General features: G+C 37.2%; 98 protein-coding genes, 3 tRNA genes, 1 pseudogene, 2 riboswitches and 1 other annotated feature (1 of these 105 cut by a window edge). Of the genes and pseudogenes, 43 read left to right on the plus strand and 59 right to left on the minus strand.

Annotated elements, in window-relative coordinates:
- The 5 genes in view from H3T47_RS00800 to H3T47_RS00820 are tightly spaced (at most 40 nt apart) and all read right to left on the minus strand, a layout consistent with a single transcriptional unit that may run on beyond the window.
- Positions 1–92, minus strand: the 5' end (the start) of a protein-coding gene (locus H3T47_RS00800; protein WP_199282222.1) for a galactitol-1-phosphate 5-dehydrogenase. 943 nt of this gene lie to the left of the window's left edge; the window shows 92 of its 1,035 coding nt (coding positions 1–92); the start codon lies at positions 90–92; its stop codon lies beyond the left edge, outside the window.
- Positions 92–1,045: a 1-phosphofructokinase family hexose kinase gene (locus H3T47_RS00805; protein WP_199282223.1), complete on the minus strand. Its 954-nt coding sequence runs from the start codon at positions 1,043–1,045 to the stop codon at positions 92–94. Before H3T47_RS00805 ends, H3T47_RS00800 begins: the two co-directional genes overlap by 1 nt.
- A gap of 18 nt (positions 1,046–1,063) precedes the next feature.
- Positions 1,064–2,335, minus strand: coding sequence for a PTS galactitol transporter subunit IIC (locus tag H3T47_RS00810; protein WP_046326625.1), 1,272 nt, complete (start codon positions 2,333–2,335; stop codon positions 1,064–1,066).
- A gap of 17 nt (positions 2,336–2,352) precedes the next feature.
- Complete coding sequence (locus H3T47_RS00815; RefSeq protein ID WP_046326624.1) at positions 2,353–2,646, minus strand: PTS galactitol transporter subunit IIB; 294 nt, start codon at positions 2,644–2,646, stop codon at positions 2,353–2,355.
- Between the two features lie 40 nt (positions 2,647–2,686).
- Complete coding sequence (locus H3T47_RS00820) at positions 2,687–3,085, minus strand: hypothetical protein (protein WP_038520900.1); 399 nt, start codon at positions 3,083–3,085, stop codon at positions 2,687–2,689.
- A 194-nt stretch (positions 3,086–3,279) separates the two neighbouring features.
- On the opposite strand from H3T47_RS00820, the gene H3T47_RS00825 reads away from it, so the two are divergent.
- The gene (locus H3T47_RS00825) at positions 3,280–4,035 is read left to right on the plus strand and encodes a DeoR/GlpR family DNA-binding transcription regulator (RefSeq protein ID WP_046326622.1); all 756 of its coding nucleotides are present in this window, start codon (positions 3,280–3,282) and stop codon (positions 4,033–4,035) included.
- 64 nt (positions 4,036–4,099) lie between these two features.
- On the opposite strand, the gene H3T47_RS00830 is transcribed toward H3T47_RS00825, so the two are convergent.
- The 8 genes from H3T47_RS00830 to H3T47_RS00865 form a co-directional block, all read right to left on the minus strand.
- Complete coding sequence (locus H3T47_RS00830; protein ID WP_038520894.1) at positions 4,100–4,630, minus strand: hypothetical protein; 531 nt, start codon at positions 4,628–4,630, stop codon at positions 4,100–4,102.
- A gap of 182 nt (positions 4,631–4,812) precedes the next feature.
- Positions 4,813–5,061 (minus strand): hypothetical protein, encoded by a 249-nt coding sequence (locus H3T47_RS00835; protein ID WP_052727752.1) that lies wholly within the window; start codon positions 5,059–5,061, stop codon positions 4,813–4,815.
- A 192-nt stretch (positions 5,062–5,253) separates the two neighbouring features.
- Positions 5,254–6,072 (minus strand): alpha/beta hydrolase, encoded by an 819-nt coding sequence (locus H3T47_RS00840; RefSeq protein WP_199282224.1) that lies wholly within the window; start codon positions 6,070–6,072, stop codon positions 5,254–5,256.
- Complete coding sequence (locus tag H3T47_RS00845; RefSeq protein ID WP_199282225.1) at positions 6,059–6,829, minus strand: YibE/F family protein; 771 nt, start codon at positions 6,827–6,829, stop codon at positions 6,059–6,061. Before H3T47_RS00845 ends, H3T47_RS00840 begins: the two co-directional genes overlap by 14 nt.
- Positions 6,826–7,941, minus strand: a complete 1,116-nt coding sequence (locus tag H3T47_RS00850) for a YibE/F family protein (RefSeq protein ID WP_199282226.1) — start codon at positions 7,939–7,941, stop codon at positions 6,826–6,828. Before H3T47_RS00850 ends, H3T47_RS00845 begins: the two co-directional genes overlap by 4 nt.
- 134 nt (positions 7,942–8,075) lie before the next feature.
- Complete coding sequence (locus H3T47_RS00855; RefSeq protein ID WP_199282227.1) at positions 8,076–8,849, minus strand: transcriptional regulator; 774 nt, start codon at positions 8,847–8,849, stop codon at positions 8,076–8,078.
- A 26-nt stretch (positions 8,850–8,875) separates the two neighbouring features.
- Positions 8,876–9,961: a D-alanine--D-alanine ligase family protein gene (locus H3T47_RS00860; RefSeq protein ID WP_109917929.1), complete on the minus strand. Its 1,086-nt coding sequence runs from the start codon at positions 9,959–9,961 to the stop codon at positions 8,876–8,878.
- Between the two features lie 152 nt (positions 9,962–10,113).
- A complete protein-coding gene (locus H3T47_RS00865) occupies positions 10,114–11,151 on the minus strand; it encodes a helveticin J family class III bacteriocin (protein ID WP_233335798.1) in 1,038 nt (345 codons plus the stop codon).
- A 132-nt stretch (positions 11,152–11,283) separates the two neighbouring features.
- On the opposite strand from H3T47_RS00865, the gene H3T47_RS00870 reads away from it, so the two are divergent.
- Positions 11,284–12,288: a CAP domain-containing protein gene (locus H3T47_RS00870; RefSeq protein WP_199282228.1), complete on the plus strand. Its 1,005-nt coding sequence runs from the start codon at positions 11,284–11,286 to the stop codon at positions 12,286–12,288.
- 65 nt (positions 12,289–12,353) lie between these two features.
- Here H3T47_RS00870 and H3T47_RS00875 read toward each other — a convergent pair whose 3' ends face one another.
- The 8 genes from H3T47_RS00875 to H3T47_RS00910 form a co-directional block, all read right to left on the minus strand.
- Positions 12,354–13,271, minus strand: a complete 918-nt coding sequence (locus tag H3T47_RS00875) for a nucleotidyl transferase AbiEii/AbiGii toxin family protein (protein ID WP_199282229.1) — start codon at positions 13,269–13,271, stop codon at positions 12,354–12,356.
- A 2-nt stretch (positions 13,272–13,273) separates the two neighbouring features.
- Positions 13,274–13,864: a hypothetical protein gene (locus H3T47_RS00880; RefSeq protein WP_233335799.1), complete on the minus strand. Its 591-nt coding sequence runs from the start codon at positions 13,862–13,864 to the stop codon at positions 13,274–13,276.
- A gap of 194 nt (positions 13,865–14,058) precedes the next feature.
- Positions 14,059–14,532: a nucleoside 2-deoxyribosyltransferase gene (locus tag H3T47_RS00885; RefSeq protein ID WP_109917926.1), complete on the minus strand. Its 474-nt coding sequence runs from the start codon at positions 14,530–14,532 to the stop codon at positions 14,059–14,061.
- A gap of 53 nt (positions 14,533–14,585) precedes the next feature.
- Positions 14,586–15,416, minus strand: coding sequence for a hypothetical protein (locus H3T47_RS00890; protein ID WP_187159316.1), 831 nt, complete (start codon positions 15,414–15,416; stop codon positions 14,586–14,588).
- Positions 15,417–15,427: 11 nt separating this feature from the next.
- Entirely contained in the window at positions 15,428–16,111 is a 684-nt protein-coding gene (locus tag H3T47_RS00895; protein ID WP_046326612.1) for a TetR/AcrR family transcriptional regulator, read from the minus strand.
- A 141-nt stretch (positions 16,112–16,252) separates the two neighbouring features.
- Positions 16,253–17,233 carry a ribose-phosphate pyrophosphokinase gene (locus tag H3T47_RS00900; protein WP_046326611.1) on the minus strand — a complete coding sequence of 327 codons (981 nt, stop codon included), beginning with the start codon at positions 17,231–17,233 and terminating at the stop codon, positions 16,253–16,255.
- A gap of 146 nt (positions 17,234–17,379) precedes the next feature.
- Positions 17,380–18,036: an alpha/beta fold hydrolase gene (locus H3T47_RS00905; protein WP_038520869.1), complete on the minus strand. Its 657-nt coding sequence runs from the start codon at positions 18,034–18,036 to the stop codon at positions 17,380–17,382.
- The gene (locus tag H3T47_RS00910) at positions 18,033–18,878 is read right to left on the minus strand and encodes a glycosyltransferase family A protein (RefSeq protein WP_046326610.1); all 846 of its coding nucleotides are present in this window, start codon (positions 18,876–18,878) and stop codon (positions 18,033–18,035) included. Before H3T47_RS00910 ends, H3T47_RS00905 begins: the two co-directional genes overlap by 4 nt.
- A gap of 139 nt (positions 18,879–19,017) precedes the next feature.
- On the opposite strand from H3T47_RS00910, the gene H3T47_RS00915 reads away from it, so the two are divergent.
- Complete coding sequence (locus H3T47_RS00915) at positions 19,018–19,983, plus strand: DUF1002 domain-containing protein (protein WP_199282230.1); 966 nt, start codon at positions 19,018–19,020, stop codon at positions 19,981–19,983.
- A 4-nt stretch (positions 19,984–19,987) separates the two neighbouring features.
- Here H3T47_RS00915 and H3T47_RS00920 read toward each other — a convergent pair whose 3' ends face one another.
- Positions 19,988–20,785: a ribonuclease H family protein gene (locus H3T47_RS00920; protein ID WP_199282231.1), complete on the minus strand. Its 798-nt coding sequence runs from the start codon at positions 20,783–20,785 to the stop codon at positions 19,988–19,990.
- Between the two features lie 69 nt (positions 20,786–20,854).
- On the opposite strand from H3T47_RS00920, the gene H3T47_RS00925 reads away from it, so the two are divergent.
- The 3 genes from H3T47_RS00925 to H3T47_RS00935 all read left to right on the plus strand — a co-directional run bounded on the left by H3T47_RS00925 (position 20,855) and on the right by H3T47_RS00935 (position 23,714).
- Complete coding sequence (locus H3T47_RS00925) at positions 20,855–21,787, plus strand: alpha/beta hydrolase (RefSeq protein WP_199282232.1); 933 nt, start codon at positions 20,855–20,857, stop codon at positions 21,785–21,787.
- A 17-nt stretch (positions 21,788–21,804) separates the two neighbouring features.
- A complete protein-coding gene (gene cls / locus H3T47_RS00930) occupies positions 21,805–23,268 on the plus strand; it encodes a cardiolipin synthase (protein ID WP_370567553.1) in 1,464 nt (487 codons plus the stop codon).
- A gap of 146 nt (positions 23,269–23,414) precedes the next feature.
- A complete protein-coding gene (locus tag H3T47_RS00935; protein ID WP_038520849.1) occupies positions 23,415–23,714 on the plus strand; it encodes a nucleoside triphosphate pyrophosphohydrolase in 300 nt (99 codons plus the stop codon).
- A 36-nt stretch (positions 23,715–23,750) separates the two neighbouring features.
- Here the strand turns inward: H3T47_RS00935 and H3T47_RS00940 are convergent, their stop codons facing one another.
- Together H3T47_RS00940 and H3T47_RS00945 are read right to left on the minus strand one after the other, a co-directional pair.
- Positions 23,751–24,227 carry a hypothetical protein gene (locus H3T47_RS00940; RefSeq protein WP_038520846.1) on the minus strand — a complete coding sequence of 159 codons (477 nt, stop codon included), beginning with the start codon at positions 24,225–24,227 and terminating at the stop codon, positions 23,751–23,753.
- 195 nt (positions 24,228–24,422) lie between these two features.
- The gene (locus H3T47_RS00945; RefSeq protein ID WP_199282234.1) at positions 24,423–25,184 is read right to left on the minus strand and encodes a DeoR/GlpR family DNA-binding transcription regulator; all 762 of its coding nucleotides are present in this window, start codon (positions 25,182–25,184) and stop codon (positions 24,423–24,425) included.
- Between the two features lie 248 nt (positions 25,185–25,432).
- On the opposite strand from H3T47_RS00945, the gene H3T47_RS00950 reads away from it, so the two are divergent.
- The 6 genes from H3T47_RS00950 to H3T47_RS00975 all read left to right on the plus strand — a co-directional run bounded on the left by H3T47_RS00950 (position 25,433) and on the right by H3T47_RS00975 (position 32,195).
- Entirely contained in the window at positions 25,433–26,236 is an 804-nt protein-coding gene (locus H3T47_RS00950) for a sorbitol-6-phosphate dehydrogenase subunit (protein ID WP_199282235.1), read from the plus strand.
- Positions 26,237–26,248: 12 nt separating this feature from the next.
- Complete coding sequence (locus H3T47_RS00955) at positions 26,249–28,138, plus strand: PTS mannitol transporter subunit IICBA (protein ID WP_199282236.1); 1,890 nt, start codon at positions 26,249–26,251, stop codon at positions 28,136–28,138.
- 28 nt (positions 28,139–28,166) lie between these two features.
- A complete protein-coding gene (locus H3T47_RS00960; protein ID WP_199282237.1) occupies positions 28,167–29,315 on the plus strand; it encodes a mannitol dehydrogenase in 1,149 nt (382 codons plus the stop codon).
- A gap of 6 nt (positions 29,316–29,321) precedes the next feature.
- Positions 29,322–29,969, plus strand: a complete 648-nt coding sequence (locus H3T47_RS00965) for an HAD family phosphatase (RefSeq protein ID WP_199282238.1) — start codon at positions 29,322–29,324, stop codon at positions 29,967–29,969.
- Between the two features lie 87 nt (positions 29,970–30,056).
- Positions 30,057–30,298: a binding site (T-box leader), on the plus strand.
- Between the two features lie 58 nt (positions 30,299–30,356).
- Positions 30,357–31,370: an aspartate--ammonia ligase gene (gene asnA, locus H3T47_RS00970; RefSeq protein ID WP_038520831.1), complete on the plus strand. Its 1,014-nt coding sequence runs from the start codon at positions 30,357–30,359 to the stop codon at positions 31,368–31,370.
- A gap of 120 nt (positions 31,371–31,490) precedes the next feature.
- Positions 31,491–32,195 carry an NAD-dependent protein deacylase gene (locus H3T47_RS00975; RefSeq protein WP_187159307.1) on the plus strand — a complete coding sequence of 235 codons (705 nt, stop codon included), beginning with the start codon at positions 31,491–31,493 and terminating at the stop codon, positions 32,193–32,195.
- A gap of 106 nt (positions 32,196–32,301) precedes the next feature.
- Here H3T47_RS00975 and H3T47_RS00980 read toward each other — a convergent pair whose 3' ends face one another.
- On the minus strand, positions 32,302–32,661 hold the full coding sequence (locus tag H3T47_RS00980; protein ID WP_199282239.1) for a DUF488 domain-containing protein: 360 nt from the start codon (positions 32,659–32,661) through the stop codon (positions 32,302–32,304).
- Between the two features lie 43 nt (positions 32,662–32,704).
- On the opposite strand from H3T47_RS00980, the gene H3T47_RS00985 reads away from it, so the two are divergent.
- From H3T47_RS00985 to H3T47_RS00995, 3 genes are all read left to right on the plus strand, one after another.
- On the plus strand, positions 32,705–33,337 hold the full coding sequence (locus tag H3T47_RS00985) for a DNA-3-methyladenine glycosylase (protein ID WP_199282240.1): 633 nt from the start codon (positions 32,705–32,707) through the stop codon (positions 33,335–33,337).
- 128 nt (positions 33,338–33,465) lie between these two features.
- A riboswitch (Lysine riboswitch) is annotated at positions 33,466–33,642 on the plus strand.
- 108 nt (positions 33,643–33,750) lie between these two features.
- Entirely contained in the window at positions 33,751–35,376 is a 1,626-nt protein-coding gene (locus tag H3T47_RS00990) for an ABC transporter substrate-binding protein/permease (protein WP_199282241.1), read from the plus strand.
- The gene (locus tag H3T47_RS00995) at positions 35,376–36,125 is read left to right on the plus strand and encodes an amino acid ABC transporter ATP-binding protein (RefSeq protein WP_038520816.1); all 750 of its coding nucleotides are present in this window, start codon (positions 35,376–35,378) and stop codon (positions 36,123–36,125) included. Before H3T47_RS00990 ends, H3T47_RS00995 begins: the two co-directional genes overlap by 1 nt.
- 54 nt (positions 36,126–36,179) lie before the next feature.
- Here the strand turns inward: H3T47_RS00995 and H3T47_RS01000 are convergent, their stop codons facing one another.
- Complete coding sequence (locus H3T47_RS01000; protein WP_199282242.1) at positions 36,180–37,097, minus strand: alpha/beta fold hydrolase; 918 nt, start codon at positions 37,095–37,097, stop codon at positions 36,180–36,182.
- A gap of 201 nt (positions 37,098–37,298) precedes the next feature.
- Positions 37,299–37,670, minus strand: a complete 372-nt coding sequence (locus tag H3T47_RS01005) for a hypothetical protein (RefSeq protein WP_199282243.1) — start codon at positions 37,668–37,670, stop codon at positions 37,299–37,301.
- A gap of 344 nt (positions 37,671–38,014) precedes the next feature.
- Between H3T47_RS01005 and H3T47_RS01010 the strand changes: the two genes are divergently transcribed.
- The gene (locus tag H3T47_RS01010; protein WP_199282244.1) at positions 38,015–38,326 is read left to right on the plus strand and encodes a hypothetical protein; all 312 of its coding nucleotides are present in this window, start codon (positions 38,015–38,017) and stop codon (positions 38,324–38,326) included.
- A gap of 148 nt (positions 38,327–38,474) precedes the next feature.
- Here H3T47_RS01010 and H3T47_RS01015 read toward each other — a convergent pair whose 3' ends face one another.
- The gene (locus H3T47_RS01015; RefSeq protein ID WP_199282286.1) at positions 38,475–39,797 is read right to left on the minus strand and encodes a replication-associated recombination protein A; all 1,323 of its coding nucleotides are present in this window, start codon (positions 39,795–39,797) and stop codon (positions 38,475–38,477) included.
- A 160-nt stretch (positions 39,798–39,957) separates the two neighbouring features.
- Between H3T47_RS01015 and H3T47_RS01020 the strand changes: the two genes are divergently transcribed.
- Both H3T47_RS01020 and H3T47_RS01025 read left to right on the plus strand, forming a co-directional pair.
- Positions 39,958–41,481: an SLAP domain-containing protein gene (locus tag H3T47_RS01020; protein WP_199282245.1), complete on the plus strand. Its 1,524-nt coding sequence runs from the start codon at positions 39,958–39,960 to the stop codon at positions 41,479–41,481.
- A 209-nt stretch (positions 41,482–41,690) separates the two neighbouring features.
- A complete protein-coding gene (locus H3T47_RS01025; RefSeq protein WP_199282246.1) occupies positions 41,691–42,461 on the plus strand; it encodes a hypothetical protein in 771 nt (256 codons plus the stop codon).
- Positions 42,462–42,528: 67 nt separating this feature from the next.
- Here H3T47_RS01025 and H3T47_RS01030 read toward each other — a convergent pair whose 3' ends face one another.
- Positions 42,529–44,460, minus strand: coding sequence for a BspA family leucine-rich repeat surface protein (locus tag H3T47_RS01030; protein ID WP_199282247.1), 1,932 nt, complete (start codon positions 44,458–44,460; stop codon positions 42,529–42,531).
- Between the two features lie 199 nt (positions 44,461–44,659).
- Between H3T47_RS01030 and H3T47_RS01035 the strand changes: the two genes are divergently transcribed.
- Complete coding sequence (locus tag H3T47_RS01035; protein ID WP_122051798.1) at positions 44,660–46,180, plus strand: SLAP domain-containing protein; 1,521 nt, start codon at positions 44,660–44,662, stop codon at positions 46,178–46,180.
- 64 nt (positions 46,181–46,244) lie between these two features.
- On the opposite strand, the gene H3T47_RS01040 is transcribed toward H3T47_RS01035, so the two are convergent.
- A complete protein-coding gene (locus H3T47_RS01040) occupies positions 46,245–48,086 on the minus strand; it encodes a BspA family leucine-rich repeat surface protein (RefSeq protein WP_199282248.1) in 1,842 nt (613 codons plus the stop codon).
- Positions 48,087–48,264: 178 nt separating this feature from the next.
- On the opposite strand from H3T47_RS01040, the gene H3T47_RS01045 reads away from it, so the two are divergent.
- The gene (locus tag H3T47_RS01045; RefSeq protein ID WP_199282249.1) at positions 48,265–49,788 is read left to right on the plus strand and encodes an SLAP domain-containing protein; all 1,524 of its coding nucleotides are present in this window, start codon (positions 48,265–48,267) and stop codon (positions 49,786–49,788) included.
- A 69-nt stretch (positions 49,789–49,857) separates the two neighbouring features.
- Here H3T47_RS01045 and H3T47_RS01050 read toward each other — a convergent pair whose 3' ends face one another.
- The 4 genes from H3T47_RS01050 to H3T47_RS01065 form a co-directional block, all read right to left on the minus strand.
- Entirely contained in the window at positions 49,858–51,798 is a 1,941-nt protein-coding gene (locus H3T47_RS01050) for a BspA family leucine-rich repeat surface protein (protein WP_199282250.1), read from the minus strand.
- 47 nt (positions 51,799–51,845) lie between these two features.
- The gene (locus H3T47_RS01055) at positions 51,846–52,763 is read right to left on the minus strand and encodes an HNH endonuclease (protein WP_199282251.1); all 918 of its coding nucleotides are present in this window, start codon (positions 52,761–52,763) and stop codon (positions 51,846–51,848) included.
- A 119-nt stretch (positions 52,764–52,882) separates the two neighbouring features.
- Positions 52,883–53,023 carry a hypothetical protein gene (locus tag H3T47_RS01060; RefSeq protein ID WP_109917899.1) on the minus strand — a complete coding sequence of 47 codons (141 nt, stop codon included), beginning with the start codon at positions 53,021–53,023 and terminating at the stop codon, positions 52,883–52,885.
- Positions 53,024–53,197: 174 nt separating this feature from the next.
- Positions 53,198–53,557: an iron-sulfur cluster biosynthesis family protein gene (locus H3T47_RS01065; RefSeq protein WP_046326584.1), complete on the minus strand. Its 360-nt coding sequence runs from the start codon at positions 53,555–53,557 to the stop codon at positions 53,198–53,200.
- Between the two features lie 189 nt (positions 53,558–53,746).
- On the opposite strand from H3T47_RS01065, the gene H3T47_RS01070 reads away from it, so the two are divergent.
- From H3T47_RS01070 to htpX, 3 genes are all read left to right on the plus strand, one after another.
- Positions 53,747–54,847 carry an SLC13 family permease gene (locus H3T47_RS01070; RefSeq protein WP_038520791.1) on the plus strand — a complete coding sequence of 367 codons (1,101 nt, stop codon included), beginning with the start codon at positions 53,747–53,749 and terminating at the stop codon, positions 54,845–54,847.
- Positions 54,848–54,961: 114 nt separating this feature from the next.
- Positions 54,962–55,522, plus strand: coding sequence for a LemA family protein (locus tag H3T47_RS01075; protein WP_038520788.1), 561 nt, complete (start codon positions 54,962–54,964; stop codon positions 55,520–55,522).
- Positions 55,523–55,538: 16 nt separating this feature from the next.
- On the plus strand, positions 55,539–56,435 hold the full coding sequence (gene htpX / locus H3T47_RS01080) for a zinc metalloprotease HtpX (protein WP_199282252.1): 897 nt from the start codon (positions 55,539–55,541) through the stop codon (positions 56,433–56,435).
- Between the two features lie 33 nt (positions 56,436–56,468).
- On the opposite strand, the gene H3T47_RS01085 is transcribed toward htpX, so the two are convergent.
- Positions 56,469–57,413: an AraC family transcriptional regulator gene (locus tag H3T47_RS01085; RefSeq protein ID WP_199282253.1), complete on the minus strand. Its 945-nt coding sequence runs from the start codon at positions 57,411–57,413 to the stop codon at positions 56,469–56,471.
- A gap of 154 nt (positions 57,414–57,567) precedes the next feature.
- Positions 57,568–57,658, plus strand: a riboswitch (TPP riboswitch).
- Here H3T47_RS01085 and H3T47_RS01090 point away from each other — a divergent pair.
- The gene (locus H3T47_RS01090; protein ID WP_199282254.1) at positions 57,620–59,056 is read left to right on the plus strand and encodes an ATP-binding cassette domain-containing protein; all 1,437 of its coding nucleotides are present in this window, start codon (positions 57,620–57,622) and stop codon (positions 59,054–59,056) included. It overlaps the preceding riboswitch by 39 nt.
- 11 nt (positions 59,057–59,067) lie before the next feature.
- Entirely contained in the window at positions 59,068–59,721 is a 654-nt protein-coding gene (locus H3T47_RS01095) for an energy-coupling factor transporter transmembrane protein EcfT (RefSeq protein ID WP_199282255.1), read from the plus strand.
- 143 nt (positions 59,722–59,864) lie between these two features.
- Here H3T47_RS01095 and rlmH read toward each other — a convergent pair whose 3' ends face one another.
- From rlmH to yycF, 7 genes are all read right to left on the minus strand, one after another.
- Positions 59,865–60,344: a 23S rRNA (pseudouridine(1915)-N(3))-methyltransferase RlmH gene (gene rlmH / locus H3T47_RS01100; protein WP_046326576.1), complete on the minus strand. Its 480-nt coding sequence runs from the start codon at positions 60,342–60,344 to the stop codon at positions 59,865–59,867.
- A 492-nt stretch (positions 60,345–60,836) separates the two neighbouring features.
- Positions 60,837–62,045 (minus strand): S1C family serine protease, encoded by a 1,209-nt coding sequence (locus H3T47_RS01105; RefSeq protein ID WP_109917892.1) that lies wholly within the window; start codon positions 62,043–62,045, stop codon positions 60,837–60,839.
- Between the two features lie 65 nt (positions 62,046–62,110).
- Positions 62,111–62,908 (minus strand): MBL fold metallo-hydrolase, encoded by a 798-nt coding sequence (locus H3T47_RS01110; RefSeq protein WP_199282256.1) that lies wholly within the window; start codon positions 62,906–62,908, stop codon positions 62,111–62,113.
- A 14-nt stretch (positions 62,909–62,922) separates the two neighbouring features.
- The gene (locus H3T47_RS01115) at positions 62,923–63,750 is read right to left on the minus strand and encodes a two-component system regulatory protein YycI (protein WP_199282257.1); all 828 of its coding nucleotides are present in this window, start codon (positions 63,748–63,750) and stop codon (positions 62,923–62,925) included.
- Between the two features lies 1 nt (position 63,751).
- A complete protein-coding gene (locus H3T47_RS01120) occupies positions 63,752–65,095 on the minus strand; it encodes a hypothetical protein (protein WP_199282287.1) in 1,344 nt (447 codons plus the stop codon).
- Positions 65,076–66,929, minus strand: coding sequence for a cell wall metabolism sensor histidine kinase WalK (gene walK, locus H3T47_RS01125; protein WP_038520763.1), 1,854 nt, complete (start codon positions 66,927–66,929; stop codon positions 65,076–65,078). Before walK ends, H3T47_RS01120 begins: the two co-directional genes overlap by 20 nt.
- Positions 66,930–66,990: 61 nt before the next feature.
- Positions 66,991–67,707: a response regulator YycF gene (gene yycF, locus H3T47_RS01130; RefSeq protein ID WP_038520760.1), complete on the minus strand. Its 717-nt coding sequence runs from the start codon at positions 67,705–67,707 to the stop codon at positions 66,991–66,993.
- Positions 67,708–67,847: 140 nt separating this feature from the next.
- Between yycF and H3T47_RS01135 the strand changes: the two genes are divergently transcribed.
- Positions 67,848–67,920, plus strand: a tRNA-Lys gene (locus H3T47_RS01135).
- Positions 67,921–68,188: 268 nt separating this feature from the next.
- Positions 68,189–68,264 (plus strand) — tRNA-Lys (locus tag H3T47_RS01140).
- Between the two features lie 73 nt (positions 68,265–68,337).
- On the opposite strand, the gene H3T47_RS01145 is transcribed toward H3T47_RS01140, so the two are convergent.
- Positions 68,338–68,847 carry a zeta toxin family protein gene (locus H3T47_RS01145; protein ID WP_187159280.1) on the minus strand — a complete coding sequence of 170 codons (510 nt, stop codon included), beginning with the start codon at positions 68,845–68,847 and terminating at the stop codon, positions 68,338–68,340.
- A gap of 203 nt (positions 68,848–69,050) precedes the next feature.
- Between H3T47_RS01145 and H3T47_RS01150 the strand changes: the two genes are divergently transcribed.
- The 7 genes from H3T47_RS01150 (at position 69,051) to H3T47_RS01180 (ending at position 74,936) form a co-directional block, all read left to right on the plus strand.
- On the plus strand, positions 69,051–69,926 hold the full coding sequence (locus H3T47_RS01150; RefSeq protein WP_199282258.1) for an alpha/beta hydrolase: 876 nt from the start codon (positions 69,051–69,053) through the stop codon (positions 69,924–69,926).
- A gap of 95 nt (positions 69,927–70,021) precedes the next feature.
- Entirely contained in the window at positions 70,022–71,107 is a 1,086-nt protein-coding gene (locus H3T47_RS01155; protein ID WP_199282259.1) for a DUF4097 family beta strand repeat-containing protein, read from the plus strand.
- Between the two features lie 156 nt (positions 71,108–71,263).
- Complete coding sequence (locus H3T47_RS01160) at positions 71,264–71,587, plus strand: PadR family transcriptional regulator (protein WP_038520749.1); 324 nt, start codon at positions 71,264–71,266, stop codon at positions 71,585–71,587.
- Positions 71,571–72,215, plus strand: coding sequence for a DUF1700 domain-containing protein (locus H3T47_RS01165; RefSeq protein ID WP_199282260.1), 645 nt, complete (start codon positions 71,571–71,573; stop codon positions 72,213–72,215). Before H3T47_RS01160 ends, H3T47_RS01165 begins: the two co-directional genes overlap by 17 nt.
- A gap of 2 nt (positions 72,216–72,217) precedes the next feature.
- Positions 72,218–73,027, plus strand: a complete 810-nt coding sequence (locus H3T47_RS01170) for a DUF4097 family beta strand repeat-containing protein (RefSeq protein WP_199282261.1) — start codon at positions 72,218–72,220, stop codon at positions 73,025–73,027.
- An 80-nt stretch (positions 73,028–73,107) separates the two neighbouring features.
- Complete coding sequence (locus tag H3T47_RS01175; RefSeq protein WP_199282262.1) at positions 73,108–73,998, plus strand: DUF4097 family beta strand repeat-containing protein; 891 nt, start codon at positions 73,108–73,110, stop codon at positions 73,996–73,998.
- A gap of 203 nt (positions 73,999–74,201) precedes the next feature.
- On the plus strand, positions 74,202–74,936 hold the full coding sequence (locus tag H3T47_RS01180; RefSeq protein WP_199282263.1) for a DUF4097 family beta strand repeat-containing protein: 735 nt from the start codon (positions 74,202–74,204) through the stop codon (positions 74,934–74,936).
- Between the two features lie 55 nt (positions 74,937–74,991).
- Here the strand turns inward: H3T47_RS01180 and H3T47_RS01185 are convergent, their stop codons facing one another.
- Together H3T47_RS01185 and deoC are read right to left on the minus strand one after the other, a co-directional pair.
- Positions 74,992–75,711 (minus strand): GntR family transcriptional regulator, encoded by a 720-nt coding sequence (locus H3T47_RS01185; RefSeq protein ID WP_038520738.1) that lies wholly within the window; start codon positions 75,709–75,711, stop codon positions 74,992–74,994.
- A gap of 116 nt (positions 75,712–75,827) precedes the next feature.
- A complete protein-coding gene (deoC, locus tag H3T47_RS01190) occupies positions 75,828–76,535 on the minus strand; it encodes a deoxyribose-phosphate aldolase (protein WP_199282264.1) in 708 nt (235 codons plus the stop codon).
- Between the two features lie 403 nt (positions 76,536–76,938).
- Between deoC and H3T47_RS01195 the strand changes: the two genes are divergently transcribed.
- From H3T47_RS01195 to H3T47_RS01220, 6 genes are all read left to right on the plus strand, one after another.
- Positions 76,939–77,703, plus strand: a complete 765-nt coding sequence (locus tag H3T47_RS01195) for a 1-acyl-sn-glycerol-3-phosphate acyltransferase (RefSeq protein WP_199282265.1) — start codon at positions 76,939–76,941, stop codon at positions 77,701–77,703.
- 10 nt (positions 77,704–77,713) lie between these two features.
- Positions 77,714–78,544, plus strand: coding sequence for a glycosyltransferase (locus H3T47_RS01200; RefSeq protein ID WP_199282266.1), 831 nt, complete (start codon positions 77,714–77,716; stop codon positions 78,542–78,544).
- Positions 78,545–78,570: 26 nt separating this feature from the next.
- On the plus strand, positions 78,571–79,518 hold the full coding sequence (locus tag H3T47_RS01205; protein ID WP_038520727.1) for a glycosyltransferase family 8 protein: 948 nt from the start codon (positions 78,571–78,573) through the stop codon (positions 79,516–79,518).
- The gene (locus tag H3T47_RS01210; RefSeq protein ID WP_199282267.1) at positions 79,515–80,402 is read left to right on the plus strand and encodes a lysophospholipid acyltransferase family protein; all 888 of its coding nucleotides are present in this window, start codon (positions 79,515–79,517) and stop codon (positions 80,400–80,402) included. Before H3T47_RS01205 ends, H3T47_RS01210 begins: the two co-directional genes overlap by 4 nt.
- Positions 80,403–80,472: 70 nt before the next feature.
- On the plus strand, positions 80,473–80,703 hold the full coding sequence (locus tag H3T47_RS01215; protein WP_034981697.1) for a cytochrome b5 domain-containing protein: 231 nt from the start codon (positions 80,473–80,475) through the stop codon (positions 80,701–80,703).
- A 336-nt stretch (positions 80,704–81,039) separates the two neighbouring features.
- The gene (locus H3T47_RS01220) at positions 81,040–81,273 is read left to right on the plus strand and encodes a type II toxin-antitoxin system prevent-host-death family antitoxin (protein ID WP_109917877.1); all 234 of its coding nucleotides are present in this window, start codon (positions 81,040–81,042) and stop codon (positions 81,271–81,273) included.
- A 60-nt stretch (positions 81,274–81,333) separates the two neighbouring features.
- Here the strand turns inward: H3T47_RS01220 and H3T47_RS01225 are convergent.
- From H3T47_RS01225 to H3T47_RS01245, 5 genes and pseudogenes are all read right to left on the minus strand, one after another.
- A pseudogene (locus tag H3T47_RS01225) lies at positions 81,334–81,513 on the minus strand (alpha-L-fucosidase); the annotation flags it as partial.
- A 211-nt stretch (positions 81,514–81,724) separates the two neighbouring features.
- Positions 81,725–82,483, minus strand: coding sequence for a type I 3-dehydroquinate dehydratase (aroD, locus tag H3T47_RS01230; protein WP_199282269.1), 759 nt, complete (start codon positions 82,481–82,483; stop codon positions 81,725–81,727).
- A gap of 15 nt (positions 82,484–82,498) precedes the next feature.
- A complete protein-coding gene (locus tag H3T47_RS01235; RefSeq protein WP_046326556.1) occupies positions 82,499–83,413 on the minus strand; it encodes a shikimate dehydrogenase in 915 nt (304 codons plus the stop codon).
- 41 nt (positions 83,414–83,454) lie between these two features.
- Positions 83,455–85,224: an FAD-dependent oxidoreductase gene (locus tag H3T47_RS01240; protein WP_199282270.1), complete on the minus strand. Its 1,770-nt coding sequence runs from the start codon at positions 85,222–85,224 to the stop codon at positions 83,455–83,457.
- Between the two features lie 21 nt (positions 85,225–85,245).
- The gene (locus H3T47_RS01245; protein ID WP_199282271.1) at positions 85,246–86,445 is read right to left on the minus strand and encodes an MFS transporter; all 1,200 of its coding nucleotides are present in this window, start codon (positions 86,443–86,445) and stop codon (positions 85,246–85,248) included.
- Between the two features lie 415 nt (positions 86,446–86,860).
- Between H3T47_RS01245 and H3T47_RS01250 the strand changes: the two genes are divergently transcribed.
- A complete protein-coding gene (locus H3T47_RS01250; protein WP_199282272.1) occupies positions 86,861–87,775 on the plus strand; it encodes a LysR family transcriptional regulator in 915 nt (304 codons plus the stop codon).
- A 42-nt stretch (positions 87,776–87,817) separates the two neighbouring features.
- Positions 87,818–88,639: a triphosphoribosyl-dephospho-CoA synthase gene (locus H3T47_RS01255; protein WP_199282273.1), complete on the plus strand. Its 822-nt coding sequence runs from the start codon at positions 87,818–87,820 to the stop codon at positions 88,637–88,639.
- Positions 88,640–88,665: 26 nt separating this feature from the next.
- On the opposite strand, the gene coaA is transcribed toward H3T47_RS01255, so the two are convergent.
- The 8 genes from coaA to H3T47_RS01295 all read right to left on the minus strand — a co-directional run bounded on the left by coaA (position 88,666) and on the right by H3T47_RS01295 (position 96,276).
- Positions 88,666–89,577, minus strand: a complete 912-nt coding sequence (gene coaA / locus H3T47_RS01260; RefSeq protein ID WP_046327358.1) for a type I pantothenate kinase — start codon at positions 89,575–89,577, stop codon at positions 88,666–88,668.
- Between the two features lie 3 nt (positions 89,578–89,580).
- On the minus strand, positions 89,581–90,192 hold the full coding sequence (locus H3T47_RS01265; RefSeq protein WP_046326552.1) for an ECF transporter S component: 612 nt from the start codon (positions 90,190–90,192) through the stop codon (positions 89,581–89,583).
- Between the two features lie 122 nt (positions 90,193–90,314).
- The gene (locus H3T47_RS01270) at positions 90,315–91,106 is read right to left on the minus strand and encodes an alpha/beta fold hydrolase (RefSeq protein ID WP_199282274.1); all 792 of its coding nucleotides are present in this window, start codon (positions 91,104–91,106) and stop codon (positions 90,315–90,317) included.
- A 13-nt stretch (positions 91,107–91,119) separates the two neighbouring features.
- Positions 91,120–92,040, minus strand: coding sequence for a LysR family transcriptional regulator (locus H3T47_RS01275; protein ID WP_199282275.1), 921 nt, complete (start codon positions 92,038–92,040; stop codon positions 91,120–91,122).
- A 114-nt stretch (positions 92,041–92,154) separates the two neighbouring features.
- Entirely contained in the window at positions 92,155–93,726 is a 1,572-nt protein-coding gene (locus tag H3T47_RS01280; RefSeq protein WP_199282276.1) for an acyl CoA:acetate/3-ketoacid CoA transferase, read from the minus strand.
- Between the two features lie 308 nt (positions 93,727–94,034).
- A complete protein-coding gene (locus tag H3T47_RS01285; RefSeq protein WP_082229311.1) occupies positions 94,035–94,454 on the minus strand; it encodes a MaoC family dehydratase in 420 nt (139 codons plus the stop codon).
- Between the two features lie 18 nt (positions 94,455–94,472).
- On the minus strand, positions 94,473–95,411 hold the full coding sequence (locus tag H3T47_RS01290) for a nitronate monooxygenase (protein WP_046326548.1): 939 nt from the start codon (positions 95,409–95,411) through the stop codon (positions 94,473–94,475).
- 70 nt (positions 95,412–95,481) lie between these two features.
- Positions 95,482–96,276 carry an enoyl-CoA hydratase-related protein gene (locus H3T47_RS01295; protein ID WP_199282277.1) on the minus strand — a complete coding sequence of 265 codons (795 nt, stop codon included), beginning with the start codon at positions 96,274–96,276 and terminating at the stop codon, positions 95,482–95,484.
- Between the two features lie 369 nt (positions 96,277–96,645).
- Between H3T47_RS01295 and H3T47_RS01300 the strand changes: the two genes are divergently transcribed.
- Positions 96,646–97,401 carry an MIP/aquaporin family protein gene (locus H3T47_RS01300; protein ID WP_199282278.1) on the plus strand — a complete coding sequence of 252 codons (756 nt, stop codon included), beginning with the start codon at positions 96,646–96,648 and terminating at the stop codon, positions 97,399–97,401.
- 232 nt (positions 97,402–97,633) lie between these two features.
- On the opposite strand, the gene H3T47_RS01305 is transcribed toward H3T47_RS01300, so the two are convergent.
- Positions 97,634–97,706: transfer RNA gene (locus H3T47_RS01305), tRNA-Asn, on the minus strand.
- Positions 97,707–97,799: the final 93 nt, after the last annotated feature.

A 97,799-nucleotide genomic window follows, 5' to 3' on the forward strand; every position in this document is an offset into this window, starting at 1 on the left:
ACATGAATCAGTACTTGGTCATTTTCAATTTCTGGAACGGGAATATCCTGTAATTCCATTTTATTTTTGGCAGTAATTACTAATGCTTTCATTACTTAGTTTTTGCTCCTAGTTCTAAATCTTGTATCTCTATCTTTGCATTTGCTAATTGCTTTGGCGTTACCTCTGGGAACCAGTTTTCCACATTACTAGTTGAAAAAGCTAACGCTTCCCGCAGTATTGTCGTTTCTTCTTCTTTTCGTGCCAATCCGTGCATGAACCGCCCTAAGAAAAAGTCACCACTGGCATTAGGGTTTTTAACTTCTACCGGTCGTGAATAACCATAAAGGTATTTGTGCCCAATTCTGCCAATCGCTCCTTTGCCTCCCAGAGTAATAATAAAATTGCTAATTGCGGGATCAACATCAGACTGAAGAAGATGAAGGTAGTCCTGAATTGTTTCTAATTTCTTCTGCGGAAAAATATCAAGAATTTCCTCATTGTTGATCTTAATCATGTAAGGAGCTAATTTATACGCCTGCCTGAGCGGCGCCCCACTGGTATCAATTACCATTCTGGCTTTAACACCGTGCTGCTGCAGCTGTTCATCCACATCACTGATATAGGTTTCAGGCATTCCCTGCATTAAAGAGCCGGAAAAAACGATATAGTCACCATTTTTAACACTATCCAGCAATGTATTAGTAAAACTGTTAAATAAGCGTCGGTTAAGTTTAAAACCATATTCTTGTGACAAAATCAGCGATCTGTCACTTTCATCAACTAATATGTGACATAGTCTAGTATTAGTATCAACGGCTGTTCTGACTATGGGGTAATGATAATAATCAGCCAGCTGAATAAAGTGCTCACCGTATTTACCACCCAGAATTGTATGAATTTTAAAATCAACATCGTGGTCAAAACTCAGTGCATAAGCCACATTAAAGCCCTTGCCTCCCGGCACTTCTTTCATTTTTAATGGGCGGTTAGGCTTATCCCGTACAATTTTTTCAAAAAGTAAAGTCCGGTCAATTGCCGGATTAGGGCAAATTAAATGAATCATAATTTGTTACCACCTCAGCTACAAAATTCCTGCTAACAACTTAAGCAGGTAATATGTTATCCATGAATACCACTGTGTACCGATTGCCAGAGAAGTAATCTGCGTTATCCCAGACGGAACGTGATAGCCGATTGAAGAAGCTAAATTAGTCAAAAGCGGTGCAGCAAAGCTCGACATGTAAAGCGTAATGCTACAAATAAATAAGGAAATGATGATGCCGCGGAACAAATTGCCTTTTGAAGGCACAATGGCAAAAATAACGTAAAACGGTAAGGCAGTTAGATCGGCAAGTGGCATTGCCTTATTGCCCGGCAGGATAAAAGCTAAAATCATTGTGATCGGAACCATGATTAACCCCAACGTTAAGACGTACGGGTTGCCAATTCCTAAAGCTGCATCCATCCCGATGTAGAGCTTTTTACCGTTAAATCTTTTTTGCATAAATTCCTGCGCTGCTTCGGAAATAGTTGATAGTCCGTCCATTAAAATGGCAACCATGCGCGGAATTAAGACTAAACTGGCTGAAATTGCTACTGCTGTAGTCAATATTTTGGCAACAGACATTCTCGCAACTGCCGCCATAGCACCACCGATAATTAAGCCCATCATCATTGGTTCACCGAAAATACCTAAGTGTTGTTGTAATTTTTCCGGCGTCCAGCTAATTTTCTTCACGCCCGGTATCTGATCGAGCAGCCAATTTAAGGGATAGCCTATCACCGCCCAGTTCGTAGTTTGCAATCCTGGAAACGAAACTCCTTCCAGACCTAGATTTTCTTCCACATCCTTTTGCGTATAATCAGCCAGTTTAAATATGATTGCCATGTTAATCACGGCGCTTAATACTGCTATAAACATATTTTTAGTGGTTAAATAAAGCGCACTGGCTGTAAACAACGGCTGCCAATAATTCCAGATATCAATATCCATAGTCTTGGTCCAGTTGAGTGCAATCATAATGATATTAGTCAAAATGATTGCTAAGAAAACAAACGGTACTACCGGAGTTCCCCATGCAATTGATGAAGCCACTGGCCAACCAGTATCAGTTGCTGTCAGATGAAAGTGATACTGTTTCACGAGAGCTTTGACTACTGGCGAAATTGAATTCATCATCATTGCCGACATCACGTTGATACCGACAAAGCCAATTCCAACAGTCAATCCTGCTTTAAAAGCCACCCCAATCTTTTTGCCAAAAATGAGACCTAGTATGGTAATTATTATTGGCATCATGACACTAACACCTAAATTTACGATATATTGGAAAAAATTGAGAATTAGTTCCATAATGTATTGCCCTCCGTTTAGCCTTCGAGTATTTCTTTGATTTTAGCGACTGTTTTTTCTTTGCCGATACCTGTTAAAAGTGATTGCCCCAAAACTACGGGGACATCACCAATATCAGCGGAAATCATTGTCGAAGACACTATCAAATCTGGCCTTCTACTAGCTACTTTTGCTGGTATATCAGCGACAGTACACTGGACTATCTCAAAGGGAATTTTCAAGTCCGATACAATATCAGTTACTTTCTTGTTTAAAATTGTTGATGTGGCTATCCCTGTACCACAACAAACATATAATAATTTCTTTTTCATAATTGTTCTCCCAGTATTTAATTGACCAAAAGCTAACCCCTTAGAGTTTTCGATAGATAGCAGTTAATAAATCATATTCAGACTGGTAACTATTCTTTTTGTTAAAAAACAAAACATCATAACTACCGCTTGAGGAGCTAAGTGTTTGTACCCAAAGCTCATTTCTAGTTGGTACTAGCAACCAAAAACTCATTGCCATTTTATGCTTAAGCCATAACTCATAAATTTGCCCAAGAGCCAAATCTCGATTCTTTAATACAACTTTTTCAATCTCCTTAGGAACATAAAAAAGATAAATAATGTGAGCATACATTAGTAAAAAGCCGTAAATTAGGAAGCCAATTGCATAAAATATTCGATTTGTTGAAATATTATGGATGATTCCTTTGCCCAGATTGCCCAAAAAAAGATCATTAAGCGCCTTTACAAAATTTATCAATTTACTTTTCCTTTCATTAACGTTAATTTTTCTATATAATTTTTTTAGAAACCGATTTCAAAATTAATTGTAATGACACTATTTTTCATAAGCAATACGTTTCACGTATTATGATTTTTGTTCACTTTTTTTGATTATTTTGTTCATACTTAGTCATCAAAATTAGTAAATTAGTTGTGAATGGAGGATAAATTTTGTATAAAGATAGTAGATTGCAACAAATTATGAATATTCTTAATTCGGTTGGAAAAATTAAAACGTCAGAACTAGCCACTAAAATTTATGTTAGTCAGTCAACCCTGCGGCGGGACTTGGTCTTACTGGAAAAGCAAAACATGATTAGCAGGAAGTTTGGCTATGTCAGCTTATTAGGCAAGGCAAACTTAGAGTTTCCTTATTCCGTGCGTGAACAAGAGAATGTTAAGGGCAAGAAATACATTTGTGAAAAAGCAGCTTCTTTTATTACCAACAATATGGCTGTATTTTTGGATTCAAGTTCTACCACCAGCTTTATTCCAGACTACTTATTTAGAAAGAATAAGCTGGTGTTTATTACCAACGGGCTGCTGCATGCCTATAAATTGAGTAAATTAGAAAATGTGACGTTATATACTTTGGGCGGGCATAACCCCAGAAGTTTCGGAGGAACCGTTGGCAGTGACACGATTGCTCAAATCAATAATTACAATACCAATTTGGCAATTGTTTCTTTTGGCAGCCTGCTAAACGACAGTGTTTATATCACTGACAAGGAGCAGGCCAACTTTCGTTTGGCAATGATTGCCAATGCCAAGGAAAGTTTGCTCCTAATGGATAGCAGCAAGTTTGAACAAAGCGACTTTATTAAAGCAAGTACTTTAAAGATTTTTAAGGCGATCATCTCTGACAAGAAACCGCCTAAAGATACGATCAAGTATTGCAATAAGCATGATATTGAACTTATCTGGTAAATTGCCAATAAAAATAAGCCTTGAAAGATTTAGGTCCTTCAAGACTTATTTTTTCTTTTACCACTCAGTTTTTGCCGGCAAGTATATTTTTAATTAGCGCATACCGCTTATCCCAGTTATTAATGATTAAATTATCGCATTCTTGGTTTAATAAAAAATTGAGCAAATCTGCTTTATCAGGTCGATCTAAAAACAAATATTTTTGCGGAACAACAATTTGGGGTAAAACTGCTCGCAGCTGCTCAAGCGTAATTTTTTTAACAGCACTAGATTTTAAAATCGGAATAATGCAACCATCATCTTTAGGCATAAAATAGTCATAAATTTCAGCATAATCATCATTTTGAATTTCCTGACCAATTTGCGCTAAATTAGCAGCATTATTGCGAATTAGCGGGGCACACTTAATAAATAATTGAATGCCGCCAGCACTGCCAGTAGTATAGACAAAGGCTTGAAAACTATCTTTGAAAAAACTTTTGCGGTATTCAATTATTTTTTGACCAGTTAAAATTTCTTTTACATACTCTTGATGTAGAGATATTAGTAAAGTGGGTAAAAATGGATCATAAACTTCATCTTTTATTTTACTCATTGGCAAAATTCCTTTTCAGCATTTCTTATTATTTCACTACTATGTTCATCATAAATATCTTTATTTAAACAAGCAACTTTATCTAAAAAAGTAATTAGAATAAGCTCGCTCCCTAATTTTGGGCGCAAAAAAAGCGGGTTATACTTCAACTATTGAAGTACAGCCCGCTTTTTCCTAATCAGCTACGCTCTGTGTCTTAACAAATGAGCCTTTGCGGGTTCACCTTTTAACCAAGTCGCAAAGAACGCATAGCCGAAGACCATCAACGCAACTACAGCTGCCAAAATAATCATATTATTATTGTTCAGCGTAATTGTCTGTTCCTCATCTAGCAGATTCTTTGACTCATTAACTTGGTTGCATAATCCAAAGAATAACATGATTAGACTGCTTAGAGTTAGTAAGCCATTAACTGCCGTTAAAATTTTCATCTTCGTTAACTTCAAAAAATCATGTCCTTTCTTTCGATTTAAATACCAGCATTATATACCCTTTAAAAATAAATGCAACCCCTTTGCTTAAAATAATTTAAATTTTTTGTTTCTAATATGAATATTATTAGAATTTTATAATTAAATCTTCTAAATCCGAACAAAAAAGAAGTACAAAACTCGTACTCCTTTTTATTGCCATTCACTTGTTAACCATTCTTGCGCTAGTTCAAACCAATGCGCCGCGTGCGGATTTTCCTGCCATTCTCTGCCTTTAACCACCATGTCTTTACGTGCCAAAGAAAAGCCGTGACCACCACGATTGAAAATATGAACTTCACACGGCACTTTCTTTTCTTGTAAGGCCTCGATATACTCAAACGTATTAGTTACAAGAACAATGGGGTCATCCCAAGCATGAAAAATAAAAGTTGCCGGCGTATTCGCAGTTACACCTAAAGAACTGTCCTTAATAAATTCATCTGCGGGAACTTTATCTTGTTCATCTGCCGGAATATCAAAACCGATCTTGGTCAAATTAATTAAAGGATAGCCCAAAATAGTTTTATTAGGCAGAACTTCTTCACTCTTAAAGCCAAATTCTTGCTGGTATTTGGCAGAATTAGCCATACTGTTGGCAAAACTGGTAACATGGCCACCAGCAGAAAAGCCGACCGTCACAATTTTTTCAGGGTCAATCTGGTATTCTTTTGCATGTTCACGAAAATACTTAACAGTGGTCAAGACATCAAGACCAGCATCAGGATAAATGTCGCCTTCATCTTGCACCAAGTTATATTCCATTACCACGCTGTTAAAACCGCAATTGTTAAAAGCCAATGCAACCGGCTCGCCTTCTCTTTTTGACAAATGGTCAAAACTACCACCGGGTATTACTATTGCGAGGGGATGCTTGGAAGTCACCAATTCGCCAATTGATCCCAAAGTATATGTATGCAGCTGGAATTTGCGCTGGTTAAAGTTAGTTAACGTTAGATCATTTACTTTCATCTTTTTGCCCCACTTTTATCATATTCTTCGCCAAAAATGTTGTTGTTAATGGTACTGTTAATAATACACCAATTAAAGAATACATTATAATCAAAGCTTCATTGACAAACATCTTTTCATTTAATACTTCACCCAAAGTGTAATTCAAACGTATGTACCACAAAAATAACGAAAGAAAGCTGCCGAACATCCCAAACAAAATGGTATTCATCGCCGTTCCCAATACGTCATTACCAATTTTAGCACCACTGGCCTTGAGCTCCTCATACGATATTTGCGGATTATGCTTTTTGATTTCGAGCAAACCGGAGCTCATCGCAACGGCAGATTCAGCTACAGCACCAAGTGTGGAAAAGATAGCAACTGCTACTGCAATTAAAGGGTAACTCAATCCCGGCATTTGCGATAAGCCCACCAGAATTTCGCCCGCTTCAGGACCAAGACCGGCAGCTTGTGCCAGCCACTCAAAGCCTAAGATAATTATGCTAACTGCCAGACACACAATTAGTGAGGAATAAAAAGAGTTTTTCGCAACTTGATAATCATGTGTTCCAAGAAAAATTATGGTTACCAGTTTTAGCGGCACAAAAATCAAAATCAGAAGTGGAATATTGATGCCCCAAGAAATCAAGATAGCTACTAAAATTAACAACAATGTGTTGATTAAAACGCTGAAAAAACTGCGAATTCCGGTTTCTCCACCAACAATTGTCATTAAAATTGCTAATACAATTAATAAAGCAGTTAACGTACTCATTTTTTATTCCCCGCTTTCCACTTTTTTTCTTCTAAAAATAGCAGGCTGCATCCAGTCGCGAAGACCACTGTCAAAACGATCCCAATCGCGGAAATGACGCTTTGGGTAACACCAAGAGAGAGCGTAAAACCGAAAGTGGAGCGCAAACTGTTGTTATCCCGTAAATAAATAATTGTCAGCGGCAGTTCCTCCGACATAAAAATTAATACCAACACGTTAATCAGTGGCCCCATGATTTCCTGACCCATTGTGCGCCCGCTGTGAACTAATTGCTTGGCAGTTAAGTCTGCCTTAGTCTGAACTAGTTCGTAAAGACTGGAAATGATATCGGTAGCCTCATCCATTACCGCTCCTAAAATACCTAATAAGGTTTGTGCTAAAAAGATGCCCCGCGGATCTTGGGTGGCATAATCTCCAGTTTCGTATTTAATTTCCGATTCCCCTGTCAGACGCATAATTAAATAGCATAGTGCAAAAGATACGAAGGTGCCTAGAATAGTCGCGAGCCAAGTTGCCAACATTTTGCGGTTAAAGCCCTGAACGACTAATAAGCTAAAGAAGGAAAAGACAATGTCGGCTAAGCCAAACAGCAAGACAATATAAGAGCCATTCAGCTTAATATCGAGCATGATCACGAGGTAGAAAATTACCCAGCTAAGTATCATTGAAGCTATCAAACTCAAAGATTTCTTACCTGAAACTGCCACCAATAGTGTAGACATCACAGTCATTGCTAAAACTAATACCCAATCCCGCTTAGGGTCTTGGATGATCGGCTCGCCATGTTTGATATTAACAAATAACCGCTGACCCGCACGGAACTTCTGGGTGACTAATTGTGACGGATAATACATATTGGTAGTTTTGTATGTCTGACCCTTAAATTTACCTGACAAGACCTTTAAATGAAGCACTTGCTTTCTGGTTTCATCTTTGTTGCCATAGACATCGGTGCTTTTTTCTTCTAAAGTATCCTTAATTTGACTATCGGTCACTACGGCTACATCATTTTTAGAATAATTAGCTGTCGCAAAGTAGGTGCAAGTGGTTAAAATTAAACCCACGACTGCAATTAATACCGCAAATAAGTAGCGCTTCTTAATTTTTTTCAATCAAAATCATTCCCATCAATTTATACTTACCTACTGTAACTTAAAAGCAGTCAATATAAATAAATTTTTAGTTAAATTTGCAAAATTTAACTATTATAAAAAAACGACTTTTGGTTAAAAGTCGTTTTCAATTATTACATATCTAAGAACCGTTGCCACCAATGTGTCTTTTCCGGTTCCACCTGCATATCTGCTAAAGTACGGTGAGCGTTGGCGTTCGCACTCTTTTCCGCATTTTCCTTTGCCTTAGCCAAGATTTCCTCATGCATCTGCTCACTTGACTTTCCTTCATCTTGCACTACTTGAGCCCGCTTTTCAGCCGCAGTTAATGGTTGGGTTGCCGGCATTTCTTGCACATCCGTGATAGGATCATCAGTCACAATTCCCGAAATATCCGGTAACACACTAAAATCTTCTGCAGCACCATTTGTTTTGACAGCAGGCTGTTCTAATTGCTCCTGCTTTTTGAGCAGCTCTTTATTCTGTTCTTCAATTTGGTTTAATTGCTTTTGCAGGTTGTTAAGAGCCGTATTTTGCTGGCCAATTGTTTGCTGCAAAGCGTTCAGCAATTTCACCATCTGGGAAGTGGACATTACTTCTTGTTTTTTGCCACTTTCCTTTTTCTTAATCCGTTCATTTTTGTCAGTAACTGCAAAAATTTGCTGTGCGGCTTCCTGCAAGGTTAAGCCGTTATCCTGAGCCAACTGGTGAAAATCTTCCAAATCACGCACATTTTGCTTACTGTATAAGCGGGCGTTTTGCTTAGTACGTGCATAATAATCGGGTTTACCAGTAATTTTCTCTACAATTAAAGAATATTTGCGTAAAGTAGCCACACTAATGTGCAATCTCTTAGCCGTTGCAGCCGGTGCGGTTAATTCTTCAAAATTATGCTTATCTTCACTCATCAGATATACTCCCTAGCACAATTAAATTAACCAATCTTATGTAACAAGTTTTTCTTATGGTTAAAACGCTCTTGAGCTTTTTCAATCAGGCGGGTAATTAACTCAGAATATGAAATACCTGCTTCTTCAAAAAGTTTAGGATACATACTTATATTGGTAAAGCCCGGTAATGCGTTCACTTCAGTTAAGATGATCTTATTATCGCTATCGCGCAGTGTGGAGTCAACACGGGCTAACCCACTGCATTCTGTGACTTGGTAAACCTTTAGGGCATTAGCTCTAACTTTAGCTACAATTTCTTGAGGTAATTTAGCAGGAATCTGCAAGGTAGTAGTGGAATCATCATCATATTTATTTTCATAGCTGTAGAAAGTACCAGCTGCATTAATAATTTGGCCGACACCGGAAACGATTGGTTGATCGTTACCTAAAACCGCAGTCTCAACTTCGGTACCGTGAATGGTTTCTTCAATTAAAACCTTATCATCATATCTAAAAGCATCGGCTAGAGCCTCAGCAAACTCCTCTTTGTTAGTAACATGATGAACCCCAACTGAAGAACCTTGATTTGACGGCTTAACAAAGAGGTCGCTACCAAGTTTAGCACTGACCTTGTCATAGTCCCGCTTGGCATTAGCAGCGTCTTCATATTCAAACCGCTTAATCGCGATCCAATCAGCTACAGGAACGCCGACGCGTTGTGCTAAAATCTTGGTAAATTCTTTATCCATTGTCACAGCCGAAGCTAACACATCATCACCGACAAAAGGCTTATTTAAAATGCGGAACAGCCCTTGCAAACAACCGTCTTCACCTAAATTGCCGTGTACAATCGGAAAGAAAACATCAATTTCCGGTAAATTTTTTAATTGAATTAAATTTGAAATGTTGGCAACTTCATGAGGATTTTCAATGGTATATTTAGGATTTTTTAAGACTTTAAAAGAGTCTTCTTCACTTGCTAAATAGCCGTCGTTAGTAATCCAAATTGGATGCACATCGAATTTATCTTGGTCGATGGCATTATAAATATTATGGCCAGACATAATTGATACTTCATATTCGGATGAATTACCACCAAAAATTAAACCAACTTGTGTTTTCTTAGTCATTATTTTTACCTCTTAGTCATTGTTTCTAACTTTTAATTATACGGCAAGAAAACCCGAAGAATTGTAAATTAGACAATTTTTTAGGAATATTTTTTATTATAAGCAAAAAGTCTTGCATAAGGCAAAATCATATCCAAAAAATTTATACTATATTAAAAATTGTTATTTGAATCCCAAGTGATTTCATAAAGTTTATTGATCTTTGTTGGGTGTTTGGCCGGAGCAGCTGGGACAAAAGACTGATGATAAGCTACCGTCAAGTAAACATCATTCGCACTAGCTAGTTGTATGCCTTCAAGTTCTGTATAATAGCCGGGAATTTCCAGCTTGTTTGCACCAGCTAAGTCAACTAATTCCCAAGCCTGAGGATCGACTGCTGCCCAGGGAATTTTAATAATCTTTCTATCCTGACCTAACCTATCATCTGCAAATTGGCTAGAGAGATAGATATCACGGTGATTGCTAATAGCAAAGCCTTGCAGCGAACCAACTAACCCACCATGACCAGAAAAATTGGGCACTTTAAATGCAGCAATGCAATTTATCGTTCTAATATCAACATGTTTGGTTGTAGTTGTAGCGTAATCAAGAGCATTATTAATATCAGTTAGATAATAAAGCGCAAAATAGCCGGTGTAGTCATTATCGCCATAAGCTACTAAAAAGTAGCGCAGATCAGGTGACACAGCGACTTCTACACGTGCAAACTGCTCTCCAGAGCAGCTGATGCCGAAATCTGCTCCTGCATAATTCAAATTTGATAATCGCGGTTGCATTTTGGTATTGGCAGCAATTTTAAAATAATGCGGCATTTTGATACGTGCGACTTGCTTAGACCATGTCGACCAACTTTGATTTAAATCATTTGGTTTGGTACCTATAAACCATTGACCAGATCTGCCGGCAAATTCCAAAGTCTGTGTATGTCCTGCTGCTGAACCGGTTAAATGTAAAACTGGTATTTTTTTATTAAAAACAGCATTAATGTTATTTTGCCCGCGATAAACCAGAGTATCACCCGCAACACGCTGCATAGCATAGAGCTTGCCATCAATGATACTGGTTTTTTGCACTACTACCTGTCGCAAGTCCTGGTCTACTGGTCCAGTGACCCCGTCCCAGTCATCTAAATTAGCTGTTAAAGTGATACTGATATTTTTTGCTAGTCGCATGCCTTCACTGTTAGTCAAAATCTTTTCCTTATAAAAGTCCTTTACAAAAAGCCATTCAAATTATTAAATATAACTATCATTTGGTAATTTACACATACCTATTTTTATTTTGCCCTATAATTAGTGTTAAAGAAAGGAGAGCATCTCTAAATGTTCAAAAAAATTTATACTGCCCTCTTATGTTTGCTTTTCTTTTTTCCTTTTAGCAATACACAAGCATACGCTGCGGAACTCACACCAAGTGAAGCGAGCAAGATAAACAAGCTGCAACAGGAATACGCACAGCTCGATAATACTGCTTTTAACTTTAATAACCTTTATTTAACTAAACCCCATTTTAAAACTAAATTTAAGCAGGGTGTGCTTGTACCCGCATACCTCACTAGTCAATTAGCGTACACAAACTATTACCGCGAATTGTTTGGTTTAAATCCGGTAAATGAAAACTCAGAGGACAATATTGCCGCGCAAAAAACTGCAGCTGTTTTAGCTGCATTAAATGCTAACCCGATGATTAACCAGCATAATTTACCTCATGATAAGCGCCCCAAATTGATTAGCAAAGATACTTGGCAACTTGCCCGTAACACATCTAATCAAGCAAATCTTAATTTCAATACCACTGACCAATCTGCAGGAGAGGTTATCACTGATTTATTGACTGACCGCTATAACTTAGGCGGAGCAGACACCGGTCATCGTGCTTGGCTGCTATCAACGCGCTTAACTACAACCGGTATCGGTGCGGCTTATGGTACGAATGGCTACCGTTATTCTGTGCAAAAAGTATTCAATCCGGTTGACGTTTTCCGCTCTCCGAGCCAAGAAATGGTCACATATCCTAGCGCTGGCGTTTTCCCTATTGAACTTTTAGCAGGTGAAAATATTGCCTGGTCAGTTTATCTTTCTAGCCGTCATTTTGATGGAACGCCAACTATTACTATTACCGATAAAGATAATGGTGAAACTTATCAAGCAAAAAACGTACACAATTATAGTAAGACCGGTTACGGCAACTTTGAAACGATTATTACCTATTATCCTGGATCAATGCCGCTAATAGTTGGCCATGAATATGAAGTAAAAATCACGGGTTTAACCACTTATAGTTTTAAACTGTTTCAACTTCAGGAAAAATCCAGTTCAGCGCAATAATAAAAGCTTCGAAAAATGATATCCTATAACAACCGTGAACTTTCATCACTATATGAGTGAAAGAATTAATTATCAAAAAGTTCCAGCATAAGTTCTTCAATTGCTTTCAAAGTGTCTTGAAAGTTTATCTTTTGGGCATAAGCTTTTTGATGAGTATAATTTTTCCATTTGTCTTGCATTGCCTTACTACTTTTTATGTCATTTAATGTAATTTGCCATAAATAATTTTCCTTATTTACTTTTTCAAAAATTTCATTAAAGCTGTTCCTTGAATTAGCAGTATTTTCTAAAGCAGTTCTAGTTATGGGTAAATTCAGCTTTAGTTTTTTATAATCTGTTTGCTTTCTAAGCTTGTTTAACATATATATGTCATAAAAGTCTTTCATTCGAGTATTGAGAATACTGCGACTAAATACTGTTTCTAGTTTTTGGGCAATGATAGTTTCATTATTATAAGCATAAATTTCTATTGGACTGTTATCGATCAAAGAATTATATTTATATTTGATTTCTTTAGGGGTTATGATATCACCGGTAGAAATATCTATTTTGATATTGGCCCTAGATTTTTTATAAAGAGTGCCCAGTAAATGAACTCGGTACCCAACATATTCAGCTCCTTCATGTATCTTTTGTACATTACCAACTCTTTTAATTTCAATTGGGTCATTTTTACTTGGAATAATATTGCAAATTTCATCAACCATTTTTGTTGCTTCGGAAGAAGTCAAATTTTTTCCTTTAATATCTGTATCAATATCTTCTGTTGTTCTGTTATTAATACCAATTAAACTTGATAACAAAAATCCACCCTTTAGGATTAAATTATTTTTATATTTTGATTTAGCTATTCTTCTTACAAAATCATCTAAAGTAAATTCCTCCAAAATTACCTGTGTAGATGTTTTATTATCTTTTGCAAGTTTACGTATATGAGTTATCATTTGTTGATTATTAGTAAAGTTTCGAAATTTATCATTCATTTTTATAGCAATATTTCTAGGTATTCCTGAACTTTCTTAACAATTTTGAATTTTCTTGCAAAGTACAGCAATTTGGCAATATTTTTATTTGGCTGTTTTAAATATTGCTTATAAGCCTTATTTATTATTTCAGGATCAATGTGGTTTTGTGGACGTAATATTTCTGCCATAGTTCGATCAATAGAATAAACCCTAACATTATTTCCAGCAGGAGTTTTTACTATTTCTATACCCAAATTATACATTTGAGGTACTTGCTGATGGGACACAATTTGTTCTTTTAATTTCGAATTTTTGTATCCTCTCGGAAAGGTAAGATCGATTTTATCTGGGACACGATCACTCAAACCAAATAAATAAAGAGCGGAGTTCAACGAAATTATTCCTTTCTTGAGTCTCAGCTGAATAGTATAAAAAGCATCTTCTAAATGATTTGGGCTGCCATAAATCCCTTTGTCAATTAAAATCAACATGTTGTCTCTAATGTAGCTCTTGATTTGCTGTCCCGAATAGTTTTTCTTTGTAAGTTGTTTTCTAGACAGTACATAATTATTTTGCTTTAACAAATTTTCCAATTCAGATTTATCAGTCATTTCAGTCACATCCTTTTGTCTATATTTTACCCCATCATCAACTATAATGGGGTAAAATATAGATAAAATTAAATAAATAAAAACCATATTTCGAAAGTTAAGCGAAATATGGTTTCTATTTAAAATGAATTAATATCCCTTTTTAGAGAGATAATTATATCTTTAAATAGTTATTTTTAGAACTGAGCACATTTTTAAATGTAATTGGCTACCGCTGCCAATAAGTCATTTTCATTATTGACAATGGTACCATTAAGTTTAATTAGACCCGTAGTATACAAATTAACGTAGTGAAACTGGTTTTCAGCAATCTGGGTCAAAGCCTGCAACTTTTCGTGATTATCAGCGCCCTGCTGGCGTGTATCTGTGTACAAGCCAATTATCGGAATTTCTTTTGCATAAGCTACGCCTATTTCACTGGCAACACCATTATCAATGCTAAGCCCATCAAGCACCGCAATCATTAAATCACTGTTAACCAACTTCTCGGTATCTGCTTGAGCAATCATTTTAGAATCAGCGTAAGCTTGTTTATCATTGATTGACGCGTTTTCTTGGGGCAAATATAAATCAATTGCATCATCTATTTGACGAATTTTAGCAGCCAGTTGCGCATTATAATTAATTTCTGCCTGTGAAAACAGAGCATTAGCAAAATAAATTTTCATTTGAACTTCCTTTGGCAAGCAACGGTAAATTGCTTTTTTGACACCTAAATTACCTAATTATTTGGCGAGCTGATTTCCCACGGAATTGCACTCAGGATATAAAGAATGACACCTGCAATGACAAAATCGAGAAAAATACTACTACCGATCTCTAAGACATAGCCTAATACAGCCAAGCCTTCGACATTAAATATGACAGGAATAATAGCTAATATTCCCGCACTTAGCATTAGCCAAAAGCCAGCCCACATTCCAGATGCGGTAACTTCATGGGTCAGCATTTTTGAATTAAGCAATAACTTCATATCACTAATCAGTGAGTGCAAACTAATAAACGCCATTACTAGTATAATTACGTTAACGATTAACAAAATAAATGCAATATTGCCCCCCAAAGTGATCGTGTTCAGATTAAAAGCATCCTTCACGTCAAAGGGAGCATTATTTGCTTGCTCTTTTAATTTGTGTTGTACTAGTTGCGCATCACTCGAAGAATCCTGGTCAATATTTAATTCAATATCATGCAAAATTTGTTTAGCTAAATTCATGTTATTAAATTTAAACCAAGGAGTACCCAACGTGTAATCAATAATATGATCAGCAATCGGCTGCGTTTGCTTAGTAGTTAACAGGTTGGCACTACCATTTTTATTAGCACCTATTATTTCTGCTAATGTATCAAAATGCTTATTAACCTGCCTAACCACTACAGCTTCGTTACTACTGTTTCTAATCTGTCCCTTCATAAAAAAGGGGTTAAGGAAAGTCGCGGTAATCATGGTTAGCGATACAATCAGAAAGATAATAAAGGACAAAGCTTTTTTATATTGACTGCTTTCTTCCTCGCTCATTCTGTGCAAACCATTGCGCGCGCCATTTGCCATATTCTTCCTTCCTAACAGACAATCTCCTTGTCTTCATCAAACATTGTATCTATTGCATGATGAATGGTCTTAATATCGGTAGATTCAATGATATCATGACCCTCTTTGAGCGCCTTATCAATAGTTTTTCTTGAACTATGCAGAAAACTATACATAAATGATTCTGTACCATAATCTGCTATTTCTTCAGGAGAAACTTCATATTTTTGATTATCATAATAAAGACGACTAATACCGGTCACTACAAAGGCAATCCCCATTCGTACTTCTCTAGGTTCAAAGTCAAGGTGGTCAAATAGTTGTTTTTCTTTTAACCAATCATTGATTGTTTGACTCCAAAAGTCGAGTGATTCATTACTCTTGAATACCTCTGTAATGATCCGCTTAAGACCTTCATCATAAATTCCCAACATTTCAATTGCATAAATAAAGGCTTTGGTGCGAGCACATACTTCGTCCTCTTTAGTAGCACTAAATTTTTGCACTTGCTTGTCTAACGTATTAAGAATGTTGCGGACAACATCTGCAATTAAGCCAGATTTATGTGGATAATAAGATTGCAGCAAGGATTTAGAAATCCCCGATTTTTCTGCAATCATTTGAAACGAAACACTATCCATTCCGTTTTCTCTGATTAAATGAAAAGTATTACTTAAAATAGTACGTCTTCTTTTATAATTTTTACGTCGTGCCATAATGTTTTCTCAGCTCCTATACATTTTGCTTTAATTATACCAATGATATAGAATAAATAAACAAAAAGGCACTGGTATATTATTTGCTTATAGTTTTAACTATTTTAATTACGTACTAAAAGTAAGCTATTTATCATGTGATTATTTCAAGTCACTTTCACTTAATGAATGCATTGAGCGGTCATTATATACATAATTAATTCCCCGCGCTAAAAGCAAATCTACTGAGATACGAACCATTCTATCTGGATAATGGCTGTGTTTAATTGTATCTGTTACTACGATTTGTTCAATTGGCAATTCATTCAGAACTTCTAGTGCATTTTGTGAGAGCAGTGCGTGCGTTGCAGCAACATAAACTTTTTTAGCGCCCGCTGCTAAAACTGATTTGGTTGAAGAAGAAATACGTGAACCGGTGTCAATCAAGTCATCAACAATAATACATTTCTTGTCCTTCACATCACCAATCATGCTGTGTACATCGGCATCGTAACGAGCCCTGCGCTGATCTACAATTGCAATTGGAGCGTCAAAGAATTGCCCAAAATTACGAGCCAGCTTAGCACCAGAATGATCTGGTGAAACAACTACAATATCGTCTTCTTCCTTAGTAGCAATACCGTTATCAATAAAGTATTGCGCTAATAACGGCATAGCATGTAAGTGGTCAACCGGAACATTGTAAAAACCTTGAATTTGTGAAGCATGTAAATCCAATACGATTAAGTGATCCATACCGGTAATTTGCAATAAATTAGCTACCAATTTAGCAGTAATTGGTTCCCGCGAACGTGTTTTCGTATCTGAGCGCGAGTATGCTAAATATGGCACTACTACGTTTATCCGGTGAGCAGAAGCACGGTGTAAAGCATCTAAAACAATTTCCAGTTCCATAAAGTTTTCATTTACAGGGTCTTGAATTGATTGAATAACGAAAACGTCGCATCCCCTGACACTTTCACCAATATTGACTTGAATTTCGCCATCACTGAAATGCTGCACAGCAGTTTCGATTAGTGGCTTTTTCAAAATTTGCGCAATTTTTTCATTTAAAGCGGGATTTCCGCCTAACCCAATCAGCTTCATTGGGTGCATTAACTGAAGAAGTTCTTCCTTGTTCATAGCTACCTCGTTTATTTAAAATACAATCTTTGCATGTCTATTATAACCAAAAAAGTCCCTAGTGCCTAGCAAAGTAATAAATTGAAAAAAGCCGAAAATAGTTTTCGGCTTTCTTCATTCAAGTTTCTCTTTTAAATTTTAGTAATCTATTTAAAAAAGTCTTCCATTAAGTTCAATAATTTAAAGCTCTTAACGGCATAACTGTCGTGCTTTTGTCTAGGCATAACCAAAAGCTGACCTTGAGGGATAATTTGGCTGTACCATCTAACGTGTTCAACTTTAACCCAGTCTTTTTCTCCTACAACACAATAGGTTGGAATTTTGATTGCCTTCAAGCTATCGACCGACATAAAACTTTCTGACAGTTCTACCTTACTATCGCGGTTCATCCGCAAGAAACGCAGAAACCCTTCAGTCAAATAATGATATGACCTAATACCGTTGCCATTGACAAAAACACCGGCTACCATCAATTTTTGAAACACAGTCTGATCTTGACTGGCAAGCATCATTGCCACCAATCCACCGGCATCAAAGCCAAAGCAATAGCACCCTCTAATATTTACCTGATTAATAAAAGCAGACAAATCTTCAACTTCTGTTTGATAGTGTTCTGCTGCTTCTCCCTGGCTCAATCCGTGCCCTCTCATGTCCAGTACATAAACAGTGTAATAAAGAGATAGCGGGGCAACAATCTGGTCAAACATGCCACCATCTAAATGGTGCCCATGCAGTAACAAAAGCGGGGCACCTTTACCTAATTTACTATAATAAAGCTCATTACCATTAACTTTTACTCTCATCTCTGGTCTCTTTCACTAGCCTCTATTAACTTTTGTTCAGAACCATTTTCTTTTCTATGCTCTTGCCATAGACTACGGACAATAATTTTAGCAACAATATAATTTGCTTTAAAATTATCAGGTATCATTTTTAAGTTGAAGTGATGAACCATACTGTCTTTACGCTGCCAGTAATGGTAGATAGGAGTGCTATCGCAGTAAAAGCCCTCGGTCAACGCCAAGTATTGTACGTTAAAAATCTGATCCTCCATAAAAGCTAAGTCTTTCATGAAATGCAAATGATTTTGCCGTACAACCGATAACTTATAGCCCTTGTTCCAAGTATAACCCTTTACTGGGGTAGCTAGGCAATGATTATCACATAAAGAGCCAAAAGGATTGCTGATTAACTGGTATGTTCGTGCTTTGCCTTTCATTCCCCGTACTTGTTTTTTAGTTACAGGAACTGAACCTTGTTTATTTTCATAATCAAGCCAAAAGCCACAAGAAACCATCGCTGCATCAGGATGATCGTGAAACGCACGGACAAAAAAGGCAGTATAACCGGAATCAACCCAGTCGTCACCATCATGAAATGTAAAATAAGGCGTATCAACATTGGCAATGCCCACATTGCGGGCATCAGACAAGCCGCCATTATGTTTATTAATTATTTTAAAGTAACGGAAGCGTTCACGATAGCTTTCAGCTATTTTTCTGGTATTATCCGTTGAACCGTCATTGACAATTAACAATTTGAAATTCGGATCATCTTGTTTAGCTAAATGGTCAAGAGCCCGAGTTAAATATTTTTCAACATTGTAAATTGGCATGATAACTGTTAATTCAGGTTGCTGAATCATAGTTTCCTCCTTTACTTTTGTTATTATACCATCTTAAATCTTAAAAATAACGTAAACTAGGTGGTACATAACCATAATTTAAACTTTTGTTTTAAGTATTTAGTATAATTAGGTTCATTCAAAAGGAGTTAATTATTATATGAAAAAAGCAAAAACTTTTTTAACTATTATTACCATGTTATTTTTAAGTACAATTGTCTGCGGTGCCTTTGAACAGACGGTTAAAGCAGACGACTTACCTGTTATTTGTTTGGGAACATCCCTGACTGAAACTCAAAAAAGCGGTACTTTAAAAACGCTTAGCAATCCACTAAGCGGCAGCAGCTATCAAACTATGACTATCACAGGTGCCGATCTAGTAAAGTATCTCAACCCTTCTGGTGCTAATTTCACGACCCAATCGGGCGTCTGGTCCAGTGCTATGATCGAAAAAACAGCTGCAGGTAATGGTATTAACGTCCACATTCTCGATTATAACGGGCACAACAACATTACTACCATTACTGCCGACCAATATAAAAATGCGGCTTTGACTGCGGGCATCTCTGATGCCAATATCTACGTTACCAGCGCTGTGCCGATTGACGGCTCTGGTGCTTTAGCCGGTGTTTACGCTGCTTATAGTAAAACTGGCGAAAACTTAAATCAAAGTCAAGTTAATGCTGCTCAAGATGAAATGAACACTTTAAGCAAAATCACTAAAGAAAATAAGGATAAAGACGGCTATAGCGATGCCCAATTAAACAATGCCGTTGCCGGTGCCAAACAGGAAATGGGCCAAATCGGTAACAACGTTTCCGATAGTCAAATTCATGACATTGTTACCAACCAAATCAACATCAACCATCTTGGTGACGTGATTAATAATAACCAGAAGCAACAGATTATTAACGTTCTCATTGAAGTACGCGACTCTGGTGCCTTAAAAAATCACAAATTTAAAGATCAGGCAGATGCACTTTCAAAAAACATTAAAAAGAATGCCAAAGGCATTTTTGATAAGATCAATACACCAGAAAACCGTAACTGGCTTGAACAAATTTGGCATAATATCACTGCATTCTTCAGTCACCTTTTCAGTGGCTTAATGGCTATTCAATATTAACTAATTACATTTGATCCATAAACTTATTTAAAGTTTGGTCAACAAATTCATTACCGCGATTATTAGCATGCCCTTTAGTCCATTCAAATTTGGTCTGAGTAAATTTACTTAATAGTTGGTCAAGTTCTTGCCAGCAGCTAAGATTGGCAATTGCTCCCGGAGTAGACTTAGTCCAGCCACGCTTTTTCCAACCTTTAAGCCAGCCTTTGGTGATTGGATTTAAAACATACTGGGAATCAAGCACAAACAATAACGGCTTGTCATTGAAACCCAATTCCAGTAATTTTTTAAGGGCTTCAATCAGAGCTGTCAATTCCATTTTATTATTGGTGGCACCAAACTCACCATTTGAATTATAAGTTGACTTAGGCTGACCATTTTCATGCCACTCAATTAAATAGGCCCAAGCCGCCTTGTCTGTTTGACGCACATGACCACCTTTGAAATTGCCGGTATTGCGCGTGCCGCCATCAGTATAAATCGTGGCAAAATAGTTGCTTGCAGCTTTGTTTATTGCCGCAGATTTTGGCGCCTGCTCGGAACTTGCAGCAGTTTCATTGCTACTATTAATTTTTCGGCTTTCTCTTTGGATCTTGGCAATTGCTTCTTGTAAAGTGTCTTCCCCTTTTTGAAATACCTGATTAACTGTTTCTTTGTCCCAGTTTAAGTATTCTGTGGCGTCGGTTATTTTGGCAAAAGATTTAAACTCAGCACCAGAAAAACCATTAACTTGTTTTTTGGCTTCCTCCCACGTGCGATAAACGCCTGGTTGGCGGCCCTTTTTGACTGCGTAAAATTTCATATGTTCCCCTATCACTAAATTCTTCTGTCAATGCTAAAATAGAAGTAGTTCTATTTTTAAGGTGGTATTATGTTCTTCAATACTAAAAAATACAAGGAAGAAGTAGAGAAAAACCACAAGCGCGACCTCGCAAAAGAACCAAGTAAGATTAGCATGCTTTTCCTTGCTATTTTAGCAACTTTTGCACCCACTCGCGTTTTCTTACGACTGCATAAAAAAAGAATAGAAGATAATGCCACGGTTGAACCAAAAGAAGGCAACTTTGAGCAGATACCCATTATTTACTTTCACGGGTTTCGTGGCGGTGACTACACTACAAGGGTAATGGTTAAACAGGCACTTGCCGATAAAGGGTCTGCGAAATATCTTAAAGTTACCGCAGATTTGTTTGGTAACTTTAAGTTGGAAGGTACTTGGACCGGAGATCGCAATCCGATTGTACAAGTGGTTTTTCGGCAGAGATTGATCGGAGTGTATGCAATCGACTATTATCTCCGTTTTACCCTACCCTTTTTAGCTCAAAGGTACCACTTTTCACACTATTCGGCAATTGCCCACTCTCTGGCTTGCCCTTGTATAGTGCGGACAGAAATGCGTGAATATCGTAAAAAGAATTTTCCCCATCTGGTAAAATGTGCTTTTATTGCCGGACCGTTTGACGGGGTAGTTTATTTAGGAGATATTCCCAATGTGAACGCCTTTAACCAAAAAGGTCGTCCAGCTGTAGTAAATTTGCATTATCTTTACCTCTTATTAAGACGCAAACGGTTCAATCCCAACATTTCTGTGTTAAATATTTACGGCAATGTCTTAGATAACACAAACAGCGACAAGTTTATCTCCGTAACTTCTGCTAAGAGCATCCGTTATATTTTGGCTCCGTATGCTAAGTCATACCATGAAGTTGAAATACGAGGGCAAAAATACGCCGAACACAGCTGGATGCATGATAATCCGTTTGTGATTGATATTATTGATAAATTTATTGGTCTTAAAAAGTAACTTAATTTTTGGAGGAAATACGTGTGATTCTGCTCCGTGACATAGGACGCATCATCATTATTACTAATACTATCTTAGCCTTTTACATCGTCTTTCACAGAAGGCGCTCTGTTTCAACAACTTGGGCTTGGTTGATTATCCTGCTGGTTTTTCCAGTTTTAGGAATGATTATTTACGGCTTTTTTGGGCGGGGAATTTCGCAGGAAAATATTTTTGCGATTAACAAACAGCACCACATTGGTCTGCGCAACGTTCAAAAGTCCATTACTGCGGCCCCCAAAAAGATCAGCACCTCTGACACCTCTAATAAGGCCAAGATGGTAGTACATTTTTTTGACCATGATGGTGAATCACCTTTAAGTAAAAACAATCACGTTAAGCTCTACACCGATGGTGAAATCATGTTTCACGACATGATGCGTGATATTAAAAACGCCAAGCAATCGGTGAACGTGGAGTTTTACACTTTTTATAATGATGAAATTGGCAATGACTTTCTTGATTTACTAATTAAAAAAGCCCAAGAAGGTGTGTCTGTGCGCTTACTCTATGATGCTTGGGGTTCTATGGGAGCAACTAAAGCCTGGTTTGACCAATTAAGAAAAGCAGGCGGCGTTGTGCTACCCTTTATTACTTCGCGCAATATGATTACACGGTACCGGATTAACTACCACCTGCACCGTAAAATTGTCGTAGTAGACGGTAAAACCTCTTGGACTGGCGGCTTTAATATCGGTGATCAGTATTTAAGCAGAAAAAAGAAATTTGGCTACTGGCGTGATAGTCAAGTCAGAATTGTTGGTTCAGCGTCATTATTACTGCAAGAACGTTTTGTCATGGATTGGAATGCCTCTATTCAAAAAGAGAATCAAGTAATCACATTTAACACTATTTTGTTCCCAAATTTGGATGAAAACGACATTCATCGTGGTGACGTGGCAACCCAAATAGTTTCAGACGGGCCAGACAGTTATAATGCAAATATGCGCAATGGGATTATGCGGCTCATGTCGCTGGCTAAAAAAAGGGTTTGGATTCAAACGCCCTACCTAATTCCAGACGATGCGATGTTTGCGACTTTACAGACCATTGCGCGCTCAGGAGTAGATCTCAGAATTATGATTCCTTGTAAACCGGATCACCCCTTCATTTACCGGGCAACGCAGTGGTACGCTAACGAACTATCCCGTTATGGTATCAAAATTTACATTTATAACAAGGGATTTATCCATGCCAAAACCATAGTAGTTGACGATACTTTCTCTACGGTCGGATCTATGAACCAAGATTACCGCTCATACGATCTCAATTTTGAAGATGTTGCCGTTTTTTATGATAAAAATTTCACGCTTGAGGTTGCCAAATCATTTGAAGATGATATGAAAGTTTCATCACTACTAACCCCAGAAGATATTGCCAAACAAGGTCGCTGGCTTAAGATTTTGCAGAGCTTTTCACGGATGCTCTCACCAATTTTATAATAAACAAAAAGCCTTCCATATTGCGCATAGAAGTCACACTTTCTTAACTAAATTAAGCTTTTCTTTTGTTACATATTTCATAATATTTTTAAAATTTTTAGCAGTATAATAATACTAAAATTTAGTTTGTATGAGAGGCTTAAAAAATGAAAAAATTAGTCAGAGACAAAATTCCAGAATTTGCACATTATGCGACTTATCGTGAACTGGCACCTGCAGAAATTGAGCCGGCTTTAAAGCAGAAATTAATTGAAGAAACTAATGAGGTTCTTGCTGCTAAAACCGAAGAAAACCTTGTTGAAGAACTGGGTGATGTTTATGAGGTGATCTTGGCTTATCTTAAATTCAAAAATGTTGACCAAGAGACCTTTTTAAAGCAAGTTAATAAGAAACGCGCCCTTAAAGGCGGCTTCAGTAAATTTTTGGAAATGAACTGGGAAGAATAATTTGCCATCAAAAAAGACCACGCTAGCCGCGTGATCTTAAAAGATATCCTGTACTTCAATGCGGATATCATGATGAATATGATTTTTTAGTGCTTCAATAATTTGAGCTACACCATAAGAAAAGCGTAAATAATATTGTTTATTCTTCTGGGTGGTCAAGATACAAATTACCTGTTTTTTATTAGGATTAGGTACTTTGATTAGAGTCACCATTACCACATCCGCGTATGAAATGGTGCGGCGAAAGTAGCCCGACACAACAGCCCTTTTGGGAGCGAACCCCGTAAAGCCGTCTATAATTCCAATCATTAAAAAGATAGCTAAAAAGAAACTCAGTCCCGGATCACTTTTTTCAATCAGTTGCCAAGTAAAGCCAATCCAAATAAAAATTATTGCCCAAATAATTGAAGAGGAGCGATAATGCCCTTTTAAATCAATGTTTGCCTGCCAGTACCAACTATAGCAAGTATAGCCTAAAAGCAGGGCATCTAAAATAAGATAAAAAATTACCATAGAATTCTCCTCACATTTGTTCATTCTCATTATAACAGACTGGGGCGTTTTGGTTGGATAAAGTAAATGTAACTACATAGTTTTTTAAAATTAATTCAGCAAATTATTTAATAGCTAGCTCTTAAAAGAGATTCCAGTTTACGTAAAAAACAATTTTAACACATTAAAAGCTTAAAGCCCGCTAAATAAGCGGCTCTAAGCTTTTTTTATTTGATCAACTTCAATATGCTTTTTGGCAAATTGAGCTAAAAGTTCTTCATCTTGAGAATCGGTAATTAATTGATCAATTTTGTCTGCGGCACAACAAATAAAATTGCTGTACAAGCCCAATTTATCACTAGTAGCCAAGGCAATAACGTTATCAGCAACATCAATCATTTTCTTTTTGACCTGTGCTTCTTGTTGACTATGAAATGATATGCCGTTATCAGGATCCAAATTATGAATACCGATAACATAGGTATCAATTCTAAACGTCCTCAAGGCATCAAGTGCTTCTACTCCCAAACTGACAGCTGCCCTTTTGGCAAAAATACCGCCCAAAGTAATGATATTAACATTTCTTTTATTTGATAGCTGAATTGCTACATAAGGCGAATTAGTAATAAACGTAGCAGCAAAATTTTCGGGTATAGCTTGTGCTAAATAATAATTAGTTGTACTGCCATCAATTAATATAACCGTGTCTTCACGCAAAAAAGACAAGGCTTTTTGGGCCAACTGCTTTTTAATCTCGGTTTTAATCGTTAAGCGCTGTTCAAAAGTAGTTACAGGAGGTCCTATGCGGATGGCCCCATTATAAATTCTTTTAATTAGCCCCTTTTGATCCAGCTCCCGTAGATCACGGCGGATAGTATCTTCTGAGCAGTTAAACTTAGCCACCAATTCAGCTGTAGTAACGTGTTTGTGAAAATTAATTGCCTGAATAATCAGGTTTTGGCGCTCTTTTTTTAACATTAGGCATCCCTAGTTTACGTTTAACGTGTTATCTTCACTAATTTTAACATATTTTCTTTTTACTAACTTGTTTCAATTTTAGCAGCAAAAATGAGCTTCTTTTAGCACATTTTTGCATATTTATGCAATTTATTTGAACAAACATGCAAAAATATATTGATTTTTGCATAAATCGCATATAGAATACAGGTGGTTAATGAAAGCGGTATCTATTTTGACCGCAATATATAGAAAAGGAGATACAGATTATGACTCAACAATGGGTTAATTTAGAAGGTAAAGTAGCAATCGTTACTGGAGGCAGTATGGGGCTTGGTGAAGCAATGGTTAATGAATTAGCCGCAAATGGGGCTCAAGTAATTTCACTAGACGTTGCCGCAAATGACGCACATAAAAATCAGGCAAACGTTGCAACAATGACTTGTGACGTCTCACATCAAAAAGAAGTGGCAGCGGTTGTCAAACAAATTGTCGACCAATACGGTCACATTGATGTCTTAGTTAATAACGCGGGAGTTAGCAGACCACGTATGTTAGTCGATTATTACGGCACGCATCCCGAATATGAACTTAGTGAAGATGACTTTGACTTCATGACCAATATCAATCAAAAAGGCGTTGTTTTCTGTGCCCAAGCTGTTGCACGAGTAATGATTAAGCAAAAAGCAGGCGTGATCATTAACATGTCTTCTGAAGCAGGTTTAGAGGGATCTAAAGGTCAGAGCTGTTATTCAGGAAACAAGGCAGCAGTCGCAGTTTACACCAAAGCCTGGGCCAAAGAACTAGGTCAATTTAATATCAGAGTAGTTGCTGTGGCACCCGGTGTTAATGAGCGTACGCCAATGAATAATGACGCAGCCTTCAAAGCCTTGGCTTACACCAGAGGACAGGATCCTAATAATATCAGTTCAGACTACAAAGCGATTATTCCTTTGGGTCGTCCCGGAAAAATCAGTGAGATTGCTGATTTAATTACATATTTATCTTCCGACCATGCTTCCTATATTTCTGGCACCACCATTAACATTACAGGAGCTAAATCCACTAGATAGGAGGTGGAGATTATGAACCAAAATAGCAATAGTTCAACCGTTTTAACCAAAATCAGACGTTTTGGCGGCATTATGAGTGCAATGGTCATGCCCAACCTGGGCGCTTTTGTTGGTTGGGGGCTGATGGCTGCTCTTTTCATTCCGCATGGCTGGATGCCTAACAAGGAATTAAATCAGCTGATCGCACCAATCTTGGACTACGTTTTTCCTTTATTAATAGCTTATACGGCAGGATATAACATTCACGGACAAAGAGGCGGCGTCATCGGGCTTTTTGCCAGCATGGGCGTTATTGTGGGTTCAAATATCACAATGATTAGTGGTGCGATGGTTATTGCTCCACTAGCAGCTTGGACATTGAAAAAGTTTGACCATGCCGTCGAAAACAAAATCAGACCCGGTTTTGAAATGCTGGTAAATAATTTCAGTTTAGGTATTATCGGGGCATTTTATTGTATTTTAGCGTTTATCACGGTTGGCCCCGCAATTAGGGGTTTAATTGCAATGATTACAGCAGGTGTTAACTGGGCCACTAAGAATAAGGTAATTCCGTTATTGTCTGTCTTTATGGCTCCCGCACAAGTTTTATTTTTAAATAATGTTGTTAATCACGGAATTTTAGCTCCTATCGGTTTTGCACAAGCAGCTAAAGCCGGAAAATCAATTATGTTCTTAGTCGATAGTAACTGCGGACCACTTCTTGGCACTCTGCTCTCAATCTCGATCTTTGGCAAGGGTAAGGCAAAAAATACTGCACCTATGGCAATGTTTATTGCTGGTATCGCTGGAATTGGTGAAGTCTACTTTCCATTTGTGCTGGGAAACCCAATCATGATTTTTGCCACAATGGGTGGTTTGGCAGTTTCCCTTTATCTGCAAGTTATTTTTGGTGGCGGTCTAATCGGTGTAGCCTCACCCGGCAGTTTAATCAATATAGCAATTATGACTCCACGTGATGCTATTTTCGCTAATCTAGTTTCAATTGTTGCGGGTTTCCTTGTAGCTGCAGCAATTGGTACGTTTTTACTGAAGGTCTTCCCACCAAAAGAAGATGTTGACCCCACTTTATCCTTCACGGTTGACGATCATGAAGTTAAAACTACAGATGATTTTGTTGTTAAGCCTGCAAAAGGCAAAATTAAGAAAATTATTGTTGCCTGCGATTCCGGAATGGGTTCCAGTGCAATGGGTGCTTCTGTCTTAAAGTTATTATTGCAAAAAGAAAATTTAACGGGCATTCAGGTTAAAAATTCTTCTGCCAACAAAATTGATCAAGATGCGGATCTGGTAGTTACACTTGATTCTCTAATTGACCGGGCTAAAGCAAGCAGTAATAACCCGGATACCACTTTTATTCCAATCAATAACTTTCTAAAAGATACTAATTATAAAGAAGTAATTGAATTTGTTAAAAAGCAAAATAGCAGCGGTACAGCAGACGCTCCCGCTGAGGAGCAGGCCAAAAAGCCAGAACTTGATCCTCAAATCTTAAACGTTAACAATATCCGTCTTAATCAAAAATTTGCCAGTGTTGATGATGCCATTAGAGCATCGGGACAAATATTAGTTGATAACGGCTACGTTACACCAGATTATATCGATCAAATGATTGAAAGAAATCAAGATTTGCCGGTATATATCGGTAACCACGTTGCCGTACCCCATGGTCTTGAAGACACACGGGGTGCAATTAAGAAAACAGGAATATCAATCATTCAAGTTCCTGACGGAGTCAAGTTTGGTAAAAATGAAATTGCTTATGTCCTTTTGGGATTGGCCGGCGAAGGCGATGATCATCTCAATATTCTGAAAGTGATTTCTCAGACTTTAATGGATGAAGCAAATGTAGAAAAAATCAGGACTGCCAAAAGTCCTGAGGAAATTTTAGCAGTATTTGAATAAAAAATTTTATCGGAGGGTTATTTTAAACATGAAAAATGTAATAATTGTTGGTGCAGGTCGTTTGGGTAAAGGCTTTATGGGAGAAACATTTTATAATGCCGGGTGGAAAATTACTTTCTTAGATAATGATCCCCGCGTTATTCAGGAATTGAACCGGACCCATACCTATGAAGTAAGTGTTCACACTACCAAACGCGTCTTCACGAATACTATTAAAAATTATGACGCCTACCTGGTAGACGATTACGAGCATGTATTAAAGGCTTTTTTAAAGGCAGATTTATTGATGCTGCCCCTCTATCCGAGTGATTTTCCCGCAGCGGCAAATGAATTAGCCGTTTACTTTAACCAACAATTTAAAGTTGATCCCACTGCAAAAAAGACTCTAATTTGCCTGACTAATAAAAACCATTTGATTAACCAAATAACCCAAGACTTCCGCAGTCACTTGGCTGATGACGAAGTAAAAAACTGGTTTGATCAAAACGTGGTAATAAGAGACTCAATCGTTCGCCGTTCAACCGATGCGGATTCAAATTATGCGACCAAGTTAGTAACAACAGCTGTAGCTTCCCTTATTATCCAAGGTCCCGTATACTCAGATTTTAGCGATGTTAAGTGGCTTGATGTGCGTGACAATGTAGAAATGTTAAAAGATATCAAAGTTTTCACTATTAATGGTCCCCATGCTACTACTGCCTATGAAGGCTACCTGCAAGGATATGATGATATTGCAAAAGCTGAAACAGACGAGAAAGTCCACCAGCTGGTTCAGGGTGTCCATGACGAAACAATAGAAGCAGTGCTGTATGAATATCCGGTAACACGTGATCAAATTCGGGAACTGGAATATTTACCGGCTGCTAAGGACGAAATGTCAGATTCAATTTATCGTGTAGGCTTTGATCCTATCCGTAAAGTTGGTAAAAATGACCGCTTAATGGGCGTAATCAATCTGTGTGAAAAATATCATCTGCCTTATAACGCCCATGTAAAAGCATTAGCAGCAGCATTTGCCTATGACGAGCCTCGTGATTCTCAAGCGATGAAAATTCAAGCAGACATCGAAGAAATGGGTATCACCAAGACTATTTCCAAGTATATTGAACGACCAACCACTAATACTGTGGTGCAACAAATTGCTGCGGAATACGACAAGATTAAAAAGCAGAGGTAAGAATATATGTTCAAAGCTGTTATTTTTGATATGGATGGCGTGTTAATTGATAGTGAACCATTGCAGTTAAAACGCCAAAAAGAATACTTGGACTATTTAGGTGTTGCCGTTCCCGACCAGGAACTCATCAAAATGGTTGGCGGAAATAAGAAAATGTACTTTGATATTATTTCAAAATACTATTCTGGTGAACCTAATTACCGTGCCTATTATCAAAAATTTCAACAATACTTTAAGGACCGCCCAATTAACTACCGGAAATTATTAAATCCTGATGCAATTCCGCTATTAAAGTGGCTGCAAAAGCAAGGGTTAAAACTTGCCTTGGCGTCTTCTGGAGCTCCAGAAAAAATCAAGACTGTACTGACGCAGTGTCAGCTAACACAATTTTTTGACCCGGTGATCAGTGGCAATATGTTCAAGCAATCAAAACCCAACCCTGAAATTTATAATACTGTGGCAGCCAAACTAGGCTTAGAAAATAAGCAATGCGTTGTGATTGAAGATTCGGATTATGGCATTGCGGCTGGTAAAAATGCCGGAATGTTCACTATTGCCCTAAAAGAGGAACGCTTTCCCTTTTCCCAAGCTGCAGCAGATTATTTAGTTGATTCGCTTTCTGACGTTAAGCATGTACTGGCAGATAAAATTTAAGGAGCAGCATTTCTTTACCAAATATTCACAAAATAAATAAAATATTACTTGAATTTTTATTGAAATTATTGTTAAATTACTATTAAATTAAATGCAGTGAAAAAGACGAGTAAATAATTTATTTCTTTAAGTGAAACAGTGATAGTGGAAAACTGTTAGACCCTGAATTATTGAAAAACACTTTTAGCAGCACGCTGAAATTTACGTGAAAGTAGGTTGTGTCGTCTCCAGTACGTTACCACGCTGGTGGAGCATGTTAGTGCTTCATGAGTTGGCCCTTATTTGGGGCAATTAAGGTGGTACCGCGGAAAAAGCCTTTCGTCCTTGTTTTATTAAAAACGGGATGGAGGCTTTTTCTTTTCCTTAAAATCATAGGAGGTCAACACAATGACTTTAATTTTACCTGCAGGTTATCACCCTACTCTTACCATTCGTGACACTGAAGCTGCGATTGTTTTCATTCGTGAAGAATTTCAAAAGATTTTGGCTAAAAAATTAAACTTACAACGGATGTCTGCCCCGCTGTTCGTTGAAAAACATACTGGTTTAAACGATAACTTAAATGGCGTTGAACGTCCCGTTGCTTTTGATGCGAAGGACTTACCGGCAGATGATACAGTTGAAATCGTCCATTCCCTTGCTAAATGGAAAAGAATGGCACTGAAAAAATACGGCTTTAACATGCACGAAGGTCTATATACCAACATGAACGCCATTCGCCGCGATGAAGACTTAGACAATTTCCACTCAATTTATGTTGATCAATGGGATTGGGAAAAAATTATTGCTAAGGAGGAAAGAACGGAAGAAACCCTTAAAAATACTGTTACTAAAATTTTTGCTGCAATTAAAGAGATTGAAGCTGGCTGTGCTTTCCGCTACCCTGCCTCTACTTATCGTTTACCAGAAAAACTTTACTTTATCACTACACAGGAATTAGAAGACCGCTGGCCAGACATCAGTCCTGAAGAAAGAGAAAACAAGATTGCCGCGGAAGAAAAGGCAGTCTTTATTATGAAAGTTGGCGACAAGCTGAAGAAAAGCGGCAAACCTCATGATGGTCGAGCACCAGATTATGATGACTGGCAACTAAACGGCGATCTGATTTTCTGGTATGAACCTTTAAAGCAAAAAATCGAGATTTCTTCAATGGGTATTCGCGTTAGTCCTGAAAGTTTGCACGCACAATTAAAAAAGGCTGATTGCCTTGAACGCGAAAAGCTGGAATTTCACCGGATGCTGCTTGACGGGGAATTGCCTTATACCATTGGTGGTGGTATTGGACAATCACGGTTATGTATGCTTTTGCTGGGCAAAGCTCACATTGGAGAAGTTCAAGCCAGCGTTTGGCCGCATGACATGATTACCAAGTGCCAAGAGCACGGTATCCAAATTCTTTAATAAACAAAAACCATGCTGTCAATAACTGATGGTATGGTTTTATTGCAATAACCCTATATGTTAGACAAAATCTTGTAGTAAACTAGCAGTAGCAGAACTAGTTTTAAGAAAGGCAAAATTATGATTGATTCTAACAAGATAACTGAGTTAAAAAATGATATTGATCAGGCGCGCCACGTTACTTTTTTGACCGGTGCGGGAGTATCGACCCATTCAGGTATTCCCGATTACCGCTCTAAAAACGGCATTTATGACGGCGTCTCTGAAAGTCCAGAAACAATATTGAGCGAAGAAACTCTTTATCAGCGCCCTGACTTTTTCTACAAGTTCGTCATGGATAATATGTACTTCCCTGACGCCAAGCCAAACGAAATCCACGAAAAAATTGCTGCTATCTGCAACGAAAAAGGCGATTTAATCACCCAAAATGTTGACGGCTTAGATACCAAAGCGGGTAATAAACACGTGACTGAATTTCACGGCTGTCTCTATAATATCTACTGCACTAAATGTCACAAAGCTGTTGACTACGCTGAATATGCTAAGTCCTACCGTCATGAAAATTGCGGCGGTATTATCAGACCAGGAATTGTTTTATACGGTGAAGCAATTAACGGCGACAGTTTAGCCAAATCTGTCAACGCAATGCAAAATTCTGATCTCGTAATTATTTCAGGCACCAGTTTTGTTGTGTATCCATTTGCCCAATTATTATCATATAGACAAGCCGGCGCCAAAGTTTGGGCAATTAATAAAACAGCTATTCCGGCAGAAGGAATTTCTGCTATTATTGCGGATGCACTAGATGTTTTTAAACAGCTTTAATTTAATTTTTTAAAAAAGCCTTTAAGCTATTTGAATTGCTTGTTTTCAGCATCCTAATTTTAACCATTGCTTTTCACTTTTTGCGTACTAAAAGAAAAGTCAAAAACTATAGTCTTTGTTCAACATATTCTTTGAGCACAACTGCCTGGTTGTGTTCTTTGTTTTTAGCACCATAAAGAAAAAGGACATCTTGTTCGGCAAGCTTGGCTTTAACCTGATCAACAAAAGCTGTGGTCGCTGGATTATGCTCCAATTCAGCAATGTACTTTTGCCTAAACTCAGGATATTTAGTATCATCGTGATTGAACCACTTACGTAATTTAGTGCTGGGACCAATTTCTTTGACCCACTCATCCAAATTAGCATCTTTTTTGCTTTTGCCTCGTGGCCACAGACGGTCAACTAAAATGCGGTAGCCAGCAGGCTGCTCATGTTCGTAAATGCGCACTACTTTTATTTTTGTCATGATAATATCTCCTTTTAGTTTAAGTTTACTACACGGAAGAAAAATGAATTATTCAACTTATTTTACTAATAAACCAACTGCTGCTATTACTAAAGACTTAATCGGCAGACCATTAACATATAATGATGGTCAGAATATAATGGGTGGCTATATTGTGGAGGCTGAAGCATATTTAGGGGTCAAAGACAAGGCAGCACATTCTTACGGCGGTCATCGCAGCCCAGCTAATGAAGGTCTTTATCGCAAAGGCGGAACCATTTATATTTACGCTCAAAGACAGTACTTCTTTTTCGATGTCGCAACGCAAGAATATAATGAGCCGCAAGGAGTTTTAATCAGGGCTATCGAACCAGTCTGGGGTATAGAGCAGATGATTAAAAACCGAGCCGGCAAAAATGGTGTGCTTTTAACTAATGGTCCTGCTAAAATGATGCAGGCTTTTGGCATTCATGATAAAAAATGGAATTTACACTTCTTAACTGCTTCCCCTTTTAAAATTGACTTGGATAACAGTCACAAAAAACTGGCTAAGGAAATTAAAACCAGTGCCAGAATTGGTGTTAGTCAATCTGAATTAGAATGGGCTAACAAAAAATTACGTTATTATGTTGCCGGTAATCCCTATGTTTCTAGAATGAAAAAGAGCGCTTATCAGACAGATAACGGCTGGCGGTAAGAGCAGCTTGCAGAAGTCTTTTAAAATAGTAAAAGAAAATAAATGAGATAATTATAAAATATTTTTTAAATAAAATTATTGACAAGTCACTCTTAATAGCCTATTATTTTTCTAAGTTAAATAATTTCCAATGCAATAGAGGTCGCGGTTGTTACGAAACTAATCTGAGTGAGCGAACACTTTGAAGGTTAGCGTAAGAATTACCGCCGAAACAAGAATGTTGTTCGTTTCAATCTTCTTGTTGGGCTGCAAGAGAATATTTTGCAGACTGTCCCGGTTAGTCCCCGGGGAGCGCTATATGATTTGTTCTAATAATAGATTATAACCTCGTTGTTTTGTGTAACAGCGAGTTTTTTATTTACGCTTTTATTGTGTTGGCTTTATTTGAAACATATTTTGTGGAGGTTTTCAAAATGAAGTCAAGATTTAAGTGGTTGGCTACCTTGGTTGCCTTATTCACTTGTTTAGGCATTGGGGCTAATTTTAGCCTGAATGAAGTTAGTGCCAAAAAGGACGGCGGTACGCTCAAAGTCGCCATGGAAGCTAATTATCAGCCGTACAATTGGACACAGACTAATAATGCCAACGGTGCTGTGCCAATTGAGGGCTCAAAAGAATACGCCAATGGTTATGATGTCAAGATTGCTAAAATCCTTGGGCAAAAATTACACAGAAAAGTCGAAGTTGTTAAGACTGAATGGGACGGTTTACTTCCTGCTTTAACCAGTGGTAAAGCCGATTTAATTATTGCCGGCATGAGCCCAACAGCTGAACGTGAAAAAGCCATTAATTTCTCTCAGCCATATAGAAACAGTACTTTTGTGGTAATTACCAAACTTAACAGCAGATACGCCAACGCTAAAAAGCTGACTGACTTTAAGGGTGCAAAATTAACAGCGCAACAAGGTACTTTCCACTATGATTTAATCAAGCAGTTAAAAGGTGCTAAGAGACAACCGGCTATGCGCGATTTTGCGGCAATGCGGCAAAGTTTAATCTCCGGCACCATTGATGGCTATGTTGCCGAAGACACTGAATCAACTTCCTTTAAGATGGTTGATCCTGACATTAAGTCAATTCCTGTCAGCAAAATGGCTGGTTTTCATGCTACTAAGGAAGAATCTGTTACCTCAATCGGAATTGCCAAGCCTAACAAGGCTCTACTAAAGAGTGTCAACCAAATTTTAGCTACTATTCCTCAAGCAAAAAGGGTTAGGTTAATGACTGAAGCTGTGAAGCAGCAGCCTAAAACTGATAGTGATAAAAAAGGTAAAAAGGCTAAGTCAGAACCTTGGTTAGTATCTATGTGGCGCCAATATGGCGGCATGATTTTAAACGGTATCGGTATGACCTTACTTTTGGCTTCAGTTGGTACTATTGCAGGTTTCTTTATCGGTTTGGCCGTTGGTATTGTGAGAACTATTCCTACACCAACTACCAGTGGTAAAAGATGGCTGCTCAAGTTTGTCAACTGGCTGCTTTCGGTTTATATTGAGATTTTCCGGGGTACGCCAATGATGGTGCAAGCAGCTGTGATTTACTATGGTATTGCCCAATTCTGGCACCTGAATATTGACAGAACGGTCGCCGCACTAATCATTGTTTCGATCAACACTGGAGCGTATTTAGCAGAAATCATCCGCGGCGGAATTATTTCTACACCCGAAGGTCAGTTTGAAGCAGCCAGTGCGTTAGGAATGACCCACAACCAGAGAATGTGGCATATTATTCTGCCACAAGCAATCAAGAATTGTCTTCCTTCAATTACTAATGAATTTATCGTTAATATCAAAGATACCTCAGTTTTGAGTATCATCTCCGTATCAGAGTTGTTCTTTGTTGGTTCAACTATTGCGAGTCAGACATTTAAGTTCTTCCCAACTTACCTGACAATTTCTGCTATCTACCTCATCTTGACCTTTACCATTACCAGAATATTCAACTTAATTGAAAAACACCTCCAAGGAAGTAAGAATTACAACTTAATGGCAAACCAAGTTCAAGTAGGCACACCAAAAGACATGGAGGCTAAGAACTAATGACTGAAACAAACGAAACTATTTTAAGTTTAAAGCACATCAAGAAAACATTTGGTGAACACCAAGTTTTAAAAGATATCTCTTTTGACATTAATAAAGGTGAAATTGCCACCATTATCGGTCCTTCAGGTGGCGGTAAATCAACTACTTTGCGCTGTATCAATCTGCTTGAAGAACCTACTGCCGGTGAAGTTGATTTTCATGGTGAAAATGTTTTGGCACCAAACTACAATCGTAATATTTATCGTGCTAAAGTCGGCATGGTTTTCCAACAATTTGACTTGTTTGAAAATAAGAATGTTTTAGCTAATTGTATGGTAGGTCAAGAGTTAGTATTAAAACGGTCAAAAGACGAGGCGCGTAAAATTGCGCTTGCTAATCTGAAAAAGGTAGGTATGGAGCAATACGTTAATGCTCGTCCCAGCCAACTTTCAGGTGGACAACAACAACGGGTTGCGATTGCCCGGGCAATCTGCATGGATCCTGAAATTTTGTTATTTGATGAGCCTACTAGTGCTTTGGATCCAGAAATGGTCGGTGAAGTTTTAAGCGTCATGAAGAATCTGGCTACTACTGGTTTAACGATGATTATCGTAACCCACGAAATGGCGTTTGCGAAGGAGATTTCCGACCAAATGTTTTTCATTAGCGATGGCGTAATTACTGAACAAGGCACGCCAGATCAATTATTCAATCACCCGCAAAATGAAAAAACCGTCAAGTTTTTGAGTAATTTTCAGAATAATTAATAAGGCCTAATTAAATATAAAAAAGCTGGCAAATCTACGTGATTTGCCAGTTTTTTAGTTTGCTTGTGGCTCTAAAAGTCCAATAATTTCCTGATTAAATTTAGTTGGCTCCTCCCACTGCGGGAAATGACCGGAATGGTCAAACCAAATTATATTGCACGGACTAGTAATTTTAGCAGCATATTCTGCAGTCAATTGCGAGGACACATGGTGGTCATGCCTGCCCTCACAGAAGGTGATGGGAACGGCAAAATGCAGGATATTTTCAAAATTAACGTCCATCAGTTCTTCCCAAAAATATTGAATTGATTGCTTCGATCCCTGCAAGCGATGAATTAAGTCTTTAAAAGAATAATCTTTAGCAGATATAAAAGGACCAATTAATTTGCGGTAGTTTTTAGCGCCGTAGATTGAGCCGCCATAAGCCACAATCATTTTAGTTAATTTGAGACTGGCTTTAGTTGGTTCATGGACAAAATCAAGTTGGTCAAGTTTGGCAGTGTTTTTCATTTTTGTTCGTAAAAAAGCTTTTTGTAAAGCAATATTCTTTTTCATATTAACGACTTGACCAATTCCGATATATTCCGTAACCAGCTCTGGATACTTTTGAATAAAATAGAGTCCTAAAACTGTGCCCCAAGAATGACCCATAATAATCAATTTATCTTGTTTTAACCGTTTTAATAAATAAAGCACAAACTGATGAATATCTGCCAAGATGGTATTAATGGACAAGTTTTCTTCAGGTGAAAATTTGTAATACGATAGTCCGCTGCCCCTTTGTTCCAGATTGACAAAGATAAAATGATCTTCTAGTTCGCTATTAAATTTTTTAGTCAGGGGGATGCAGGCATCACCCGGTCCACCATGCAAATATAAAATGATTGGTTTCCGGCCTTGCTTTGAACTAATTGAAAAATAAAGTTTAGTGCCGTTAATTTCTACGTTTTCTATTACTGATGTACTACTCATTTTTTGCCTATATTCATATAATCTCTTGTTATTATGCATACACTGCTACTTTATTTAAGTATATTATTAATGCAGCTAACTTGTAAATTGCAAATTATGTTTACAAGACTAACGCAATTTTTATCAAAAAGTCTGACGAACTTTACGCTAGAAAAAAGTACCAAGCAGTATAGTTGCCTGGTACTCAAATCTTGTTAAATTTTACTCATTTTTACCTTCAGCTTGGTAAAATTTAGCCCGATTAATTAAATAGTCAAATAAAAGCACACAGATTAGATTTAAGACAATAATTAAGAGTATCAATAATGGGTGATCTTCTTGCTCATCTGTCATATTCAATAAATATAAAGTTTCAAAACTAATAGGTGCACCTTGTAATGCCATAAAATAAAATAAATCATTTTCGACTTGCTTAGTAAATGTTTCTTCTTTTACTTCAAAGCAAGCTGTAGCAATTATTGTTATGACGAACGCACTAATTGACCATATTAAGTTAAAATTCGGCTTATTGGAGAAAAAAAGCGTTATTCCAAATGGACACAACAATAGTAAAGCAGCTCTTGCTAATTTCATTTTCATCTTATTTCCCACAGCCTTTCTTTTTTGATTTATTTTAATTATTTTATTATTTATAATTATAAATGAAATGTGGTATTAATCAAAGGCTCTATTAGTCACTGCAGTTGTTCCGTCAGAAAAATCAGCTATTACATCTGTTTTAGATTGGTCAAAAATCAGCTTAATTTATCTCTAATTAAAAATTTTACAATTTAATATTTATGTACTAACCTATAAGTAATTATTATCATTGATATAAATAAAAGTTTAAATTATAACTGTTTCTTGTATCTGTGAAAAATTTAATATTGCTTTGTGCATAATAAATCTTGGCAATATCATGATTGGAGCTATTAATAATGACCAAAAAACAGACTAAGATGAAAGAACAACTGTTATCAGATCATCTATATAAAGTTGTATGGCTTATTGCATTAGGCGAATTCTTGTTGGTTTTAATCCTACCGTTTTTCAAATCTCTTGGTTTAAGCGTTGGCGCTTTGGGTCTCCTACTATCAGCTTTGTCAGATGTATTGACAACATTTTTTCAACACAAACATATTACCTTTATTATAAGTTTGGTTTTGGGTTGGCTATTAGCTCTAATAATTAGTGTTATTCTGTTTTTTTACATTATGTGGGCTTCAGGCAACATGGTTTTCGTCAAATAATGAATTTAAATAAATATTGCCACAGAAAAGAAAGAGCACAAAAACAGGCAAACCACTTAAATTGTGGTTTGCCCGCTTTTTAGTTGATGCTCAAATAGCAGTGTCCCGGAAATTAAAACCAATGAGGCTAGACTTTAAAAGCTGCGCGCTAATCATCGTATTCTTTGTGCCATTCTTTAATCTGCTCCAGCCTCTTTTTAAAGCGGTCTTCATGACCCTGCGAGGTTGGCAAATAATATTCGTGTCCTTCTAAACTCGGTGGCATAGTTTTCATTGTCGTTAACTTGTCTTTAGCATAATGCGCGAGCTGGTAACCTTTACCATAGCCCAAATCTTTCATTAACTTAGTCGGAGCATTGCGAATCTGCAAAGGTACTGGTTCATCAATCGTCTTCTTAACATCTTCTTCAGCAGCTAGTCTAGCCTTATAAACCGCGTTTGATTTCGGCGCAAGCGATAAATAAATCACTGCTTCCGTCAAATGCACATCACATTCCGGCATCCCTATAAATTGACAAGCCTGAAAGACGTTGACCGCTACATTCAGCGCATTAGTATCTGCCAAGCCAATATCTTCACTGGCAAAGCGCACTAGTCTGCGTGCTATATAAAGCGGATCTTCTCCCCCTTCAAGCATCCGCGACAGCCAATAAATTGCCGCGTCCACATCGCTGTTACGCATTGATTTATGCAAAGCGGAGATGATATTGTAGTGTTCTTCTCCGTCTTTATCATACAGGACCGACTTTTGGGTGATTAATTGTTCAAGACTATCCATAGTCACAGCAATCGTATTGCCAGTTTTATGACCGTTTAAAACTGCCATCTCCAGCGTATTTAAAGCAGTCCGAGCATCACCGTTGGCAAATTTGGCAATGGCTTTAATCTCCTGCTCACTGATTTTGACGGTTAACTTGCCAAAACCGTTAGGGTTGTGCAAAGCGTTTTGCAATAACTTAATGATATCTTTGACTTCAAGAGGTTTTAAGACAAAAACCTTGCAGCGTGAAAGCAGCGCCGAGTTAACTTCAAAGGAAGGATTTTCGGTCGTAGCACCAATTAAAATGATACTGCCACGTTCAACGTAGGGTAAAAAAGCATCTTGTTGTGCTTTATTAAAACGATGGATTTCATCTACAAATACCAGCGTTTTTTGCCCCACTTCGTGTTCAGCTTCTGCCTGCTTCATAATTTTGCGAATTTTAGTAATGCTGCTGTCAACCGCACTAAAATTAAAAAAGCTCGCTTGACTCTGCCGGGCAATTATTTCAGCCAAAGTCGTTTTACCGACTCCCGGTGGTCCCCAAAAAATCATTGAGGAAACCTGGTCATTATCAATGATTTCGCGCAAAATTTTTCCCGGTCCCAGCAGCTGTTCTTGTCCTACAAACTGATCTAGATTTTGGGGACGTACGCGGTTAGCCAAAGGTTCATTTTGCCCACTGTTTGCAAATAATGATTCTTGCTTCATCATTACATCTTCTTTATTTACTTCTTAACACTTACTAGCCTAATTATACAAGTATTTGTCCGCTAGCAAAAATAAATGAACATCTGTTTGCTCTGATTTTAATAACTAGTTTACGTTATAATTATATTAGGTACAAAATCACATATAATGAGGTGAAAATATGAATTTTTTCAAGAAAGTTGGCATTGGCTTAACAGCCCTGGCCCTATCCACCACTCTATTTTTGCCATATACCGCTAACCTCCAAACAGTAGAAGCTGCTCAGAAAGCCAAAGGAAAAGTCACGCTGCTTGAGAGCGATTATGTTTACAACCCGTCAGGCCATAAAATAAAATTGAAGCAAAATCGGGGTACACATAGCTATAACATTCCTAACGGCTTTAGCGCTGATCCCAAAGGCTATTTGATTACAGAAATGATAGTTTATGATGATGACAGTAGAACCAGTTATCCCTACTACGGCACTAAAAAAATTAACGGACAAAAATTTTACCACTTGGGGCATAACTATTACATTAATAGTGCTAATGTTTTAAAAGTCAATGGGCGCAATATCACACAAGGCAAATTGACTATCAAACACGATGCACTGATTTACACCAAGACTGGCAAAACAACGGGAAAGAAACTAAGAACTAATACAGTTGTTAAGTACCAGGGAAAAGCTAAGACTGCTACTAAAACACCCAAATATTTTTACTACCTTAAGGATGTCGCAAGGTACTTCCAGCCCAAATACGTACCTGCCCACAAAATAAAAGGAAAATATTTTTACTCCTTAGGACATAACAGTTACATTAAAGCAGCTAACGTCGGCTATATTAACGGTCACATTGCTCGCTATAACGGTGTTTCGTCAGCGACTGTTCTTAAGAACACCGCCAACATAACGGTAAATTATTCTGCCGTTAAACGTAAACTGAAAAAAGGACAGAAGATTAAACTTGATTTAACTGTTATTCCTTACCAAAATGATGGCTTTGAGGGTTATCTTTACAGACTGCACGACTATCCGGATGAATATGTTGATGAAAACGATGTTAAATTGAAAAAGAATTTGCCTATCATTGACTATCGCGACTTAGTTTATACTTACGTTACGCCAGTGACAGACAACAGCGTTGAACTTTATGACACATCTGGCAAGACAATTGGTAAACGTATTATAAAGCCGCAATACAGTAATCTAACAGTTGATGGCTTAATGTATCTCTGGGTACCTGAGGAAAATAAGGCGGAACTGTTTTATCATTGTTTAAATTACAGTGACGCTAGTGTGATTGATGCCAACCAACCAAACTCGGTGCCAAATTCAGAGCCAACTTACCCTGCAAAAAAGCAAGCATTAATCTATGGCAATAACTTTATTAAGGTGAACGATGTGAAATACGTCAGTGGGTTAAAGCTAAAAGCACTGAATACGATTGAGCAGGCTGAAAATGGGCAAAAGATTGCGACAGGAGCTGATAAGCAGAAACTACTCACACTTTTTAATGAAGGAAAAGATCTAGCACAAAATAGCGCTTATCATAATCTCATGTCTAATTATGATTGCGCCTTAAGAAACGCTTCTGCTATTTTAAGGTCTGATAAGGCAACTGTCACACAGGTAGATGAAGCTGTTTGGTATGTTAAAACCGCTAAAAAGCAGCTGACAACTATGTCTACTCCGCCGGGTGATTAAATGTCTACTAGTCAGAGCAATATTAGTTTTACAAAAATAGTCCAAGCAAATATAATAGACAATATGTAGAGCCTGGCAAAAACGAGACTATCAGTTTGATGCTGATTCATTAGCTACTAATTATTAAAAAACAGCTATCAACTGACAAAAAGTTGTGATAGGCTTAGTAATAAAGGTTATTGAAATCAAATTTAAAGGAGTAAACTAAAGTGAAATTACATAAAAATATTATTGTTGCAGCTGTCGCGGGTATTACCGTTTTAGCGCCAATTATTAGTCAAACTTCAGCTGTTTTAGCAGATGTGGCTGCAACTAATCAAACAAATACTAATACCAACACTAATACAAATAATCCAGATACAAGTGCAACAGATAAAACTGAAACTCCTGTAGCTGAACCAATTTCGCAACCTATCCAAGATAATGATCCCGAACCTAAGACCAATATCCACAAAACTAAGAAAACTTGGTCAAAACGCCATCAGAAAGCAAATAATTATTTCAATAAGAATGTCAAGAAGGGCCAAAAGTTAACGAATAAGACTAAAAAATTAGCCTTTTACAAAAAGGTCTTGAAGCATTTTAAAAATTATAAGACTAAGTATGCCAAGACTTTCAAGAATTATCTTAACGCTGAAATTAAGTGGTTAAACAGACAGATTAAATTGGAAAATGTTCCTACTACTAAACCATCAGGTGATTTGAAGCCACAACCTGTGCAAAAGCCAAAGAAAGCAAAAGCACCTAAACAGCATGTTGGATGGAGTGATGTTGTAGAATATGGTGATTATTTATACGATTATCACTATTACAAGAAACATCCACAGGTTGATACATCATTAATTAAAAGCGATATTAAAGCTTTGAAGAAACGAGGGTATAAATTTAATTCTAATCTATCTGATAGAGGCCATGAAGCACATAACAAGAAACTGGCAATTCGTGACGCTGAACTTATTAATAAAGGCAAATTAAAATAATCTTCAGTGCCCTCACTAATAAAACAAAAGACTAATTCGCAGTTAAAGCGAACTAGTCTTTTTTATATTATTTAAGTTTGAACCCTTTAGGCAGCTGCGGCTTTTTGCCATTATACATGACATAAGTTTCCTTGGGACTCTTTTTAGCCGAATGGTTATACAGTTTTAGCAATTGTTTTGCAGTATATTTTTTGCCTTTAGGTTTTCTAATTGTCCCTTTACCCACTGCTTGGATATGTTTAAAACCTTTGCCTACTCCCGAACTCTTACGTAAGCGGTAATGCCCAAGTTTGACAACAAAACCTTTAGGATTGCCAGCGTTGAGCAAAATCTGACTGTTATGAATGTTAAAATAGCTTAAATCAACTCCAACTAATTTTTTATCGTTTTCAAACATTATAGTTGAAGATTTTAATTTCGGTAAATGCCAGCCACTTAAATTCACATACATCAGATTAGTACAATCATTAAACATCCCAGTCGTACTAGTAACATTAGTCATTCTGAAATGCGAAAGATCTATGCTAACCAAACTCTTATTATCAGCAAACATATAAGTCATGTCTTTAACATTCTCAGTATTCCAGCCATCCAGGTTCAAATTGGTTAAAGAATAATCTCCAGTAAACATCCCCCACATGGTGGTAACTTTAGCAGTATTTAAATGACTTAAATCTAGACTTTCTATATTAGGATCTTCCGCAAACATTTCCCGCATATTGGTTACATTTGATGTATCTAAATGATTCAAACTTATACTTTTTAAATTAGGATTTTTCGCAAACATTTCCCGCATATTAGTTGCATTTGACGTATCTAAATGATTCAAATTTATACTCTTTAGATTAGGATTTTTCGCAAACATTCCTCTCATGTTTTTAACATTATGAGTATCAAGTTTGGCTAGATTTAATTGCTCTAGCTGTGAAAAGCCTTCGAACATGTATGACATGTTTGTGACATTCGCCGTATGCAATTTGCTCAAGTCAACATCCGTTAAATTAGGGCAGTCAGCAAACATATACGACATATCTGTTACCTTATTGGTGTCCCAATTGTCTAAAACTAATTTTGTTATTTTGCTTGAAGCAAACATATTTGACATCTTAATAACATTACTGGTATCTAATGAACTAAGATCCAGAGTCTTTACCCCAGTTGTTCCTGAGAACATGTATTCCATGTCTGTAACTTTACTAGTATTGAGTTTGGCAAAATCTAAATTAGAAATATCAGCCCGCTCAAACATTCCTGACATATCATTCACATTGCTTGTATCAAGGTCAGCAAAATTAAGATTTTGAAGTTTGGTTAGACTAAACATATTACTCATTTCAGTAACGCGACTGGTGTTAAAACTACTCAAGTTAATGCTTTTGGCAGTGCAGCCATTAAACATATAATCCATTTTAGTGACATTGCTAGTATTAAAACTGCTCAAATCTAGCGTTGATAGTCCTGTAGACTCAAACATTCTACTCATATCAGTTACTTTATCAGTTTGAAAGTGACTTAAATCAAGCTCAGTCAGAGCCTGATCCATATCAAACAAGCCACTCATGTCAGTGACTTCACTGGTGTCAACTAAGTCCAGTCCCTTAATGTCTTTCAAATTATTTAGCTCGCTAAACTTATATTTTGAATCTGCAGGAAGTTTTACGGGGGAGGCAAAAACAATATGGGTAATATTATTCCCCCAACTCCATTCTTCATTAAACGGGCGACTCGAAAGAGTGCTATTTTTCTGAGTTCCTTTAATTGTCAGGGTTCTGGTAACAATATCATAATTCCAGCTGCAGTCACCATCTTTGCCTGACCAAATACCTGGTATTTCTTGAATATCATTATTCACTTGATCGCTAGCATCAGGTTTATTAGTTGCAGCAGAAACCGGCTTAACAGCAGCTGCCATTAAGTTCAGACCACAAAAAGCAAGACTGCTGCTAATACCAACTTTTTTAACTAAACTTAAAATTTGTCTTGAATGGTTATGATTCATTATCATGACCTCCTTTTCATTAACTTAATTATAAGCCGTTTCAAACCCAAAATATAATTTTCCTAGTTGTTAAAAATAATGAAAGCCAGGCAAATCCATTAAATTCACCAGATAAAATAAATTTGAGTTTCATTTTGGGTTACGATAACATTAAATTATAAGCTCATCTTTGTAAGGTCATAATTTGTGAGGTCATAATATGAAACGCTTTAAGAAAATTTGTATTGGACTAACAGCCTTATTATTAACTGCTGGTCCATTATTGCCAAATATCACCAATTCCCAAACAGTAGAAGCTGCTCAAAAAGCCAAAGGAGAAGTTACGCTGCTTAAAAACGATTATGTTTACAATCCGTCAGGTCATAAAATAAAATTGAATATTTCTCACGGCTTTACCGTTCCTGAAGGTTTTAGCGCTGATTCCAAGGGCTACGTGATTACTGACATGGAAATTGATGAATACAGCGATGGCAGAACCAGTTATTCCTACTACGGCACTAAAAAAATTAACGGGCAAAAATTTTACAACCTTGGACATAACTATTACGTTAAAAATGCCGATATTTTAGAAGTAAAAGGTCATAATATTAAAAAAGGCAAACTAGTATTAAGTCACAATTCATTGATTTACACCAAGACTGGCAAAGCAACTGGTAAGAAATTAAGAACTGATGCAATTGTCAAGTATCAAGGAAAAGCTAAGACTGCTACTAAAACACCCAAATACTTTTATTATCTTAATGATTTAGACAGATACTTCAAGCCCAGATATATACCTACTCATAAAATTAAAGGGAAATATTATTACTCTTTAGGACATAATCGCTACATTAAGGCAGCTAATGTCGGCTACATTAACGGTCACATTGCTCGCTACAATGGTGTTTCGTCAGCGACTGTCCTTAGGAACACCTCCAGCACAACGGTAAATTATTCTGCTGCAAAGCGGAAACTGAAAAAAGGACAAAAGATTAAACTTGATTTAACTGTTATTCCATACGAAATTGATGGCTTTGAGGGTTATATATACAGATTGCACGATCACCCAGATGAATATGTTTCAGAATACGAAGTTAAACTGAAAAGGAACCTGCCTATTATTGATTACAGTGACTTAGTCTACACTTATGTCACCCCATTAGCAGGCAACAGCGTTGAACTTTATGATACTTCCGGTAAGGCAACTGGCAAGCATATCATGAAGCCGACACATAGTAATCTGACGGTTGATGGCTTAATGTACTTGTGGATTCCTGAGAAAAACAAGGCGGAACTGTTTTATCACTGTCTAAATTACAGCGATACTAATGTGATTGATGACAAGCAACCAAATCCGATACCAGATCAAGATTCAGTAACCCACAGTAATAACCAAAAATTAAACTATGGCAATAACTTTATCAAAGTCAGCGATGTTAAATACGTCAGCGGGTTAAAGCTGAAAGCACTTAATACGATTGAGCAGGCCAAAAATGATCAAAGAATTGCAACGACTGCTGACAAGCAAGAATTACTAGCACTTTTTAATGAGGGCAAAGATTTAGATCAAAACGCTAAATATGATACGGATCTAATGAATAATTATGATAGCTCCTTAAGTAATGCCTCTGCCATAATAAGATCTGATAAGGCAACTATCGCCCAAGTTGCTGAAGCTGTCTGGTATGTTAAAACTGCTAAAGAGCAACTGACAACCATGTCTGTTCCTCAGGGCGATTAAATCTTTTAGACTAATAGAAAAAAGCTAATTCGTTTTTAATAACGAATTAGCTTTTTTGTCTTATCTATTTAAGTTTGAACCCTTCAGGCAGCTGGGGCTTTTTGCCATTATACATAACATAAGTTTCTTTAGGACTCTTTTTAGCCGAATGATTATACAGTTTTAGCAATTGTTTTTCCGTATATTTTTTGCCCCGAGGCTTGGTAATTGTGCCTTTGCCAACAGCTTGGATATGTTTAAAACCTTGACCTACTCCTGAACTCTTACGTAAGCAGTAATGCCCGAGTTTGACAACAAAGCCTTTGGGATTGCCAGCATTTTTCAAAATCTGACTATTATGAATATTAAAATGACTTAAATCAACTCCAGCGAGCTTCTGATCATTAGTAAACATTTCCGTTGAATCATACATTTTTGGTAACCGCCAGCCACGCAGATCAACAAAAACAAGATTATCACAGTCCATAAACATTTCGCTGACCCTAGTAACTTGGCGTGTATCCCAAGTATGCAGGTCAAGCTGCTCCAGACTTTTTGCACCTTTAAACATCCTAAGCATATCAGTAACTTTGCTGGTATTAAAGTGCCTCAAGTCAATGTCTTTTAGACTGCTGTCGCCACTGAACATTGAATTCATCCAGCGTACATTCTTGGTATTCCAGCCCGTTAAATTGAGTTTAACCAAAGAACTGTCTCCAGAAAACAGCGAGATCATATTAGTAACGTTGCTGGTATCAAAACTACTTAAATCCAAACTAGTAACAGCCGGATTGTCTGCGAACATTTCTCTCATATCTTTAACTTTACTCGTATCAAAGTGACTGAAATTTAGCTGATCCAAGTGAGCGAATTTTGCAAACATCCCCGCCATATCTGTAACATTACCAGTATTAAAGCCACTTAAGTCAAGTTTAGTTAAGTTAGAACACCCTTGAAACATATTTTTCATACTGGTAACTTTTTTGGTGTCCCAATTAGCCAAGTTTAAGTGAATAACTTTACTGCCCGAAAACATTTCCGCCATATTAGTCACTTGACTGGTAGCAAAATTACTCAGATCAAGACTTGACAAATTTTGGGTACTGGAAAACATATCGGACATATTATTAACTTTTCTGGTATCAAAGTGCTTAAGATTTAGTTCAGGAACTTTTATTCCAGCAAACATACCAGCCATGTTAGTGACATTACTAGTATCAAAATTAGCCAGATTAAGTTCTGCCACATCGCTATCCGCAAACATCTCTGCCATATTGGTCACTCGGCTGGTAGCAAAACTACTCAGATTAAGACGTCGCATCGGACTGTTTCTAAACATACCACTCATATTAGTGACTTTGCTGGTATTAAAACTGCTCAAATCTACTTCTGTTAAGGCTGTGTTGTCAAACATTCGTTCCATGCTAGTCACTTGGCTGGTATCAAAGTGACTAACATCAGCTTTAGTTAGTGCTTTGTCATTAGTAAAAAGCAAAGCCATATTTGTCACTTGACTAGTATCAACTTTGTCGAGACCTGTAATATCCTCCAAATACTCAAGACCGGCAAACTTTTCTGCCGAATTCGGAGCCATTTGAATCGGTGTTTCAAACACAATATGCTCAATATTACCAGACCATTTAAACTGCTTTAAAAATGGTGTGCTGGATAATTGACTGCTCCTTTGCGCGCCACTAATCCGCAGGGTTCTGGTAATAACGTCGTATTTCCACGTGCAGCTGCCATCAGTGCCAGTCCACAGACCGGCATCAGATGGCAAACCTGTCGCACTAATTGGGACAACAGCATGAGTTTCTGTTGCAGCAGCAACATTTAAATTGGTGTGCAACGTTACGAATAAACCTAATGCCATTGCTGCCATGCCTGCGCCTGTCTTTTTTAACTTGATTAAATTAGGTAATTTCATCTTGACACCTCTTTTCTCTTACCCTAATTATACGGGTATTTTACTTAAAACTAATTAATAATTTAAAACTTAAGTTAAACTTTGCCAGACTATTATTCTTTTACTGTAAGACATGTATTACTACCCCTATATTAGGTTATAATAAATTTAGTAGAAAGGATTAGTAAGGAGGTAAATCATGAAACTTACCAAAAAAATCTGTTTGGCGATCACGGCTTTGGCATTGGTCGTCACACCTTTTTTAGCAAATTGCAATCAAATACATACAGTTGCAGCTGCCAAAAGCAGTAAAAAGACCGCAAAGGGTAAAATCACGTTAATCTATGATGCCCATCTTTATAATAAATATGGTCATAAAATTAAAAACAAGAACAAATATCTGCCTTATGCTGAAGATGATGCCAATGGCTATAAGTACATTCCAGGATTTAATGCAGATGTTATGCAATATTACGGCACCAAAATAATTAATGGACAAAAATTCTATAATATTGGTGATGGTTGCTACATTAGTATGGCGGATATTAAAGAAGTCAATGGTAAGAACAGCAAAAAGGGCAAATTGGTTTTATTACAGAAATCAGCTGTATATACTAAAACCGGTAACAGGAGTGGTTATACTTTACCTAAGCGCGCTATTGTTAAGTATCAGGGCAAAGTTAAACAAGTTAAGTCAAAGCCGAAATACTATTATAGTAAATACTTTAAATCAGATAACGATGAGCACTTTTTCTACCTTCCTCTTACAAAAATTAAAGGGAAAAATTATTATGCTATTGGTAAAAATCGCTATGTCAAAGCCTATAATGTGGCAAGCTTAGATGGTTATCCTCTAACTTACAATGGGGTTACAACTGCCACGGTCTTAAAAAAGACAGCAACTCAAACTATCAAAAATAAGACAACAAAACATGTTTTAAAAAAGGGGCAGAAAATAAAAGTTGATTTGGCTGTTGAACCTTGGGCGGAAGACTTTGAAGGCTATATTTTTCGTCTGCATGATCATCCTGACGAGTACATATATGAAAGCTACATCAATTTAAGAAACTATTTGCCAACTTCTGATTATCTTGCTCAAGTTTGCAGTTATGTGAAATCAAAGAAGACTGCAAACATTAAGTTGTATGATGTCACAGGCAACCCTGTTGGAGTTAGCTTTAATGCTGCGGAGCTGTCCATCTTCAATGTTGACGGCTTGTTCTATATTTGGAATGCAATAACAAATAAGGCTGAATTGTATTACCATCTTTTAAGCAGCAGCTTTAACAAAAAAGACCTTCTCAATAATGACGGTACTCAATTAAGCAGTCCTAAGTCAGACTCTCAGAATGCTGGGAACACTTTAACTACCGCTGAAAAAATAATTTCCGTTAACAGTTTCGTCAAAGCCAGCGACGTAAAATTTTATGACGGTATAAAGCTTTCGCCTTTAAATAAACCTGCAGAAGCGGAGCAAAAACAAAAGATAGCAACTGATAGCGATAAAGCACAGCTACAAAAAGCCTTTGATTCTGGGCAGCAAATTGGTAACGGCAGTGGCCGCCATGTTGGACTTTTGCTTAGTTACGACTATGCTTTAGTTAACGCAGCTGTTGCTTTAAGATCAGCAAAAGCAACTTTGGCACAAGTAGACCAAGCAAACTGGTTATTAGAAACCACTAAAACCCAGATAGATACTTTGTACTTCGAAGATTTTAGTTAAAGTTTGCTGGAAAGCCAAATTAAAAAGGTTTAGTTCTGAAATGAACTAATCCTTTTATTTTACTAAAGATTAAAAATGAAATGATTTTGGCAGCTGTGGTTTTTTACCATTATACATGACATAAGTTTCTTTAGGGCTCTTTTTGGCAGAATGATTATACAGCTTGAATAATTGCTTTGCAGTATATTTTTTGCCTTTTGGATTTCTAATTGTTCCTTTGCCTACAGCCTGAATATGCTTAAATCCTTGACCTACACCTGAACTCTTACGCAAACGGTAATGGCCCAGTTTCACAGCAAACCCTTTAGGATTACCAGCTTCCAGTAATATTTGACTATTATGAATATTAAAATGACTAAGATCCACACCGATCAGGTTTTTATCGTGATAAAACATTTGCGTTGAATCTTCTAACTTGGGCATTTTCCACCCGTGTAAGTTGACATAAGTTAGATTAGGACAATCCATGAACATTCTAGCCGTCGCATATACTTTACTCGTGTTCCAGTCATGCAGGTCTACAGTTTCCAACTTGGTATCATTTCTGAATAAATCAATCATACTGGAAACATTTTTGGTGTTCAGCTTGCCTAAATCGACATTAACTAAATTTTTATCATTCCTAAACATGTTGCCCATATCCGTTAAACTCTTTGGGTTCCAACCCTTTAAATTTACTTCAGATAAAGCCGTACACTTTCTAAACATATTGAAAGTGCGCGTAACTTTGCGAACATCAAAATGACTGACATCAATTTTCTTAACATTAGAGACATTTTCGAACATACCAACCATGGAAATGACATTGCGTGTGTCTAATTTATTTAAGTCCAGTTGATCAAGATGATTAAAACCGGTAAACATCCCAGTCATATCTTTGACTTTACTGGTGTTCAAATTATCCAAATCGAAATCAGTTAGGCTATTCATATTTTTAAACATATACTGAGTATCTGTTAAGTTGCGGGTATCCCAGCCAGTGGTATTTACCTTTACTAAATCAGGCGCGTCCGCAAACATATAGGCCATTGTGGTCACATTTTGGGTATTAAAATTGCTTAAATCAAGACTGGTTACTTTTTTAAGCTTTTCAAACATACCATTCATTTTAGTAACATTGTGGGTGTCAAAATTACTTAAGTCTAAATCAGTTAGGCTGTCATTTGCGAACATCCCACTCATATTTGTTACATTTTGCGTATTAAAGTTTTTAAGATTAAGTTGTGTGACCTTAGCTTCCGCAAACATGTTAGCCATATTAGTTACATTACTGGTATCAAAGTGGTCTAAGTCCAGTTGAGTAACAACTGTATAGGTAAACATATTTCCCATATCGGTTACGTTGGATGTATTAAAATTCTTAATATCTAACTGCTTGGCTTTTGTGGATTCAAACATGCCGTTCATGTTTACTACATTTTTGGTATCAAAGTGACTGACATCTAGTTCGGTCGTTTTTAGACCCAAAAACATTTGACTCATATCGGTTACCCGGCTAGTATCAAAATGGCTGACATCAAGACTGGTTAAGTTCGAATCGTCAGAAAACAACTTCGACATATTAGTTACGTTGCTGGTATCAACTTTGTCTATACCTTTGATATCTTGCAGTGAACTTAATTGAGCAAATTTTTCTTTTGAGTCCGGTGCCATTTGAATCGGAGCTTCAAAAACAATATGTTCGATATTCCCAGCCCATTTGAATTCTTTAGTAAAAGGCGTACTTGACAGTTGTGCTCCCTTAGTACCGCTAATAGTCAGAGTATCGGTAAGAACGTCATATTTCCAAGTGCAACTGCCATCTGTGCCAGTCCAAAAGCCTAGCTGATTATTGACAGTGCTGGTTGCAGTCGGTGTTGTTTTTGCAGTTTGATCGTTAGCAGCAGGTGCAGCAGAAGCTGCCAAAACATTCTGGACTAGATTAGCGCCACTCATCATGCCCAAGACTGCGGCAGCCATACTGATCCCCAATTTTGCTAAAATATTTTGCTTGAATTTAGTTGACTTCATTTTTTAACCTCCCTTTTTCCTTAACTTCATTGTAAGCCTTTTAAAAGTTAAATAATATCTTCTTTTTTGTTTAATTGCGCTAGTTTCCAGCCAGTCATAAAGTGCTGCTCGCGTAAAGAACGCAAGTCAGAATAATCGCTCTCCAAGCTATCAATTGCATCCTGCAATTTTTTGTTTTGCTTACGGATCTGGTCAAGTTCAGGATCATTAACAACGCCTTTTAGGTGCATTTTAGCGGCTAATTCCCGTCGTCTTTCCTCAAATTCACCCTTCAAAGTAGCAAGAGCGTCTTCATATTTGACCAGTTTTTGGTTAACTTCAGGAATTTCATTATTTAAACTGACAAACAATTTATACGGCATGTTGGACTTGATGCGATTGCATTCCGTGCAGGATAAAATCAGATTATCAAAATCATTATTATGTGAGAGTGAAACCGGGTCTTTGTGATCGACGCTACGTCCACGTCTGCCGCAATATTGGCAGCGATAATGGTATTTAGCACGAATACGCTCACGGTCAATGTAATCCACTTCATTTAGTTTAAAGTCGACAGTTAATCCTAATTTACTCAGATTTTCGGCAAAAGTAAATTCGCTGCTGGGCACAAAATCAGTTTGACCCGTCTCGCTGTCAATTACTGCCTGGTTAAAATCATGTGCTGATAGTTGCTGCTGAGCTAATTCATTGCCGTCATAATCCTGAATAAAAGCCTCATAGCGCTTACGTAGGTCATTTTTGGCAATTAAAAGCGCGGGGCTTTCTGAATCATCATCTTTTCCTACAAAAGTAAACAGTAGGCATTGTGCAAAGACTTTTACCGCAATATTGGCAAAATTCTCCGGCGCTTCTCCTCTTTGGATACACAGATCGCAAATACTGGTTAATTTAGGGTTAAGCAAGCCTGTTTGTTTATAATGTTTGGCATTTATGCGCAAACCGCACGCACTGCATTGAAACTTCACTTTTAAGTATTCTCCTTAAAGCAAAAAGTAATTACTTCAATTTAATTTTACTCAATTTAGAGTAATAAAAAAAGGTGGACGAAAGCTTCATCCACCCTTTAGTCTTAATTAAAAACAGACTATTTATTTTCGTCTGCTTTGGCCTTGTTCAAGAAAGCAACAACTGCTGCTACGTGCGCAACACGCTTTTTGCCGTTTCTCTTGTTCTTAGGTCTTTGGTTTGGCTCACAACCAGTGTTGTAATTCTCACCTTTACGCATAGTACTATACTTCCTTTCAAGATTTTCGAAAATCTTATATAGTTTACCACTTAAGCTAGAATGAAGCAAGATGCGCTTTTTGAGTGTGACTTTTTGGTTTGAGCAAAAAAGCGGCCTCAATGAGACCGCTAAAAAATTAGGTGATTTTTAATTAGATATTATTAGTTTATTACACTAATTATTTGCACTGACAGTCATAGCTGCATCAATTACACCACTGTCATCAGCTAAACTAATAGCTGCATTTTTTTCATCAACAACCAAGTTGTTGCCTAAATATTGCATTTCTGCAGGACTAGTGTATAAATCCAAGCCGGCATTATTTTCAACTTTAATTGAAAATTCCGGATCTTGCTTATCCAAAACTACAAATTGAAAACGAGTACCGGCAGCACAGCTGCCAGCAATGTTAGAATATTTGTTAGAACCGTCATTTAATGAAAGTAAAACAACTTGTCCATCTTTCACACTTTTTCTAATCTTATCAGCAGCACTTGATTTAACATTCATTTTTACTGATTCGGAATCACTCATTTTAATATTTCCTCCTAAACCTTAGCAATTTTCTCAAGTATAGGATATATTAAGTTATAGTGTCAAAAAATATGTTTATAGTAAAAGAGCATTTTCAATATGAAAATTTATTATTGCGAATACGAGGAAAAAAGGTCAAAATGTATATAGCGATTATAGATGATTGTAACTTGTGAAAGGGGACATTTTATGACCGTCTTGAAAAAGGTTTTTAGTGATAAAATCCTGCAGATTACTTTTGTAATAACGATTATCAGTCTTTTTTTTGCTAGACCGCGGCTTGAAGATATCAACCTTCATACAATATTTTCAGTTGCCGCGATGCTAATCATTATTCAAATATACGCCTACCTGCACGTGTTAGACGTGTTGGCGTATAAATTGACCAGTATTGCCGACAATATGCAGAAACTAAACATTTTGTTTACACTCTTAGCAATTATTGCTGGGATGTTTCTCGGCAATGACATAACAGCGCTTACATTAATTCCCTTGTATTTGAATATCGCCAAAAGATGTAATTTGCCTCAAATCTTGCCCGTTACCCTAATTGGTATGGGGGCAAATATTGGTGCTGCTTTTACACCGTGGGGTAATCCTCACAATATTTTTTTGGTCAGCAAATATTCTGTTAACGCCCTGCAGTTTTTCTCATGGTCATTGCCATATCTATTAATGGCGCTGATCATCACGTTTATTATTTTTCACTTCATTCCTCGTAAAGAAATTCCGCGGCAAGACATTAAACAAATTAATATTAGTTTAAGACCGACAATCATTACGACTGCGGTTTTTGCCCTATTTTTCTTAGGGGTCTTTAAGGTAATTAACGTTGCCATTCCGATGATTGTGGCAATTATACTGGCTTTATTAATCAATCCCAGAATTTTACTTAAAGTAGACTTTGCTCTGCTATTAACTTTTACCTGCTTTTTTATTTTTATTAGTGATATTCAACAGATTCCGATGATTGTCAGTATCATTCACACAATGATCAATTCGGAAAGCTCGACCTACTTTACCTCGATTATCTCCAGTCAAATTATCAGCAATGTTCCTGCAACTATTTTAGTTGGTAAGTTTACGCCATACGCGGAGGCATTATTTCTCGGCTCCAATATCGGCGGCTTTGGCTCTCCAATCGGTTCAATGGCTAACATGCTGGTATTAAAAACATTTACCCAAAACGCCACAGTTTCAAGAGGAGAATTCTTCAAGAAATGGTCCGTAATGCAGTTTATTGGTCTGCTGGTTCTAACTGTTGCCGGCTGGGGTCTTTTATTAATTTAATAATAAATAATATCAGTAAAGCTTTGCTAATGAGAGATAGCATAAGCTTCTTTTTTATATTCAAAAGCTTCATAATCAGTTATAATTGATTGATATAAATTAAGGAGGAAAATTATGATCAGTTTAACTTGGATAATTGTAATAATTGCTATTTTATTAGTTATAGTTTACATTGCAGTATACAACGGTTTACAAAAAGCCAAGGTTTACACCGATGAGTCTTGGAGCCAGATCGACGTACAATTGAAGCGGCGTAATGATCTAATCCCTAACTTGGTCGAAACTACTAAAGGTTACGCTAAACACGAAAAAGAAACTTTAGAAAACGTTGTTCATTTGCGTAACCAGTTAACAAATATTCCTAGCGATGACCATGCTCAAACTCTGAAGGTTTCTAACCAAATTTCCGATGCCCTTAAGTCAATTTTTGCTTTATCAGAAAATTATCCTGATCTTAAAGCAAATCAAAACTTTTTGAAATTGCAAGAAGAATTAACTAACACTGAAAACAAGATTGCTTATTCCAGACAACTGTACAATTCATCAGCTGCCTTATATGATCAAAAACTTTTAACTTTCCCATCCAACATAGTTGCTCATATTCACGGCTTTAAGAAAGTTGATTACTTACAAACTAACGAGTCGGAAAAAGAAGTACCTAAAGTTAAATTTTAAATACTAGGTTATTTTTATGTTATTTCAACAAATTGCCAGCAATAAGCGTAAGACCGTTGGTATTATGGGTCTGTTTGTTATTATTTTGGCACTTGTAGGGGCAGGCTTAGGCTATCTTTTTAGTGATCGACCCGTCCTAGGGTTAGTTATTGCCGTCATTTTTAGTATCATTTATATGCTAATTGTCTTGCCTAACCCAGCCAACATGGTAATGAGTCTTAATCATGCCCAAGAAGTCCATGAGCAGGATAATCCAGAACTTTGGCACGTTGTAGAGGACATGGCACTTGTGGGACAGGTGCCGATGCCGCGTGTATTTATTATTGCCGATCCTAGTCCCAATGCCTTTGCGACAGGACGTGATCCTAACCATTCTGCTGTAGCAGTGACACAAGGCTTGCTTGACATGATGAACCGCGAAGAACTTGAGGGCGTCTTAGGTCATGAAATTTCTCATATTAGAAATTATGACATTCTGGTTTCTACTATTGCTGCAGTCTTGGTTGGCGTCATTTCATATTTATCGGGAATTGCCAGCCGCTACATCTGGTGGATTGACGATGATAGAGATAGAGACGACAACAACGGCGGTTCTATTGTTGTGATTTTCAAAGTTATAGCTATTTTGTTTGTGTTAATTCTGGGTCCGATCTGTGCCAGCTTAGCGCAAATGGCATTATCGCGTAATCGGGAATACTTGGCTGACGCTTCGTCAGTTGAATTAACGCGCAATCCTCAAGGATTAATTTCGGCGCTAGAGAAAATTGACGGTTCTGCACCAATGAAAAAAGCCGATCCGAGCAGTGCGGGAATGTATATTGAGGATCCATTACGCAAAAGACGCAGTTTTACGCATTTATTTGACAGTCATCCGCCGACAGCGGATAGAATTAAACGCTTGGAAAAAATGTAATAAATAAAGCAGCCTTTTCTAGTAAGGCTGCTTTTATTTTAAGTTGATATTTGCTTGTCGAAATAGTTCTGCACGCATCTGCACGGGCGTTTCATGGTAATATTCACTAAATTTTTTATAAAAGAATGATTTGCCGCTATAACCTACACGGGTAATTATTTCCTTAACAGAGATATCCGGGCGTGCCAGCAAACTTCGCGCTTCCTGCATACGTCTTTCATCAACATGTTCCATAAAACTTTTGCCCGTTTTTTGTTTAACCAAACTTGAAAAATAATTGGGGTTAAAGCCAAAATACTTGGCTGCATCATTAAGGCTGACATCAGTGAAATGAGCATCAATATACTGCTCTAACTCGGTTTGAGCAAACTGATGATTAGTAATCAACCTAGTTTCAGCAGCTAAGTCTTGGCTTCTAATTGCTAAAAATAAGAGCAAATTAAGTTCTGCCATAATTATGTTGCGTGCAAAAAGATTTTGATTGAGATATTCATCAATTACTTTTTTAACTAGATGAGCGGATTTAGACATTGGCGTGCCGCTCATACTTAATAAGCGTTTCTGATCAAAAGCTGTAGTAATTTTTTTAAGTAGACCCTTTTCTTCACGATTCAGTTTTGAGTAATCACCTAGAAAATCTTGCATAGTTAAATTAGGGTCAAATTCAAGTTTAACTAAAATATCTTTATGGCTTGGTTTTAAAATCTCGTAGTTGCATTTCTTCTGTAAAAAAATAATATTACCAGCACCCAAAGTAAGTTCCTGAGCGTTAATCCTGGTTTTGACTGCTCCTTTTGCCAAATAAAGAATGGTTAAGCCTGTAGTTTGATAACGATGTATCCCAGTATTACGATTTTCCAAAAAAGCACTGAATAAATTAAAATCTTCATTTCCCGGCTTTATTCTTATCTCATTTGTGTCCGACTTTTTTGAGTCCAAGACACTAGCCAAATATTGTTCTAACTTAACTGCCGCCATTACGTCACCTTCTTGTTTTATTTTTTATTTTCATAAATTTATTATATAGCAAATTGGCAGATTGCTAATAAATTTTTGTTATTTCACAATTATTACAGGCCGTTAAAAGCAAGACTAATCAGTCTAGACAATAAAAATTCTTTTAGGTATAATGAAAATAATATCGGGGTGCCGTATAGGCTGAGAATATACCCGTTGAACCTGCTATGGATAATGCCAGCGAAGGGAAAACGAAAGATTTTACGTCGTCAGGTATTCTCCTGACGATTTTTTTGGTAACTAAATTGATTAAATTAAATAACCTCACTTTTTCATACGATAAAGAAAATCAAATATTAACTGATATTAATTTAAAAATTCCTACGGGAGAATTTTCATTATTAGTTGGCCCTACCGGCTGCGGCAAGTCTACATTATTAAAAATTTTAGCAGACTTATACCCTAAATTTGCCGGTCACTTAAGCGGCACTGTGACTTTAGCCGGATTAAAATCAGCAATGATGTTTCAAAGTGCCGGTGAGCAGTTCACGATGGCAACGCCACGTGAGGAAATCATTTTTGCACTTGAAAACTTATGCCTAACCAAAGAGCAGTATGAGAAGCGTCTAAATGAAGCCGTTCAGTTTGCCCAAATTGATTATTTGCTTGATCAAAAAATTAATACCATGTCTGGCGGCGAACAGCAGCGGGTAGCTTTAGCCGTTTTAATTGCAATGAATGTTGACCTTTTTTTACTCGATGAGCCGTTTGCCAGTTGCGATCCTGCAGCCCGCAAGTTTTTGATTGCTAAACTAGCCCATTTGCGCGATCAGGGCAAAACAATCATTGTGAGTGACCACGTATTATCTGGTTATGAAGGCATTTGTGATAACCTGTTTCAATTTCAGGGTAAAAAAATAGTGCAACTTGCACCAGATGAAAAAGAACAGCTGTTACAGAAAAGTATGATGGCTGCCTCTTATTCTTTTGCTCTGCCAGAACAAAACGAGCAAAATTGTTTTACGCTGCAAAATACCCGAATTTATCAAAATCGTTTGCTTCTCAAGCAAGAACATTTAAACATTGTTGCTGGTAAAACTACCCTGATAACAGGAGCAAACGGTGTGGGCAAAACTTCGCTATTTAACGCATTAACTAAAATGTTGCCGTATTCTGGCAGTATCACTTACCACAATCAGGAAATTAACAAATTAGCGACCCGCAAGTACCTGCTTAAAGTCGGGCAAATTTTTCAAAGTGCAAGTGATCAGTTCATCAACGTTTCAGTGGCGGATGAAATTAATCTGAGCAAAAAGCACCGAACTAATTCTTTCTTTACGGATGAGAAAATAAATGAAACACTATCTTATCTTGAACTTGATTCTTTGCTTGATCATGTTGTTTACTCATTATCCGGTGGCCAACAGAAGAAACTGCAAATTTTGTTAATGCTGATCTCTGATCAAGACGTATTGCTGATTGACGAGCCCCTTAGCGGACTAGATACGGTTTCTGCAGGTAAAGTAATGACATTATTGAGAAAAAGCCAAAAGGCCCGCAACCAAACGTTATTAATCATTAGTCACGAATTAACTAATTTGGCTGATTGGTGCGACTATCATCTTGTTTTTCAAGACCAGCATTTAAGCTATACAAATAAGTGAGGCTATCAAAAATGAATCCTAGTTTCAAATTTTTTCTGGCACTAATTATTTCATTAGAAATATCTCTTAAGTCCAGTTTATGCACCAATTTGTTAATCATCGGTTTTGCATTAATTTATCTAATTTACAAACATATTAAATTAAAGAATTTGCTGCTAACACTCTTAATGCCCCTAATTGCCGCATTTACGGTTTTTGCCACTTTATATTGGTTTGCACCGCAACCTAACTTGCAAAATGCACTGAGTTTAGCCAGCCGTGTTTATGTCTATACGCTGACGATTTACTGTGTCTCAATTGGAACCACTGCCACGGACTTAGCTCGCTCTTTTGAACAAAACTTTCATTTACCGAGTAAGTTTGCTTATGGCGTTTTAGCTGCTCTCAATATTGTGCCGCGAATGAAAACAGCCGTTAAACAAATTCGGACTGCCGGCATGATGCGCGGCGTTTACCTGAGCTTTTGGTCACCCGTTCTCTATTTTAAAGCGATCTTAGTGGCTCTTAATTCAGCCGAAAATCTGGCACAAGGAATGGCATCTCATGGCTATCAGGAAAATGCTAAACGCTCCGTCATTGTTTCCATTCCTATTAAAAAAAGTGACTGGTTAACAGCTATCATTATCCTTCTTTTAGTAAACTTGGCTTTATTCACATTAAAATAAAAAAGTGGACGTTTATGTCCACTTTTTCTTTGCTATAAATGCTCTATAATAGCAACACTGCTTTATACGCAATTAATTCGCTGTCACGGGTCATAAACCGGCTATTGAGGCAATTTTGTCACTCCAGCACTTTTAACTGCCTATTACTTGTGATACGGACTCCCACTATTAATCATAAAGCTGCGATAAATTTGTTCAATTAGCACAACCCGCATTAACTGGTGGGGCATAGTCAATCTACCGAAACTCAATAAATCATCCGCCCGCTTATTAACGGCAGCACTGGTACCTAGGCTGCCACCAATTACAAAAGTAAGATCTGAATGACCGTAAGTGCCCAAATCTTTTATTTCTCCAGCAAGTTCTTCACTGCTTCTTTCTTTGCCTTTAATTGCCGTCACAAAAACATATTCTTTAGCTTTAATTTTACTGAGAATTCTCTGTCCTTCTATTTCTTTAACATTTTCCTGTTCTGCCGCACTAAATTTTTCAGGAGCTTTTTCATCTGGCACTTCTATTATCTGGACTTTGGCAAACCTGCTCAGTCTTTTTTGATACTCAGCAATCGCAGCCCTAAAATATTTTTCTTTTAACTTACCCACACAAACAATCTTAATATTCATAATTGCTATTTTATCCCCCAATTCCCAAAGTTTCCACCTGGTTTTTCCACAGCTGTGTATAAGCAAAATCTATATTTTGTGGTCTTTACCTTTAGTAAGCAAATAAATTGTGGTTAGCAAACTTTTTTACTTTACTTGAGAACAATTTACCCACAAACAGATTTTTCATAGTTATTTTTCACAAACTTTTAGACCTCAAATACTGCTGTTGAGCCTTGAACAACTGTTTGTGCTAATTACTTTTCACTATTATTTACACACAATTCACAGCTTTTCCACAATTTATCCTAAGTTAATTTCCGCCTTTTATGCACAATCCACAAAGTTTTCCACAGTTGTCAACAAAGGTTGACGACCAGTTTTTTACTTGACAGACTTAAAATACGAACCTTATTTTGTTTCCCATTAATATTATTAACAAAAAGGCTATACTGATGTTTTAAATCGCATAGTATAGCCTTTTTTTAGCTTATTTTTAGAATATTAATTCAGCTAATCCGATTGTAATTTTACTTGTAAATTAATTTCTTTGCCGTTTCTGTTAACGGTTAAAGTCACTTTATCTCCGACTTTGTGATTATACAAAATGCTGTGTAACGAAGCAACATCAGAGACAGCCTTGTTGTCAACTTTAATTATCACGTCACCCGCTTTAATTCCTGCTGTTGCAGCTGCGCTGTGCTTGGTAACCGAATCAACATAAATACCATTCTTGAGGTTAGACTTGATATTAAGGTGTTTTCTGTAGCTGGACGGAATACCCTGCAAAGCTATGACCTTAACTCCCAGCTGTGGACGAACGATTTTACCCTTCTTAACCAGCTGGTTAACAATTGTGACTACCTCATTTGAAGGAATCGCAAAGCCCATACCCTCAACTGATGTACCATCACTTGATTGAGAAAGTTTCATTGAATTAATCCCAATAACTTGTCCGGCAGAATTGACTAATGCACCACCCGAATTACCCGGGTTAATAGCTGCATCAGTTTGAATAACAGTTTGCTGGTTAGCAGATGAAGTTGTAATGGTACGTGCAGGAGCTGAAATAATCCCCTGGGTAACCGTAGAGGCATATTCACTACCAAGAGGGGAACCAACCGCAATTACGGTTTGACCGGCTTGTAAGCTCTTAGAATCGCCAAATTCAGCTGTCTGAGTAACATAGCTGCTGTCTATTGAAAGAACTGCCAGGTCTGTTGTTGCATCCGTACCAATAATGCGGGCGTTGACAGTTTTACCATTAGAAAGCATCACTTGTATTTTATCGCTACCTGAAACAACGTGATTATTAGTGACGATATACCCTTTATTGCCAGCTTTCTGGTAAATTACTCCAGAACCTTCACTATAAGTCTGCAGCTTTCCTTTACTCTTATTGTCATTGTCGTCATCGCCGAAAATATCAAACAAAGAGTTATTGCTGTTTGACTGTCTTTTCATATTAATTACGGATACTACTGCACCTTTGACGTCATTATAAGCAGGTGTCATTGTGCCACTGGTTTTGGCACTATTTTTGGAAGTCTTCGCGCTGCTTGAACTAATACTGGTTTGCGCATTGTTGTTCATATTTGCATTATTTATTTGATCGAGAGCCACATACGAGGCGCCACCACCAATTAGTCCCGCTACTAAGCCAATAATAACGGTCTTAACAATGCCATGCTGCTGATGACCAGAGTTTTGATTATACATCATTCAGTCTCCTTTACACATCTTTGTTTACTATACTAACAAATCTTGAAAAAAGATAAAAAGTTTTCTTAAATTTGTACTAAATTAGTTGGTTGAACCGGATCAGTCAGAACAATTTTAACATCACTGGGTAAGTTAGCATCGCCGTTAACCATGATCTTTTTAGCAGCATCATAAGCTAATTTAGCCGTATTATTATGCTGACTTCTATGTGCTAAAAAAATATGCTTTGTCCTACTTGTTACTACATCTAGCAACGCTTGACCCGCGTCCTCGTTTGACAAATGTCCTACATCCGACAGTATTCGCTGCTTTAACCCCCATGAATACGGGCCGTTACGCAGCATCATGTCATCATAATTAAATTCCATTAAATAAGCATCGGCATCGCTAATGACGCCTTTTACTTTACCTGAAACATAACCTGTATCTGTCAAAAAAGCCATACGCTTGCCGCCACTAGTAAAAACATAATATTGCGGTTCGGCGGCATCATGACTTGTAGCAAAAGCCGTAACGTCTAAATCGCCAAACGTTTTAGTCTGTCCCGGTTCAATTATGTTGATTTGTTCAACTGGTATTTGCCCAATTTTTTGAGTTTCGGTTAAATATTCCCATGTGCCGCTGTTGGCAAATGCAGCAATTTGGGGATAGCGCCGCATTAAAACACCTAGTCCTTTGCTATGATCTGAATGATCATGGCTTAAAAAGACCATATCAATATCATTAATATCAACACCAACTTCTGCTAACAAAGACTTTATTTTTTTACCGGATAAACCAGCGTCCATTAAAATTTTATGCTGGTCGGTTTCAATTAAACTGGTATTGCCAGTCGAACCACTAGCTAAAACAGAAACCTGCACTGTGTTTTCCCTTTCTAATTTTTCTGTACATTAACATTATAAGAGCTACCTTGCAAAATTTGTGCTGTAAATGCATTAACTCTTTTAACGGTAATATTTTTAGTGGTTTTATTCTCAACTTGAATTAGCCAAGTTGGCAGCAAGATCGTACTGCCGCGAACATCGGTTAACTTGGAATACCCCAAACTAACTTGCATAACTCTGGAATTGTTAACAATTTCTCTATCAGTATACATTGCCTTAACAGCGTGCCAAGCACTAATAATCAATTGCGGTTCACGCACCGCTTTTATTGGTCCCATATATGAAATAGTGTAATTAATAATCTGACTATTGCGCACATTAATTGTTAATTGGGCGTCACTGTCATAGATACGCCCATAATCAGTATTTTGCACATAACAATATGTATTATCTCCCGACATGCTAGGCTCAAACTTAAATTCTTTACCATAAGGAACGTTGGCAGGTTCATTCTTAAATTCTTCCAACTGCTGCAAGATTTTTTTACGGTTGCCATTAAGCAAAATCATAGACTTGGGCGTTCCGGTTAACGAATTATCGCTTTTGGAATAATGCGTCGTTACTTGGGTTAAACTGCTACTTTTGCGAGAAAGATAATCGCGGTTTTTAACAGCTAAATAGTAACCAGACTGTTGTTTGCGCGAGATGTGTAAAGGAACATCAATGCCATCAGCACGCATTTCAGCTCGAATACTGGTTGCCGTTGTTCCCGGGGTACTGCTTAAATTAATAGGTGAGCGCCATATCTCAATGCCTAAATAAATATCAATTAAGAGAAAGATAATGAAAAATAACCATTCTATTCTTTTTCGGTCCATCTTATTTCCCTTCTTTCGACAACGTTTCATTATATTTATTTAAGCTGGAAAAATCTTCTTTTTCCCAAGCAGCTAAACTTTTCCACTGGTCATAAGCTTTTATGTAATAGCCGGGGATGAGGTTAACCAGATGATCATGAGAGTTATCCTTTTCCACCCGAAACGCGACAATAATGCGCTGGATCTCTGTTTCTTTCATACCAGCATTCAAGAGTTTCTGCATCACTGCTGCACTAGTAGGCAAAGTCTTGGTCTGCCCGTCAAAAGGTATGGGGATTTGCAAATCGGTATTGTTAAAGTCAACTTTAACTGCGTCGCCGGTAAAGGTAGTAGTGACTTGGGGACTGCTTTCATCCCAGAAAACAGGTATTCCTTCGATATAGTTCACATAACTCATGGAGTCATTAATCGTATCAAAATACCGCAGATCCTGCTCACTTAAACCCAGTTTATGAACAAAATCAACACTTTCTAACAAACGTTCATTAAGTGACAAATCCTTCTGCTTTTCAAAGCGGGTATAATGAAAATCATGCCTATCACTCTTAGCTTTAGGAACGCGTAAATTTGTATAGTAGTTGAGAGAATACGTGGTCCAGCCTTTTTTATTAGAGCTGGTAGTCACACTGGTAGTACCTAACAGTCGGGAAACAAAATAAGAATCAGTTTGCGTATTTGTCAGGTAGCTGTAGATGCGCCAATGGTCTTGCTTAGTAAAAAAGACTTCATAACAATTTTTAAGCCGGACAAATTCAACCGGAATTTTGCCTCGAGCCCTGCCGGCATAGTCACGTAATTTGGTAAAGTCGGCTTTAATCAAGTTAACGCGGTAGATGGTATTGGTCTTATCGTTGCCTAAATAAAGGTAATCATTGCTGCTGGTGACAAAAATGCGTCTAAATCTTTCATCGTTTTCTCTAACTTTCTTCTTAGTGAACAGATTGACGCTGACCTCTTTAGGAAAACTGAGCTGAACACAGTCTTCATCATGCAGCATTTCTTCATATTCCTTTTTGCCCGTACTGCTTTTTCTAATACTGCGAAACTTAACGCCCTTCATTTCTTTAATAAATTCTAGCGGCAGATTTTTCTTAGAATCATATAGACGGTAGAGTTGACCATCTCTAAAGCCATAAGAGTTGGTAGGAATATAAAGATTAGAAGCAATGCGTCCCCGCCGGTTTTTGGCTTGCTCAGTCACTCTGTTTGGTTGGCTAATGTGGTTAAAATACTGATCATTAGTCATGATGAAAATCCAGAGAACGATTGAAAGAATAAAAACAGCTAACGTTCCTATTAAAAGCAAAGCGTCACCCAGTTTAAATTTAGACTTCATCCCAATCATCCCCTTCACTCATTGGCTCATACGGCAGTGAAATATAGAAAGTTGATCCCTTGCCCTCACTACTGTTAGCCCAAATATGACCATGATGTTCTTCCACAATTTCTTTGGCAATTGCAAGACCCAATCCGGTACCGCCTTGAGCCCGAGAACGGGCCTTATCAACGCGGTAAAAGCGATCAAAAATTTTATTAAGGTCTTCACGCGGAATACCTAACCCCTGATCAGCTATGCTAAGCACAATTCGGTTTTGTTCAGAATGTAATTTAACCGTAATTTTACCCCCATCAGGTGAGTATTTAATCGCATTATTCATTATGTTATCAATTACCTGGGCAAACTTGTCCGTGTCGATTTCTACCCATAATGCCTGTTTGCCAATGTGCCGCTCAATCGTATATTTTTTATTTTCTGCCTTATCGGTTTTTACAATCATATCAAAGCGATCCAAGATATGAGCGACAAAATCATTAAAGTTAACCCATTCCAAATCAACTTTTGAAACTCCTCTATCCATTCGTGACAGACTAAGCAGTTCACTAATCATTCTAATCATGCGCTCTGTTTCTTCTTGCGTCACCTGCAAAAACTTAGGGGCAATCTTAGGATCTTTCCAAGCACCTTCATTTAAAGTTTCAATATACGCATGCAAACTTGTCAGTGGGGTACGCAATTCATGGGAAACATTAGAAACGAATTGCTTTTGTGAATTTTCATTTTTTTGCTGCTCAGTAATATCATGCAATACGCAAACGCTACCGGACACAAAGCCGGTAACCCGCTTAATCAGAGAAAAGCTGGCATGTAAAATCACTTCATCGCGCGTGCCCTTATTGATAGTAATAACTATCCCTTTTTGACTGCCAATTAAGTCTTGCGACGATTCTTCTAACCCTAATACACTAGCGATTGGCTTGTTAATAATTTCATCGTCGGTAGTGTTTAAGAAGTTAAGCGCCATTTGATTAACAACATTAACGTTGCCGTGCCTGTCAGTAGCCAAGACGCCGTCACTCATATGCGATAAAACGCTGTCCAATCTGCGTTGTTCACTTTCAGATTCTTCTTGAGAACGTTCAATTCTAACTGATAGGGTATTAAAGGCTTGTCCTAGTTGGCCCAACTCATCGTTTGAATAAATCTTTACCTGACTTGAATAATCACCATCGGCGATATTAAGTGCCTGACTTTGCATTTCTTCAATCGGCTTAGTAATAGCATGGGAAACAACTAAGGACAAAATCGCTCCCATTACCGCCGCAATCAACGAAGTAACCAAAAACATCAACGAAATGTTACGCAAATCGTTAAAAACCCCTTGCATTGACGCGCGCACATAGATGGCACCAACGGTATTAGCAGAACCGTTGCCGGCACTAAGAGGTGTGACTTGAATCATATAGTCTCCGCGGTCATTAACAACTTTAGTTGCCTGTCTGCCAGTTGAAGTGACCTGTTTAACCATAGTATTGTTAACGCGCTGACCAATGCGGTTTTTATCATTTAAATTTGAAACTGCACGAATAATATCCTTATTATCTACAACGATGATTTCGCTAATCGTGCCCACGCCGTTGCTGTAATCATTTACTATTCTGTTTAAATTGCTATCAGTATGTTTATTATCTTTTAGCAATTGATTTGAAAGCTGGTTCGACACAATGGGCAAAACCTGAATTGAAGATTGAAAGTTTTCAATACTGTTTTGTTCCAATTGGCGCGTAAAATAAGCGCCGATTACTTCAATTGTAGCAATAATCGTCGCCATAAATACAATGGCTAAAGTAGTGTTAATAGAAATGGTTAAGTGTTTAAACTTGTTTTTGATTTTTTTCATAGTTTCGCAAAATTAAATAAAAAGAAAGCCACGCATTATTAAACATTGCGGGCTTTCTTTATTAGTCTTCATTAGGCTGTTTTACATAATAGCCAACACCGCGACGAGTCACTAAAATCTGCGGTTGAATTGGGTTATCTTCAATTTTTTCACGTAAACGGTGAACTGTCACATCAACTGTCCTAACATCACCGAAGTAGTCATAACCCCAAACCGTCTGTAAAAGGTGTTCTCTAGTCATCACCTGATCCATGTGCTGGGCTAAATAATAAAGTAATTCGAACTCACGGTGAGTAAGTTCAATCTTTTTACCTTCTTTTTCAACAATATAAGCATCTGGCATAATTACCAGATTGCCAATGGTAATATTCTTGGATGAAGCGTCCTCGTTAGCACTCTCATCTTTTTTAACAATATTGCGCCGACGCAAATTAGCCTTTACCCGTGCCACTAATTCACGGTTAGAAAAAGGCTTGGTCACATAATCATCTGCGCCCATTTCCAAACCTAAAACTTTATCAATTTCAGTATCTTTAGCCGTAACCATAATTATGGGCATATCGTGTGTTTGTCTTACTTCACGTGCTACATCCAAGCCATCTTTTTTAGGCAGCATCAAGTCTAAAATCATTAAGTCAGGATTGTATTCGTCAACCTTCTTGATGGCTTCTTCACCATCATAAGCAGTGTCGACGTCAAAACCCTCTTTGGTCAAATTAAATTTAATAATATCAGAAATCGGTTTTTCATCATCAACAACGAGAATTTTCTTTGACATCGAAAAGCCCCCTTTTGTTATCATTATACTGGTTTTTAGTTTATTAGCCAAAAAAGTCATCAAAATTTAATAAAAAAACTTGCAATTCCTTTAAAATAATAGCATAATAGTTTTCGTTGGTTATTTAATACAACGCTTATGGGTGGCTAGCTCAGCTGGCAGAGCAACGGACTCTTAATCCGTGGGTCCAGGGTTCGAACCCCTGGCCACCCATTAATTATTAAAGGAAGCAATCACTTGGTTGCTTCCTTTTTGTTTGTCAAAAAGATGCTGGCTACAGAAATGACGTATTCTGTTTTAGACTAATTATTACGGCTGAACAATGATAACATACATCTATCACACGTCAATCTTTAAGCTTTTATGGATTTTATTAAGCATAAAAGGCCGTAACACTTTTTAAAATAAGTTTTTTACACAAAAGGCTTGTCAAAAAATAAATTAATTGTTATCATAATTAACGGTCAACAGAAATAATGACGGGTGGCTAGCTCAGTTGGCAGAGCAACGGACTCTTAATCCGTGGGTCCAGGGTTCGAGCCCCTGGCCACCCACCATAATAAAAATAGCACTGCAAGTAGTCGGTGCTTTTTTTATTACCTTTTTGACAAATAAAAAAGAGACGACTAATTAGTCGTCTTTTTTGTTTGTCCCAATTTGAATATCTGACAAAATTTGCTTTGTCAATTCGCTTACCGTGCCATTTGTTAATTTACGCTCATTGATTCCCAATGTATCATCTTCAAGCCACCATTTTTGTAAAACTTCTGTGGGGAACGGATTTTGCTTTTGACTATTATTAACCAAAGTTTGCGCAAAAGGAACATCCAAGTAATAAACATAGGCACCAGACCCAAATCTATGTATCAATTTAGTTAAAGTTGGTTCATAAATACTTTTAGGTAATATTCCCTCCAAAATGGTGATCGGGTAATATTCTCCTCCTAAAATAGTCATTAGTTCTATTAGACTAGCTGTTGGTCCCGAAATATTTTCCTTAGCATGTAAAATATCTAGTCGTAATATATCTTCGTGTAAAAGCAGACACTGCTGATAGCCAAAATATTCTTGCAAGCTGGTAGCTAAAGTACTCTTGCCACTACCTGAGTTGCCTCTAATTAAGATAAAGATTGGTTGCATTAATTTTCTCCTAGTAGTAAAAGTGACTGCGAACATTTTTAATTGTTCTTAGGTTGCACTCTTTTTATACTATTAATTTTCATAACAAACTTCCATATTAAAATGAAATGCTTAAGACATTATTAAGGCTATTAGTTGCTTATCCCCTAATTGCTCTTTATTATAATTAGTTGACGGTAAAAATTCGTAAAATAGGCAAAAAAATGAAGAAAAAACGACTATTATTTATTAGTATTTTCTGTATAGCGCTGGTAGCAATTGTTGGAATTGGGCTGCGCAGGCAAGCTACTTCTCAACCGGCTATACCGCAAACTAAATACGACTTGCAAAAAACAAGGCGTGCTGAAACTACGCCCACGATTTACTTACATGGCTATGGTGCAGGAGCACATTCGACTGCAAGCATGATTGCCTATGCAGAAAAACATAATGGTGCTCATAAAGTTTTAACAGCCAGAATTTCTGCTGCCGGCAAAGTTAATTTGCAAGGATACTGGCGTCCGCAAACTAAGCGACCACTTATTCAGGTAATTTTAACGGACAACAAAAATAGTAATTACCTTGTAACTAGAGAATGGTTTCATAATCTCATCTTGTCTTTGCAGCACAAATACCATATTAAGCACTATAATACGGTAGCTCATTCAATGGGCAATTTAATGACTCTTTCTTATCAACTGAAATATGGTCAAAAACAAGGTTTGCCCCAATTAAAAAAGCAGGTTAATTTGGGCGCGCCGTTTAATGGTATTATCGGCATAGACGATCAACCTAATCATAATTATCTTTTACATAATGGCAGGCCAAAATACATGACCCAGTCTTACCGCTCTCTTTTAAAAGTGCGTCATAATTTTCCCAACAAAGCTGCTGTGTTGAATATCTACGGCAATAAAGAAGACGGCACTAATTCTGATGATGATGTCAGCTGTGTCTCTGCTCAGTCCTTACGCTATTTATTAAGGGGAAAAGTTAATTACCGCGAAATTGAAATTAAGGGTGCAAAGGGCCAACATAGTCAACTGCATGAAAATCCAAAAGTGGACCGCTATATTGGCCAGTTTTTATGGTCAAACTAATCTTTAAACTATAATCATTTTTAATATTTTTTTCATAAATTATAGCGTATAATAAAAGAAAAGCGATAATTATTTTAGTAATAGGACAATAAAAAATGACACCAGTAATTGAAAATTTTATTGCAAAATTAGCTTCAAACTTGTCAACGCTATCTGACTCTGAGCAGCGATATGCGCTTGACTTTTACCGGACTTTTCTGCTGGACGGTGATTTTCAAACAAAAGAAGAAATCATTAAAGAACTGGGAACGCCCAACAGCTTGGCTAACGAAATTAAACAAGATTACGTTAAGTTCTTAACTGCTGTTATGTCTTCTGCAAACAATCCCCACGCCAGTGACAATTATTTTAACGGGTTACGGGTTAAAAAATATCCTCGCAGAGAACGTGTACTTTCATTTGCAGGTTTTGATCAAATCCAGCTGGCAGTGCATAGCACAGACATCATTATCCATTTAGGGAATAAATTTCAGGTATTGGTAGCGGATTATAGCAGCAGACCAATAGAAGTCAGTTTAATGAAGCAAACACTTTTGATTAAGGAAGGTATTGCTAAAGAAAAGAACCATGTGGTAATGTTTAACAGGCTCACAAGTGCCAGTCGGGTAGAAATCACAGTTCCGCAAAAAGACTCATTAGCTAAAATTAGTGGTCACAGCCGTAATGGTGACATAATGGTGCAAAACCTGCAGCTTGATAACATTACATTTAATCTGCGTATAGGGGACCTGTATTTAAATAACGTTCATGTTACTGGTGAAGTGATTTTTTCTGGAAAAAACTCCGACAACTTTATTACACAGTCAGAAATTGCCCAATTATCAAGCAGAATCCATGATGGCGATAGCAGTTTTAAACGCAGCATTATCAAACAGGCAATTGTGCAAACACGTGATGGAGATTTAGAGATTAAACAGTGTCATATAAACTCCAACCTTGAAGCAACCGATGGTGATATTAATATAACCCAGACTCAACTCGAACACCAAAATAATATTAGAATGGCAGACGGCGATTTGAATTTACACCAAATCACTCATGATACAGGTGTACAATTAGACGTTAAAGACGGGGATATTATCTATCATAATTCCAGTATTGGCAACAAGTTTACCAGCCAAACCAAGCAAGGTGATTTACTAAAAGCGTCTGTCAGAGATGGAGATATATTCATCAAATAAAGCAGTTCAAATTTTTAAAGCAATACAGCAAGAAGAAGCTCTTATGAGCTTCTTCTTTTTTCGGGACAGTTAATAAAAATTTCCTTTTAGTACTTGCTAATGTGTAAAACCTAAATTAAAATATTATATATCATATAATATTAAGGGAGGCAAAGCATGGCAATTCAAATACCAACTCGTTTGCTAGATGGTGCAGTTTTAGCTTTTCTAAAACAAGATGATCTGTATGGCTACGCTTTGACGCAAAATGTCCAAAAGATTTTCGACATCTCCGAGTCAACTATTTATCCAGTGTTACGCAGACTAAAGAAAAATAACTGTTTAACAACTTATGATGAACCATACCAAGGTCGCAACCGGCGTTATTATCACATTACCGATGATGGCATAACTTTATTAAAAACCATACAAGATGAATGGCTAGATTTTAGTGCAAGAGTTAATCAAGTATTAGGAGGGCAAAATGACCAAAGTAATTAATGATTATATTTCCGAACTTGAACAAAACTTAGTCGATTTACCTGAAAAAGATCGTGAAGATGTCGTTGAGTTTTACCGTGAATTTTTGTTAGATGGTGATTTTGTTAGACGCTCAACGATTGATACTGAACTAGGAACTCCTAAGCAGCTGGCAATTAACATTATGGCCGATTATTCAACCAAAGAAGATTCTATTCCCGCCAAACCTGAGACTCCTAAGTCAAACTTAAAAGCAAGCTGGTATATTCTGTTGGGAATTTGTGCTGCACCAATCGGCATCCCACTCATTTTGGCAATTTTATTCGTGATCTTCTTTTTACTGGCGGTTTTCTTTGGCTTATTTTTCGCCTTAGTAGCCTTTTTGTTTAAATTCTTCGTCGGTGGCGGCCTAAACTTTCTTAGGTCACTAGCCCTTCTATTCACCAGTAACTGGCCAACAGGCTGCATCTACTTAGGTAAATCGTTAATTTGTATCGGTGTCATCCTGCTGTTACTCCCGTTTATTGTTAAACTAGGCAAAATTTTAATTGCCAAGTGTACCCAAATTATTAGAAACTTAGGTAAAAACCTGCTTAAGAAAAATTACTTTCAGACGAGTTCTGAAAAAAATACCAATGAGGATAAATAAAAATGAAAAAGTTTTATAAAATCTGTGGACTAATCTTTGGCCTGATACTGCTTATTGGTCTCATTCTTCTAGTCGTATTTAGATTAAATGATAACCCATCACATGATTATAATGGAAAACACGCTCATTATAATGCAAGCAAGACTTTTTACGTAAAAAAGTTCGACAGTATTAAGTTAGCTTGTTACAGACCCGATATCAGAATTTCACTTAAGGATATTAACAAGTTTAAAGTGGTGGTTAGAGGTGGCCACGGAGCAGACATCAAAAAAATAAAAACCAATGTCGCTAACAATCAGCTCACTATTTCGGATCAGCCAGAACATCATTATAACGATGGTTATTATGCAGTCGACATTTATATTCCTGCTAAAAACGCAGTGAAAAAGATAATTGGTTTTTGTGCAGAAGGCGATTTTTATATCAACAGTTTAAATGTTCCCCGCATCAATTTGACAATAGAAGATGGCGACGTTTTGCTTAATAAACTTACTGCAAAAAACCTTGACCTAAATTCAAATGACGGTGACCTCAAAGTAAATCAGTCGACTTTTTCACGTAGTTCACTAAAACTAAATGATGGCGATGTTAAAATTAGCGACTCTCAAATACTAAATAACAGCTCAGTTATATTGAATGACGGCGACTTTTCAATGTCAAACGCCCCTAAAATCAACTATGTATTGACAAACCATTCTGATGATAAAATCATGTTTAAAGGTTCTTACCATTCCAACCATTTTGCAAAAAAAGTTAAAAATAAACCCGTACTAAAAGTTACCAGTATGGATGGCGATATTTTAATTAATTAGTAGGGAAGTAAATTTTACTTAGATGTGTTAGTAGCACCCATTTAAAGCTTAAAAATTTAGCCAAAACAAGGAGGACAGCAATGAAAAAGTTTTACCAAATTAGCGGCTTGATCGTCATTATTGGCATCATTTTATTTATTTTTGGTCATGCCAAAGGCGGCAATGATGATATCAATAACATTCATTCGGGCAGGACAACTAATATTGGCAATTCCTTTAATCACGATGAAAGTAGCAGAAAGTCCCATCACGTAGCAGCCAAAAAGCGCACTTTTAATTTAGACAAGTTTTCTAAGATTAATATTGATGCTGAAGAACCCAACATCCAAATTACTAAGGGAAACGACTTTCAGGTTACTATCAGCGGCCCTAATGTCAAAAAAATTAGTGCTAAAGTTGCAGACGACCAGCTGACCATCTCTGACAATAATGCTTATGAGGACGGGACTTATCAGGTAAATGTTACCGTTCCGGCAATTGGTTCTATCAAAGAAATAACAGGATCATGTTCTGAGGGCAATATTCATTTAGCTGACTTAACTATCGCTGACCTCGACTTGCAGGTTGAAGATGGTAATGTTAGTGCTGAAAATGTGACAACTCACAAAGCCAATTTTGACCTTGCTGACGGTGACTTAAAAATTACTAATTCAACTTTAACCAGTGGTATCTTGAACTTGAGTGATGGTGATTTAACTGTTACAAATAGTCAATTTAAAATTAAGGCAACTTTGGGTGACGGTGATGTCAGAGTCAATGATTCCAAATTACTGGCTGACAGCTCCTTTAATTTGAGTGAAGGTGATTTCCAAATGAGCAGGCCTCCTAAGGCCAGCTACCAGTTGTCAACTTCTTCAGAGGATGAGCTTGTATTTCACGGTAATAACTATCATAGACATTTTGCTAAAAAATTAAGGGGTAAGCCTCTACTCAAAGTTTCTTGTGGCGACGGTGATATTCTCATAAATTAAACTATGCAGCACGCAAATGAATAGCCCCATAAAATAAAAAGGCCTGGATTGATTTTAAAAATTAATTCAAGTCTTTTTATATATCTATATCAAAAGTAATAACTACCGAGTTTATTTTTTTATTGCTTCACTTAAACTAGCATGATATTATAAATTAAAATAAAAATTAAATTAGTGTTAAAAAGATAAGAGATAGCTTAATTATGAAAATATATATTAACGGAGACTTTGATGCTGAAGAAGAAAAAGTAGAATCACAAGAAATTGATTTAGAAAATTTTATTAACATAGATGCCCAAATTTACGCCGCTAGTGTTACTGTTCAAGTGGGCTCTGCTTTTCATATATCAGCTTATAACATTAATCCTGAGCGCATGAAAATCAGTGTGGCAGAACAAACTCTTTTTATTCGTGAGCAAAAGCCTCAATATTATCAGAATCATCGGCGAAAAATTTATATTCGCAAAACTAAATCCGAATTAATAATTACGGTTCCCCAGACTGCCATACTTAATGAAGTACAAATAAAAGACTTTGCCGGTAGCATTATTATGAGTGACTTGAACATGCAACAACTTGAGATCAGAGAAAATGCCGGTTCGTTAAAGTTAGAGGGGGTCACGATTCAAAACGATGCTAAAATACGTTTAGATGCTGGCAGTTTAGATATCAATCACTGTAAGATGAATTCTAACGCCAGACTAGCTGCTGGATCTGTCAAGATCAAAGGTTTACAAGGAAAAAATTACTTTAAACTGGCTGCTGGATCACTAAAAACATTAGGCGATAGAGACAATCAGACTGATTATGATTTATCTACTACTTTAGGCTCAATTTATTTCCATGGTAGTAAAATAGGTAAACATTTTTACAAACACGACGATAACGCTAACCAATTAACTGCTTTCAGCTCGGTAGGCTCAATCAAAATCAAATAAAAAAGTCTTGCTTTTGACTAATATGGGTCAAAGTAAGACTTTTTAAATTCCTCAATTATCGTCGCACATCAATTACGAATGAATTAATATCACCACGGTATTCGGCGATCGAATATTCAATTGGCTGCTCGTCAGCCGTTAACCCCTGTGTGTGAAAATAAAAAATAGGTTCGTTAACCGCTATATTTAATAAGTTAGCGGTAGTTTCACTTGCTGCCAGCACCTCTAGTTTTCTAATTACACGTGTCACTTTCAAGTGATATTTTTCAAGCGTGCTGTATAAAGAGACTTGAGCAAAATCATAATTAATTAATTCAGGTACACGTCTCTTAGGCACATAAGTTGTTACTAAAACTGTCGGTTGGTTATTGGCATACCGTAATCGTACCAACTTAAAAACAGGCTCGTTTAGTGGCAATTGTAAATTCTTGCTTACCTCGGAGTTGGCTTTTTCTTCATTAAAATAAAGCAGGTTAGTTTTGGGATAAATGCCCTTGGCACTCATTTCCTCACTATAGCTTTCAATTAAATGCGTAAATTCTTGCTCTATTTTTACCTTTTTAACTAATGTGCCCCGTTTACGCTTTCGCTCCAGATAGCCTTGATGCACCAGTTGGGAAATTGCTTGGCGCACCGTTGGCCTACTTACCTGATACTTCTGCGCCAAGTCTATTTCTGGTGGAATAATTGAATTTTGCGGGTAAAAACCGGTTTGAATTTTAGCTAACAAATCATTGGCAATTACTTGGTATTTAGGAAGTTCTTTCTCTGTCAATTTACCCCACCATTTTCAGATTACTAATAATGTCATTACAATTATTTACTATATCATGCAAAAAGCCAGCGTAAAGTAAGAAAGACCTTCCAGCTTCACAGCGGCTTACTAATTAATTATATTTCAATGGCACTAATACCGTCTTCTACAAAACGCTTTTTTAACGCCTCAATGATTTTGACACCAGAACTAGTACCAATGCGCTCAGCCCCAGCAGCAATCATAGCCAAAAAATCATCAGTATTGCGTATTCCGCCTGCAGCCTTAACCTTGACATCTGGGCCTACGGTTTCTTTCATCAACCTGACATTCTCTACTGTTGCACCAGCAGTACCGAAGCCGGTAGAAGTCTTAATAAAATCGGGCTTGACCTTTTTAGCTACTAAAGCGAGTTGTTTAATTTCTGCTTTAGTTAAATAGCAAGTTTCAAAAATAACTTTGCATGGTACCTGGTGCTGATGGCAGAGGCTTACCATTTTTTGCATTTCGTCTTCAATATAAGCCCAGTTATGAGCTCTGACTTGCGTTAAATTAACGACATAATCGATTTCATTAGCACCATTTTTTAAAGCGTCTTCAGTTTCCGCTAATTTGCAAGCTATTGTGGTTTGACCTAAAGGAAAGCTGATAGCAGCGCCGGTATCAATATCAGTTCCTTTTAACTGCTCTGCACAAAAATGTGATTGTACCTGGTTAATAGCTACCATTTTAAAATGGTATTTTTTAGCTTCTGCACAAAGTTTTTTCATATCATCTTCTGTCGCATCAGCATGTAAATTAGTATGATCAATCAAACGGGCAAAGTCATCAATTGTATATTTCATTTTGTTCTCCTTTTGTAATTACATAATATCATTTTAGTAGTGATAAAATATAATGTCAACTGCTAAATACGCATTTATTGTTGCTGCCTTAAATATTATGTATTTACAAATTTAATAAACTATTATTAATCACTAAGCAGGCTGAAAATTATTGTCAGACTGAAATTATTTTTATAAAAATAGTAATTTATACCATTTTTTAACTGCTAAGAGAGTAGAATTTAAGGGTAGACTCTTTTTATATACAAATTAGTAAATGGAGCCGAATAACAAATTAATCATTTACTATATGAAAATATTTTTATACTTAATTTAGCTCTTTTTTAGAAGCCTTTGGCCCCCTTTTTAATCTGGGATAATTCATGATAGAATTACTTAATGACTGTATTGAAAGAAGGGTTTCATGGGTAAACATAAATACTACTACCAGCATTTAACTGATGATGTAGTGGTCACTAAGAGCCAAGAATATCATTTGCCTGAGAATTACACTATCTTTCCTCACTCACTTGGTGGCAGAATTTGGTCCAAAATTGTGCGTTTTCTTGCTCATTTAATCAGTATTATCTATATTCGTTTAATTCTGCGGGTACGCATTGTCGGCAAAAGCAAATTATCGCTGCTAAGGGATCAAGGCTATTTTATATATGGCAACCATACACAAGCCTTCGGTGATGTCGTTTTGCCACTCAGCATTATTTCTGCCTCAGATTATTATGCTATCGGCTCCCAAGCAAACTGGAGTCTCCCAATTTTAGGCAAGTTGGTTTTGCCCTATTTTGGGCTGCCAGTGGGTCAGAACCTAAACCAATCTGGTAAACTGATTAAAGCTGTCACTGCCGTCATTAAAGCTAAAAAAGTAGTTGTTATTTACCCTGAAGCTCATGTTTGGCCGTATTACACTAAAATTAGGCCCTTTCCTGCTACCAGCATGCACTTTCCTGTTATGTTAGCTGCTCCCAGCTTTGCCATGACAACTACTTATTCCAAGCCAAAAAGAGGTACAAAGCCAAAAATGACAGTTTACATAGACGGTCCTTTTTATCCAGACACAAATCTTAATAAAAAGCAGGCGCAAAAAAAGCTGCACAGCCAAATCTACCAAGCAATGCAAAAACGCGCTCTTTTGAGCGATTACGAATATTGCACTTATCAAAAAATAAATTAAGGAGTTCTAAATGAATATTCTTTTTTGCGGTGATCATAACGCCGAAGATGGCATTCTTATCGCCACTCTTTCTTTATTAAAAAACAGCGGCGCAGAAGAACTCCACATTTACATTCTAACGATGTACACGCAAAGCTTTCATAAAAAGTTTAAGCCCTTTAGCAAACACGCAGCGGACTATTTAAAATCTCTTTTGGTAAAGCAAAATCCTCATAGCACTTTAAAATTAATGGACTGCACCGGCTTATTTGTCAGAGAACCATTAATAGCCAACATGAGCACACACTTTACCCCTTACGCGATGCTGAGACTATTTGCGGATGAAATTCCTCAATTACCAAACAAAATACTTTATCTTGACGCTGATGTGATTATTAGGCGCAGCTTAGTCAGTTTTTATGAGCAGGATTTAGCCGGTTTTGAGTTTGCGGGTGTCCTTGATTATTGGGGACGGTTCTTTTTTCACAATTTTCATGAACACAAAGTTTTTGACTATGTCAATTCCGGTGTATTGCTGCTTAATTTGCCTGAAATCAGGAAAACTAAGCTATTTACTAGAATCCGGCGCTTGTTACAGACCAGAACCGTTTTAATGCCAGATCAAACTGCACTTAATCGGTATGCCAAAAAGAAGAAAATTGCACCCCGACGTTATAATGAACAGTATAAATTGCAGTCAGACACTGTAATTCAGCACTTTACTACGAGTTTTCGCTTCCTGCCCATTTTTCACACATTAACAGTGAAGCCCTGGGATGTGACAAGGGTCCATAAAGTGTTAAAATTGCATGAATATGACGACATTCTGACTTACTATCTCAATGTGAAAAGCAATTTATAAAAATAATGTTTGGAGAAAAATAATATATGACAATTCCAGTTTTTTATGCTATCAGTGATGACTTTACTCAATATGCAGCTGTATCACTTAATTCTTTAGTGCAAAATGCTGCTAAAACTAAAGATTACACCGTCTACTTTTTAAGTCAGGATTTATCTGAGCAGCATAAACAAGACTTGCAGGCATTAGGTGCTGCTAACGTTCACGTTAAGTTTTTTAAAATTAATGATGAAATAGTTGCGCCCATTCAAAATCGGACTGAAAACTTCCTGCGGGCTGATTTCTTTACTATGTCAATCTTTTACCGCTTATTCATTCCCGATCTTTTCCCGCAATATGATAAAGCTATTTATATTGATAGCGACACTGTCGTTAATGATGATATTGGTAAATTATATGATACTGAACTTGGCAATCATTTGTTTGCTGCCTGCACAGATTCTTCAATTCAATACGTAGCAAAAATGGTTGCTTACATCAAAAATGTACTGGTTTTAGATCCCAAGAAGTACATTAATTCTGGAATGTTGGTTTTAAACTGTAAAGCTTTTCGCGACGAGCACTTTATTGATCACTTTATGCACTTGCTGACCAAATATCATTTTGACTGCATCGCTCCTGATCAAGACTACTTAAATGAAATTGGGGATAAAAGAATACTGCATCTTGACCCTAAATGGGACGCGATGCCAAATGACAATACCGAACCCCTGGCAAATCCCAGCTTAATTCACTACAACCTTTTCTTTAAGCCTTGGCACTTCAAGAACATTCAATACGAAAAGTATTTCTGGAACAGTGCAAAAGAAACCAAGTTTTATGAGGAACTCTTAAGCGAGCTCAATAATTACACTGATCAGCAGCGTGATGAAGATCGGCATAAGTTAGATCACATGCTGGCTAAAGAAGATAAAACTATTAATGACCCTCATAACTGGGCAAACGTGAAAAAGCAAGGACCTGTCAGTTTATGATTATTGGTGACAATCGTGAACAAGTTATCCAGAACATTGAAAACGCGGTAAAAAGCGGTAACTGGAATGCAAAAGTCGAAGTCGGTGATCCAGTTTTATCTCTGAATGAAAGTAAAGATCTAGTCAACAATTTTTGGCAAGAGCAAAAAACCATTAAAGGCAAGATAAATGACCGGATTGGCCACCTATTCTTTAATAGCTTGACCCATTTTTTAACTTCATCTACTACGTTCACCGGTCTGGAAAATCTAGCTAATTTGCCACAAGGTGGAGCAATTATCACTGCCAATCATTTTAACCAAATTGATTCCTTGCCTATCAAGCACCTGGCAAATAAAACACATCATTCTTTAACAATTGCAATTGAAGATACCAACTTGAAATTACCCGGAATTTTATGCTACTTAATGAACTACGTTGGCACTATTCCCCTAATTCAAGTTCCAAGCTATGTGGGTACGGAATTTCCTCGTCATCTGCATGATGCGTTAAAGCAAAACAGCTGGGTTTTGATTTTTCCAGAACAGGAAATGTGGTGGAACTACCGTAAGCCCCGAGAATTAAAGCGTGGTGCCTACTATTTTGCTGCTAAGCAAAACGTACCAGTGATCTCAACTTTTATTGAAATACAATCAACTGCCAAAATAGAAAAAAACCACCCCAACTTTTACCAAACTAAATATGTAGTCCATGTTTTACCGCCGATTTTCCCCGACGTTAAACTAACTGCTAATGAAAATTCCAAGCTAATGATGAAACGCGACTATCAGCAAAAAGTTGCAGCTTATGAAAAGGCTTACCAACGTAAGTTAGATTTAGCTTTTACCCCATGGGATATTGCTGGCTGGCGTTTTAATTATCAAAAAGAACAAAATAAAAATTAGACTTGCCCATTTTTTGAGCTTATAATGTAGGTGACAATTAGTAAGTGTATTTGGAAGGAGGATAATTCCAATGGAAAAATTTACAAAAGAATCTTTAGCAAAATACGATGGCAAAAATGGTAATCCAGCCTATGTAGCAATCAAAGGCGTTGTATATGATGTTACTGGTAATCCGCACTGGACTGATGGTGAGCACCATGGTAACTTGGCAGGACGCGACTTGACTGTAGCAATAGGACAATCACCTCACGGTGAAAGTGTCTTGGGTAACCTGAAAAAAGTCGGTACTTACGAAGATTAATTAACATAAATAGTAAAAAGCAGGCATATATTTGTATGCCTGCTTTTTTGATGAATAAACTACTTTTCTAAATCTTTTTCTAACAAATTCTTGTCGCTATACAATCATCTACCAATAAAATAGTTTCTTTTAAATATCAGTTGGGCACATCATCTACAGAAAATATGCTATTAACCTCATTTATGTGAGGAATCTTATCCTTTGTCTAACGACTAATTAGTCTAATACCAGACAGTAATGAAAACTTAAAAAATGGCGTTTATTAATTCTGTTCATTATTATGCTGCAAATTTTTAGTTAAATAATGTACAATTTTTGTCTAAGGGAGTGATGCTCATGTTACAAATCCAACCTGTTTCAGCATTAAGAAATTACAATAAAGTCCTTGATAAAGTTAAAAAAGATAATCCAGTTTTTCTCACCAAAAATGGCTATGGCAAATTTGCACTCATAGATATCGAAGAATATGATGAATTTACTACTGCTCTTGAGCTGGTAAACAAAATTAAAAAAGCTGAAAAGTCAAAGCACTATAATTTTGATGAAATCAAAGGAAATTTATTCAGCTGATGTTTTGATTAGAATTACTTTCATTAATTAAGGCGCATCGAATTATGATGCGCTTTTTTATTATTTTGCAAACAATTTTGCTGCCGCCTTGATATTTTCTTGGGCTGGCACAGGAATTCTACCCAGACCATCAAGTCCAACGTTTAGAAGATAATTGATTCCCAGACTATTTAAATGCTTGCGGTAATGAGCAATAGTCAAAGGCGCTTTCCAATTTTGATCGCGGTAAGAAAAGCCCCAATGGATCATCATGCCGTACTGAGCGTTTTTAAACCACTCAATGTTCTCGTTTGCAGTCATACATTTCTCCAATACTAAAGTTACCCTGAAAATACTTAATATTATTAAAAAGTTTAACACTTATTTTGCACATATATTTGGTTTTAACTAAAAAAGAGTTAGCCTTAATATTTAAAGCTAACTCTAAAAATACCTCTTATTTTAAGAAATTTTACGATAAAGCCAAGTAATTTTCTGCATTACGTAAGTCTGCAATCGATAGTTGACCCGGTGCGGAGGTTTGGCCCACTGCCCCAAAGGACAAACTAGAACCAAAAACTTGACCGGCTACCCTGGTAACTTTACCAATATCGCCCATAGCCATAGTAATCAAGGGATTAGAAATTTCTGCATTCATTTCTGTCGTTGCTGCTAAAAGAGTTAAAACATCTGCAGCGCTATGAGGCATGCAGGCTAACTTAGGGACATCTGCACCAAGTTGCGCCATTTTTCGTAAACGAAATTCAATTACGTCTTTAGCTGGCACCTTTTCAAAGTCGTGATTACTCATAATTACTACGACATTGTAGTCATGAGCTAAGTTCACTAAAGATTTTACTCTTTTTTCAGTGTGGAAAAGTTCAATATCAACAGCATCACCAAGTCTATTAGTAACGACATATTCTATTAAATTTAAATATTGATCTTCATCCAGACTGCAAACTCCACCTTCATTTTTAGTGCGAAATGTGACCAAAATAGGCAGTTCGCCCACTTCCTGGCGCAATTTCTTAGCAGTAGTATTTAGCTTGTCAAAGTCATTAACTCCTGCAGCATAATAATCAATACGCCATTCCATTAAATCAGGTTTGGCAGACTTAATCTTTTCAGCTGCAGTCAAAATTTCTTCTGCGGTTGTTCCGACATTAGGGACGGCAATTTTGGGCAGTCCTGCTCCTAAAACAGTATTTCTAATCTTTACAGTAGCCATTAGTCAATCCCTCAACTAATCGTTGTCGTCTGAAAATATAATCTCACGGATATAATCGGTTGGCATCTCTTTACCTGTCCACAGCTTAAATGATGCTGCTCCTTGATCAATCATCATGCCGATACCGTCATAGACATGCTTAACTCCGGCCTCTTGTGCCACTCTCATTAACTTAGTAGTTCTTGGAGAGTAAACCGTGTCAAATACTACCATATCCTGATGGAACCATGATGGATCTGAAACTAACGTCTTATCTTCAAACGGCTTCATTCCGATGCTGGTTGCATCACAGTAAATATCACTTTCTCCAATTGATTGTTTAAATGCTTCCTGATCAGATAATTCAGTAAGAGAAACCTTGCAGTCAGTGTTTTCACGAATAGTTTTAACAGTCTTTTCAGCTTGAGGCCAATTTTTATCTCTAATGTTAAACATTCTAATTTCCTTAGCACCATCTAAAGCTGACTGAACTGCTATCGGTGTTGCAGCACCACCAGCACCCGTTAAAGTCATAATCTTACCTTTAATATCAAAGCCTTCATCTTTAAGTGATTGCACAAAACCGATACCATCAGTGGTGTAGCCTGTCAAAACGCCATGATCGTTCACAATAGTATTAACAGCATCACACATTTTAGCAGCAGGTGATAATTTATCGAGGTATTGAATGACCTCTTTTTTATTAGGCATCGAAACATTGGAACCACGCATATCTAACGTGCGAATAGCGTCAACTGCGCCTTTTAATTTATCGTTGCCAACTTCAAAACAAAGATAGGTGTAATTCAAGCCCAGCTTAGCAAACGCATTATTGTGCATTGTCGGTGACATTGAATGCCGAATAGGATAAGCCATCAAACCAATTAAGTAGGTATGACCATCGAGCCAGCCAGTAATAGGACCATTAACACCAGTAATTTTATTAGTCATCATTTTTCTCCTTTATTAAAATTAAAAATAATTAATCTACGTTAATTTTTAGAGGCGCTAGACACTGCATCAGTTGAAGCAGGTTTAGTCGTGGTCAGTTTTTGATAATTAGTATTATCAGCAGCCTCTGTTCCGGCAACAAAACCTGAAGCATAAGACCAAGAATTCATCATACTTGGCATTGAATCATGACCGTTAGCACCGCCAACAATCTCACCAGCCGCATAGAAATTATCTAGTGCTTTAAAGTCTTGGTCTAAAAGTTGCATACGCTGACTAGTTTCATAGCCACCAAGGGTTGTACAAAAACGTAATTTCTGCTCAATCACAAAGTAGGTCTCGCCTTCATATTTATGCATAAACTGACAAGGGCGACCAAACTCAGGATCATTACCTGCGGCAAAGTATTTATCATAGTCAGTTAAAGTCTTCTTGAGGTTTTCATAATCAATGCCGGCTTTTTGAGCCACTGTCTTTAAGTCTCCGCTAACTAAAATCGGACTCCTCTTGCCATCAAGATCGAAGAAACCTTGCACTTCGTCTTTGCTAAAACCATATTTAAGCAGCAATTCATAAAATCTGTTCCAAGTTCTCTCATCCATTACTACAAAAGCAATTTTATCCTTTTGCTCAGCAATAGCATCCCGAAAGTGAGTGTATGGGGCAGATTCATTTACAATTCGCTTACCACTGGTATTGACAAAAATAGCACCCATGTCTGTCGCTTCTTTTGTTGAATAGGTGGTTAATTTGGCGATACCAGGTTCAACTTCTAAACCATGGGGGTAAACTTTATACCAGTCAAGATTGCGGGAAGCCAAATTCATATTTTTAGCAAAATCAAAATAATCACCAGTAGAAGTCATCGGGCCGTAATAAGGGATATTGGTCTTATGCTTAAGGTAATCACGGGCACCCCAACCGCCAGCTGCCATAACTAAGGACTTAAAGTTTACGGTAACAGTTTCGTGCTTGCCTTCAGCAACTAATGAGACAAGCTGGCCCTGTTTGTTTTTATTAAGTTGTTCCACCCGAGTTTCAAGTAAAATTTTGCCACCCTTTTTGGTAAAGGCATTTGCCACTTTAGAAACTACTTCATAAGAACTTTCAGTGGGCATTTCAATTTGGCGGTCAACAGAATGCTCAATAGTTTGTGTTTCGGCCTTTTGATAGGTTAGGTCCGCAAATTCAGTGATAAAGTCAACTGCTTTACCAATATTTTGCACCAGTAAATTTGAAAGTAAAGGATAATTTGTCCCCCGGCATTCACGGGCAATATCCTGAACTAAAAGCTGCGGAGAATCTTTTTGGGCTTCCTCACCAAATAAAGCAGCCGCTAATTTTGAACCAGTACCAACTACGTTTGAGCCATTTAAAATTGTAGCCCCACCGAGATAACCATTTTTTTCAAGTAAAAGAACATTTTTACCCATTGATAATGCCCGAGAGGCAGCCATTAAGCCAGCCATCCCTGAACCAATTACGGCTACATCTACATCATAAGTTACATCTTGATGTGACTGATCACTAGGCTGAGAAGCAATATTTACACCATTTTCTTTTAAGGCCTTCTTCCCAGAGTCAAGCATGGCTTGCGTCATAATGGAAGCACCGGAAATAGCGTCAACAGCGAAACTTTGATTATTAATAATATTCTTTTTTAATTTACCCACAACCTGGTTGAAGATACCTGGGGTTTCTGCAGTTTTGGTTACATTAATATCGGCAATTCGGTTATTTTCAACTTTAATATCAAAGTCGATCTGACCATTTCTGCCCTCTGCTATTGCTTTAATTGTTTTTTCTGACATAACTCCACCTTCCGTTTTACATTAATTTTTGATGTTGAAATTTTTACTACGACTAATTAAGACAACACATAGAACTACCGAAATGATTGTTATGACTGTAGTTATCCAAAATACCATTAGCGTACTTGTAGCGTTAGCCTTTAATACAAACGCGGCTACAAGCGGTGCCACGAAGTAAACTACGGCTGGAGCAAAACTATAGTATGAAGTAATTTTCCCGTGACTCTGGGGGAAATAAGAAGTCAAAACAGAAAGTCCAACCTGCCATACTCCTCCTGCAGTAAAGAAACCGACAGCCAAAGCACCTATTTCACCAGCTAACAGGGATGGCTTTAAGACCATAAATAGCAGACCAAGAGCAGTGATTGCCGAATATACCATAATTAAATTCAATCTTTTTACCTTAGTAACTAAAGCTGATGTCACAAACACAGATATTAAGGAAGCAATTGAATACCATGATACAAGCTGATTGGCGTTAGCAGCGGGCTCATTTAACACATACTGCCCGTAGTAAGGAGCATAAAGAGAAAAAATATAGAATGTAAAGCAAAGCGTAAAGCCTAAACCAATAATCATCAGGCCATCAACGGCTAACTTAGGCTGATTCTGCTCACTAACACCAGTCTCTTGTTTTTTCTCTGTTGCAGGTGCGGCTTTTGCTTCAGCTTGTGGGGCAAAAGCCGTCTTCATTGTAAATACAACATCCAGTAAAATAATAATGACTAATATTAACGCTGTAATCTTGGGGTTTTTAATTACTTTCACGCAAAATGGAAATACCATTTGCATCACTTGCATTGCAGCTTTAACAAACGAGTTCATTGTAGCTGTTTTATCTGGAAAAGCATCTGCAAGTGCAGGATAACCCGCAGTATCGCCAAATGAATTGGTTGCACCGAAAACCATTGCCGCTAAACCGGCAACCCAAATATTATTGGCAAAAGCAGCACCAAGAAGAAAGATTGCGTCACTTAACAATGCAATTAGCAAAGTCCTTTTGCGACCAATCTTATCTGAAATAGCACCAGCAAATAGAATTGTGAAAATTCTACCCAAGCCCACCATTGCAATTACAAGCGAGACTTGGGTTTCAGTAGCATTCCAAGAATGGGCCAATATTTCCCTATATTGACTAATAAATAAGGTAGCTGCTCCCACAACTGCAAAATGGATATAAACAGAAGCGGCAACACCACTATAACTTTTACCTTTTTTCATAGCTTTACCTTTCAAAATTAAGACTGCTAATATTTCAGAAATAAATATATCTTATTAAAACGGATATGAATAATTATTTCTGACTGCTAAATTATAAAAAATAACTATAATTAGCAGCATTTATACCCTCTATTGTCTTGTTAAACAGATACTTATCAGGTATCTCACAATAGTAAATTGTATATCCATATTGCCAAGGCCGTTCAAAGTTATTTGATAACGCAAAGAAAGTTGCTAGTTTTTTAAGTCCCCTTTGCCCGGAACAACAACTACTAAATAGAGCAATCAACAATAAGCCAAGAATATTAATTTTAGCAATAATAATATAAATAAAACTTGTAAGGGCTTTACAAAAATGAGTATAGTGTTTTTTAATATAAGTATTAAATATAAAAATACTTTTTGAGGTAAGATCATGAATCTAAATCAACTCTACTATTTTTGTGAATTGGCAGATCAAAAGCAATACACTAAAGCAGCAGAAAACTTGTTCATCAGTCAACCGACTCTTTCAATATCGATTAAACAATTGGAAAATGAGCTGCACTGCAAATTGTTTAAACATAATGGACGCTACGTGCAATTAACTGAATATGGGCGCATTTTTTATGATACTGTGACCAAATCACTAAATATTTTAGATAGTGGTAAAAAGAAGATCGAACAGCGTATCAGTCAAGATCAAGGCAACATCCATATTGCCGGCATCCCTACAGCAATTGGGACTATTTTGCCCCACTTAACTAAGCAGTTTCAACAAGAAAGCAATATTTCCCCGCATTTCATCTACCACGATAACCCTTCATATCAGATTTGCGAAGGCATTAAAAATGGTTGGTATGATATCGGAATTTCTTCATTTGTACCTGAATTTAGTTATTTTACTTACATTCCCCTTTACACCGAGGAAATTGTTGCTATCGTTTCAAAGGAAAACGACCTAGCCAAAATAAATGAAATCTCTCCCGCAGAATTGCAAGGTGAGCCAATTATTACTTATTCTAAAAAAATTCAGATTGGTAAAGACATCACCAATGCTCTACTGGCAACCGCATCTGATCTGAGTATCACAAATAGACTGCATGATGAATTGGCGATTGCGGGACAAGTGTTGACCAATGATATTGTCGGCATCGTTGCCAAAACTATTTATTTGAGCGGTTTCGATATTCACATTATCAAACTGGACTTACCTAAAAATACTCGTCAGGTTTATTTAGTTTATGACTCCAATCAGAATTTTTCACCGGGAATTGTTGATTTTATTGACTTTCTTAAAAGCCATAAGCCAGATATTCAAAAAATTGTTGATAATATTCCTGTCAATTAAAATTTCCAAAAATAACGCAACTAATGGAGAAAACGGATAACTATGACTAATTCAATTACCACAAACGCCATACGTGCTCTTTTATACGAAGTCGTAACCGAACCAAAGCCGGGTTTGGTAAATCCTGCAAGTTCCGGCCCGCATCCAGATATGGATATTTACACTTTTATTGACAGCAGCTTAAGTTTAGAATCATATTTTGCTGCCGCTGTTCAAATTGGGCAAAATTTTTCAGCTACTGATTTAACCAAAATGTTTCAGCAATTGCGCAAAAGAGGCATCGTCGCTGAAAAAGAAATGTTTACTGCTACTCATGGTGTCAATACTCATAAAGGAGCAATATTTGCCTTAGGGATCTGTGCTTGTGCCGAAAGTTATTCTGCAGTTAATAACACCGAATTATTTCTCACTATTACCCAGATGTGCCGCGGCCTTGTCCACCATGATCTAGTGGAAAATAACCAGCTGCAAACAGCAGGAGAAAAAGAATTTATACAATATCAAATAGGCGGGGCACGCGCACAAGCTGAACAAGGTTATCCCGTAGTCAGAGAAGTTGCTTTGCCCTTCTTAAAAAACAGTACGGGAACACTACAAGCAAGACTCATTGACACACTAATTAAAATAGCTGCAGTAAGTGTTGATAGCAATTTGATTAAACGAGCTGGCAATTATAGCGTGATTAAATGGCTGCACGCAGGTGCAACAAAATACTTGGCTTTAGGCGGCTATCAGACTTTGGCCGGAAGAAAGCAACTGCAAAAATTATGCCGTGATTGTTTAACACACAATTATAGTTTAGGCGGCTGTGCCGATTTACTGATTGTCACCATTTTTGTAGCTCTTCAAAGAGGATACATATAAAAAAGAAGGCGCTGCCTTCTTCTTTTTTAATAATTGCGTAAATACACATAGTTGATCTCATGACCGGCTGTTTTATGCAAAATAACATTGGCCCTTGACTTAGTAGGCGCGATAAATTCACGCAGGTTAACTAAGTTAACGGTTTGCCAGACCCTTTCCGCCATTTCGACAGCTCGTCTTTTTGGTCCGTTTGCCCAAGAATAATAAAAACTGGCAGGATTATTTTGGTTCATAACCAGCAGATGTACAAAACGTTGCAAGAACCACGTTCTGATCAGTTTTTCATTTGCATCAATATAAATCGAAAAATTAAAAAAATCACTTGTCGCAATCATTTTATTAGGTGGAATTTGCAGGGTATTTATCCCTTCAATAATTAAAATATTAGGATTAGTAATCTTGCCGTAACCGCCAGGAACAATATCTGACAGTTCGTGTGAATATAACGGATAAAACACTTCTTTTTGGCCACTGGCTACATCTGATAAAAAATCTGCTAGCAGTTTCATATTGTAAGATTCGGGGAAGCCTTTACTATCCATCAGTCTTTTTTGCTTTAATTCACGATTGGGATATAAAAAGCCGTCTGTCGTCATCAGTTGTACTGTCAATTTAGGATAAAGGCGTTCGAGCAGGACTTTTAACAAGCGCGATACTGTGGATTTCCCGACGGCAACTGGACCAGAAATACCAATAATAAAGGGTTTATTAACATTATTGGCCCCAATAAAATGGTTCATTGATTGCAGCAGCAATTGTTCGTTATGCACAAACAGGTACAAGTAATGGACCAAGGGAGCATAAATTTCGTTAACATCGCTGGAGTCGACAATATCGCCTAATGAAGTGAGTTCTTTTAACTCATTTTTGCTGATTTTGCTGGTCTTACTCTTTGCCTGGGACCAATCCTGCCGTGAAATTTTAGTAAAGTTTTTCATCATTTATGCTCTTTTCATTATATAGTGCAAAGGCGTAACAACTATAGGTGTGACTATTGCAGTAAAAATCGCTTCGACTAAACCATTCATTCCCAGCGAAACAAGTAAAACTATAAATAGCGGCATCCCTGCCGTGAAATTGCCGATATTTGAGAGCAATATTTGCGGATTTCGCATAAAGAATAAGCTGGCTAAAGTAATGACCAGTCCCGTGTTGGTCAAAGATGTTACAGCCCCATTTAATACATAAACCCACTTTTTGACCGGTAAATTCTTTTGCTGAAAATATTTAGTAATCAAACTAGGGAAAAGTCCTGCCAAGATGCTTGGTACTAAAGAAATTACCGGATTGCGAAACAGCAAGAGACTAACCATATCTCCCGGCTGTGTGTACGCCACCACTAACCTGGTCAAACCCCAAAATAGGCCAAAAACTGTACCATAACAAGGATTAAGTAAACTACCATAAATAGCAACAGTTAACGGAATGGTAGTAATAGCCGGAATCGCTGGCAAAATACGGATGTAGCCAATATTAGGTACAAAGGTTTGTAAAATCAATATCGCCATAAACACAGCAGTAACTGCTAATTTAACTGTATTATCTCTTTTCATACTTTTACTCCATATTGTCTTTGTCATATTTATCATTATTCAGTCTGCCAATAATGGCATCTGCTATTATTGAACATCCACTTTTTTAATGACGTCTGTAGCAAATTGCTATTGGGGACATGCTATTCAATCCCTAAAAATTTGCCCAGCAAATGATTAAATTCTGCCGGTTTTTCAGCCATTATGTCATGACCGGCATCAGTAACAGTGTTGATTTTAATGTGTTGATTGTGCTTTTGCATTTCATTAACGTAGCCGATCCTAAAGTAAGGACTTTTAGTTGAACTGATTGATAGCGCCGGAAAATCGATACTATAAACAGTTTGACGCCAATCTTTTTGAACATGATCAAAAAGCAGTGGCATATTTTCCTCGCGCTTAAAGGGATGCTGCCGTTTAAACGGATATAGTTCAGACCAAACTTGGCTATCAATCCCATTTAGCGTTTCTTTAATATGATCATAATGAGATAGCACTTCTTTAAAATTGTGCTGCGTTAATTCTATCTGGCCGTGAGCCCAGCCATAATGCCATTTTTCGTCATTCAGCATTTTGGGCGTTTGATCAATTGTAATGATCTTAGCTATCTTCAATTCGGGATGATATTTTAAAATGGCCCACACTAAACCTGCACCCATTGAGTGCCCGATTAAAATTATGTCTTTTAAATTCAATCTGGAAATTAATTCGGCAGCTTCATCTGCCAAGTCTGCCATGGTGCTTACTGCAGGTCCTTCTGAACTGCCGTGCCCAGCCAAGTCAAAAGTAATTACTTGGTAGCCGTGTTGGGCTAAGTAAGGCACTTGCCCAGCCCATACCACGTGATTACCGCCAAAGCCATGACAAAAGACCACTGCTTGTCCTTTTCCCGTCACTTCATAATAAATTTTCCTATTAGCAATTTGCATCAACATTTTTTAATTCCTTCTAGCCTTCAATAGAAATTTTTTTATACTTGGAAAAATATTTCAAAAACCAATTTTTAGTGTAATCAACCGCTGGACTCTCAATAGACGTGCTGGTGTTGCAAAGTGAAATCCGCCACGGAAAAGCTGGTTCCATTTCCTTACTTTTGATTTCCTTGTCACTATAATTTTGTCCAATTGGGGCGGCCAAAATGCCCACCAAATTTGCATCTCTTTGTACCAGGTTTAACACCAGGTCCCAAGACACGGTTTGTAAAAAGTAATTAGGTCTCTTGCGGTCCCCTCTGAATCTCTTATTTAGTTGGAAAGTAACCATAAAACTATCAGTTAAAGTCACGATCTTCTCTTTTTCGATTTCAGCAAACGGAATTACCTTGGCACCGATTTGATTAAAACGATGATTAGCGTTAAACCACACGCGAACGCTGCTTTCATAAATCAAATTTTCATAGATGCCCTCAATTGTAGCGGGGGAAACAATTACAGCTAAGTCTATATCCCCTAGTACGAGCATCTTTTGCAAACTATAGCCCCCACATTCAACCAATTTAAGCTCAATTCCAGGATTAGAATTAATGAACGAAATCAGGGCGTCATTAAAAACAATAGAATTAATTACTGGAGCTATGCCAATTTTTACTATTCCATTCTTTTCTTCTGAAAAACGATTTAGTTTTTCCATCATTTCAACGTATTGTTGATATACTTTTCTTGATTCATTTACTAGAGCCTGGCCATAGCGGGTGAGCCCAATAATCCTGCCTTTTTTGTGCTTGAAAACTTTGATGCCCTTCCTAAATTCAATGTCTTTAATTGATTTACTAATTGCTGGTTGAGAAACATGCAAAATTTCCGCACTTTTAGTTAGGTTAAAATTATTATCTACCACTGCAAGCAAGTATTTAATCTGATTAATATCCAAGATAAGCTCTCCTACTTTCATTCACGTTCAGATTTATAAAAAAAGCAGCATTAAATGTATTTTTTCTTAAACCATTTAAAATACTGCTTCTTTTATTAGCTTAACTTAATAAAACTAATTATTATTTTTTATATTCATAAGCGGTTCCTGGAAAATCCTAGAATCCATTTCTTTCAAATCATCACTAATAATTGGTTTGAATTCCATTTGATCAAGAACGTCTTTTTGCAGATCAACACCGGGTGCGATCTCGATTAATTTCAAACCATTTTCGGCTAATTCAAAGACAGCACGTTCAGTGACATACCATACTTTTTGCTTGTTAGCAGAAGCCACTTGCCCTGAAAATGTAACTTGTTGGACTTCCTTAACAAACTTCTTGACCTTACCTTCTTGGATAATGTGCAGCTTGCCGTCTTTAACTTCTTCTTTCAACCCAGCAGCTGTAAAAGTACCAGTAAAGATAATTTTAGGAGTATTTTGCGTAATATCGACAAAGCCGCCGGTACCAGCAATCTTAGGACCAAATTTAGAAACGTTCAAATTGCCTTTGGCATCTGCTTCAGCCAAGCCCAAAAATGTTAAATCAATCCCGCCGCCGTCATAAAAGTCAAACATGTACGGCTCATCAATAATTGATTGTGGGGAAATAGCAGCGCCGAAGTCACCACCACCAAGTGGGGTGCCGCCAAAAGTACCGGGCTCAACGGTAGTCATGATATTATCGGAAAGTCCTTCTTCTTTTAAGACTAACGAACAGGTTTCTGGATACTGCCCAATACCGAAATTAACCACCTGGTCGGTTTTTTCATTAAAGAGCAGAGCAGCTCTACGTGCTATAACCTTTTTACTATCTAGCGGTATATTGATTTCATCTTCGGCTTTAATAACAGCAGAGCTGACAAAGTCGGGGTTATACTGAGTATCTGTTGTTTGCTTAGTCCATTCAGCACTATCAGCTTCTACAACATAATCAACTAATATCCCTGGGATTCTGATATCTTTAGGCTTCATGGAACCACGCTTAAGCACACGTTTAACTTGAACAAAAACCTTGCCGCCATTATTATGAGCAGCCATGGCTATCGCTGTTGCCACTAGGGTAAGCGGCTCATCATCGAACGTAATATTACCATCTTCATCAGCAAATGTGCCCCGTAAAAGAGCAACATTTGGTTTTGGTACTTCATAAGCTAAATAATCTTTGCCGTGAATATTGATCCTGTTGACCAATGTAGCGTTTTTAGCTGCATCATTTAGTCTACCGCCGCTAACCTCAGGGTCGACGAAGGTACCTAAACCTACATTAGTAATCAAAACCGGCTTATGTGCAGCAGCATCCCTAAATATTTGTGACAAAACCCCTTGAGGGAAATTAAAAGCTTCAAAATCATTAGCAGCTGACAATGGTTCAAGCTCTGGTGCTAGTGCCCAGTGTCCACCAACTAAACGATGCAGAAAGCCTTTTTCTGCAAAATTATTTGTCCCCTTAGTTTTGCCGTCGCCTATGCCGGCTGCGTGCCAAACATCCAGTCCTTTAGGATGTCCTTCTTTTTTATAACGTGCTCTCATGCATTCCAAAATTTCTTCTGGAGTATCTGTACCTAAAAACCCATCTAGTGCAATTACTGCATTATCTGGAATTAATTCGGCAGCTTTTTGACTATTAATAAATTGAATTGCCATCAGATTAATCCTCCTAATGAGTCAAAAAATAATTTATTCAATTACAATTAATAAAATGAGTTTATTTAGATTGATGAGAGCACTTTATGTAATCAAAAAATTAATTTTAAAACCAATAACTATCCGAACTATGTCATTCATACATCGTTCCGACACAATAAGGGTAACGCTTACAAGTATAGATTGTGAAATACATAATTTTCACTGTCTATATAACTTTAAGTTATGGTTTTAATCAAAAAAACCTTGCACAAAACTAGTTAAATGCTAGTTAGTGCAAGGTAGTTTGTTATCACATAAATTTCTTTTTACTTAGTAGCCATACATTGCGCTTGACCACTGGTAACAACAACATTATCTTGATTTGTTACAGTAGTATCATACACAACAATAGTGAAGTTCTTTTTAGGAATAAATTCAGTAATCGTACATTTGACAGTCAACACGTCATTTAAGTACACAGGTTTGACAAACTTAAGGGTTTGATCTAGATAAATACAACTTTCTTGTCCCGGAATATGCTCTGCTAAACAGGTAGAAATAAAAGCAGCAGTAATCATTCCGTGCGCAATTCTATGCTTAAATTGGGTCTTTTTGGCAAATTCTTCGTCCATGTGAACTGGATTATGGTCACCACTTAGTTCAGCAAATTGTTGAACCAGTTCATCTGTAACTTGCTTAGTAAAAGTGCCAGATAACCCAATTCTTAACTTTTCTTCAGCTATAATGCTTACCTCTTGTTCTTTCTATAAAATTTCTACGCCTTTTTTAATGACTCTTTGGGCATCATCCATGAGGTCCTGCACAATTTGAGCAGCCGGTTTTGATTCTTTAATCAATCCCGCAACTTCACCAGACATAAAGAAGCTTTCTTTAGGATCGTCTTCTTGAACGCCTTTATAAAGAGCCTTATTCATAGCAGCATTGAAATCATCGCGAGAAACGCCAGTCTTTTCAAGTTCAGTTAACTTAAGTGCTTCTTCATTGGCAATTCCGCGAGTAGCACCACCCTTAATAGACGTACCTACTACTGCAGTTCCAGTATCCGTTGCATCAATTACGGCTTTACGCCAATTTTCACCGACTGGGCTTTCCTTGGCTATGGAGAATATCGTACCGCACTGCACGCCTTCTGCTCCCGCAACAAAGGCTTCAACAACTCCACGACCATCACCAATACCACCAGCAGCAATTAAAGGAATGGAAATTGCATCGGCGATTTGAGGCCATAAAACCATTGAAGTGGTGTTACCAATGTGGCCACCGGCTTCCATACCTTCAACAATCACTGCATCTGCGCCCATTTCTTCCATCTTCTTAGCAATTTTGACATTTGGAATAACAGGCATTACTTTCACACCTGCAGCTTTTAAGTCTGTCATATAAGGTTTTGGAGTACCTGCACCAGTAGTAACAATTTTTACTCCTTCTTCAATTAAAACCTTAACAACATTAGGGGTATTCTTGTCCATCAGCATCAAGTTAACAGCAAAAGGCTTATCAGTAAGTTTCTTGGCTTTTCTAATTGCTTCTCTAACTTGATCTGGTGTTTTTCCCCCGGCAGCTATAATGCCTAAGCCGCCGCCATTTGAAACTGCCGCAGCCAAGTCTGCTGTAGCAACTTCCTGCATGGCACCTTGAACAACTGGATATTTAATACCTAATAATTTTGTAACGCGATTCATATTAATCTCCTTAAAATATTTGATTTTTTAATTTATTTAATAAAAGCAAAGGGAGGCTTTGAGTAATTAATTATTTACCTGAGAATTTTGCATCTCTCTTATCAACAAACGCACTCATTCCTTCTGTTTGATCTTTAGTAGCAAAAGTTTCAGCCCAAATTTGTGATTCCATGTCAATAGCAACATCAAGTGGCAAATCTGCGCCCCGGTCAACAGAATATTTGGCTAGAGCAACTGCAATAGGACCATTCTTCATAACCTGCTTGGCAATTTCACGGGCTTTGTTCATCAATTCTTCCGGCTCAACTAACTCATCAAGTAGACCGATGCGATAAGCTTCATCTGCAGAAATCATTGTAGATGTTGCAATCATTTCCTTAGCTTTTCCGCGACCTACTAGGCGTGTCAGGCGTTGTGTCCCACCAAAGCCGGGAATAATGCCCAAGCCAACTTCGGGTTGACCAAACTTAGCTTTAGCAGAACCGACTCGCATATCGCAAGATGAGGCTAACTCGCAGCCACCACCAAGTGCAAAACCATTGACAGCAGCAATCGTAAATTGAGGTAAATCTTCAATTTCGCCAAAAGACTTATGTGCCAGTTTTGATAACTCAAGTGCTTGCAGTGTGTTCATGTCGCGCATCTGTGATATATCTGCACCGGCAACAAATGATCTGGGACCAGCACCTGTGATTATCAAAACTTTGATTTCATCTTGGTGAGCTTTTACCTCTCTTAAGGCATCCCCAATATCTTGCAGTGTTTCAGAGTTTAAGGCATTCAAAACTTTAGGACGGTTAATGGTCAATGTGCCAATTCCATCTTCAGCTGCCAACAAAACGTTATCATATTTATTAAAACTCATAATTTCCTTGATCCTTTCAAAACATCACACTCATTTTATGCTCTCACGGTCAATTCTTGTGTAAGCGGAAACAATTAGCAAATTAGGCTTGTTTTTTATTTTTTTCAGGATTTGGTAGTAAAAGCTTAAATAATCAAGGATTTAGCATCATTGAAAAAAAGTTATGGTAGAAATAACTTTTGTTAAATTTTGCACAAATTATGTCGTGAAATAGTTTTAAAGGCTTAATGCTTCAGCCTTTTCACTGGCAATAACTAAAAATAATGCTACTGATAACAAATAGTATTAATAGTCATTCAGCTATTTGTGGTAGCGCTTTACATTAGTTTATAGTTTGTGCAAAGTCTAATTAATTAAAGGAGGAAGATTATGACTGGAAGTTGGATGACGCGCTATCTTGCCGAATTTTTGGGGACAGCTGTTTTTATAGTTTTTGGTAACGGATCAGTTGCCAACTCATTTCTCAAGAAAACCACGGCTAATGGCAAAGATGGTCAAGCAAACGGAGGCTGGATTTTTATTGCGCTCGGGTTTGGCTTTGGCGTAATGATACCGGCAATGATGTTTGGCTCAATTTCAGGAAACCATATTAATCCCGCAATTACTATTGCAAAGGCTGCAGCTGGAGTTTTTCCCTGGAGTCATGTTACGCAATATATAATTGCCCAAATGCTCGGCGCTATTGTAGGCCAATTATTGGTTGTTGCTATCTATTGGCCGTACTTTAAAGAAACTACTAATGGAGAAGGGCAAATTTTTTCTTGTTTTGCGACTGGTGAAACACTTAACAATAAGTTGAATGGTTTTATCGCAGAATTTATCGGAACTGCAATTTTAGTATTTACTTGTACTGGAATCTATAGTGGTGTATTCTTCAAACAATCTGTTGATATTGCCAATGTGGGTGTCGGGTTCATCATCATGGCATTAGTAATCGCTGACGGTGGCCCTACTGGCCCAGCGTTAAATCCCGCTAGAGATTTGGGACCTAGAATAGTTCATGCTATTTTGCCTATTCCTAATAAGGGATCTTCAAACTGGGACTACAGTTGGGTACCGGTTATTGCTCCTATTTTAGGCGCACTGGTTGGTATTTTTATTTACAAACTATGTTTTAAAATGTAGTAATTTATATGTATATTAATATTTACTTGCAATAAAAAAATAATAGTTAGCCAGTTAGGTTAACTATTATTTTATAAGCAGAATAGTATTTATTCTTGTTAAACATGTTCAAGCCCTCAAGCCAGGATTAAGCAATTTAATTAGAACCTTTATGAAATTAAAAATTAACCCGAACATCAGATAAAATGATAAACAAAAAAGAGGACCCGTTAGGTCCTCTTTTTGCTGCTCGCTCCGGCTGTCAGACTCGAACTGACGACATCTTGATTAACAGTCAAGCGCTCTACCAACTGAGCTAAGCCGGAATACTAAAAAGCACGGCAGCGTCCTACCCTCGCAGGCAGTCTCCCACCAACTACTCTCGGCGTGAAGAAGCTTAACTGCTGTGTTCGGCATGG

The sequence above is a fragment of the Lactobacillus sp. W8093 genome, assembly GCF_016100925.1.
In the GTDB taxonomy this organism is placed as follows: domain Bacteria; phylum Bacillota; class Bacilli; order Lactobacillales; family Lactobacillaceae; genus Lactobacillus; species Lactobacillus helsingborgensis.

Bases quoted from the DNA above. Each gene is read 5' to 3' on its own strand.
- H3T47_RS00935 (WP_038520849.1), top strand. From the start codon at position 23,415: ATGAAAAAATTAGTCAGAGACAAAATTCCAGAATTTGCACATTATGCG.
- H3T47_RS01020 (WP_199282245.1), top strand. From the start codon at position 39,958: ATGAATTTTTTCAAGAAAGTTGGCATTGGCTTAACAGCCCTGGCCCTA.
- H3T47_RS01075 (WP_038520788.1), top strand. From the start codon at position 54,962: ATGATCAGTTTAACTTGGATAATTGTAATAATTGCTATTTTATTAGTT.
- H3T47_RS01180 (WP_199282263.1), top strand. From the start codon at position 74,202: ATGAAAATATATATTAACGGAGACTTTGATGCTGAAGAAGAAAAAGTA.
- H3T47_RS00950 (WP_199282235.1), top strand. From the start codon at position 25,433: ATGACTCAACAATGGGTTAATTTAGAAGGTAAAGTAGCAATCGTTACT.
- H3T47_RS01265 (WP_046326552.1), bottom strand. From the start codon at position 90,192: ATGAAAAGAGATAATACAGTTAAATTAGCAGTTACTGCTGTGTTTATG.
- H3T47_RS00870 (WP_199282228.1), top strand. From the start codon at position 11,284: ATGTTCAAAAAAATTTATACTGCCCTCTTATGTTTGCTTTTCTTTTTT.
- yycF (WP_038520760.1), bottom strand. From the start codon at position 67,707: ATGTCAAAGAAAATTCTCGTTGTTGATGATGAAAAACCGATTTCTGAT.
- H3T47_RS01195 (WP_199282265.1), top strand. From the start codon at position 76,939: ATGGGTAAACATAAATACTACTACCAGCATTTAACTGATGATGTAGTG.
- walK (WP_038520763.1), bottom strand. From the start codon at position 66,929: ATGAAAAAAATCAAAAACAAGTTTAAACACTTAACCATTTCTATTAAC.
- H3T47_RS00975 (WP_187159307.1), top strand. From the start codon at position 31,491: ATGATTGATTCTAACAAGATAACTGAGTTAAAAAATGATATTGATCAG.
- H3T47_RS01290 (WP_046326548.1), bottom strand. From the start codon at position 95,411: ATGAATCGCGTTACAAAATTATTAGGTATTAAATATCCAGTTGTTCAA.
- H3T47_RS00880 (WP_233335799.1), bottom strand. From the start codon at position 13,864: ATGACTGATAAATCTGAATTGGAAAATTTGTTAAAGCAAAATAATTAT.
- H3T47_RS00985 (WP_199282240.1), top strand. From the start codon at position 32,705: ATGAATTATTCAACTTATTTTACTAATAAACCAACTGCTGCTATTACT.
- H3T47_RS01200 (WP_199282266.1), top strand. From the start codon at position 77,714: ATGAATATTCTTTTTTGCGGTGATCATAACGCCGAAGATGGCATTCTT.
- H3T47_RS01170 (WP_199282261.1), top strand. From the start codon at position 72,218: ATGAAAAAGTTTTATAAAATCTGTGGACTAATCTTTGGCCTGATACTG.
- H3T47_RS00940 (WP_038520846.1), bottom strand. From the start codon at position 24,227: ATGGTAATTTTTTATCTTATTTTAGATGCCCTGCTTTTAGGCTATACT.
- H3T47_RS01050 (WP_199282250.1), bottom strand. From the start codon at position 51,798: ATGAAGTCAACTAAATTCAAGCAAAATATTTTAGCAAAATTGGGGATC.
- H3T47_RS01145 (WP_187159280.1), bottom strand. From the start codon at position 68,847: ATGCAACCAATCTTTATCTTAATTAGAGGCAACTCAGGTAGTGGCAAG.
- H3T47_RS01045 (WP_199282249.1), top strand. From the start codon at position 48,265: ATGAAACTTACCAAAAAAATCTGTTTGGCGATCACGGCTTTGGCATTG.
- H3T47_RS00945 (WP_199282234.1), bottom strand. From the start codon at position 25,184: ATGTTAAAAAAAGAGCGCCAAAACCTGATTATTCAGGCAATTAATTTT.
- H3T47_RS01085 (WP_199282253.1), bottom strand. From the start codon at position 57,413: ATGGCGGCAGTTAAGTTAGAACAATATTTGGCTAGTGTCTTGGACTCA.
- H3T47_RS01005 (WP_199282243.1), bottom strand. From the start codon at position 37,670: ATGAAATTAGCAAGAGCTGCTTTACTATTGTTGTGTCCATTTGGAATA.
- H3T47_RS00815 (WP_046326624.1), bottom strand. From the start codon at position 2,646: ATGAAAAAGAAATTATTATATGTTTGTTGTGGTACAGGGATAGCCACA.
- H3T47_RS01095 (WP_199282255.1), top strand. From the start codon at position 59,068: ATGAATCCTAGTTTCAAATTTTTTCTGGCACTAATTATTTCATTAGAA.
- H3T47_RS00890 (WP_187159316.1), bottom strand. From the start codon at position 15,416: ATGGCAAATGGCGCGCGCAATGGTTTGCACAGAATGAGCGAGGAAGAA.
- H3T47_RS01150 (WP_199282258.1), top strand. From the start codon at position 69,051: ATGAAGAAAAAACGACTATTATTTATTAGTATTTTCTGTATAGCGCTG.
- H3T47_RS01120 (WP_199282287.1), bottom strand. From the start codon at position 65,095: ATGATTGGGATGAAGTCTAAATTTAAACTGGGTGACGCTTTGCTTTTA.
- H3T47_RS01240 (WP_199282270.1), bottom strand. From the start codon at position 85,224: ATGTCAGAAAAAACAATTAAAGCAATAGCAGAGGGCAGAAATGGTCAG.
- H3T47_RS01070 (WP_038520791.1), top strand. From the start codon at position 53,747: ATGACCGTCTTGAAAAAGGTTTTTAGTGATAAAATCCTGCAGATTACT.
- H3T47_RS01160 (WP_038520749.1), top strand. From the start codon at position 71,264: ATGGCAATTCAAATACCAACTCGTTTGCTAGATGGTGCAGTTTTAGCT.
- H3T47_RS00840 (WP_199282224.1), bottom strand. From the start codon at position 6,072: ATGAAAGTAAATGATCTAACGTTAACTAACTTTAACCAGCGCAAATTC.
- H3T47_RS01040 (WP_199282248.1), bottom strand. From the start codon at position 48,086: ATGAAATTACCTAATTTAATCAAGTTAAAAAAGACAGGCGCAGGCATG.
- H3T47_RS00965 (WP_199282238.1), top strand. From the start codon at position 29,322: ATGTTCAAAGCTGTTATTTTTGATATGGATGGCGTGTTAATTGATAGT.
- H3T47_RS00835 (WP_052727752.1), bottom strand. From the start codon at position 5,061: ATGAAAATTTTAACGGCAGTTAATGGCTTACTAACTCTAAGCAGTCTA.
- asnA (WP_038520831.1), top strand. From the start codon at position 30,357: ATGACTTTAATTTTACCTGCAGGTTATCACCCTACTCTTACCATTCGT.
- H3T47_RS00885 (WP_109917926.1), bottom strand. From the start codon at position 14,532: ATGAAAATTTATTTTGCTAATGCTCTGTTTTCACAGGCAGAAATTAAT.
- H3T47_RS00925 (WP_199282232.1), top strand. From the start codon at position 20,855: ATGTTCTTCAATACTAAAAAATACAAGGAAGAAGTAGAGAAAAACCAC.
- H3T47_RS01035 (WP_122051798.1), top strand. From the start codon at position 44,660: ATGAAACGCTTTAAGAAAATTTGTATTGGACTAACAGCCTTATTATTA.
- H3T47_RS01115 (WP_199282257.1), bottom strand. From the start codon at position 63,750: ATGGACCGAAAAAGAATAGAATGGTTATTTTTCATTATCTTTCTCTTA.
- H3T47_RS01175 (WP_199282262.1), top strand. From the start codon at position 73,108: ATGAAAAAGTTTTACCAAATTAGCGGCTTGATCGTCATTATTGGCATC.
- H3T47_RS01280 (WP_199282276.1), bottom strand. From the start codon at position 93,726: ATGGCAATTCAATTTATTAATAGTCAAAAAGCTGCCGAATTAATTCCA.
- H3T47_RS00900 (WP_046326611.1), bottom strand. From the start codon at position 17,233: ATGAACAAGGAAGAACTTCTTCAGTTAATGCACCCAATGAAGCTGATT.
- H3T47_RS01030 (WP_199282247.1), bottom strand. From the start codon at position 44,460: ATGAATCATAACCATTCAAGACAAATTTTAAGTTTAGTTAAAAAAGTT.
- H3T47_RS01015 (WP_199282286.1), bottom strand. From the start codon at position 39,797: ATGAAGCAAGAATCATTATTTGCAAACAGTGGGCAAAATGAACCTTTG.
- H3T47_RS01215 (WP_034981697.1), top strand. From the start codon at position 80,473: ATGGAAAAATTTACAAAAGAATCTTTAGCAAAATACGATGGCAAAAAT.
- H3T47_RS00910 (WP_046326610.1), bottom strand. From the start codon at position 18,878: ATGATTCAGCAACCTGAATTAACAGTTATCATGCCAATTTACAATGTT.
- H3T47_RS00960 (WP_199282237.1), top strand. From the start codon at position 28,167: ATGAAAAATGTAATAATTGTTGGTGCAGGTCGTTTGGGTAAAGGCTTT.
- H3T47_RS01090 (WP_199282254.1), top strand. From the start codon at position 57,620: ATGGATAATGCCAGCGAAGGGAAAACGAAAGATTTTACGTCGTCAGGT.
- H3T47_RS00920 (WP_199282231.1), bottom strand. From the start codon at position 20,785: ATGAAATTTTACGCAGTCAAAAAGGGCCGCCAACCAGGCGTTTATCGC.
- H3T47_RS01010 (WP_199282244.1), top strand. From the start codon at position 38,015: ATGACCAAAAAACAGACTAAGATGAAAGAACAACTGTTATCAGATCAT.
- H3T47_RS00895 (WP_046326612.1), bottom strand. From the start codon at position 16,111: ATGGCACGACGTAAAAATTATAAAAGAAGACGTACTATTTTAAGTAAT.
- H3T47_RS01270 (WP_199282274.1), bottom strand. From the start codon at position 91,106: ATGTTGATGCAAATTGCTAATAGGAAAATTTATTATGAAGTGACGGGA.
- H3T47_RS01165 (WP_199282260.1), top strand. From the start codon at position 71,571: ATGACCAAAGTAATTAATGATTATATTTCCGAACTTGAACAAAACTTA.
- H3T47_RS00805 (WP_199282223.1), bottom strand. From the start codon at position 1,045: ATGATTCATTTAATTTGCCCTAATCCGGCAATTGACCGGACTTTACTT.
- H3T47_RS01000 (WP_199282242.1), bottom strand. From the start codon at position 37,097: ATGAGTAGTACATCAGTAATAGAAAACGTAGAAATTAACGGCACTAAA.
- H3T47_RS00875 (WP_199282229.1), bottom strand. From the start codon at position 13,271: ATGAATGATAAATTTCGAAACTTTACTAATAATCAACAAATGATAACT.
- H3T47_RS01105 (WP_109917892.1), bottom strand. From the start codon at position 62,045: ATGATGTATAATCAAAACTCTGGTCATCAGCAGCATGGCATTGTTAAG.
- H3T47_RS00955 (WP_199282236.1), top strand. From the start codon at position 26,249: ATGAACCAAAATAGCAATAGTTCAACCGTTTTAACCAAAATCAGACGT.
- H3T47_RS00810 (WP_046326625.1), bottom strand. From the start codon at position 2,335: ATGGAACTAATTCTCAATTTTTTCCAATATATCGTAAATTTAGGTGTT.
- htpX (WP_199282252.1), top strand. From the start codon at position 55,539: ATGTTATTTCAACAAATTGCCAGCAATAAGCGTAAGACCGTTGGTATT.
- H3T47_RS00830 (WP_038520894.1), bottom strand. From the start codon at position 4,630: ATGAGTAAAATAAAAGATGAAGTTTATGATCCATTTTTACCCACTTTA.
- H3T47_RS00845 (WP_199282225.1), bottom strand. From the start codon at position 6,829: ATGAGTACGTTAACTGCTTTATTAATTGTATTAGCAATTTTAATGACA.
- coaA (WP_046327358.1), bottom strand. From the start codon at position 89,577: ATGAAAAACTTTACTAAAATTTCACGGCAGGATTGGTCCCAGGCAAAG.
- H3T47_RS01295 (WP_199282277.1), bottom strand. From the start codon at position 96,276: ATGAGTTTTAATAAATATGATAACGTTTTGTTGGCAGCTGAAGATGGA.
- H3T47_RS00980 (WP_199282239.1), bottom strand. From the start codon at position 32,661: ATGACAAAAATAAAAGTAGTGCGCATTTACGAACATGAGCAGCCTGCT.
- H3T47_RS00860 (WP_109917929.1), bottom strand. From the start codon at position 9,961: ATGACTAAGAAAACACAAGTTGGTTTAATTTTTGGTGGTAATTCATCC.
- H3T47_RS01210 (WP_199282267.1), top strand. From the start codon at position 79,515: ATGATTATTGGTGACAATCGTGAACAAGTTATCCAGAACATTGAAAAC.
- deoC (WP_199282264.1), bottom strand. From the start codon at position 76,535: ATGAAATATACAATTGATGACTTTGCCCGTTTGATTGATCATACTAAT.
- aroD (WP_199282269.1), bottom strand. From the start codon at position 82,483: ATGGCTACTGTAAAGATTAGAAATACTGTTTTAGGAGCAGGACTGCCC.
- H3T47_RS01250 (WP_199282272.1), top strand. From the start codon at position 86,861: ATGAATCTAAATCAACTCTACTATTTTTGTGAATTGGCAGATCAAAAG.
- H3T47_RS00995 (WP_038520816.1), top strand. From the start codon at position 35,376: ATGACTGAAACAAACGAAACTATTTTAAGTTTAAAGCACATCAAGAAA.
- H3T47_RS01220 (WP_109917877.1), top strand. From the start codon at position 81,040: ATGTTACAAATCCAACCTGTTTCAGCATTAAGAAATTACAATAAAGTC.
- H3T47_RS01235 (WP_046326556.1), bottom strand. From the start codon at position 83,413: ATGACTAATAAAATTACTGGTGTTAATGGTCCTATTACTGGCTGGCTC.
- H3T47_RS01300 (WP_199282278.1), top strand. From the start codon at position 96,646: ATGACTGGAAGTTGGATGACGCGCTATCTTGCCGAATTTTTGGGGACA.
- H3T47_RS01255 (WP_199282273.1), top strand. From the start codon at position 87,818: ATGACTAATTCAATTACCACAAACGCCATACGTGCTCTTTTATACGAA.
- H3T47_RS01205 (WP_038520727.1), top strand. From the start codon at position 78,571: ATGACAATTCCAGTTTTTTATGCTATCAGTGATGACTTTACTCAATAT.
- H3T47_RS01060 (WP_109917899.1), bottom strand. From the start codon at position 53,023: ATGCGTAAAGGTGAGAATTACAACACTGGTTGTGAGCCAAACCAAAGA.
- H3T47_RS01245 (WP_199282271.1), bottom strand. From the start codon at position 86,445: ATGAAAAAAGGTAAAAGTTATAGTGGTGTTGCCGCTTCTGTTTATATC.
- H3T47_RS01155 (WP_199282259.1), top strand. From the start codon at position 70,022: ATGACACCAGTAATTGAAAATTTTATTGCAAAATTAGCTTCAAACTTG.
- H3T47_RS00990 (WP_199282241.1), top strand. From the start codon at position 33,751: ATGAAGTCAAGATTTAAGTGGTTGGCTACCTTGGTTGCCTTATTCACT.
- H3T47_RS00915 (WP_199282230.1), top strand. From the start codon at position 19,018: ATGAAAAAAGCAAAAACTTTTTTAACTATTATTACCATGTTATTTTTA.
- H3T47_RS01065 (WP_046326584.1), bottom strand. From the start codon at position 53,557: ATGAGTGATTCCGAATCAGTAAAAATGAATGTTAAATCAAGTGCTGCT.
- rlmH (WP_046326576.1), bottom strand. From the start codon at position 60,344: ATGAATATTAAGATTGTTTGTGTGGGTAAGTTAAAAGAAAAATATTTT.
- H3T47_RS00905 (WP_038520869.1), bottom strand. From the start codon at position 18,036: ATGAGAGTAAAAGTTAATGGTAATGAGCTTTATTATAGTAAATTAGGT.
- H3T47_RS00855 (WP_199282227.1), bottom strand. From the start codon at position 8,849: ATGAGTGAAGATAAGCATAATTTTGAAGAATTAACCGCACCGGCTGCA.